Origin of the sequence: uncultured Jannaschia sp., from assembly GCF_947503795.1 — a bacterium.
In the GTDB taxonomy this organism is placed as follows: domain Bacteria; phylum Pseudomonadota; class Alphaproteobacteria; order Rhodobacterales; family Rhodobacteraceae; genus Jannaschia.
Map to the genome: position 1 here is coordinate 826,138 of NZ_CANNEZ010000001.1, position 108,102 is coordinate 934,239.

Here is a 108,102-nt window from a genome sequence, read left to right on the forward strand (position 1 = left end):
TCACCGCGATGTCGTGGCCCGCCAGTTCCTTGCCCAGCGACTTGGTGAATCCGATCACCCCCGCCTTCGACGCCGAGTAGGCGCAGGCGTTGGGGTTGCCCTCCTTGCCGGCGATGGACGCGATGTTGAGGATGCGACCATAGCCTGCCTCGGTCATCGCGGGCACGACCGCGCGGTTCACGAGGAAGGTGCCGGTCAGGTTGATCGCCACGATCCGCGACCAATCGGCGGGGTCGTATTCGGTGACCGGCCGGTTTGGTCCGGCGATCCCCGCCGAGTTCACGAGGATCTGCGGCGCTCCGAGGGCCGCGACCGTCTCGGCATAGGCGGCATCGACCGAAGCGGGGTCCGACACGTCGCAGGTGACGGCGACGGCACCGGTCTCGGCGGCCATTGCGGCATTGGCGTCGCCGTTGGCATCCCAGCTGGCGACGCGCACGCCTTCGGACTGAAGCCGGCGCAGCACCGCCAGCCCGATTCCCTGCGCCCCGCCGGTCACCACCGCGACCTGTCCGTCCATTCCCAGCGCCATATCCTGTCCCCTCGATTGATCGCCGCGACCCTAGCGGCGCGGTGCGGGCACGGGAACCCGGCGCGGGGCGCGCGCGTAGGTGGGTATGGAACATCTGGACCGCACGCCCGACACGCCGCCCCGCGCCCCCGCCCGCATCCCCGGACGGGCCCCCGCGCGGAGCCGACCCGAAACACTGCATCGGGACGCCGAGACCGACCCGGATCACGCCGCCCGGCTGGATCGGCTCGATCGTCTGGCCTGGAACCTCGACAGCCGCTACCGCCTGCCGGGGACGCAGATCCGCTTCGGCTGGGATGTGCTTCTGGGCCTCGTGCCCGGTCTCGGCGATGTCGCGGCACTGGCGCCCGCGAGCTACATCTGGCTCGAGGCGCACCGGATGGGCGCGCCGACCCACGTGAAGGCGCGGATGGCGTTGAATACCGGGATCGACTGGGTCGTGGGCACCATCCCGCTGGTGGGCGACATCTTCGATGTCGGGTTGAAGGCGAACCGCCGGAACGTCGCGTTGTTGCGGTCGCATTTCGGCCTGCCCGCCGCTGATGACGACCCGACCGGGGCCTGAGCGGGGCCGCTCGGAATGCTGCGTGCCTTTCTCGGACTGCTGGCGCTGGCGCTGGTGGTCGTCACCCTTCTGCCGCTGCGCGATTCCGGTGCGTGGTGGATCCGCGGGTGGGAATTCCCGCGCCTCCACATCTTCGCACTGGCTGTCGCCGTCGGCGTTGTCGCCGCCCTCACGCTGACCGGGACGTGGCGCGGCACGGTCGTCCTCGCCATGATCGCCGTCATCGGCTGGCAGGGGTCTTGGCTCTGGCGTTACGTGCCGGGAATGCCGGTCGCCGTGCCGCTGGTCGCGGGCGAGGGCGGCGTGAAGATCATGGCGCTCAACCTTCTGCAGGAGAACGAGGATCACGACGCGGTCCGCACACTGATCCGCGACGAAGACCCCGACGTGCTGCTTCTGATGGAGGTTGATCAGGTCTGGGCCGACGCGCTGTCGGAGGAGTTGGCGCGCTACGAGACCCGCCGCGAGGAGATCCGCGACGACCATTACGGCATGATCTTCGCCACGCGCATCCCGGTCGAAAGCGCGGAGTTGCACCAGCTCGAGGGCACGGATGTCCCCATCGCCACCGCCATCCTCAGCACGCCCGATGGCCCGATGCTCGTCACGGGTCTTCATCCCCGGCCACCGGTGCCCGGCAATTCGACCGACGACCGCGACCGCCAGCTGGCGGCGATGGCGACATTGATGCGCCGGGTCGACATGCCCGCCGTGGCCGTCGGCGACTTCAACGACGTGCCGTTCTCGCGGCGCGGCAGCCGGCTGCGCGAGGCGGGCGGCCTCAGGGACACACGCGAAGGGCGGGGGCTGATGACGACCTTCGACGTGACGCATCCGATCCTGCGCTTTCCGATCGATCAGGCGCTGGTGACCGAGGACGTCATCCTCCACGACAAGCGCCTCGGCCCCGAGGTCGGTTCGGACCATCTGCCGCTCCTGCTCCGGGTCCGCGCGGGGTCCTGAGTTTCGCGGGCCGGGACGGGAACCGGCGGTCATCCGCCTGCGTTGATCCGTCGCACAATCACGTCTGGAGAACGCCATGGGCAGGTCTGAACGGCTGGAGGACATCTCCGAAGCCGGGCGCCACGCCACCGCGGCCGAAATCGCTGAGGCCCAACCGGGTCGCGGACGCGACGCAACGCGTCCGACCGAGATCCCGAAGGCCGGATGGCTGGATATCGCGGTCCGCGTGAAGGACGAGATTTCGGCGGACCACGTGCTGCTCGTCGCCGCAGGCGTCGCGTTCTATGGCCTGCTGGCGGTCTTCCCCGCCATCACCGCGCTGATGTCCATCACCGGGTTGATCTACGAGCCGACCGAGCTGGTGGCCGCACTCGAGGGCATCACGGCCGTCGTGCCGCCCGATGTCAGCCAGATCATGCTGGACCAGGCGGAAGCCGTGGCCGGATCGCAGGAGGGTGGGCTGACGCTCGGGCTGATCGTCGGACTGGGCCTCGCGCTCTGGTCGGCCTCGGCGGGCGTCGGCAGTCTGATCGAAGGCATCAACCTCGCCTATGACGAGAAGGAGACGCGCGGTTTCGTGCGCGTCAAGCTGATGACCATCGGACTGACGCTGGCGATGATCCTGGGCGTGCTCGTCGCGGCGCTGCTCATCATCGCGGTTCCCGTGGCGTTGGAGTTCCTGGCCTGGAGCCCCACGATGGAGACGCTTCTGCAATGGCTGTCCTACGTGCCGTTGGCGATCATCGTCACCGTGGGCCTTGGCATCCTCTACCGCTACGGCCCCGACCGCGACGACGCCAAGCTGCGCTGGATCGCGCCGGGGACGATCATCGCGGCGCTCGTCTGGCTTGTGGCGTCGGTGGCCTTCTCGATCTACGTGCAGAATTTCGGCTCCTACAACGAGACGTTCGGGTCGATCGCGGGCGTCGTGGTCCTTCTGATGTGGATGTGGCTCTCGGCGGCGGTCATCCTGATCGGGGCGGAGCTCAATTCCGAAATCGAGGCCCAGACCGCGCGCGACACCACCACCGGACATCGGGAACCCTTGGGCCACAGGGGGGCCGTGAAGGCGGATACCATTGGCGCCGCGCGATGAGCCGGGTGGCGTGAGCGCCACTCCCGAGCGGGTCGACACGATCCGCGGCGATGCCGGCTCGACCGAGTTGGCCGCGGCGCCCGCGCGCCCCAAGCGCCATCCGCTCGCCGTACCGGTCACCGGCATCTTCATCCTCCTGCTGATCCAGGCCCTCTTCTTCGCGGCGGAATTCCTGATCCCGGTCACGAGCGCCGTGTTGGGCTATTTCATCCTGAATGCGCCGCGGCGCGGACTTGGCCGGATCGGTGTGCCCGCCCCCGTTGCCGCCGCGCTCTTCACCGTGACGATCGGTCTGGCCCTCGTCTTCGGTGGCATGATGGCGGCCGACCCCATCCAGAACTTCGTTACCGATATCCCGAACCTGCTGAGCCAGGTGATGGGGCAGCTTACCGGACCCGGTGGCCCGTTCGAGGCCTTCACCGTCGCCGCCGACGCCACGGGCGAAGTTCTCGCCGAAGCGGGTGCCGAGCGGCCCATGCAGGTCGAGGTCGTCTCGGATTCCGGGCTCGCCAGCACCGTCTTTGCCATCGCGCCCGCGCTCCTCAGCCAGGTCGTCTTCGCGATGTGCCTGCTGTTCTTCCTGACCGCCTCGGGCGATCTCTTCATCCAGAAGGCCGTACAGGTCGTCGACCGGTTCGAGGACAAGCGCACGACCGTCCAGACCATCCGCACCATCGAGGCGCGGCTTGGCAACTATCTCGGCGCGATCACCTTGATCAATATCGGCCTCGGCGTGGTGATCGGGGCCGCGATGTGGTGGTGGGATCTGCCGTCGCCCTGGCTGATCGGGCTGATGGCGACGGTCCTCAATTTCATCCCTTTCGTCGGCGCGGTGATCGGTGCGGGCATCGCGGGGATCATCGCCTTCGTGTCCTTCTCGGATCCCTGGGCCGGGCTGGGCGTCTTCGCGACCTATTACGCGCTGACCTCGATCGAGGGGCAGTTCGTGACGCCCGCCCTGATCGGCACGCGGCTGCGCCTGAACGTGACGATGGTGTTCCTGTCCGTCGCGTTCTTCGCCTGGACCTGGTCGGTCATGGGCATGGTCGTTGCCGTTCCGATGCTGATCGTGGTCAAGGTCATCTGCGACGCCATCCCGAAATTCCGGAAGGTCGGCCTGTTCCTCGGCGATGCGGAAGGCTTCGTGCCGAGCGAGAAGCGCGCCTGAGCCTCACCGGCGCGAGACGTCTTGCGGTTACGCGCGAGGCGTCTAGGCTCCCCATGTCGCCCACCCCGGGAGAGGGTCGGCGCCCAAGGGAGGAAGACCATGACCTACACGTTTCGCGCAGCCCTGACCGGGATCGCCCTCGTCATCGGCGGGGCCGCCACCGCGGCCGAGTGCATCGCGCCCGCCAACCCCGGCGGTGGCTGGGACTTCACCTGCCGCCAGATCGGCAAGATCATGACCGATATCGGTGTCGTCGACGGCCCCGTGCAGGTCACCAACATGGCCGGTGGCGGTGGCGGCCTGGCCTATCAGACCGTGGCCAACGAGCGCACCGATGACGCCGAGCTGATCGTTGCCGCGAGCCAGGCGACCGCGACCCGTCTGGCGCAGGACGCCTATGGTGGCGCCACCGCCGACCAGGTGCGTTTCCTCGGCGCGATCGGGGCCGATCCGGGCGTCATCGTCGTCGCTGCCGACAGCCCCTTCCAGACCCTGGGTGACATGCTCGACGCCATCGCCGCCGATCCCGGCAGCGTGGCCTTCGCGGGCGGCTCGGCGGCGGGCGGCTTCGACCACCTGAAGGTGCTGCAGCTGGCCAAGGCGCATGGCGTCGAGGATGTGCGCCAGATCAAGTATATCGGCGTCGATGGCGGCGCGGATGCGATCACCCAGACGGTGGGCGGCTTCACCCAAGGCATGACCGGCGACATGTCCGAGGTCGTGGGCTTCATCGAATCTGGTGACGTGCGCGTCCTCGCCGTCCTCTCGGACGAGCGGGTGCCCGGCTTCGACGACATCCCCACCGCCGTCGAGCAGGGCGTGGACGTCGTCGCGGTCAACTGGCGCGGGCTCTACGTTCCGAAGGACATCTCGGACGAGGCCTTCAACGACTGGGTCGCCAAGCTCCAGGCCGTCGGCGAGAGCGAGGAATGGGCCGAGGCCATGGCCGCCAACGGTCTGGCGCCCTTCAACGTGACCGGCAGCGATTTCGAGGCGTTCATAGCCCAGAACATCGAGGACGTCCGCACGCTGAGCCAGGAAATCGGCGTCATCCAGTAAGGGCCGTTCGCGGCGACAACCGAACGGGCGCACCGCCCGTTCCTCCGCCCATCCCGTCCCGACGGGATGGGCCTCCGCGACCGGTGCGGGGCCCGCCCGGGCCCGCTGGCGCACAGACGATATCGGGGGATAGTCACCATGCTCGCAAGCGACCGTATCTTCGGCGCGATCGTGATCGTCGGCGCGCTGGCCTACGTGGCCAGTGCAGCCCAGATCGCGGCACCCTTTTTCTCCGATCCGCTCGGGTCGCGCGCCTTCCCGATGGCGGTCGGCATCGTCGCGGCGATCTGCGGCGTGGTCATGGTGCTCAAGCCCGACGACGAACCGGAATGGCCGCCGCTGCGTTCCGTCGGCGCCCTCGCCATCGCAACGGTCATGCTGGTCGGATACGCCTATGCGCTCAAGCCGCTGGGCTTCCTTCTGCCCACCGCGATCGTCGCCGGCGTGCTCTCGTTCCAGATCGCGCCGCGCTGGAAGGCGGCGATCGTCACCGGGCTCGCACTCAGCATCGGGCTCTTCGTCCTCTTCCGCTTCGTCCTCGGCCTAAGCCTCTTCGGTCTGCCGCGGGGACTCTTCTGACATGGATATTCTCAACAACCTGATTGGCGGCTTCTCCGTCCTGACATGGTTCACCCTGGCCCTCGCCGTGCTCGGGTGCTTCATCGGCACCATCGTCGGCGCGCTTCCGGGGCTCGGGCCGTCGAACGGTGTGGCAATCATGATCCCGATCACCTTCACCATGGGGCTCGACGCGGTCGCGGCCCTCGTTCTGCTGACCTCGATCTATTACGGCGCGATGTATGGGGGTCGGATCAGTTCGATCCTCCTCAACATTCCCGGCGACGAACCCGCGATGATGACCTGCCTCGACGGCCATCCGATGGCCCGGAACGGCCGGCCGGGCGACGCGCTGGTGATCTCGGGCGTGGCCAGCTTCGTCGGCGCCACGCTCTCGACCATCGGGCTGATGTTCCTCGCGCCGATCCTGTCGAACATCGCCTACCAGTTCGGCCCGGCCGAGTATTTCGCGCTCTATCTGCTGGCGTTCTGCACGCTGGGCGGCGTCGCGTCGAAGAACCAGGCCAAGGCCGCCTTCGCCAGCGTCCTCGGCATCGGTATCGCGATGATCGGCCTCGATCCCAATTCGGGCATGGCGCGACTGACGGGTGGCAACCTGCATCTCTATGACGGCGTCGATTTCCTCGTGGCGATCGTCGGCCTGTTCGCGGTTTCCGAGGTGTTCTTCTTCATCGAGAAGCACGGCGCGCAGGGCGCGCTCAACATGGTGATCGGCAAGGTCACGATCCCCTGGCGCGAAATCTGGTCGACGCGCTGGACGATGCTCCGCTCGTCGGTGATTGGCTTCATCGCGGGCGTGTTGCCCGGAGCGGGCGCGTCGCTGGGCTCGTTCCTGACCTACGTCACCGAGAAATCCATCGCGGGCGAGAAGGGCGGATTCGGCACCGGGGTTGCCAAGGGGATCGCGGCACCCGAGGTGGGCAACAACGCCGCCGCGGGCGGCGCCTTGGTCCCGATGTTGACGCTGGGCGTGCCCGGCTCGGGCACGACGGCGGTGCTGCTGGCGGTGCTGGTTACGCTCAACATCACGCCGGGCCCGACGCTCTTCACCGAGCGGCCCGACGTGGTCTGGGGCTTGATCGCCTCGCTCCTGATCGCGAATTTCGTCCTTCTGGCGATGAACGTGCCGATGGTGAAGGTCTTTGTGAAGATCCTCCAAGTGCCGCCCGCGATCCTGATGCCGGGCGTCACGATGGTCAGCTTCGTCGGCATCTACGCGCTGACGGGCAGCTATTTCGACCTGCTCCTCGTCACGGCCTTCGGTGTGCTGGGCTACGTCCTGCGCAAGCTCGACATCCCGACGGTGCCCGTGATCCTCGGGATCCTGCTGGGCGGCAAGATGGAGAAGCAGCTCCGCGACGCGATGGTGCTTTCGGACGGGGACTGGACTTACCTCGTCTCCTCGCCCATCGCGATCGGCCTGCTGGTGGCGGCGTTCCTCGGGTTCATCGCCCCGATGTTCCTGCGTCGCATCATCCGCAAGCCCGAGGTACCGGATCATGCCAAGCCTCTCGACTGAGGTCGCCGGGCCGACCTGCCGCGTCCTCGTGCCGGCGGGCGCACTGGGCCTCGGCTGGGATGGCGACGCGCTGGCCGCGGGCCTGGCACGCGGGCCGGATCTCATCGCCATCGACGGCGGCTCAACCGATAGCGGGCCGGCCTATCTTGGGCGCGGCGTGTCCAAGTATTCCCGCGCACAGGTCAAGTCGGACTGGGGCGAGTTGGTCCGCGCGGCCCTCGCGGCCCGCGTGCCGCTGGTGATCGGCACCGCGGGGACCTGCGGGGCGGGGTCGGCGGTCGACTGGCTGGTCGAGATTACGCGCGAGGTCTTGGCCGAGGCCGGGCAGGGGGCCAAGATCGCCGTCCTCTACTGCGACCGGGATGCCGATCGGCTGGCCGCCGAATGGGACCGCGTGTCACCCCTGCCGGGTGCGCCGGACGTCGCGGCCGACGCCTTGGCCGACTGCACCAACATCGTGGCCCTCGCCGGGGCGGAGCAGGTGCAAGCCGCGCTGGCGACGGGCGCCGGGATCGTCATCTGCGGGCGCACCACCGATACCGCCATCCTCGCGGCCCTGCCTTTGGCGCGCGGCTGCGACGCGGGCGGCGCGTGGCACGGCGCGAAGGTGGGCGAATGCGGCGCGCTCTGCTGCACCCATCCCGACACCGGCGTCATCGAGATCTTGTTCGACGGGACGGGCTTCACGGTGACCCCCATGGCCGAGATCAGCGTCGCCACCGAGCGGACCGTCGCCGCCCATCTCCTCTACGAGAATTCCGACCCGGTCATCCTGCACGAACCCGGTGGCGCGCTCGACACCTCCGCTGCGACCTACCGCGCCGAGGGCCGCGCGGTGCGGGTCGAGGGCGCGGTCTGGACGCCTGCGCCCTATACCGTGAAGCTCGAGGCGGCGCGCGTGGCCGGGCACGGCGTCATGAGCCTCGCCCTCGTCCGCGACCCGCACTACGTGGCGGAAATCGACGACTGGTGCGCCTCGCTCGAGGCCCGTGCCCGTGCCCGCATCGCGCGCCAGATGCCCGGCGCGGCCTACGATCTGGAGCTGCGACGGATCGGTCTCGACGCCGCACTCGGCGCGCTCGAACCAGGCGCGACCCGCCCCAACGAAATCGGCATCATGGCGCAGGTCATCGCCCCCGATGCGGCCACCGCGCAGGAGGTGGCCAAGCTGGTGAACCCGCTCCTCCTCCACCATCCGCTCACCCCCGAAGAGCCGATGCCCACCTTCGCGTTCCCCTTCTCGCCGCCCGAGGTCGATCTCGGCACGCGCTACGAATTCGTGCTGCATCACGTGCTGGCGCTGGACGATCCGATGGACGGCTTCCGGCTGGAGGTCCTCGATGTCTGACCTGGGCGACCTCGCGCGCGTCCGCTCAAAGAACGCGGGCCCGTTCTGGATCACAATCGACATCTTCTGCGACGCCGCGACCTACGACCGCGTCGCGGCCCTCCCGACCGAGGCATTCGCCGCTCGTCTCGGCGGAGCGGAGATCAAGCGCTTCGACCTTCCCGCGCTGCATGTCGTGAAGCTGTCGCTGCCGCGCCCGGCGGTGCAGGGCAGCGCGCGCGACCGCGACATGCACGGCGCGGCGCTGGCCCACGCGCTGACGGGGATGGCGGTGGCCTGACCCCCGCGAGTGCGGCTACCTGAAGGTCTCCAACCGCAGCTCCGCATCGCAGAACTGCCCGTCATGGGTACCGACCCAGATGTCGAGAATGCCCGAGGACGGCGAGGTCAGCGTGATCTTCGCGTCGAGGTTCCCGTTGTCGTCATCGTCGTAATACCAGTTCCCCGCGGGCGTGTTCACCAGCAGCGCGCTGTCGCATTCGCTGACCACCGCGATCTCCAGCGTGTAGCCCGACATGCCCGGCGTCTCGATCGTGAAGTCGGGCGGCGTCGGGAAGTAGCCGTCGCCCCGGTCGGATTTCAGGCTCTTGTAGATCGACCCGCATTGCATGCGCAGGTTGTTGGTCCCGCCCGCCGTGATATCGAAGAGCCGCGGCTCCCAGAGATCGGCCCCCGAAAAACGTCCGACCGCCCCGTTCTGGCGCCAATCCGGGCAAGCCGCCGCGACGGTCGCCCCGGCCAGCAGCGCGGCCGCGGCGCAGGTGATGAGTTTCAGCATGATGTCCCCCCAGTCCTCGTATCTGGGAACGGTAACATCCGGCGAACCGTTGCGGCCAGACCGGAGAGCATCCGATGCCGCGCCCGCCGGGGGCGGAGGTTCCGTGATGTCGGATGTTCGATGGTGGGCGACCCTGGAATCGAACCAGGCGTGAGTCGCCTCGAGGGAGTTACAGTCCCCTGCCACACCTTGCGGCCTGTCGCCCACTGGCGGGCGGGATAGCGGCGGCATGGGGTGGGGTCAAGCGGTGTTGTGGACCGGCCGGACGCGCGCGATAAGCCTCGGGTCGCACGAGGGGATCGGACATGGCGCAGAAGCCGAAATGGGTGGTCGAGAAGGAGCGGGATCGCCGCGCCTCGGCCCGCGAAACGGTTTGGCTCTTTGGCTTGCATGCCGTGCGCGACGCGCTGCAGAACCCGATGCGGGAGCGGCTGCGACTGGTCCTGACGAAGAACGCCGCCGACCGGCTGGGCGATGCCGTGCCCGCCTCGGGAATGACGCCCGAAATCGCCGATCCGCGCAAGTTCCCGGTCCCGCTCGACCCCGGCTCGGTTCATCAGGGCGCAGCCCTCGAAGTGCGCGCGCTCGACTGGGGGCGGCTGGACGACGTGGCGCGGCCTGGCGGCGGGGCGCCCCTGATGGTCCTTCTCGACCGTGTCACCGACCCGCACAACGCGGGCGCCATCCTGCGCTCGGCCGAAGTCTTCGGCGCGCATGCCGTGATCGCGCCCCAGCGCCATGCCGCTCCCGAGACCGGCGCGCTGGCCAAGACCGCGTCGGGTGCGCTGGAACGCCAGCCCTATCTCCGGGTCGGCAATCTGGGCGACGCGATGGAGCGGTTGAAGGAGATGGGCTATCTCTGCGTCGGGCTCGACGGCGAGGCGCCCGAGACGCTGGGCGAGGCCGCCCCCGGCCTTCGCGACGCGCCCGTCGCCATCGTACTGGGCTCCGAGGGTCCGGGCCTGCGCGACCGCACCCGCAGCCTCTGCGACCGGATGGTGCGGATCGACCCCGCGGGGGGGTTCGGCTCGCTCAACGTGTCGAACGCGGCGGCGGTCGCGCTCTTTGCCCTGCGCGAGGGCCGCGATGTTTGAACCCAAGAAGGCGACCTGCTGCTATTGTGGGCGTCGGACCATCCTGCGGAATACCGCCCATGGCGGGCACGAGCTGGCCTGCGGCTCTTGCGGGGCACCGCTCCACGTGATGAAGCCGCTGAAAATTGCCCAGGTTGCGGATGTCTCACCCAAGGTGAAGCGGACGCCGGAGAGGCCGGGGACGAGACGAAAGACCAAGAAGAAGAAATCGAAATCCATCTGGTACGCCGTCGCGTCCGAGATCTGGGACGAGATCGACGACATCTTCGACTGACGTATCGATGCGTAATCCGCTGACGTGAAAAATAATAATCGCGCGGCGGAACCAACTGGGCCGAGGGGCAGTTACCCGATTGTCTGTGGAAAGTGGGTTCGGAACACCCACTCTCTGTTCACTGTCCCTCGTTCCATACCTCGGGCCCGCGTCTTCATTGCCGCGGGCCTTTTTTTCTGCCCATCCTGCGGCCATGACCACGACCCCCTCCGATGCGCTCCTGCGGGACGTCCTGACGCGGGCGAAGACCTTCGCCTGTGTCGGCGTGTCCCCGAACCCGATCCGGCCCAGCCACTACGTCGCGCGCTACCTTGCGCGGCGGGGCATCCGGGTCGTGCCGGTCAACCCGGTCGATGCGGGCACCACGCTCTTTGGCGAGATGGTCGTGCCTGATCTCGGCTCGGTTTCTGGGCCGGTCGACGTGCTGGATGTGTTTCGCCGACCCGAAGCGGTGCCGGCCATCGTCGAGGAGGGTCTACGCGAGCTCGACGGGCTCTGGTGCGTCTGGCTGCAGGTCGGCGTGGTCAGCCTCGAGGCCGAGGCAATGTGCGACGCGGCGGGTGTGACGATCATCCAGGACCGCTGTCCCAAGATCGAACGTCAGCGGCTCTTCGGGGAACTGCGCCAGGGTGGCTTTGCCACCGGCATCATCAGCTCGAAGCTCTGACGCGAAACGGCCCGCCGGGGGGGCGGGCCGTGAAGGGTGGTCAGTCGTCGTATTCCGGAAGCGCCTCGAGCTGTTCGCGCGTGGCGTCCACATAGGCCCGGATGCCTCTTTCGCCGTCGAGGAAGGACATTCGTTTGGCGTGCATCGCGACCTCGTGGTCGCCGATCCCGAGGAAGCCACCGATCGACACGACCACGACGGTGACGTCGCTGCTGCGAGTGCCGGGCGAGAACGCGTATGAGATCACGCCGATCTCCTCGTCGGTCACGTCGAAGACCGGTACGCCCTCGAGTTCGGGCAGGGTCAGCGTGTTCTGCATCCGCGGGGTGTAGCCGTCGCGCGCGACCGCCGGGGCCTCGTTCTCGAACTCGACGCCGGGGATGTAGGTCACGGGCGGCGCATCGCTGTCGGCTCCGCCGGCCATCTCGGCATCGCCCGTCGCGAGATCGGTGCCCGGCGCGGTCGTCTGCACGCCGGAGGCGGTGACGATTGCCGTCGCAGGCGTCTGCGGATTGGCGACGACCGTGCCCGCGTCGAGCGTTGCGGTGTCGGTGTCCGTGCCTTCCATCGCACCGTCCGAGCGGGGGCTGGCAGTGCTCCCTGTCTCGACGGTCACAACGCTGGCAGACGCGGCGGTGGTGACGCCAGAGCCTTCATTGGTGACGGCGCGCGCGCCATCGGTACGGCTGCCGGTGGACAGGTTCTCGAATATCGGTGCGTTCTCGATCTCGTCCCGCGCGGCCATGACCACGAGCACCATCTCGTCCGAGCCTTCAGCCACGGGCACCATCACGAGCTGGTCGATATCGAACGCGACCTCGCGGTCGCCAATCCCGAGAAAGCCGCCGATGTCGGCGATGACCGCATCGACCCCACCATTCGGCCCGAGCACGATGTCATCCACCTCACCCAGTCGCTCCAGGCCCGAGGGCAGGCTGTCTGACGGGTCGAGCCGTGTCTCGGAGGCGTAGATCGCCATATCGTCGAGCATCGAAGCGCGCAGGGCCGGGGTATCGTATCCGGCGACAAACGCGGGGTTTGCGGCAACTTGGGCATGGGCGCCCGCCACGCCGAAAGCCGTCCACGCAATCGCGGTGGACGCAAGGACGGATTTCATCTTAGGCTCCTGATCGTTGTCGCGGTGACCTGTTTGCAGGTTGGTCATCAAGGCAACACGCAAGGCGATGCGATGGTTCCGCACCCGGAGCGTCGCCTTGCGGCTTTCTTCCCGTCGATGAAAAATGTCGCGTTAACAATGGTTGCGCGCAAGGCGCATGGGCAGTGTCCGTCGCACCGCTCGCGTGCCGTCCGCGCCCGACTAGTCGGGCCGCGCGGCCTTCTCGGTGATTCCCGACACACCGGCCCGCGCCTCGAGCCGCGCCATCACGTCGGCCAGATCGACATCCGCCGCTGCCAGCATGACGCAAAAATGATACAGCAGGTCCGCGCCTTCCTCGGCCAGCTTCTCGCGGTCGCCGCGCACCGCCTCGATCAGCGTCTCGACCGCCTCTTCGCCGAATTTCTCGGCGCATTTTGCCGGTCCGCGGGATAGAAGCTTCGCCGTCCAGCTCTTCTCGGGATCGGCATCGCGGCGCGACTGCACGGTCTGCCACAGGGCGTCGAGCGGGTGCATGGTCAGTCCTCCATCCGCATGGGGATACCCGCGGCCTGCATATGCGCCTTGGCCTGGGCGATGGTGTAGTCGCCGAAATGGAAGATCGAGGCGGCCAGCACGGCGGACGCGCCGCCCTCGGTCACGCCCTCGACCAGATGATCCAGGTTGCCGACGCCGCCCGACGCGATCACCGGCACCGGCACCGCGTCGCTGATCGCCCGCGTCATGGCGAGGTTGAACCCCGCTCGCGTCCCGTCGCGATCCATCGAGGTCAGCAGGATCTCTCCTGCGCCCCGTTCCGCGGCCGTGCGCGCGAAGGCCACCGCGTCGATGCCGGTGGGCTTCCGGCCGCCATGGGTAAAGATCTCCCATTTGCCGGGTGCCACGGTCTTGGCGTCAATGGCGCAGACGATGCACTGGCTTCCGAACCGGTCGGCCGCACGCGCCAGCACGTCCGGGTCGGCCACGGCGGCCGAGTTGAACGAGACCTTGTCGGCCCCCGCCAGCAGCAGGTCGCGCACGTCCTCCACCGCTCGGACGCCGCCGCCGATGGTCAGCGGCATGAAGCACGCCTCGGCGGTCCGGGTGGCAAGGTCGTACATCGTGCCCCGGTTCTCATGCGTGGCGTGGATGTCGAGAAAGCACAGCTCGTCCGCACCCGCCGCATCGTAGGCGCGCGCGCTTTCGACCGGATCGCCCGCGTCGATGAGGTCCACAAAGTTCACGCCCTTCACCACGCGGCCATCGGCCACGTCGAGGCAGGGGATGATCCGCGTCTTCAGCATGGGCGCGGTTTGGCGAGGAATGGCCGGTTTGGCAACCGGCGCGGGCGATCACGCGCACGTGCATTGGACAGCACCCCCGCCTGCCACAGGTTGTGCGCCACCAACCCCGAGGAGGTTTTCCCATGATCCGCACCGCAATCGCCGTCTTCGCACTCACCGCCATGCCCGCGCTGGCCGAGATGGTCACCAAGCCCTCGCCCCATTCCGTGGCCGAAACCGCCGACCGCCTCGTCGCCGCCGCCGAAGGGGCGGGCGCCTCGATCGTCGCCCGTGTGCCGCACACCAAGGCCGCCGCCAGCGTCGACATGGAGCTTCCCGAAGCCGAGCTCGTCATCTTCGGCAATCCCAAGGCCGGCACGCCCGTCATGCAGGAAGACCTGCGCGCCGGCCTCGTGCTGCCGCTCCGGGTTCTGGTCCATGCCGCGGATGACGGGACCGCCGTGACCTACCAGACGGCCGAGGATCTGTTCGCCGGGATGGATATCGACCCCGCGGGCGAGGCGGCGGCCCGCATCGACACCGCGCTCGGCAATCTCACCGACGCGGCGGTCGCCGAGTAGGTCAGCGCCCCCGCCACGGATAGGCGACGGCGAGGAACGTCCCCGCCGCCGCCATCCAGGGCAGCGCGAGGTGCCAGTCCGCGGCCCGCAGACCCCGCGCGGTTCGCACGATGGGATCGTCCGCGCAGCCCGACGCCCAGGCCGGCCACCATCCCGGCAGCCAACCGAAGCCGCAGGCGCCGCGCTCAAGGATCGCCGCCACGACCAGCGTGGCCACGACGAACGCCCCGATGGCCGCCAGGAGGCCGAGCAGGATGCGCCCGCCCGACCTCATCGCCGCGCGCGCCATTCCAGCGCCGCCAGCAGGACGAGGGCGGCAAGCGCGATCATCGGAAAGGCCATGTAGGTCAGGAGGAGCGGCAGGAGCCGGTCCACCGTCGGCTCGTCGCAACTGAAGATGCTGTGCACGAACCCGGCGCCGCAGGACCGCGTCAGGATGGCGAGGGCGATGAAGGCGGTCGACAGCACCACGCTCCCCCAGCGCAGGATCCGCGTCGCTGCGCGCGACTGCAGCCGAAAGGACAGCGCGAACCCGACCGCGAGGATGGAGAGGTAAAGGATGAAGGTCGTCATCCGGCCGCCCTCAGCCGCGCAGCGCCGCCAGCGCCTCCGCCAGATCGATCGCCCCGTCATAGAGCGCCCGCCCGGAGATCGCGCCCGCGATCCGGCCCGTCGCGGCGAGCGCGTGCAGATCGGCGAGCGACGACACGCCCCCGCTCGCGATGACGGGGATCGACACGGCCTGCGCCAGCGCATCCGTCGCGGCGACATTCGGGCCGCCCATCGCACCGTCGCGGTCGATATCGGTATAGACGATCGCCGCGACGCCGGCCTCCTCGAACCGCCGGGCGAGGTCGGTTGCGGTCACGTCTGTCGTCTCGGCCCAGCCCTTCGTGGCCACCATACCGCCCCGCGCGTCGATGCCGACGGCGACCTGTCCGGGGAAGGCCCGCGCGGCCGCGCGGACGAGCTCGGGCTCCTCCACCGCCACGGTCCCGAGGATCACGCGCGCGAGGCCCTTCTCCAGCCAGCCCTCGATGGTGCCCATGTCGCGGATGCCCCCGCCGAGCTGGCAGGGCACGTCGACCGCGGCGAGGATCGCCTCGACCACCGCCCCGTTGACCGGCCAGCCCGCGAAGGCCCCGTTCAGGTCCACCAGATGCACCCATTCGCAGCCCGCATCGGCAAAGGCACGCGCCTGGGCCGCCGGATCGTCGTTGAAGACCGTGGCACTCTCCATCTCGCCATGGACGAGGCGCACGGCCCGCCCGTCCTTCAGGTCGATCGCGGGATAGAGGATCATGGCAGGCACTCCGGCGGCTCAGGGTCGCGCGCGTTCTGCAACACCCGGAGCCCGCAGGAAACCCCGTGCCGAAACGTCACGCTTGCCACGAGGTCCCCCCGCACGGCACCAAGCGTCCAGTCTTTGGGAGGACACCAGACCATGAAACGCTTTATCCTGACCGCCATCGCGGCCATCGCGCTGACCGGCGCCGCCCATGCCGACCCGATCGAGGGCGTCTGGCAGACCGAGGTCGACGACGGCTCCTACGCGCATGTCACCATCGCGCCCTGCGGCGCCAACTTCTGCGGCACTATCACCCGTACGTTCCAGAATGGCGGCGAGTACAATTCGCCCAACAAGGGCAAGCAGATCGTCCGCAACATGGCCGCCCAGGGCGGCGGTGCCTACGAGGGCCGCGTCTGGCGCCCGTCGAACGACAAGGTCTATCTCGGCAAGGTCCAGCTCAGCGGCAACCAGATGGCTCTGCGCGGCTGTGTCGCCGGCGGCCTGATCTGCGCCCGGCAGAACTGGGTCAAGATCAACTGATCGGGCGGGTGCGGTCGGCGGGGCGACCCCGCCGCGCCGCCCGTCTTTGCTCGGCAAACATGCCGGGGGGTCCGGGGGGCTGGCCCCCCGGCGGATCGGCCCGCGCACCGCGCGGGCCGATCTGCGTTCAGGGCGTCCAGCGCAGGAAATTCGCGATCAGGCGCAGTCCCGTCCGCTGGCTCTTCTCGGGATGGAACTGCGTGCCGATCACGTTGTCCCGTGCGACGATCGCCGTGACGTCCCCGCCATACTCGACATATGCCAGCCGGTCCGCCGGATCGGCCATCGTCATCGCGTAGGAATGCACGAAGTAGGCGTGATTGCCCGTCTCGATCCCCTCCAGCACCGGATGGTCCCCGGTGAGCACGAGGTCGTTCCACCCCATATGCGGCACCTTCAGCGCCGCGTCCGAGGGCACGATCCGGTCGATCGTTCCGGGCACGAGGTCGAACCCTGCGACAGGCTCGTATTCGCGCCCTTCGGTGGCCAGCATCTGCATGCCCACGCAGATCCCCAGAAATGGCACCGCGCGGGCCGTCACGGCGTCCAGCAAGGCCTCCTCCAGCCCGTCGAACCCCTGCAACCCGCGCCGACATGCCGGAAAGGCGCCGTCGCCCGGCAGGACCACGCGATCCGCGCGCGCGACGTCCTCGGGACGCTGCGACACCAGCACCTCGCCCGCATCCGCCTCCCGCGCCATGCGCTCGAAGGCCTTCTGCGCCGAATGGAGGTTGCCGCTGTCGTAATCGACGAGAACCGTCAGCACGTCAGAGCGACCCCTTCGTGGACGGGATCGCATCCGCCTTGCGCGGGTCGGTCTCGAGCGCGTCGCGCAGCGCGCGCGCCACGGCCTTGAAACTCGCCTCGGCGATGTGGTGCGAATTGACGCCGCGCAGCCCGTCGACATGCAGCGTGATCCCGCCATGGGTCGCGAAGGCCTGGAAGAATTCGCGCACCAGCTCGGTGTCGAACCCCTTGATGGAAGGCGCCGTCATCGGCACCTCCCAGGCCAGCCATGGCCGACCCGACAGGTCCAGCGCTGCCCGCACCAGCGCATCGTCCATCGGCAGGTAGCAATGGCCGTAGCGGCGGATGCCGCGCTTGTCGCCCATCGCCTGCGTCAGCGCCTGGCCCAGCGCGATGCCGACATCCTCGACGGTGTGGTGGTCGTCGATATGGGTGTCGCCCGTGCAGCGCACCTCCATGTCGATCAGCGCGTGGCGGGCCAGCTGGTCGAGCATGTGGTCGAAGAACCCGACGCCGGTCTTGTTGTCGTAACGTCCGGTCCCGTCGAGGTTCACCGACACCGTGATCTCGGTCTCGGCGGTGGTGCGGGTGATGGTGGCCTGGCGCATGGGGGCGGCTCCGAATTGCGGTCCGGGCCGTCATAGGACGCGACCGCCCCCGTTGAAAGACCCCGGACAATCCCCGCCGGGGCCACGGATCCCGCCACGTTGCCCCCCGGATCGCAATGCCGGGCGGACGGCAAAAGTCATATTTGAGACAATATGCGCCGGTATTCCGGACAGGCGGAGGGTCGGCGCAAAGATCGGCCCACGCGGGGCAAACCACGAGCACGGGTCCGACCACAGAATGCCGACTTATTCGTTTCGAATCTACGGGATAGACCCGTGGAATGTCTTCAGTCAGACGGCGGGCAACACGTCGACATGGAGCTCGACCTCCGCCGCGACGGGCACGCTGGATCTCACCGATGACGGCGGCGGGGCCGAGGAAACCTACCTCACGGATGCCAGTAATGGCGAAACTGCCACAGGTGACATCACCTTCCCCGGCACCACGATCACCAATGCCGATATCCACGCTGGCGAGACCTGGATCCTCGAGGACAGCGTCACCGGCGAGCAGATCAAGGTCACCACGATCACGGTCAATGGCGGCGCGAGCTACTACACCATCTCCTCGGTGCCGCTGGTCGAGGGGCGCAGCTACGAGACGATCCAGTTCGACGCCACGCCGGACCAGCCGTCGGGCACCCAGTTCGACTATGACGAATACAATGACGGCACGGTGCTCGGGACCGCCGGCAACGACACGATCGACCGCGACTACACGGGCGATCCCAACGGCGACAAGGTCGATGCCAACGATCTCTATACCTCGCAGACCTCCGAGCAGCTCTTTCAGTGGAACACCTTCGCCGCGAACCAGGACATGTCGGCCGGGGCCACGCAGACCCTCGACGACGTCTTGGTCACGATCACGTCCAGCCTGCCCACCGGCTCGACCTTCATCGCCAATTACGATGTCGGCAACGCCGCCGCCGACGAGCTTCCGTCCGGGCAGGGGTTCTCGACCACCTCCAATGCCCGCTTCTTTTCCAACGGCAACGAGACGAACACGACCCTGACCGTCGATTTCGACAGCGCGGACCCCTCGAAATCGACCGAGGTCCACAATGTCGAGTTCATCATCTCGGATATCGACGGCATCACGAATGGCGGAAACAATTTCCTCGACGTGATCACGATCGACGCCTTCGACGCGGCGGGCAACGCGATCACCGTCGATATCGAGATCCTCGGCGACGATCTCCCGTCCGGCAACACGGTCACAGCCGCGAACAATCTCGACTCCACGAACCAGACGGACGGCGCGATCCGGGTCACGATCCAAGGGCCGGTCGAACGCATCGTCATCGATTACGACAACCTGCCCGCGGGCGGCGGCACGCTGACGCAGCAGGCGATCCTGATCTCGGACATCCAGTTCGACGCGGTCTCGTCGCAAGGCAATGCCGACCTGATCGACGCGGGTGCGGGCGATGACGACGTCTTCGCAGGCTCGGACAACGACACGGTCTTCGGCGGGACCGGCAACGACACGATCGACGGCGGCAGCGGGGATGACAGCCTCTCGGGCGGCGCCGACGATGACAGCATTCTGGGCGGGTCCGGCAACGACACGCTCGAAGGCGACGGCGGCAACGACACGCTCGACGGCGGGGCGGGCAATGACAGCCTCTCGGGCGGTGCAGGCAGCGACAGCCTGATCGGCGGCTCGGGCAGCGACACGCTCGACGGCGGCGCGGACAACGATGTGCTCGACGGGGGCGGCAATGCCGACAGCCTCGTCGGCGGGGCGGGCAACGACACCATCATCGGCGGCGGCGGCGCGGATACCGCCTTCGGCGGCGACGATGCCGACAGCATCACCGGCGGTGGCGGCAACGACGTGCTGGATGGCGGGTCGGGCAGCGACACGATCGACGGCGGCAACAACAACGACAGCATCACCGGCGGCGCGGGCGACGACAGCCTGATCGGCGGCGCGGGCAGCGACACACTCGCGGGCGGTCTCGGCAACGACACGATCCTCGTGGGCACCGGTGACACCGCGACCGGCGGCGACGGCGACGACCTCTTCCTCATCGACCCCGCGCAGGTCGGTGGCGGCACCCTCACGGTCGTGGGCGGCGAGGGCAGCGAGACGGGCGGCGACACGCTCGATTTCAACGGGCTCTGGGTGCCGGGCCAGGTCTTCATCGACAACAGCCTGCCCGACAGCGCGGGCGGCTTCTCGGGCAGCGCCACGCTCTCGGACGGCACGGTCGTCACCTTCGAGCAGATCGAGAAGATCATCTGCTTCGCCCATGGCACCGAGATCTCGACCCCGCAGGGTGCGCGACGGGTCGAGGACCTCGCGCCCGGTGACATGGTGCTGACGCGCGACGCGGGCGCACAGCCGCTGCAATGGATCGGCTCGCGCCACGTCCTGACCGCCGCCGACCAGGCCCCGATCCGCTTCGCGCCGGGCACGGTCGGCAATTCGCGCGTCCTGCGCGTCTCGCCGCAGCACCGGATGCTCGTCCGCGGCTGGCGCGCCCAGCTCACCTTCGGCGAGGACGAGGTCCTGGTGCCGGCCAAGGCCCTGATCGACGGTGCGGGCGTCGTGCAGGAGGGCGTCGGCCCGACCAGCTATTTTCACCTGATGACGCCCGATCACGAGTTGATCTTCGCCGAGGGCGCCGAGACCGAGACCTTCCTGCCGGCCGCCTTCGGCCTCGAGGGCATCGCCGCGGCCGACCGCGAGGCGCTGTTTCGCGTGCGGCCCGAACTGCGCGCCGACCTCGCAGCCTATGGCCGCGCCGCGCGGCCGCTGGCGCCGACCCGCCTCGCGCGCCTGCTCGCCGCCTGATCGCGACCTCCGCAAGGCCGACCCCCGCAAACGCAAAGACCCCCGGCCGTTCCCGGCCGGGGGTCTTTCGCGTCCGAATTGGAGCGGGCGAGGCGATTCGAACGCCCGACCCTAACCTTGGCAAGGTTATGCTCTACCCCTGAGCTACGCCCGCCCTCTTCGGTGTGGGTCACTTAGAAAACACGCGGCGCGGGTGCAAGGGGAAATGCGGGCGCATCCCCCGGTTTTTCGACTGGTTCCCGCCCGGCTCAGGCCGGGTCGGCGAGACCCTGCATGGTGAAGTTGTCGATCGCGAAACTCTCGTCCGAGATGTCCTGGTTGGCATCGGATCCGAAGCCGAACTTGATCGAGTCGCCCGGATTATTGACGGTGATCTGGATGCTCGTGCGGCTGTCGCGCGACCAGCTCTGCTCGATCATCATGCCGCCCAGCTCGACATCCTGTTCGATGACCTTGCCGACGATCTCGATGCCGGTCTGCTCGACCGCCGTGAAGGTCGAGACGCCGTGCTCGGACGTCACGTAACCGACGACCTGGTCGCCGATATAAACGTAGCCGCTTTCGTTATCGAGGCTGTCGAGCGACAGCAGATCGAAGCTGATCGTGGCCACGGTCGCGTCGGCCGCGACGTCGAAGACCTTGGTGACGGTCTGCGCGCCCGAGCCGCCCGCGATGGGGCCCAGCACCGTGCCCACGCCGAACATCTTCTTGGCATCGGCGCCGACCCAGCCGACGGCCCCGTTGTCGAACCCATCGCTATAGACGAGGCCCGGTCCCGAATATCCGGGCTGGCCGCCAAGCTCTTCGTTCACGTTGCCCGCAAGCACGCCCATCCCGCCGAACAACACCTCGTTCACCGCGAACCCGAGGCCCACGGCCGCGGCGGTGATGACGACGTAATCGACGGTCACCGCACCGCGCGTGTCAGCGACGAAGCGGCGAATGGGGGTGAGGGGGGCAAACATGGGGGCACTCGTTTTATGACGGTTGACCCGAATGACTAACCCGGAAGCCTGACGCTGGGATGGCGGAAACCGGGCACGGATGGGGCGCTGCCACGTCGAAACGGCGACAATTCGTCCGATCCGACGCCGTCGTCGCCGCCCCGATGGCGGATCAGGCGGTCATTCCAGCTCGACCAGCAGGTCCTTGGCGTCGATCTGGGCACCCGGCGCGACATGCACCGCCTTGACCACCGCGTCACGCTCGGCATGGAGGCCGGTTTCCATCTTCATTGCCTCGATGGTCAGCAGAAGGTCGCCCTTCAGCACCTTCGCCCCCGCCTGCGCCGCAACCGACGCGACGACGCCGGGCATCGGTGCGCCGACATGGTTGGCGTTGCCGGGCTCGGCCTTGGGCATCTTCGCGGCGCTGCCCGTGACCCGACGATCCGGCACGCGCACGACGCGCGGCTGGCCGTTCAGCTCGAAGAACACGCGGCGATCGCCGTCCTCGTGGGTGTCGCCCTGTGCCACGCAGCGGATGTTGAGCGTCACGCCGGGGTCGATCTCGGCCTCGATCTCGTCGCCGGGCTCCATCCCGTAAAAGAAGACCGGCGTCGGCAGGGCGCGCACGGGGCCATACAGCGCATGCCGCTCGGCGTAATCGGTGAAGACCTTCGGGTACATCAGGTAGCCGTTCAGATCCTCGTCGTCGATCGCCACGCCCAACTTGCCTGCAAGCGCGGTCCGCGTCGCCTCGAGGTCGACGGGTGCAAGGTGCTTGCCCGGACGATCCGAGAGTGGCGCCTCGCCCTTCAGGACCTTCTTCTGCAACCCCTTCGGCCAGCCACCCGGCGGCTGGCCCAGATTGCCCTTCATCATGTCCACGACACTGTCGGGAAAGCTGACCTCGGTCTTCGGGTCGGCCACCTGCGCGGTCGTCAGACCCTGCGCCACCATCATCAGCGCCATGTCGCCAACGACCTTCGAGGACGGCGTGACCTTCACGATATCACCGAACATGGCGTTCACGTCGGAATACATCTGCGCCACCTCGTGCCAGCGGTCCTCCAGCCCCATCGAGCGCGCCTGCGCCTTGAGGTTGGTGAACTGCCCGCCCGGCATCTCGTGGAGGTAGACCTCCGACGACGGCGCCTGCATCCCGCTTTCGAAGGCGAGGTACTGCGCGCGCACCGCATCCCAGTAGTCGTCGATCCGCCGCACCGCATTCATGTCGATGCCCGTGTCGCGCTCGGATCCCTTGAGCGCCTCGACCACGGTGCCGAACGTGGCCTGCGACGTGTTCCCCGAGAGCGAGTCCATCGCCACGTCGGCCGCGTCCACGCCCGCATCGGCGGCGGCGAGGATCGTGGCGCTCGCGATGCCTGCCGTATCGTGGGTGTGGAAATGGATCGGGATCGCGATCTCGTCCTTCAGGGCCTTGATCAGCACCCGCGCCGCTGCGGGCTTCAGAAGCCCCGCCATGTCCTTCAGCCCGAGGACATGCGCCCCCGCCGCCTCCAGCTCCTTCGCCATGCCGACATAATACTTGAGGTCGTATTTCGCGCGATCCGCGTCGAGGATATCGCCGGTATAGCAGACCGTGCCTTCGCAGATGCGGCCCGTCTCGATCACCGCGTCCATCGCGACGCGCATGTTCTCGACCCAGTTGAGGCTGTCGAACACGCGGAAGACGTCGATCCCCGTCTCGGCGGCCTGCGCCACGAAGCTTTGGACGACGTTGTCGGGATAGTTGGTGTAACCCACCCCGTTCGACGCGCGCAGCAGCATCTGGGTCAGGAGATTCGGCATCGCCGCGCGCAAATCACGCAGCCGCTGCCACGGGCATTCCTGCAGGAAGCGGTAGGCGACGTCGAAGGTCGCGCCGCCCCAGCATTCCATCGAGAAGATCTGCGGCAGGTTCGTCGCGTAGGCCGGGGCCACGCGCACCATGTCGATCGAGCGCATCCGGGTCGCCAGAAGCGATTGATGCCCGTCCCGCATCGTCGTGTCGGTCAGGAGAAGCGGCGTCTGCGCCAGCATCCAGTCGGCCACGGCCTTCGGACCTTTCGCGTCGAGCAGAGTCTTGGACCCCGCGGGCGGCGCGTCCGCGATGCGCTCGGGCGGTCGCGGCGCGCGGATATCGGCGGGCGGGCGCGGGCGCCCTTCGGTCTCGGGATGCCCGTTGACCGAGATGTCGGCGATATAGGTCAGGATCTTGGTCGCGCGGTCCCGCCGCGGCTTGAAGTCGAACAGCTCCGGCGTCGTGTCGATGAACTTGGTCGTGTACTCGTTCGACAGGAAGGTCGGATGCTTCAGGAGGTTGATGACGAAGTCGATATTCGTGCTGACGCCCCGGATGCGGAACTCGCGCAGCGCCCGGTCCATCCGCCGGATCGCCGCCTCGGGTGTCGGTGCCCAGGCGGTGACCTTCTCGAGAAGGCTGTCGTAGTAGCGCGTGATGACCGCGCCCGAATAGGCCGTGCCGCCGTCCAGCCGGATTCCCATGCCCGTGGCCGACCGGTAGGTCGTGATCCGTCCGTAATCGGGGATGAAGCTGTTGGCCGGGTCTTCGGTCGTCACGCGGGTCTGGATCGCGTGGCCGTCCAGCTTGACGTCGTATTGCGATGCGATGCCGGTGGCCTCGGTCAGGGACTTGCCCTCGGCGATCAGGATCTGGGCGCGCACGATGTCGATGCCGGTGACTTCCTCGGTCACCGTATGCTCGACCTGCACGCGGGGGTTCACCTCGATGAAGTAGAATTCGCCCGAATCCATATCCATCAGGAACTCGACCGTGCCGGCGCACTCGTAGCCGACATGCTCGCAGATCTTCTTGCCGAGATTGCAGATCTGCTCGCGCTGGGTGCCGCTGAGATACGGGGCAGGGGCGCGCTCGACGACCTTCTGGTTGCGGCGCTGCACCGAGCAGTCGCGCTCGTAGAGGTGGTAGGTGTTGCCATGGCTGTCGCCCAGCACCTGCACCTCGACGTGACGCGCGCGCTGGATCATCTTCTCGAGGTATCCCTCGCCGTTGCCGAAGGCGGCCTCGGCCTCGCGGCGGCCCTCCAGCACCTTCTCCTCCAGCTCGTCCTCGCCCGTGATGGGCCGCATCCCGCGCCCGCCACCGCCCCAGGAGGCCTTCAGCATCAGCGGATACCCGACCTCGGCGGCCTGCTTGGCGATCAGCGCCATGTCGTCGCCCAGCACCTCCGTCGCCGGGATGACAGGCACGCCCGCCTCGATGGCCACTTGCCGCGCGCTGGCCTTGTCGCCCAGCTTGCGCATCGTCTCGGCCTTCGGGCCGATGAACGTGATCCCCGCCGCGGTGCAGGCATCGACGAATTCGGGGTTCTCGGACAGGAGGCCATAGCCCGGATGGATCGCGTCCGCGCCCGACGCCTTCGCGACCCGGATGATCTCGGGGATCGAAAGATAGGCCGCGACCGGCCCCAGCCCTTCGCCGATCTTGTAGGCCTCGTCCGCCTTGAAGCGATGGAGGCCCAGCTTGTCCTCCTCGGCATAGACCGCGACCGTCCGTTTCCCCATTTCGTTGGCCGCGCGCATGACGCGGATGGCGATTTCCCCCCGGTTGGCGATCAGGATCTTCTGGAATTCGGCCATGGCGGGTCCCCCGGACATCTGTGACGGTTTGGTAACGCCCATGCCGCGCTGCGGCAACCGCCGGGTTCTGGGTAGGCGGCGGCCCGTGATAGCATCATCGCGGAAGGACGGGCCCCATGCCGCGCATCATCCGCCTCTATCTCAACGCCATCGCCGTGGGCTTCGGCGCAGCCGCGCTCTTCACCGCGCTCCTCCTCTTGTTGGACGTGGGCGGGCTCGGCCACCTGATCGCGGGATCGGACCGGGGCGCGCTCGCGACCTTCCTTCTGTGGTTCTTCAACGGCATCGTCTTCACCGGCGTGCAGGTCGTCTGGATCCTGAGCCAGATGTCCGGGGGCGACGAAGACTGAGCCTCAGGCCACGACATGCGACCGGAGCCGCGCCTCCATTGCCGCCATGAACGCCTCCAGCCGCCGGGTCCGGCGCTCGGGGGCGAAGGCCATATGGACGGGCAGGGGGGTCGCCTCGGCCAGCCGCACCAGAAGCCCCGCGTCCAGCTCGCGCCGTAGGTACCAGTCCGGCGCGATCGCCACGCCGAGCCCTTCGGTCAGGGCCCGCGCCACGACCGCGATGGAGTTGGTGTTGAGGCCCGGCGCCGCATCGAAGCGCCGGTCGGCCAGCACGATCTGCCGTCCCTCGTAGGGCCCCAGCGTGATCCAGGGCGCGTCCGCCAGATCGACATCCGCGAACCGGGGATGCCCGATCGCATGGCGCGCCACGTCGCCCACATGCCGCACCACCAGCGTGGCGTCGGGCACCGGCCCGACCCGGATCCACAGATCCGCCCCCGTCTCGGAGAGGCGCACCGGCGCATCCGTCAGCTGCCAGTTCACCGTCACGGCCGGGTGCGCAGCCCGAAACGCGGCCAGTGCGGGCATCAGCTCCGTCTGGCCCAACGCGATCGGCGCCACGACATGCAGCGGCCCCGACAGCGTATCGCACTCGGCCAGATCCTCGGCAATCCCGGCCCACGCGGCCAGCATCCGCCGCGCGCGGGGCAGGAGGGTCCGCCCCGCCTCGGTCAGCGCCAGCGCGTGGGTTGTGCGATGCAGAAGCCGGGTGCCCAATTCCGCCTCCAGCGCGGCGATGGCCCGCGTGACCGTGGGCTGCGACACCGACAGGTCGCGCGCCGCCGCCGTCAGCGAGCCGCGTTCGGCCACGCGAAGGAACACCGCAAGATGGGACAATCGATCTGCCATACAATTCTTGTATGACAAAGATGCAGGCCATGCCCATACCGTTGGTCCGCCGCGGGTGCCATCTCTCCGATCAGCAAAGGAGACACGACATGGACAGCTTCACCTTCCTCAACGGCCGCACGATCAACCGCCTCGGGATGGGCGTCATGCGCCTCACCGGCCGACCCGGCAATTTCGGCCCCTATCCCGATTGGGATGCGGGCCTCGCCCTGCTGCGTCAGGCGGCGGACGCGGGCGTCCAACTCTTCGACAGCGCCCGCGCCTATGGCCCGGAACATGCAGATCGCATCCTCGGGGAGGCACTCGGGCATCGAGACGACGTTTTCTTCGCGACCAAGGGCGGCATCGACAAACGCTCGCCCAACGAGATGTCCCGCGACGCCTCGCCCGAGCGGCTGGCCGCCCAGATCGAGGACGCGCGCCGCAACCTCCGGCGCGACCGGATCGACCTCTTCCAGCTGCACTGGGTCGACCCGGAAGTGCCGCTCGAAACCTCCGTCGAGGCGATGGCGAGGGCCCGCGACGCCGGCCTCATCGACATGATCGGGCTCAGCAACGTCACGCCCGAGGAGCTCGACCGCGCCCGCGCCGTCGCCCCCATCGCCAGCGTCCAGAACCGGCTCAACATGGACGACACCGAACAGCTCGAGATGGTCGAGAAGACCCGCGAACTGGGCATCGCCTTCCTGCCCTACGGACCGCTTGGCGCGAACCCGATGCAGCCGGGCGCGACGCTCGACCCGGCCCGCGCGATCCGCTGGCTTCTGGACCTGTCGCCCAACGTCATCGCGATCCCCGGCACGACCAACCCCGACCACCTCGCGGCGAACGTCGCGGCGGCCGAGGTCGCGACTTGAGGCAATTCGCGCCGACCGGGGAACGCAACGCGAACACGGGCTTCCCTTGGCGGGAGGCCCGTCCTATCTGTGGGGCCATGGTCCAGCACGATGATTCCGACGCCTTCGAGGCGGCCTCGCTGTCGTCCCGCGCGATGGCGGCGCGGCCCGCGCCCTATCTCGAAGGGTTGAACGCCGCGCAGATCCAGGCGGTCGAGACGCTGGACGGCCCCGTCCTGATGCTGGCGGGGGCAGGCACCGGCAAGACCCGCGCCCTGACCGCGCGGATCGCGCACCTGATGGCTCGGGGTAAGGCGCGCCCGAACGAGATCCTTGCCGTCACCTTCACCAACAAGGCCGCCCGCGAGATGCGCGAGCGCGTCGGCGCCATGATGGGCCAGGCGGCCGAGGGGATGCCGTGGCTCGGCACCTTCCACTCGGTCTGCGTCAAACTCTTGCGCCGCCACGCCGAACTCGTCGGCCGCACGATCATGGTCAATGGCGATGCGCGCGAGGTGCATCTCCGTTCGAACTTCACGATCCTCGACACCGACGACCAGAACCGCCTCCTCAAGCAGCTGATCGAGGCCGAGGGGGTCGACACCAAGCGCTGGCCGCCCCGGATGCTGGGCGGCATCATCGACCATTGGAAGAACCGTGCCTGGACCCCCGACAAGATCCCCGCCCACGAGGCGCAGGCCTTCGATGGCAAGGGCGTCGCGCTCTACCGCGCCTATCAGGACCGCCTCCTGACGCTGAACGCCTGCGATTTCGGCGACCTGCTGATGCATGTCATCGACATCTTCCAGCGCCATGACGACGTTCTCGCGCAATATCGCCGCTGGTTTCGCTACATCCTCGTGGACGAGTACCAGGATACCAACGTCGCCCAGTATCTCTGGCTCCGCCTTCTGGCCGGTGGGCACAGGAACATCTGCTGCGTGGGCGACGACGACCAGTCGATCTACGGCTGGCGCGGCGCCGAGGTCGGCAACATCCTGCGCTTCGAGACGGATTTCGAGGGCGCCGAGATCATCAAGCTGGAGCAGAACTACCGCTCTACGCCCCATATCCTCGCCGCCGCCTCGGGCGTCATCGCCGGCAACAAGGGGCGGCTGGGCAAGACACTCTGGACGGACGCGACCGATGGCGAGAAGGTCCGGCTGATCGGGCATTGGGACGGCGACGAGGAAGCCCGCTGGATCGGCGAGGAGGCCGAGTCGATGCAGCGCGGCACGCGCGGCCTCGACCCCTACACGCTCGACGACATGGCCATCCTTGTGCGCGCCGCCCACCAGATGCGCGCCTTCGAGGATCGCTTCCTGACCATCGGGCTGCCCTACCGCGTCATCGGCGGCCCCCGCTTCTACGAGCGCTTGGAAATCCGCGACGCGATGGCCTATTTCCGCCTCGTCGTCAGCCCCGACGACGACCTCGCCTTCGAACGGATCGTCAACACCCCCAAGCGCGGTCTGGGCGACAAGGCCCAGCAGACGATCCAGGTCATGGCGCGGTCGAACGGCGTTAGCCTCGTCGAAGGCGCGCGGCTCTGCGTGCGCACGAAGACCATCGGCGGCAAGGGCGGCAAGGCGCTGGGCGAGCTGGTCGATGGCCTCGACCGCTGGCGGGCCGAAATGCTCGACGGGCGCGACCACATTCACCTCGCCGAAGAGATCCTCGACGAGTCCGGCTATACCGGCTTCTGGCAGAACGAGAAGACGCCCGAGGCACCCGGCCGCCTCGAGAACCTCAAGGAACTCGTGAAGGCGCTGGAAGGGTTCGAGAACCTGCAGGGCTTCCTCGAACACGTCTCGCTCATCATGGACAACGAGCAGGCGCAGGACGAGCCCATGATCACGATCATGACCCTCCATGCCGCCAAGGGCCTCGAATTTCCTGTCGTGTTCCTGCCCGGCTGGGAGGATGGCCTCTTTCCCAGCCAGCGCAGCATGGACGAGAGCGGCGTGAAGGGCCTCGAGGAGGAGCGGCGCCTAGCCTATGTCGGCATCACGCGCGCCGAGGAGGTCTGCACGATCAGCTTCGCCGCCAACCGGCGCGTCTATGGCCAGTGGCAATCGGCGCTGCCGTCGCGCTTCATCGACGAGCTGCCCGCCGATCACGTCGAGGTTCTGACGCCCCCCGGCCTCTATGGCGGCGGCTTCGGCGCGTCCGGCATGGCCGCGGCCCAGAAGACCGCGATGGGCGGCGGCGTCGAGAGCGATCTGCACGACCGCGCCACGAAGGCCGATGTCTACAACTCGCCCGGCTGGCGGCGGCTGCAATCGAACGCGACGCGCCCCGTGCGCCAGCCCGCCGAGGCCAAGAACCTCGTCATCGATGCCACGGCCGTCTCGGCCTTCTCCATCGCCGACCGCGTGTTCCATACGAAGTTCGGCTATGGCGAGGTGATGGCGATCGAGGGCGACAAGCTGGAGGTCGAGTTCGACAAGGCCGGGTCGAAGAAGATCGTCGGCCGCTTTCTGATGGCCGCCGATCAGGCGGGCGAGACGCCCTTCTAGGCCACGCCCAGCCAGTCGAAGGCTTCGGCAACCACTCCATGCGCGTCCGCGGTCACGGGCGGGCCGTGCGCGAAGACCGCCTGCCGGATCGGCCAGTCGAGGATGCGCCGCACCGCCGCCCGGCCCGCCCGCCGGTCCGTCTGCGCCAGCCGGAACTTCAATGGCACCTGCGGCCGCGGCCCCGTCATCCGGTCGAGCCGCGCGACCGCGCCCCGCCAGCCGGTATTCGCCTCGGGCGGCAGTTGTTGGATCAGGTCGGTGAAAAGAACCGTGCCGCTCGGCGCGTGGAACGCCACGATCTCGGTCGTGATGCGGTTGCCCGGAACGGTCACCGCATCGAGCGTGCCGGCCCAGCTGTCGGGCCAGGGCGCGGACAACAAGCCGTCCAAGGCAAGGTCCGGTCGTTTGGCCGCCAGCCCCGGCGCGGCGAGAGCGCGCGCTTCGGGGAACCGCCCGGCCCAATCCGAGATCCAGAGGTGGTGCAAGTGGTTGGGGGCCACGATCTCTTCGACCGGGCCGAGGGCCGCGACCTCTGCGACCAGCGCGTCCCGCGCCGCGACCGGCGACCAGAGCACCGACCCGCCCGACGCCAGCCGGATCACCACCATCCGCGTCGGATAGCGAAACCCGGCCACCGTCGCGGTGGCGCCATCCGCAAGCCAGAGGCTTGGGCCGAAGGGCAGGAGACCTGTCACGGCCCTGAGTTTAGTCGGATCGAACGTCGCGGAAAACGAAGAACGGCGGTGCTCCACGCCGTGGGGCACCGCCGTCTATAGTGCGCCGTCCGCTTCGGGGGGGACGATGTGCGGTCGCGGCGCGTCGGACGATCGCCAGAGGGAACAAGCGGCGTCCAATCATTCACCGAACGCCGTTTCGGCGATCCGGTTCCGCCAGGGCGCGAAGTTTTTTCTTACGCGCCGCGCGTCAACGTTGGAGTCAAGGGGAAGGGAGGGTCGTCCGGTCCGGCGATCCCCAAGGGAGGATGGGTATCGCCGAACCGGTCGATATCGCGCATCCGGCCCAAGGGAGGATGAGGGATGCGCGGAACGGTCTCGCCCGAGGGAGGACGGGGAGCCCGTATCGTGTCGGCCGGTCGCGGAAGCGGCCCGGCGCGGGGTCAGTCGGCCCCCGGCGGCGCCCCTCAGGGAGGGATGGGGCGCCGTCAGGGCCTTCCGTGTGCACCGGCCCCGTGGGAGGACGGAGGCGCGGTGCGGATCGGCCCGAGGGAGGTCGGGCCGGGCCGCGGCGGCAGGTCCGGGAGGGGGACGCCGCCACGAGGACCCGTCGGAACGCAAGGGAGGATGCGCCCGCCGGGATGGGAATTACTTCGTGCCGTAGGCCGCTTCCATCGCGATCCACGGGATGTTCGAACGCGCGATGGCGAGATCCGCCAGGTCGCGATCCGAGAGCGCCGAGAGCTCGTTGAGCGTCTGGCGGTAGACGCGCCACTGGCCCCATTGCACGCGAGCGAGACGCAGGCGGTCGGCGATGCGATCGCGCAGCGTGGTGGAGGTGGCGGCCGTATTGCCGTAGGTGGTGACAGTCATGTCTGACCCTTTCAGTGAGGGACATTCTGCCCCGCCGGTGCCCGACCCCATTGCCAGGTGCATCCGTGTTTCCTTGAGAGGAAGATGGGCCGGATGCTGCACCCGCACAACGCCCCGATCCTTCAATGCTGCTATGCGGCATTTGCATGGGTTTCCTTGCGTCAGAACCCTTGTTTCGCCGCCGCGCCCTGTCGAAGCGCCCGGCATGCGCCATATCGCAATGCGATGAGCGCACTCTCCCATATCGGCTTCCGGGCTTATTTCGTGGCTGCCGTTCCGCTGGTGCAGGCGCTCTGGGCGCAGCGCGTCACGCTGGGCTGGCTCGCTTGGGACGTATCGGGCTCGGCACCCTTCGTGGGGCTGATCGCGGCGCTGGGTCTGGCGCCGATGCTGGTCTCGGGCCCGATCTTCGGCGTGCTCGTGGACCGGGCCGACATTCGCCGCGCACTCTTCGCGACAAGCATCTCGATGGCGTTGCTCCTTGCGCTCGCGGCCCTTCTCGCCGGCGGGCCGGGGCTCGGCCGCTGGGGGCTGGCCGGGCTGGCGCTTGCCATCGGGGTCGTCACCTCGGCGCATCACCCCGTCCGCATGTCCCTCGGGCCGCGCCTCGTGCCCCGCGCCGAGGTGCCGTCGGTCGTCGCCCTCTCGGCCCTCAACTTCAACCTCGCGCGACTTCTGGCACCCGTCCTGACCGGCATCGCCATCGCGGCCTTCGGTGCGGTCGCGACGCTCTGGGCCTCGGCACTTCTGTATTTGCCGATGCTGGTGGCGATCCGCTGGATGGATCCGCGGCCGCTGTCGGCCCGCGCCACGCAAGGCAGCATCGGCGCCGGCATTGCCGAGGCCGCGCGATACCTCTGGACCACGCCCGTCGCCCGTCAGGCGGTGATCCTGACGGCGGCGATGGCGATCCTCGTGCGCGGGTATCTCGAATTGCTGCCCGTCATGGCCGAGGGCGTCCACGCGCGCGGCGCCGAAGGCCTCGGCTGGCTGACCGCGGCGGCCGGGGCAGGGGCGCTGCTGGCGGCGATGGCCAAGACCATGGGCGCGGGGCAAGCCGAGACCGGCACCTCCCGCGCGACGCTCGCGATCCTCGTGGCGGGCATCGCGTCCCTTTCGGCGCTGGGCGCCTCGGTCTCGTGGCAGGGCGCGCTGGTCTGGACCGCGGTCGCGGGCTTCGCGTCGACCTTTTGCGGCGTCAGCTTCCAGGCGGCCGTCCAGCAGGCGCTGCCCGACGACCTCCGAGGCCGGGTGATGTCGCTCTGGGTGGTGGTGGGGATCGGCGCAGTGGCGATCGGCTCGGGCCTTCTCGGCTGGCTCGCCGGGCCGTTCGACCTGCCGACCGTGCTGCGCTGGGCCGGGGCGGTCGGTGCCGGGATGGCGGCGCTCCTGGTCTTGCCTTCCCTGCGCCGCGCCGCCACGTAAGGCCCGACACGGCGACAGGGGACGGGCCATGGCGATCACGCGCGACGACGTAAAGGCGGAACTGGCCCGCGTGGCGGTGCCCGACGGGCGCAATCTCGTCTCCGCCGACCTGGTCCGCGCGCTCACCGTGACCGACGGCGCGGTCAGCTTCGTCATCGAGGCCCCATCCGCCGAGATCGCCCGCCAGATGGAGCCGCTGCGCGCCGCCGCCGAGGGCCTCGTGGCCAAGATGCCCGGCGTCGCCCGCGTGCAGGCCGTGCTCACCGCGCCGACCGAGACCAAGGCGCCACCGTCCCTGAAGGTGGGCGGTCACCCGAAGTCACAGGACGGGCCGATGCGCGTGCCCGGCGTGGATCGCGTCGTCGCCATCGCGTCCGGCAAGGGCGGCGTGGGCAAGTCCACGCTCGCCGCGAACCTCGCCGTGGCGCTGGCACGGCAGGGACGGCGCGTCGGTCTGCTCGACGCCGATATCTACGGCCCGTCCCAGCCTCGCATGATGGGGGCCAACCAGCGCCCCGCTTCGCCCGACGGCAAGACCATCCATCCGCTTCAGGCCCATGGCGTCACGCTGATGTCGATCGGCCTGATGCTCGATGCCGACAAGGCCGTGGTCTGGCGCGGCCCGATGCTGATGGGTGCCTTGCAGCAGATGTTGGGACAGGTGGCCTGGACGCATCACACCGATGGCGCCAACCTCGACGTCCTCATCGTCGATCTGCCGCCGGGGACCGGCGACGTGCAGCTCACGCTCTCGACCAAGGCCGTCGTGACCGGCGCGGTCGTTGTCTCGACCCCGCAGGACGTGGCCCTTCTGGATGCACGCAAGGCGCTCGACATGTTCGCCACGCTCAAGACCCCGGTGCTGGGGCTGGTCGAGAACATGAGCCTCTTTCACTGCCCGAATTGCGGCCATGAGGCGCATATCTTCGGCCACGGGGGCGTCGCGGCCGAAGCGGAAGCGCTGGGCCTGCCGCTTCTGGGAACACTGCCCATCGACCTCGAGACCCGGCTGGCCGGGGACGAGGGGACACCCATCGCGGCCGGTGACGGGCCGATGGCCGACGCCTTCGCCGACCTCGCGCGGCGTCTGATCGAGATGGACGCCGGCTAAAGCCGATCACACGAGGGCATGGAATCTCATGCCACCACGTCCACCAGTCGAGCCGTCGTTCAATGACGCGCAGAGGCCCGCTCCGATTCGGAATCATGCCTCGAATGGGTGATTCTGAAGCAAACCCCTGACTCCACGGAAGGATTCAGGGTTCAGCCGGAAATTCAGGCAGTTTGAGAACGCCGCCATCGGTTGGTCGAGGCTGACGCAGGGGCCCATTCTGTGGGCAATTTGCCACTGTTGCGCCGGAAGAACGGAACTTTTCTCCGTTTGAGAAAAACACAACAATTTCCGAAATTTCTCAACAGACATACAAGATATTGTGCCGATTTCCGCTTATCCCCAGTGTTATCCCAAGCCTGTGGATAACTCTGGTGGCGTGAAGTGGCATATAGTGGGTTCCCAGGGCGGTCCGTCTCTGGCATCAAGATTTCACAGAGCAGAGGGTGGCTACGGAGCGAAGACTTCAGACCCCCAAATCGAGTTGAGGCAGGTTAAAACAGGCACCCCCCTTCGTCTCTGAACGACGAAAAGATCCAAAGCGCGCCGTGGCAGACATCCCCCCAGGTGACAGCGCGCCAAGGACGCCCGGCAACGGGACACCAAGGCGGACCGGGTATTGGCAGACACCCGGTCCGCTTTTTTACGTCCGGGGGGCAAATTCAACCCTGGCGTGTGCTCTCCCGCACGCCGAAACGGATTAGATCGGTGACGCTCCGCTTTCGAGGCAACAGCACGCACAAGGTCGATGGCAAGGGCCGGGTATCCATCCCGGCGGATTTTCGCCGCGTCCTCGATGCCGCCGATCCCGATCGCGAGCCGGGCACGAATGCCCGCGTCCACGTCCTTTACGGCGACACGCGCAACCCCTGGTTGACCTGCTATTCGGTCGCGGCGCTGGCCGAGGAGGACGCCAAGATCGAGCGGCTTCCCGACGGTCACCCCGACCGCGAGGTGCTCGAGGATTACTTCTACACCTTCGTCGAGACGCTCAGCATCGACGATAGCGGGCGGCTCGTGCTGCCCCGCGCGTTGCGCGATCAGGTCGGCATCGGCGACGAGGCGGTCTTCGCCTCGAAGGGCCGCACCTTCCGCATCCTGTCGCCGCAAGTGCCCGAAGTGGCGGCCAACCCGCTCAAGACCCGGCTGGGCGAGTTGCCCGAGGGCTTCTCGATCACGCGGCTGCTTCCGTCCGACACGCCGCCCGCCGCATCGTGACCGCGCCGAGTGAGTCCGGGGCGCCACATGTCCCCGTTTTGCTGTCGGCGATCCTCGAAACCGTGGCTCCCGTGCGTGGCGTCTGGTTGGATGGCACCATGGGCGCCGGCGGATACACGCGGGGGCTGCTGGATGCGGGGGCGGACCGGGTGATCGGCCTCGACCGCGATCCGACGGCTCACCAGATGGCGCGCGAATGGGCAGACGAACGGGTCGAGTTGGTGAAGACGGTTTTTTCGCGGATGGACGAGGTCGCGCGCGATCTCGATGGTGTGGTTCTCGATCTCGGGGTCAGCTCGATGCAGCTCGACCAGGCCGAGCGCGGCTTCAGCTTCATGCGGGACGGCCCGCTGGACATGCGGATGGGCGATGACGGGCCCAGTGCCGCCGATGTCGTCAACACGGCCCCCGAAGCGCTCCTCTCCGACATCCTGCACCGCTACGGCGAAGAGCGGGCCGCCCGGCGCATCGCCCGCTCCATCGTGCGCCGGCGTGACGAGGCCCCGTTCGAGACGACGCTCGATCTGGCCGAGACGGTCGCCGCCAACCTGCCGCGCCAGAAGCCCGGCCAGTCCCATCCCGCCACCCGCAGCTTCCAGGCCATCCGCATCGCGGTGAACGACGAGTTCGGCGAGCTGGCCCGCGGGCTGTCGGCCGCCGAGCGCGCGCTGGCTCCCGGCGGCTGGCTGGCCGTCGTGACCTTCCATTCGGTCGAGGACCGCGCCGTCAAACGCTTCCTGGCCGACCGGTCGGACGCGGGCGGCGGCGGGTCGCGCCATGCCGCACCCCAGCCGCCCCGGAATCCTGCCTTCGACGTGATCCACAAGGCCATCGCCCCCAGCCCCGAAGAGGTCGCGAACAACCCGCGCGCCCGCTCGGCCCGGCTCCGCGTCGCCCGCCGCACCGATGCGCCCGCGGGCGAGGTCGATCGCCGGACGCTGGGCCTTCCCGACCCGGTCGAGGGGATCTGACGATGCGCGGTCTTCTCTATGCCCTTTCCATCGCCGCCGTCGTGGGGCTCGCCTTCTGGGCCTACCGCGAAGGCTATGACACCCGCGACACCGAGCGGCAGGTGGCCCAGCTCAAGCGCGAGATCGGCGCCCGGCACCAGGAGCTGTCGATGCTGCGCGCCGAATGGGCCTACCTGAACCGCCCCGACCGCCTGACGGCGCTGGCCGAGATGAATTTCGAACGGCTGGGACTGATGCCGCTGCAGGCGGACCATTTCGCGCTGGCCGAGCAGATCCCGTTCCCGCCCCCCGCGACGCCCGCCTTTCCGACCGTCTGGGCCGCCGACGAGGGGCTCGAGGAGAAGCTGGGCGAGGTCATCATCATGAACCATCGCTTCGGCGCCGATGCGGCCCCCGCGCTGATTGCGCCGCCGACGCTGGCCGATGACGGGGAGCAACTGCCGTGATCCGCCGCCGCCGTCGCCCTTCCGTCGCCACCGACCCGTTCCAGCCGGTCGTCCCGACCATTCCACGCGCCCGGACCGAACCCGTCGCCATCCCCCGCGAGGCGCCCGAACGCGTGCGCCTGCGGGCCGAGCGTCGCCTCAAGTTCACCGCCGCCTGCTTTCTGGTGGGCTTCGCCGCGATCGGCCTGAAGATGGGCGCGATCTCGGCCTCCGAGGCGCGCGAGCCGTCCATCGGCGCGCGCGCCGGCGCCTCGATCGTCTCGGAGCGGTCCGACATCACCGACCGCGCGGGCCGCGTGCTGGCGACGAACGTGGTGGCCACCGCGCTCTATGCGCAGCCGCATCTTATGGTCGATCCGGTCGCCGCCGCCGAGGGCCTCGCGCGGGTCTTTCCGGACATGGATGCCGACGTCTGGTCCCGCCGCTTCCAGAGCGGGTCCAAGTTCTTCTGGATCAAGGGAAATATCTCTCCTGAGCAGCAACAGGCCGTCCACGATCTGGGCGAGCCGGGGCTTCTCTTCGGCGAGCGCGAGATGCGGCTCTATCCCAACGGCCCGCTTGCCAGCCACGTGCTCGGAGGCGCGCGCTACGGCGAGCAGGACGTCCGCGCCGCCGAGATCAAGGGCATCGCCGGCGTCGAGGCCGTGTTCGACGACTACCTCCGCGATCCCGCGCAGCAGGGCGCGCCCCTGCGCCTGAGCATCGACCTGTCGGTGCAAACCGCGCTGGAGCAGGTCCTCTCGGGGGGCATGCGCCTGATGAACGCCAAGGGCGCGGCCGCGATCCTGATGGACGTGCATACGGGCGAGGTCGTGGCTCTGGCCAGCCTGCCCGATTTCGACCCCAACGACCGGCCGCGCGCCGCCATCGAGGGCGATCCCGCCGACAGCCCGCTGTTCAACCGCGCGGTGCAGGGCGTCTACGAGCTGGGCTCGACCTTCAAGATCTTCACCGCCGCCCAGAGCCTCGAGCTGGGGCTGACCAATGCGGGCACGATGGTGAACACCCAGGGGCCGCTCCGCCAGGGGCGCCACCGCATCCGCGACTTCCACGATTACGGCCCGCGTCTCTCGGTGACGGACGTGATCGTGAAATCCTCGAATATCGGCACCGCGCGCATGGCGCTCGACATTGGCGCCAAGCGGCAGCAGGACTTCCTGCGCGCGCTCGGGTTCTTCGAGCCGACCGCGATCGAACTGACCGAGGCGCCCGGCGCCCGCCCGCTCGTCCCGACGCGCTGGCCCGAGATCTCGACCATGACCATCAGCTACGGCCACGGCCTCTCGGCCTCGCCGCTACATCTCGCGCAAGGCTACGCCTCGCTCCTGAACGGCGGCACGCGGGTCCGCCCGACGCTTCTGGCCCGGAGCGCCGTGCCCGATCCCGGCGCGCGGGTCGTCAGCACGCGCGTCTCGGCCGAGGCGCGGCACATGCTGCGGCAGGTCGTGATGCGGGGGACGGCATCGATGGGCGAGGTGCCCGGCTACCAGGTCGGCGGCAAGACCGGGACGGCCGACAAGCCCAAGCACACGGGCGGCTATTGGGACGACAAGGTCATCACCACCTTCGCCAGCGTCTTCCCGGCGCAGGACCCGAAATTCGTCCTCGTCGTCACGCTGGACGAGCCCGAGATCGACGCGGCGGGCGAGCGGCGGCGCACGGCCGGCTGGACGGCGGTGCCCGTCGCCTCCGAGATCACCGCGCGCGTCGGCCCGCTTCTGGGGATGCGGCCCGATTTCGATCCCGCACAGGATGCCTTCGGTGCATATCTGACACAGGCGGGTCTGCGCTGATGGACGGGGCGCGCCGGGCGGGATAATCCGGGCGCGCGACACGAGGCACGGGCGAGGGCGCCATGATCAGGACACTGGCGGAACTGGGGCTGACGGGACCATCGGACCTGCGCGTGTCGGGTCTGGCCGTCGACAACCGCCGCGTCCGGCCGGGCGATCTCTTCGCCGCCTTGCCCGGCGAGAAGACCCATGGCGCGCGTTTCGCCGCCGACGCGGTCGCGCGCGGTGCCGTCGCGATCCTGACCGACCCCGCAGGGGCCGCCGTCGCCGGGGATGTCGCCCCCGTCATCGTCGTCGAAGACCCGCGCGCCGCCTTGGCCTTTGCCGCCGCGCTGATGGCCGGGCGCCAGCCCGAAACGGTCGTCGCCGTCACCGGGACCAACGGCAAGACCAGCGTCGCCAGCTTCACACGCCAGATCTGGGACGCGCTGGGCATCCAGGCCGTCAATATCGGCACCACCGGGGTCGAGGGCGCCTTCCACGCCCCCGCCACCCACACCACGCCCGAGCCCATCACGCTGCATCGCCTCTTGGCCGAGATGGCCGAGTTCGGCGTCACCCATGCCGCGATGGAGGCCTCGTCCCACGGGCTCGACCAGCGCCGTCTCGAGGCGGTCCGGCTGGCCGCTGCCGGCTTCACCAACCTGACGCAGGATCATCTCGACTATCACGGCACGATGGAGGCCTATTTCGACGCCAAGGCCGGCCTGTTTGACCGCATCCTGCCTGTCGACGGCGTCGCGGTGATCGATTTCGACGACCCCCACGGCCCCGACCTCGCCGCCGCCTGCACCGCGCGCGGGCAGGAGGTGATCGGCGTCGGCCGTCACGACGATGCCCGCATCCGCCTGACTGGCCAGCGCTTCGATGCGACGGGACAGGACGTCCTGTTCCAGTGGCAGGGCCATGCCCATACCGCCCGGCTCGAGCTAATCGGCGGCTTCCAGGCGGCGAACGCGCTTCTGGCGGCGGGGTTGGTCATCGGCGCGGGCGAGGAGGCCGAGGCCGTCTTCCGCGCGCTGGCCAAGCTCGAGGGTGTGCGCGGCCGGATGGAGCTGGCCGCGACGCGCGACAACGGGGCGGCGGTCTTCGTCGATTACGCCCACACGCCCGACGCCATCGCCACCGCGCTGCAGGCGCTGCGCCCGCATGTGATGGGTCGCATCGTCGCCATCATTGGCGCGGGCGGCGACCGCGACACAGGCAAGCGGTCGCTGATGGGCGAGGCTGCGATGTCGCATGCCGACGCGGTGATCGTGACCGACGACAACCCCCGCTCCGAAGATCCGGCGGCCATCCGCGCCGCCGTGATGCAGGGCGCGCCCGGCGCGACCGAGATCGGCGACCGCGCCGAAGCGATCCTGCGCGGTGCGGGCGAGCTCGAACCCGGCGACGCGCTTCTGGTGATGGGCAAGGGGCACGAGACCGGCCAGACCGTCGGCGACATGGTCCTGCCCTTCGACGATGTCGAGCAGGCCTCGATCTCCGTCGCGGCCCTCGAAGGCCGCGAGGCATGACGCTCTGGACCGCAGCCGAGGCCGCGGCCGCCACGGGCGGCACCGCGTCAGGCGACTGGGTCGCGACCGGCCTCAGCATCGACACGCGCACGCTCGCGCCCGGCGATCTCTTCGTGGCGCTGACGGCCGCGCGCGACGGCCATGATTTCGTCGCCGGCGCCCTCGCGGCCGGGGCGGCCGCGGCGCTCGTCTCGCGCGTGCCGGACGGGGTCGACGCGGCGCGCTGCCTCGTGGTGCCGGATGTGCAGGCGGGGCTCGAGGCGTTGGGCCGCGCAGGGCGCGCACGCACGTCCGCGCGGGTCATCGCCATCACCGGCAGCGTCGGCAAGACCTCGACCAAGGAGATGCTGCGCCATGCGCTCGCCCGCCAGGGCCGTGTCCATGCCGCCATCAAGTCTTTCAACAACCATTGGGGCGTGCCGCTGACGCTGGCCGGATGCCCGGCCGACGCCGATTTCGCCGTCATCGAGATCGGCATGAACCACCCCGGCGAGATCGCGCCCCTGGCCGTTCAGGCCGCGCCCGATGTCGCCATGGTCACCAATGTCGCGCCGGTTCATCTCGAGGCCTTCGCCGACGGCGTGCCCGGTATCGCGCGCGAGAAGGCGGCGATCTTCGACGGGCTGCGCCCCGGCGGGGCCGCGATCTGGAATGCCGATCTCGAGACCTCAGACATCCTCGCGCAGGCGGGCACCGTCTCGTTCGGACGGGCGGGGGCGGCGGACTGGCACCTGATCGACGCCAATCCCGGCCCCGACGGGACCGCCTGCCGCGCCATGACGCCCTTGGGCGAGGTGCTGTTCCGCGTCGGCGCGCCGGGCGCGCATTTCGCGCTCAACGCGCTGGCCGTGCTGGCCGCCATCCACGAAGCGGGGGGCGACGTGGCGCTGGCCGCGCTGTCGCTCGCCGACTGGACCCCGCCCGAGGGGCGCGGCCAGCGGCTCGCGCTGATCCTCCACCCCGACGAGCCGCCGGTCGACCTGATCGACGACGCCTACAACGCCAACCCGGCTTCGGTCGGCGCGGCGCTGGACCTCCTGGCCGCGACGCCGGTGCCGCCCCGCGCCCGCCGCATCGCGATCCTCGGCGACATGAAGGAGCTGGGGCCGACCGGACCCGAACGCCATGCCGCGCTGGCCGATCACGACGGGCTGGCCGCGCTCGACCGCATCCATACCGTCGGCCCGCTGATGCGGCACCTGCACGACGCGCTTCCCGGCGATGCGCGCGGGCTGCACGTGGACACGAGCGACGCGCTCCTGCGCAAACTTCGCGACATGGTGCGGCCCGGCGACGCCGTGCTTGTGAAGGGCTCGCTTTCGATGAAGATGGCCAAGCTGGTCGCGGGTCTCCGCGCCCTGGGCGAGGCCGGCGCCTCCACTCCGAAGGACTAGGACCGCACATGCTCTACTGGCTCACCCAGCTCTCGGATGGCGGCGACGTCTTCAATCTCTTTCGCTACATCACCGTCCGCGCGGGCGGCGCGTTCTTCGTCGCGCTGATCTTCGGCTTCATCTTCGGGCGACCGCTGATCGACCTCCTCCGTCGCCGGCAAGGTAAGGGCCAGCCGATCCGTGACGACGGCCCCGAGACCCATTTCGCCAAGGCGGGCACGCCGACCATGGGCGGGGTCCTGATCCTCGGCGCGGTGACGGTCGCCACGCTGATGTTTGGGCGGCTCGACAACCCTTACGTCTGGCTCGTTCTCTTCGTGACCATCGCGTTCGGCGCCATCGGCTTCGTCGACGACTACGCCAAGGTTTCGGCAGGCAACGCCAAGGGCGTGCCGGGTCGCGTGCGGCTGGCGCTAGGCTTCGTGATCGCGCTGGTCGCGGCGCTGGTCGCGGTCTGGGTCCACCCGCCCGAGCTGGAGAACCAGCTCGCCTTCCCGGTCTTCGCCGACGTGCTTCTGAACATGGGATGGGTCTTCATCCCCTTCGTGATGATCGTGATCGTGGGCTCGGCCAACGCGGTGAACCTGACCGATGGGCTCGACGGGCTGGCGATCATGCCGGTGATGATCGCGGCGGGGACGCTCGGGGTCATCTCCTATGCCGTGGGGCGGACGGACTTCACCGAATATCTCGGCGTGCATTACGTGCCGGGCACGGGCGAGCTTCTGATCTTCTGCGCCGGTCTGATCGGCGGGGGGCTCGGGTTCCTCTGGTACAACGCACCGCCCGCCGCGGTCTTCATGGGCGACACCGGCTCGCTGGCACTGGGCGGTGCGCTCGGGACCATCGCCGTCGTCACCAAGCATGAACTGGTCTGGGCCATCATCGGTGGGCTGTTCGTGGTCGAGGCGCTCTCGGTCATCATCCAGGTCCTCTACTTCAAATCGACCGGCAAGCGCGTCTTTCTGATGGCGCCGATCCACCACCATTTCGAAAAGAAGGGCTGGGCCGAGCCGCAGGTCGTGATCCGCTTCTGGATCATCGCGCTGATCCTCGCCCTGATCGGGCTGGCCACGCTGAAGGTCCGCTGAGGATGGCGCGGACCCCGATCCTTCAAGGGATTTGGCGGGATTCGCCGTCGATGAACCTTCGCGCCCGACCCTCGGCGTGGCGGGACGGCCGGGCCGGGTGCACCCGATGCTAGGTCAGCCGCGCAACCCGCTCTCGCTGTCGGAGAAGGCCGCGCGCTACGGGGCGGTCGCGCTCCTCGTGGGGGTGCTCATCATTGGCTGGCCGATCGTCGAGGGCTACCGCATCGCGGGCGCGGGGATGCCGATGCCACCCGAGGGCGACGGCTGGCAGGAGCTTCGGCGCTTCGGCTGGGATTACGGCATGTCGACGCGGAAATGATGCCCGTGCGCGGATACGACGGCGTCACGGTCGCGGTCCTGGGCCTCGGGCGGTCGGGGCTGACGGCGGCGCGGGCGCTGACGGCGGGCGGCGCGATGGTCGTAGCGTGGGACGACGGCGCGGCCAGCCGCGCGGCGGCCGAGGCCGAGGGCTTCGAGCTGCGCGAGCTGACCCGTGCGGGCGCGTTCGAGGACGTGGCGACCCTCGTCACCTCGCCGGGCATCCCGCATCTTTACCCCGCACCCCATCCCGCCATCGCCGCCGCGTGGGAGGCGGGCGTGGCGGTCGACAACGATATCGGGCTCTTCTTTCGCTCGCTGGGATGGGAGGGCGAGGCGCCCCGCGTCGTCGCGATCACCGGCTCGAACGGCAAGTCCACGACCTCGGCGCTGCTGCATCACGTCCTGACGCAGGCGGGTCGCACCGCGCATCTGGCGGGCAATATCGGGCGTGGCGTGCTGGATCTCGATCCGCCCGGTCCCGAGGATGTCATCGTCCTCGAACTCTCCTCGTACCAGATCGAACTGGCGCGCGCGCTGACGCCCGACGTGGGCGTCTTCACGAACCTCTCGCCGGACCATCTGGACCGGCATGGCGGCTTCGGGGGCTATTTCGCGGCCAAGCGTCGGCTCTTTGCCGAAGGCGGGCCGGATCGTGCGGTGATCGGCGTCGACGAGAACGAGGGTCGCTTCCTCGCGATGCAGATGCAGGAGGCGCGGGGCGACGATCGGGTGATCCGCGTCTCGACCGGAAAGCTGGCCACGCCCGGCTGGCAGGTGACGGCGCGAAAGGGCTGGCTGGCCGAGACGCGCAAGGGGCGCCAGGTCGCTTCGGTCGACCTGCGCGACATTCCAGGGCTGCCCGGACGGCACAACCACCAGAACGCCTGCTGCGCCTGGGCCGCCGCGCGCAGCCTCGGGCTGGGCCCGCGCGAGATCGAGGCGGGCCTGCGCTCCTATCCGGGGCTGCCGCATCGCAGCCAGGTCGTCGCGGAGCGCGGCGGCGTCACCTTCGTCAACGACTCGAAGGCCACGAACGTGGATGCCGCGGCCCAGGCACTCGCTGCCTTCCCGCGCATCCGCTGGATCGTGGGGGGGTTGGTCAAGGAGGGCGGCTTCGACCTCCTGCATCCCCATTACGACCACGTCGCCCGCGCCTATGTCATCGGGCGCGAGGCCGCGGGGACTGCGCTGGCGCTGGGACCGGTCGAGACCGAGATCTGCGGCGACATGGAAACGGCGGTCGCACGCGCGGCGGCGGATGCGGAGCCGGGCGAGACGGTGCTTCTGGCTCCTGCCGCGGCGAGCTTCGATCAATACGATAATTTCGAGCGGCGGGGCGAGGATTTCGCAGCGCGGGTCGCGGCACTGGACGACGCGGGCTGAGGCGCGCAGGCTCGGGCCGGAGGAGACGCGCCATGACCTGCACCCATACCGAGGCCATCACCCGCCCGCGCCTGACCGAGGACGAGAAGACCGGCGCGGTCTGCGCGGATTGCGTGAAGATCGGCGGCGTGTGGCTGCATCTGCGGCACTGCCGAACCTGCGGCGCGGTGCTGTGCTGCGACGACAGCCCCAACCGCCACGCCCGCGCCCATGCGGATGCCGAGGGCCATCCGATCATCACCTCGGCCGAGCCGCGCGAGATCTGGTCCTACTGCTATGTCGACGACGAGATGCTGCCGCGCGGAACCTGAGGTCAGCTGACGACGGTCGCGCCCTCGGGCACCTCTTTCGGGAGCTGGCTGGCCGGGTAGACGAGCCCCGCCGAGATCACGAGCTTGGCCGCGTCCTCGACCGTCATGTCGAGCATGATGATGTCCGAGAGCGGAAGGAATAGCAGAAACCCCGAGGTCGGGTTCGGTGTGGTCGGCAGGAAGACCGACATCATGGGTTCGGCCGCACGGCTCGCGATCTCGCCCTTGGCGGTGGTCGAGACAAAGGCGATGGCCCAGATCCCCTTGCGCGGATACTCGATCAGGCACGCCTGCTCGAACGAGGTCTGGTCCTGCGCGAGGATCGTCTCGGCGATCTGCTTGAGCCCGCCGTAGATGGAGCGGATCACCGGCGTCTTCTGCACCAGACCCTCGGCCCAGCGGATGATCGAGCGCCCGATGAACCCCTTGGCCAGCCACCCCACAAGGATGGTGAAGACGAAGAAGAACGCGACACCGATACCGCGGATGTCGACGTCGAGTCCGAAGCGCTGCAGAAGCCAGATATCGGGGCGGTAGGCGGCAGGGACGAAGGGGAGGACCCAGCTGTCGAACCAGCCGATCACCGACCAGATCAGCCAGAAGGTCAGGCCCACCGGCGCGATCACGATCAGGCCGGTCAGGAAGCTGTTCCTGAGCCGGGTCAGCAGCCCCGCGCGGGGCGGCTTCACCTTGATGTCGTCGCCAAGCTGCATCGGATCTCGATCTTTGTCGGGTTCGACATATTCCCCGCATCCGGCGGGAACAAGGACAGGTTGAGCCGCCGCCCGGGCAGCCGCCCCGCGCCACGCCGGGTGCCGCGGGCTTGGGCGCGGTGCTCGGCGATGCGGCGGGGCTCAGGTCGTCCAGGCCGCGTTCTGCAATACGGTGCGCCAGCCTTCGGGGTCGGCATAGGTTCGGCCCCGCGCATCCCAGTAGGGGTTCGCGGCATCGACCGGCGGGAACCCGGCGCGGGCCATCCGCTCGGTTGCCGCCCGCCAGTCACCGGGATCGGGCAGATAGAGGACGAGCAGGCTCTCGGGGCCGGGCGGCGGCGGGGCGGGCGCATCGCCGTGGCGGGTGAATTCCAGGTGCCAGGGCGCGTTCGGGTGGCCGAGCATCAGCCCGTCGAACCCGTCGTGATCCGCGAACCGCCCGAGCACGTCGAACCCGAGGCCCTCGACGTAGAAGGGCAGGAGCGCGTCGAGATCGGTCGCCGCCCGCGCGACCCGAAGCGTCGGGGCCGCCATCAGTAGCTGTCGCCGGAGACGTAGATCGCCGCTGCTTCAAGGGCCCGCTCCAGCGCGGCATCCGGCGCGGCTCCGCCCGCCTCGGCGGCGATATGGGCGGCCATGAACGTGTCGCCCGCGCCGGTGACGCGGGTCACCATCACCTCGCGCGGCGGCCGGGTCAGCACGCCGCCCGGATGGGCGCAGGCGGCCATGCGCGGTCCATTCGTCACCAGCGCGCGGTGAAGGCCGCGGGCGCGCAGGGCCGCGGCGGCGGCGGGCGCGTCGGGCTGGGGCGCGTGGAGAAGCGTGCCCGCTTCCTCGAGATTGACGTAGAGCGTCGCAGCGCCGTGGCCGAGGAACGGCATCAGCCGGTCGGCCTTGCCCGGCGAGGCGGGCGCGATCCGGAGGTCGGCGGCGGCGAAGCGCGGGTCGGTCGCGATCCGCGACAGCAGGTCCTGCGTCAGGTTGCCGTCGAGCGCGATCGGCCCCTCGAAGCCCAAGCCATCCAACGGCCGCAGGATCTTGTCGCCGGCCGCCTCGAGCGAGTGGGCATCGGCGATGGCGGCGATCAGGCCGTTGGCGCCTTCGACCGCCATGTAGACATCCGTGGGCAGGTCGTCCGAGCGGTAGAGCGTGTCGGTCACGAGCCCCAGCCGGCCGAGTGCCGCCACCAGTTCCTCGCCCTCGGGATCGCGGCCGACGCAAGAGAGGAGCGCGGGCGTCATCCCGTAGGCGCGGGCGGCCATCGCGATGTTGAGGGCGACCCCGCCCGGCAGGCGGGTGATGCGGCCACCGACATCGGTGCCGCGCTCCATGTGGACGGGGGCGCGGCCGATGATGTCCCAGAGGACCGAGCCGATGCAGAGAAGGTCAGGCGTCATGGCGGGAGTGATGGCGGCTGGACGCGGCGGGGGCAAGGTCGGGACAGGTCGCACACGGTACTGGGGCGGGCATCCCCCCGGACGCCCCGGTCATATGCCCGGAGGACAGAATGTGGGCGCGGGGCGTTCGGTCAGGGGCCCTCGATGCCCCATTTGCGCTCCAGCCCTTCGATGGCGGCGATGCGCTCCTCGGTCTTCGGGTGGCTCATCAGCCAGGCGGGTGCGCCGTTGCCCCCGAGGCCCGAGAGCTTCTCGAGCTTGGAGAAGAGCGCCTTTTGCGGCGCCGTCCCGATCCCCGCCTTGACGAGAAGCGCGCTGGCATAGGCGTCGGCCTCGTACTCGTCCTGCCGCGAGAGACGGGCGGCCACCAGCGAGGCGACCGCATTGGCGATCCAGATGCCGACGCCGGGGATGATGCGCCCGAGAACGCCCGCCAGCACGACACGGATCGCGTTCTGGCCCGAGAAGTCGATCAGCCGTCGCCGGGCATGGCCCAACGCCACATGGCCCAATTCGTGTGCCACGACCGAGGCCAGCTCGTCTGGCGTCACCGCGCCGGAATCGAGCTTTCTCAGGAAGCCGCGCGTCAGGAAGATGCGGCCGTCGGGCGCGGCGAGGCCGTTGACCGGCTCGACCTCGTGGACGTTGACGCGAATGCGCTCGACCTCGAGGACCTTCGCCATGCGAGCGAGGACGGGGGCCAGCCGGGGGTCGTCGAGCGGGGTCGAGGTCTGGTCCATCTGGCGCTTGAGCCGCCAGGCCGAGAAGAGCCAGAGGACGAGGCCGTAACCGATCGCGAGGGCGAGGGCGGGGATCTTGAGCATGACCTGCGATATGGGGTCGTTGCGCGCGGAAGGGAACCTCGGGGCATCCCGTGCGTCGTTATGCACTGGGGGAGCGCCGACATGCCCGACTGGACGACCTATTTCGTGGACGCCGCCGTCCTGGTACCGGTGATGGTGCTATTCGTGCGGCTGGCGGGGCTGCGCGCTTTCTCCAAGATGTCGAGCTACGACTTCGCGGTGACCGTGTCCTTCGGCTCGGTGCTGGCGGCGACGGTCGTCAATCCGGGCGTCACGCTGGGACAGGGCGTGCTGGCGATGGCGGCGCTTTTCGGGGTGCAATGGGTGATCGGCTGGGTGCGTGCGCGCTGGGACGCGGTCGAGGACGCCGCCGACAACGATCCGGTCCTTCTGATGCGGGACGGCACGATCCTTCACGATGCGCTGCGGCGGACCCGCGTGACCGAGGGTGACCTGCGGGCGAAGCTGCGCGAGGCGAATGTGCTGGATTACGGAATGGTCCGCGCCGTCGTGCTGGAGGCGACGGGCGACGTGTCGGTCCTCCATGGCGAGACGATGGACGATGGTCTGCTGGACGGGGTGCGCGGCACCGGCTGAGTCGGGGCCTCAGCGGGTCAGGAGCTTCATGCCCGCCGTCAGGCCTTCGAGTGTCATCGGCACCATCCGGTCCTCGAAGATCTCGCGGATCATGCGGACCGAATGGGTGCCGTCCCAATGCGTGCGCGGCAGCGGGTTGATCCAGAGGTTCGAGGCCCATTGCGCGCGGGCACGCTCCAGCCAGACTTGCCCGGCCTCGGCGTTCCAGTGCTCGTTGGCCCCGCCCGGATAGGCGATCTCGTAGGGCGACATGGACGCGTCTCCTACGAAGATCGCGCGGTAGTCGGGGCCGTAGGTGTTGAGCACGTCGCGCGTGGGCGTCACCGCGTCCCACCGGCGACGATTGTCGGTCCAGACCCCTTCGTAGAGGCAGTTGTGAAAGTAGAAATGCTGGAGCGTCTTGAACTCGGCGCGGGCGGCCGAGAACAGCTCCTCCAGCACCTTCACATACGGGTCCATCGAGCCGCCGATGTCGAGAAACAGGAGCACCTTGACCGCGTTGCGCCGCTCGGGCCGGGTCTTCACGTCGAGATAGCCGTTCCGCGCCGTCGCCCCGATCGTGCCGTCGAGATCCAGCTCGTCCTCGGCGCCGTTGCGAGCCCAGTTCCGCAGGCGCTTGAGCGCAACCTTGATGTTGCGCGTCCCCAGCTCGACCCCGTCGTCGAGATTGCGGAACTCGCGCTTGTCCCAGACCTTCACCGCGCGCTGGTGGCGGCTTTCGTCCTGGCCGATGCGGATGCCCTCGGGGTTGTAGCCGTAGGCGCCGAACGGCGAGGTTCCGGCGGTGCCGATCCATTTAGACCCGCCCTGGTGGCGGCCCTGCTGCTCCTTGAGGCGCTGCTTGAGGGTCTCCATCAGCTTGTCGAAGCCGCCCAGCGCCTCGATCTCGGCGCGCTCTTCGGGGGTGAGGTGCTTTTCGGCCTGCTTTTCGAGCCAGTCGGCGGGCAGGTCGACGGCGTTCAGGACGTCGGCGGCGGTGATGTCCTCGAGCCCGGCGAAGGTCGCCGAGAAGGCGCGGTCGAATCGGTCGATATGCCGCTCGTCCTTCACCAGCGCGCTGCGGGCGAGGTAGTAGAAGCCTTCGGCGTCGTAGATCACCAGCTCGGCGGCCATCGCCTCGAGAAAGGTCAGATGTTCGCGGAGCGAGACGGGGACGCCGGCCTCGCGGAGGGTCTGGAAGAAGCGCAGGAACATGGCGGCGATTCTAGCGCGGCGGGCCCGCGGGGCCTAGAGCCGCGCCAGCACGATCAGCGCAATCAGGCCCAGGAGCCCGCCGATGATCGCCCAGACAGCGGCCCATTGCGCCATGTCGAAGCCCGTGCCGCGACGGCGGCGGGCGGCGAGGGCGCCGAGGACGGCGCCGATGAGGGCTGTAAGGATCGGCAACATGGGGGCGGCTTACGCGCCCGGTGCCAGACCCGCAACCTCGGCCACGCGAAGCGCGAGGACGCGGTCGCCCCAAGCGTAGCGGCCCCAGGCGAGGCCTTCGCGCCGGATGCGCGCGGCAGCGGCGGAGGCGCCCTGCATCTCGGCGGCCTCGGCCCTGAGGAGGAGGAGCGTCGCGAGAAGGGCCGCGTTCTGCGCGCCGTCGGCGGCAGGGATGGCGCGGTCGAGCACGGCGAGGGCGGCGTCTGGCTGGCCGGAGGAGAGCGCGAAGGCCCCGAGTTGCAGCGCGACCTGTGCTTCGTGGATGCCGTCGCCGCCGCGCGCGGCATAGAGGCTGCCCGCTTCGAGGAAGGACGCGATGGCCAGTTCGCCGTCGCGGCTGAGCGCGGCGCGCCCGAGGGCCAGGTGCGAGAAGGCCAGCCGTTCGTCGCCCCAGCCCGCCGCGCGCGCCAGAGTCACCGCGTTCTGCGCATGGGTCAGGCGGCCGCGTTCGGAGCCGCGCGGGTCGAGGGCGCCCCGGATCGAGGCGATCCACTGGGGCGAGGATTCGGGCACGGGTCCCCGGTCCGCGACGCGGCCGCGCGGGTTGATCCGGGCCAGGATGGCGGGCAGCCGGGCGGCGAGGTCCGCCTGGCTCATCCCCGAACGAAGGTCGCGGTCATAGGTCGCGCGCAGCACCAGCATGTCGAAGCTGGTCAGCGCGACATGGGTGTTGTCGTCGTTGAAGACGGACCAGGGCATCCGGTAGAGATCGTTGAGCGGCCCGAGCGCCTGCGCGATTTCCTCGTGGAGGCAGTCGCGGATCTCCTGCGGGGAGACGTCGGCGGGCAGGAAGACGCTGGCGCGCCGGCGGGTCTTGAGCGTGGTCCAGTCGGTCGCGGGACCGAGCCGCTTGGAAAGATAGTCCTTCCAGCCCGCGACGCGCGGCACCACGAAACAGGCGGCACCGGGCACGAAGCGCTGGAGAGTCTTGCGGGGAAGGGCGGAGACGGTGATCGAGCCCATCTCGCCCTTGGCGGCGCGGCGAATGTCGATGCCGGCTTCCGCGCGCAGCCGGGCGATCAGGTCGTTGAGATCGGGGGTCAGGGTCGGCGGGGCGGCGCCCTCGACGGCGACGGTGATCGGGCCTTCGAAGCGCGTGAAGACCGGCAGCGCGCGGCCCGTCTCGAGCTGGAACGACAGCGCCATGATGTCGCGCGCGAGCTGGCCGTTGGGCTGGACCGGGACCGCAATCTTCGGGGCGCCGGTGAAGCGTCGGGCGTCCGGCAGGGCGTCGGACATGGTTGCGACCGAGGCGCGCGCCGCCTGCGGCCCGCCGGTCGGCGCGCAGGACGCGACGGCCATCGCGGCGGCAAGGAGCGTGGCGCGCAGCATCATGCGGCGGGCCGGTCGTAGCGGATGAAATCGGTCTGCGTGCCGATCCGGTCATAGAGCGCGCGGGCCGCGTGATTTTGCGATTGCGTCAGCCAGTAGACGCGCGGCGTGCCATGGGCGTCGGCATCGGCATAGACCGCCTCGATCAGGCGACGGGCGACGCCGTGGCCGCGCGCCTCGGGTGCGGTGTAGAGATCCTGGAGATAGCATGTCCCCTCGGGGCGCCACATATGCGGGTGGAACACCCAGTGGACCAGCCCGACGGCGCGGTCCCCGGCCCAGGCGAGACGGCCGCGAAAGCTGGCAGGATTGTCCGAAAGTAGACGTTCGAAGGCGGTGTCGTAGATCGCATCGGGCAGCGCGGTCCCGTAGAATTCGAGATAGGCGCGCCACAGCTGACCCCAGGCGTCACGGTCGCCCGTCGCCACGGGCCGGAGCCCGATCGTTTCCATATCCATCACTGCTCGTCCGCATCTGCGTGCTTTGCGTCGAGGCTAGGTGTCCAATGTGGCGGGAATGGGGCGCGGAGCCCGTCCGGCGGCGTCAGAACCGATAGGAGAGCCCGAGTGTTGCACTGCGGATCGGACCGTTCTCGACGGTGTAGGCCTGCGAACCGGGCGCGCCCTGTCGATTGGCCCGGCGGAAGGACGGAATGTCGATCTGCATGAGTTCGCCGCGCAGCGACCAGCGCTCGGTCACGCGCTGCTCGAAGCCCACGCCCAGCGCGAGGCCCGAGCGGACGGTGTCGCTGCGGTAGGCGTCGTTCTCGTCGAGGCGGCCGCCGTCGATATCGCCCCCGAGATTGGCGACCTGCGCCGCGCCCCAGCCGCCGCGCACATAGACGAGCGTGTCCCCCGCAGCATAGCCGATCCGCGTGGTCACATGCCCGGTCCAGTCGATCTCGAGCACGTCGATCGCCCCGTCGGCCCCCGAATTGGGCAGGCGAACGGTCGACCCCAGCGGGGAGGCGGCGATCGCGGCCCCGAGCCCGAACACGAACGAGCCCCGTTGCCAGTCCCAGCCACCGTGGAGCTCGACCACAGGGCCGACATCGCCATGGGTGACGCGGTTGGCGGCGCGGCCAATGTCGTAGGTGTTGCGCGTGCCGGTGACGTCGGCGCCCCCTGATGCGACGCCGAACCCGATCCCGATATGGCCGCCGGACCAGATGTCCTGGGCCGTGGCGAGGCCGGCGGATGCGGCGACGAGGATCGCGGCGACCGCGGCGGCGCGGAGAGTTCGGAATGTGTTCGCCATGCTCCGGGGATGACACCCGACGGGCCGCGGGGCAAGCGCCGGGGCGGCGATCGGGCGCGCGCCGCGGCCCAGACGCCACGGCGAAGACCCGGCGGGACGCGTGGTCCGGGCCGGTCGATCCGGGGTCTCGCGTCGGGGATCGTGAGGTGGGGTGGCGCCACCCCGGTTCGGGGGGACGGCCCCTCGCGTCACGGGACGCCGCCTTGGGCGCCCCGCCTGGGGTCGGGCCCGACCCCGCGCAGAGCGGAGCCGTCCTGTGGGATGGGCGGTGATGTCAGCACCGCCCGGATGTCGCGACAGACGGGGTTCTGGGCCCGAGCGGTTAACGGGAGGTGAATGGCGCGTGCGCCGGGGTCACTCGTCGGGAGCGGCCGCACGCAGGCGTCCCAGATGCTCGTCCCAGCCCTTGTCGAGCGCGAGGGTCAGGTCGAACGCGTCCGCCCCCTGCGGCAGCCCCTCGTGGCGGAGCGTCAGGTTGGTGCCGCCGGGCACTTCGGTCAGGCGGAACCGCACGGTGCTCGTGGCGCCTGCCATCTGCTTGATCGAGAAGGTGTATTCCAGCCGCTCGAACGGATCGGCCACGAGGATTTCGCCCCACATCAGGCGGTCGCCGCTTTCGGTGCCGAACATCTCGTATTCGCCCTCGACCAGTGGGGTCTTCGGCGCGTGGAACCAGACGGCGAGCTTCTCCGGCTCGGTCAGATAGGCCCAGACGCGGGCCGGGGTGGCGCGCAGATAGATGGATTTCTCGAGAACCGTATCGGTCATTGGACGTCCTTTTCGATTGCGGATTTGAGCGAGTCGAGACGGCTGTCCCAGAAGGCGTCGAAGTAGCCGAACCAGTCGAACAGGGGCCGGAGCCCGTCCGCGTTGATCGCGTTGCGGCGCGCGCGGCCCTCGGCGCGGACCGAGATCAGGTTGCCGTCCTCGAGGATCGTCAGGTGCTTCTTGACGGCGGCGCGGGTCATGTCGAACCGGTCGGCCACCTCGGCGATGGTCATGTCGTCGGTGGCGAGCATCCGCAGGATGCGGCGACGCGTCGGATCGGCGAGCGCGCGGAACCCGGCCTGTTCGGGCGCGGGGGCGGGCGGTCCGGTGGACGGGTCGAACCGGGGCGGGGGCTGGGTCATGTCGGCTCCTGAAGAGATACCGTTTGGTATCCTTTCATATGAAACCGAATGGTATCATGTCAACGGGGTCTAGCGCTGGCCTCGCGCCATGAAGGCCAACCGCTCAAAAAGATGGACGTCCGCCTCATTCTTCAAAAGCGCGCCGTGCAGCCGGGGCAGGGCGTTGGTGCCGTCGGCGGCCAGGTCCTCGGGCGAGAGATCCTCGGCGAGGATGAGCTTCAGCCAATCGAGCACCTCGGAGGTGGACGGCTTCTTCTTCAGCCCCTGCTGGTCGCGGATCGCATAGAACCGCGTCAGCGCGGCGGTCAGGAGCTGCGCCTTGATGTCGGGGAAATGGACGCCGACGATCTTCTTCAGCGTCTCCATCTCGGGAAAGCGGATGTAGTGGAAGAAGCAGCGGCGCAGGAAGGCGTCGGGCAGCTCCTTTTCGTTGTTGGACGTGATGATGACGATGGGGCGATGGACCGCGCGGATCGTCTCGCCGGTCTCGTAGACGTGGAACTCCATGCGGTCGAGCTCCTGCAGCAGATCGTTCGGGAACTCGATATCAGCCTTGTCGATCTCGTCGATCAGGAGGACGACGCGCTCGTCCGCGTCGAAGGCCTGCCAGAGTTTGCCCTTGCGGATGTAGTTGGCGACGTCGTGGACCCGCGCCTCGCCCAGCTGGCTGTCCCGGAGCCGCGAGACGGCATCGTATTCATAGAGGCCCTGCTGCGCCTTGGTTGTCGACTTCACCGCCCATTCGAGCATCGGCACGCCGAGGCTCGCGGCGACCTGCCGGGCCAGCTCGGTCTTGCCCGTCCCCGGCTCGCCCTTCACCAGCAGCGGACGCTGCAAGGTGATCGCGGCATTGACCGCGACCGTCAGGTCATCGGTCGCGACGTAGTCTTCCGTGCCTTCGAAACGCATGTCGGTCCCCGTGCCGTTCGGTGCGCGCGCGACCCTATCAGCGGGGCGATGGGGCGCAACCGACCGGACCCGCGAAGGACGTGACAAGGCACGTGACGTGATGTAAGCGCCGTCCCACAGACCCCGGCCCGCCATCCAAGACGGACTGAAACCTGCAACGGGCCGGTGTGAGGGAGCCACCGAATGAAAGCCGAGACCTTTCTTCCGAACGACTACTCGCCCGCCGAGGACGAGCCTTTCATGAACGAGCGCCAGACGGAATATTTCCGCCGCAAGCTGCAAGCCTGGAAGGCGGATCTGCTGGACGAGACCGAGCGCACCATCAGCGGCCTGCAAGGCGCGGCGCGCAACATCCCCGACATCGCCGATCGCGCCAGCGAGGAGACGGACCGCGCACTCGAGCTGCGCACCCGCGACCGCCAGCGCAAGCTGATCGCCAAGATCGATTCGGCCATGCGCCGCATCGACGAGGGCGAGTACGGCTATTGCGAGGTGACCGGTGATCCGATCTCGCTCAAGCGGCTGGACGCGCGTCCCATCGCGACCATGTCGCTCGAAGCGCAGGAGCGGCACGAGCGGCGCGAGAAGGTGCATCGCGACGACTGACGCGATGCGCGGATGCACGATGTGGTCGGTCGTCCCGCGGTGACGGCCGACGTCACGATCCTCGGCGCGGGCATCGCCGGGCTGGCCGCAGCGATCGCCTGCGCGCGTCGCGGACTTGCCGTCGAGGTGATCGAACAGGCCCCGGCCCTGCGGGAGGTGGGGGCGGGCCTGCAGATCGCCCCCAACGGGGCCCGCGTGCTGGACGCGCTGGGCGTCGACATCCCCCATATCGAATCCCGGACTGTCGCACTGGTTGACGGCCCCACGGGGCAGCCGGTCCTGCGGATGCCGCTGGCGGCACCCTTCCGGCTGGTGCATCGCGCCGACCTGATCGCGGGCCTTGCGTCTGTGGCCGAGAATGCGGGCGTCGCACTCCATTTGGGGCAACAGGTCCGGCGCGTGACCGAGGCGGGGCTGGAGACGGCGGGCGGGCTCCGGCCCTACGGGCGCCTGATCGGGGCCGATGGCGTGCGCGGCGCGTCCCGCGCCTTCGTGGCGCCGGACCATGCCGCCGGGCAGGGGCGGCGCTTCACGGGGCAGGTCGCGTGGCGCGCGACGGTGCCGGTGACCGATTGGCCGCACGAGACGCGAGTCCAGATGGGGCCGGGGCGGCACCTCGTCCTCTATCCCCTGCGGGACGGCCGCCTTCTCAACATCGTGGGCGTCGAGGAGCGGGCCGACTGGACGCCCGAGGGCTGGGACATCGACGACGATCCCGACCATCTGCGCGCGGCCTTCGCGGGGTACGCGGCACCGGTTCGCGCCCTGCTCGATCGGGTCGAGGTGGTGAAGCTCTGGGGTCTGATGGATCACGGTGCGACGCCGCGCTGGACCCGGGGACGCGTTACGCTGATCGGTGACGCGGCGCACCCGACGCTGCCGTTTCTCGCCCAAGGCGCGAACCTCGCGCTGGAGGATGCCTGGACGCTCGCCGCCACGCTGGACGATCCCGCAGGGTGGGAGGCCTCGCGCCGCCCTCGCGTCGAGCGCGCGCTGGCCGCAGCGCGCGGGAACGCCACGAACTACCACCTGAGCGGGATGCGACGGATCGTCGGGCATGGCGTGCTGCGCGCGCTCGACCGGGTCACACCGGGCGCGATGGCGCGACGGTATGACTGGCTCTACGGGCATGACGTGACGAAGGGGTAGGTTGCGCGTTCGTGGGTTCTTGGCGGGACCCCGTATTCCGGTCTGGCCAGACGGGACCCGCCGCCGAGCCGCGTGTGCGCTGACGATGCCGCTTAGAACCGCAGATTTCTGCGGCGCAGAATTCGCGGGTCTTGGGTTCTCGGGGAGACACCCGACAGGTTCGGCTTCGCCGAAACGCGAGGGGATGGTGCTGTGAGAGAGGATCGAACTCTCGACTCAGCGTCCCCGGCGGGGGGGGGCGTCAGTCGAGACCTGACGGTGGCAGGAGGCGCAGCGGGTCGTCGGGACGGGCGGGGGATGGTGCTGTGAGAGAGGATTGAACTCTCGACTCAGCGTCCCCGGCGGGGGGCGCGTCAGTCGAGACCTGACGGTGGCAGGAGGCGCAGCGGGTCGTCGGGAAGGGCAAGGGGATGGTGCTGTGAGAGAGGATTGAACTCTCGACCTCACCCTTACCAAGGGTGTGCTCTACCACTGAGCTACCACAGCATCCGGTGCGCGGATTAGACCGAACCGCGCGGCCCCGCAACCCCCTAGGCGCGGCTCTCTGGACCCCCGTGCCACCACCGGCTATGTCGGCCCGAGGCAACAGGACCGCGCATGGCGAAGCGACCCCCCGAGACCCGCGAAGACCGGCTGAAGGCCGCGCTGAAGGCCAATATGGGTCGGCGCAAGGCGCAGGCGCGAGCCCGGGACGAGGAGGAGCCGCCGAAGAAGCCGGCCGAGCAGGAGAACGACAATGGATAGCATCATCGTGACGGGCGGCGGCCCGCTGAAGGGCGACATCCCGATCGCCGGCGCCAAGAATGCCTGCCTCACGCTGATGCCCGCGACGCTGCTGTCGGACGAGCCGCTGACGCTGACCAACGCGCCGCGCCTGTCGGACATCCGCACCATGTCGACGCTGCTCGAAAGCCTCGGGGCCGAGGTCTCGCCGCTGTCGGACGGGCTGGTGCTGGCGATGTCGTCCCATGCGCTGAACGGGGCGCGGGCCGATTACGACATTGTCCGAAAGATGCGCGCTTCGATCCTCGTGCTCGGCCCGCTTCTGGCGCGGTTGGGCGAGGCGATTGTCTCGCTTCCGGGTGGCTGCGCCATCGGGGCGCGACCGGTCGATCTGCACCTCAAGGCGCTCGAGGCGCTGGGGGCGGAGCTGGACCTCCGTGACGGCTACGTCCACGCCAAGGCACCGTCGGGCGGGCTGCGCGGCGGGAATGTCGAGTTTCCCTTCGTTTCGGTGGGTGCGACCGAGAACGCGCTGATGGCCGCGACGTTGGCGCGGGGCACGACCCGCTTGAAGAACGCCGCGCAAGAGCCTGAGATCGTTGATCTTGCCGATTGCCTGCGCGCGATGGGCGCGCAGATTTCGGGCGACGGCACCGACACGATCGAGATCCAGGGCGTCGACCGGATGCATGGCGCGACCCACCGTGTCGTGACCGACCGGATCGAACTCGGGACCTACATGCTGGCCCCGCTGATCGCGGGCGGCGAGGTGACGTGCCTCGGCGGGCGGCGCGATCTGCTCTCGGCCTTCTGCGACAAGATCGAGGCGGCTGGCGGGTCCGTGATCGAGAGCCCCGAGGGCCTGACCGTGACGCGAGCGAACGGGCCCATCCAGGCGGTCGATGTCGAGACCGAACCCTTCCCCGGGTTTCCGACCGACCTGCAGGCGCAGATGATGGCGCTTCTCTGCACCGCAGAGGGGACGAGCGTGCTCGAGGAGAAGATTTTCGAGAACCGCTTCATGCACGCCCCCGAATTGATCCGCATGGGCGCGCAGATCGACGTCCATGGCGGAACGGCGACGGTCACGGGCGTCGAGCGGCTGCGCGGCGCGCAGGTGATGGCGACCGATCTGCGCGCCTCGGTGTCGCTGATCCTCGCAGGCCTCGCCGCCGAGGGGGAGACGCGGGTGGGCCGCGTCTATCACCTCGATCGCGGCTACGAGCATGTCGTCCGCAAGCTTTCGGCGGTCGGCGCCAAGATCGAACGGGTGCGCGACGATGAGTGACGCGCGCTTCCACGATGCCGACGGCGCACCGCTGCGCCTCTGGGCGACCGATCCCGAGGATCTGCAGATCGTCGCGGCGCTGTGTCAGGACGCGGTCCTGCCCGCGTCGGAGATGCGCTGGTCGCGGGAGGCGCGGACACTCGACCTTCTCCTGAACCGGTTCCGGTGGGAGCATGGGGCACGAACGCCCGAACGGGTGCGGTGCGTGCTGCGTGCGACCGACGTGCGGAACGTCCGCGGGCAGGGGGTCGTGCCGGGCGATCCGGATACGATCCTGTCGCTTCTGACCGTGGAATGGGTGCCGGGTCCCGACGCCTGCGGTGCGTTGCGGCTGACCTTTGCGGGCGATGGCGTGATCGAAGCGGCCTGCGACTGCCTCGACGTGACGCTGTCCGACGTCACGCGGCCCTATGCCGCGCCGTCGGGCCGGACGCCCAGTCACGACCCGTGACGACGGTCCGACCGCTCGGACTGGCGGACGGACCGGCCTGGGCCGCGCTGTTCCGCGAGGCGACGCGCACCCATCCTGCGGCCTTTATCACCACGGCGGCAGAGGCCGAGGCGTTGACCGAAGACGCGATCGCGGCCCGGATGGATGGCGATCTGTTGGGCGCCTTCGACGGTGCGCATCTCATCGGGTTCGGCAGTCTCGTTCGCACGGACCGCCCGAGCCTGCGCCACCGCGCGGAACTGGGCCCGCTTTATGCCGCGTCGCGCCACCACGGAAAGGGTGCGGGGCAGGCGCTGATGGACGCGCTCGTGGCCCATGCCCGTGCGCATGATGTCGCATGGCTCGACCTCTGGGTCGCCGAGGAGAACGCCCGCGCGCGCGCCTTTTACCGGAGAAACGGATTCTCCGACGTCGCCCGCAGGCCGGACGCGGTCCGGGGCGCGGACGGGCCGGAGACCGACATCTTGATGACGCGCTGCCTTGAGGCCTGGGCAGGGCGAGGCTAGAGGGCGGCATGCCCCAATTCCTCGATACGACCGACGCCGACTTCGATGCCCGCTTCTCCGCGCTCCTGACCATGAAGCGCGAGGATGCACCCGACGTGGACGACGCGGTCGCGGCGATCATCGCGGACGTGCGGACGCGGGGCGACGCGGCGGTGCTGGAGCTGACGGCGCGCTTCGACCGGCTGGAGCTGACGGCGGACCGAATGCGCGTGTCGGAGGCCGAGATCGACGCCGCCGTGGCCGAGGTCTCGCCCGAGGATCGCGCGGCACTCGAGTTGGCGTCGGCGCGGATCGAGGCCTACCACGCACGCCAGATGCCCGCGGACGAGAGCTGGACCGACGAGACCGGCGCGACGCTCGGCTGGCGCTGGGGGCCGGTCGACGCGGCGGGGCTCTACGTGCCCGGCGGCCTCGCCTCCTACCCGTCGAGCGTGCTGATGAACGCGGTGCCCGCGCGGGTGGCCGGCGTGGGCCGGCTGGTGATGTGCGTGCCGAGCCCCGACGGCGTGCTGAACCCGCTGGTCCTCCTGGCGGCGCGGCTTTCGGGCGTGGACGAGGTCTACCGGATCGGCGGCGCGCAGGCGGTAGCGGCCATGGCCTATGGCACGGCGACGATCGCACCGGTCGACAAGATCACCGGGCCGGGCAATGCCTATGTCGCGGCCGCCAAACGGCGCGTCTTCGGACGCGTCGGGATCGACATGATCGCGGGGCCGTCAGAGATCCTGGTGATCGCGGATGGCGAGAACGATCCGGACTGGATCGCCGTCGACCTGCTCAGCCAGGCCGAGCACGACGAGAGCGCGCAGTCGATCCTGATCACGGATGACGCGGGCTTCGGACGGGCGGTCGCGGCGGCGGTCGAGGCCCGGCTGGAGACGTTGGAGCGGCGCGCGATCGCGGGCGCGTCCTGGCGCGATTTCGGGGCGGTGGTGATCGTGCGAGACCTCGACGAGGCCGCGGCGCTGTCGAACCGGATCGCGCCGGAGCACCTGGAGCTGGCGGTTGCGGACCCGGACGCGCTGGCCGCGCGGATTACCCATGCGGGCGCGATCTTCCTCGGGGCGTGGACGCCCGAAGCGGTCGGCGACTATATCGGCGGGCCGAACCACGTGCTGCCGACGGCGCGGTCGGCGCGCTTCTCTTCGGGGTTGTCGGTGATGGATTTCCTCAAGCGGACGACGCTGGCGCGGATGACGCCCGAGAGCCTGCGCGCGGTCGGGCCTGCCGCCGTGCGGCTCGCGACCTCCGAGAGCCTCAAGGCGCACGCGCTCTCGGTGCAGGCCCGGCTGGACCGTTTGAACCGCGAATAGTGGATCCGGGCCAAAAAACTCCCTAAGACACGATCTCTGTGCTAAATATTAGTTGACATAAGACTAGTCAGGATCGCCAGAAAGAGTCGCGAACCGGCCGATCATCGCGTCCGGCATCGGGGTCGATCGGCGGCTCTCCATGTCGACATGGAGCAAGAGCTGATCGCATTCCGCGAGGATTTCGCCGTCTCGTTGCATGGAATGGACAAGTCTCAGCTTCTTGCCCTCCGCCGCCTCGACCCGCGTCGTCACGGTGATCGCGTCGCCGATCCGCGTCTCGGCGCGGTAGTGTATCGTCGTCTCGACCGTGAAGAAGGACCAGTCGTCGCCGTCGCCCGGCATCGCGCCTGCCACCTCCAGCACCCTGTCGGCGGCATCCGAGAAGACCTGTCCGTAGCGACCCTCGTTCATATGACCGTTCCAATCGCCCCAGGTGACGGGCACGATGCGGGCGACCGTCACCGGGAATTCGGGCGGGGGCAGGGCCGCGTCATGCGCCGCGACAACGGCCCCCGCGCCCTGGTCCCGGCGGCGAAGGCCGCGCAGGATCGACACCAGCGCATCGTCGCGGACCCGTTCCAGCGCGCGGTGTTCGAGATGACCGGACTGCGCGTCCGACTGTGCCGCGATCTTCGCGACCAGCGCATCATCGAGATCGGGGACGTCCATCAGCTTGGTCCAGGGCCATTTCAGCGCGGGGCCGAACTGCGCGAGGAAATGCGCCATTCCGGCGGGCCCGCCCGCGATGCGATAGGTCTCGAATAACCCCATCTGCGCCCAGCGGAGGCCGAAGCCCATGCGGATCGCCTCGTCGATCTGGCCGGTCGTGGCGATGTCGTCGCGCACCAGCCAGAGCGCCTCGCGCCAGACCGCCTCCAGCAGGCGGTCGGCGATATGGGCGTCGATCTCGGAGCCGATCTCGAGGGGATACATGCCGATGTCGCGCAGGATGGCGGCGGCGGGCGCGGTGTCGGGGCCGACAAGCTCGACCAAGGGCAGCAGATAGACCGGATTGAAGGGGTGGGCGACGATGGCGCGGGCCCCGGTCGCGTTCAGGTCCGAGGGTTTGAAGCCCGAGGTGGAGGAGGCGACGATACCGGTGGCGTGGGCGCAGGCCTCCGTCAAGACGGCGTGCTTGAGCTCGAGCCGCTCGGGCACGCTCTCCTGCACCCAATGGGCGCCTGCCACGGCCTCGGCCAGCGTGGGGCGGAACGTCAGCCGTCCATCGGGCGGCAGGCTCCGGTCGTGGAGCATCGGCAGCGCGCGGCGCGCCCCTGCGAGAACCTCGTCCAGCGCTGCGGCCGCACCCGCGCCGGGGTCGAAGACATCCACGTCCCAGCCGTTCAGGAGGAACCGGGCGGCCCAGCCGCCGCCGATCACGCCGCCGCCGAGGATGGCGGCCTTCTTCCTCTGGCCGGAAATACCTCGGGGGTCCGGGGGCTGGCCCCCGGCCCGGTCAACCGGGCGGCTCATGCCGGCTCCCGGCGTGTCAGGCCGAGCTTGGTGCGCACCTCGTCGGGCCCGAGGATGCGCGCGCCCATGCGGGTCACGATCTCGACCGCGCGGGATACCAGTTGCGCGTTGGTCGCGAGCACCCCGCGGTCGAGCATCAGGTTGTCCTCGAGCCCCACGCGCACGTGCCCGCCCGCCAGCACCGCCGCCGCCGCGTAGGCCATCTGGTCGCGCCCGAGCGAGAAGGCGGACCAGGTCCAGCCGTCCGGCACGGCGTTCACCATCGCCATCAGGGTGTTCAGGTCGTTGGGCGCCCCCCACGGCACGCCCATGCAGAGCTGGACCAACGCGGGCGAGTCGAGCACGCCTTCGCGCGCAAGTTCGGTGGCGAGCCAGAGATGGCCGGTGTCGAAACATTCGACCTCGGGGCGCACACCCAGGTCGCGCATGCCCGTGGCCATCGCGCGCAGCATGCCCGGCGTGTTGACCATGACGTAATCGGCCTCGGCGAAGTTCATCGTGCCGCAATCGAGGGTGCAGATCTCGGGGCGGCACTCGGCGATATGGGCCAGCCGGGCCTCGGCGCCGACCATGTCCGTCCCGTCCACGAGCGGCAGGGGCGCATCGGGCGCACCGAAGACGAGGTCACCGCCCATGCCGGCCGTGAGATTGAGGACGACATCCACATCCGACGCGCGAACCCGGTCCACCACCGCGCGGTAGAGTGCGGGGTCGCGGGCGGGGGCGCCGGTTTCCGGGTCGCGCACGTGGACATGGGCGATGGCGGCGCCCGCGCGGGCGGCGGCGATGCAGTCGTCGGCGATGGCCTCGGGCGTGCGGGGGACATGGGGGCTGCGGTCCTGGGTGGCCCCCGATCCGGTCACGGCGCAGGTCACGAAGACCTCTCGGTTCATCTGTAGCGGCATGGGCCCTCCTGATCTCCGGGGGGACCGTCGCGGCCCGATCGCGACGCGTCTCGCCCACGCGCGACAGGATGGCATGGCGCGGCGGCGCGGGCTGCGGTAATGGCGGGTCCATGACGAACCGCATCGCCAATATCCGCATCGACGACGCCAATCTGCCGACGCCCACGCCCGAAATCGAGCAGGAGCGGGCGGTGGCGATCTTCGACCTTCTGGAAGCGAATTCCTTCGCGCTGGCCGCCGAGGACGCGCCCGCCGGGCCCTATGATCTGGCGCTGGCGATCCGCGAGCGGCGGCTGGTCTTCGCGCTGGCCGCGGGCGACGGCGCGGCGGGCGAGTTCCATCTGGCGTTGGGGCCGTTCCGGCAGGTCGTGAAGGACTATTGGCAGATCTGCGAAGCTTATTTCGACGCGGTCAAGAAGCTGCCGCCCAGCCAGATCGAGGCGATCGACATGGCGCGGCGCGGCATCCATGACGAGGGCGCGCGAGTGCTGCAGGAGCGGCTGGAGGGCAAGGCCGAGATCGACAAGGACACGGCGCGGCGGCTGTTTACCCTGATCTGCGTGCTGCATTTCGGCAAATGAGCCGCGCGGGCACATATGCTGCGGGGGCGCGCGCGTGAGCCTGCCGCAATCGGTTCTCTTCTGCTGCGACCACAATGCCGTCCGCTCGCCCATGGCCGAGGGGCTGATGAAGAAGATGCACGGGCATGATATCTACGTGCAGTCGGCGGGCGTGAAGAACGACCTCGAGATCGACGGATTCACCATCTCGGTCTGCGAGGAGATCGGGGTCGAGTTGTCGCGCCACCGGACGCGCAGCTTCGACGAGATGCGCGAATGGGGCGACGACCTCGAGGGGTTCGACCTGATCGTGGCGCTGTCGCCCGCGTCGCAGCGCATGGCCCAGGAGCTGGCGCGCCACGCGCATATCGAGGTCGAGTACTGGCCGATCATGGACCCGACCGGTCTGGGCGAGGGGCGCGAGGCGAAACTTGCCAGCTACCGCCAGACCCGCGACCAGATCATGGATCGCCTGCAGGGACGCTTCGGCGGCGCAGTATGAGGCAACGGTTCTTTCTGTCTTGAACATTCGGGCCGTTGCGCCCATCTAGCGGCATCGCGCCGCACGCTCGCGGCGACAGTCTCAGGAGAGAGCATGGCCAAGGAAGAACTTCTTGAATTCCCCGGCGTCGTGAAGGAACTCCTGCCGAACGCGACATTCCGGGTCGAACTCGAGAACGGCCATGAAATCATCGCGCATACGGCAGGCAAGATGCGGAAGAACCGCATCCGGGTTCTGGCCGGCGACAAGGTGCAGGTCGAGATGACGCCCTACGACCTGACCAAGGGCCGCATCAACTATCGCTTCAAGTAGCGACGGCGCCGCCGCGGCGCAGGTGGTCGGTTCCGCCGGCTGCGTCGCGGCGATCGCTGCAGATGGGGTGGAGGATTTTGAAATGAAATCAGCCCCGTCCAGGCCGAAGCTCATCCTCGGATCCGGCTCGCCCCGGCGGGCGGAGCTTCTGGCCGTGCTCGGGGTCGTCGCCGATGATGTGCGCGCCCCGGACGTCGACGAGACACCCCGGAAGGGCGAGGTGCCGCGCGTCTATTGCGAGCGGATCACAGCCGCCAAGATCGCCGCCGTGCCCGTCGATCCCGACGATGTCGTGCTGTGCGCCGATACCACGGTCGCGGTGGGCCGGCGCATCTTGGGCAAGCCCGGTGACGAGGCCGAAGCGCGCGCGTTTCTCGACCTCCTCTCGGGACGCCGACACAAGGTCGTGACGGCGCTGGCCGTGCGGCGGGGCGGGCGGACATGGTTGCGGACAAACGTGACCTCGGTGCGCCTGAAGCGCCTCGCGGCGCATGAGATCGACGGCTACATCGCCACCGGTGACTGGCGTGGCAAGGCGGGCGGCTATGCCATCCAGGGCCCGGCCGCGGCGTTCGTCGCCTGGATCGAGGGCAGCCATTCGGGCGTCATGGGCCTGCCGGTCCACGAGACGGCGAACCTGCTGGCCGCGGCCGGCTACGACATATGGGGGCCGCGATGATCGGCACGCAGATCCATCTTGGAACGCATGAGGGGCGCGGGGCGGCGGGCCTGATGGAAGACGGCCGCCTGATCGACGTGCTGATCGACGCCGATGACGATATCCCCGTGCCGGGCACCGTGTTCCGCGCCATCTGCGACCGACCGGTCAAGGGGCAGGGCGGCATGATCCTGAAGCTCGGGGGCGGCCTGACGGGCTGGCATCGCAACGCCAAGGGTCTGGCTCCGGGGCAGGCGCTTCTGGTGCAGGTCACGGGCCATGCCGAGCCGGGCAAGGCGGTGCCTGTAACGGATCGCGTGCTCTTCAAGTCGCGGCTCTGTATCGTGACGCCGGGTGCACCGGGCCTCAACGTCGCGCGCTCGCTCACCGATGACGAGGAGCGGGATCGCCTGCTTGAAATCGCCCATGACGTGCTCACCGAGGATCGCGGCGAGACGGGCGTGATCCTGCGGACGGCCGCCGAAGGAGCAGATGCCGAGGCGCTGGCCGAGGATCTCGCCACGACCTGGGCTGCGGCGATGACCGTCCTCGGCGACGAGGGCACAGGTGCCGAGCGCCTGCTCGACGGGCCAGATGCACAGACCCTGGCGTGGCGCGACTGGCCCGATGCGCCGGTCACCGACGACTGGGGACCTGTCGCCGATGCGCTCGACGCGCTGCGCACCCCGGAGGTGCGGATCGGCGCCGTGACGCTCTGGATCGAGCCGACGCGCGCGCTTACGGCGGTGGATGTGAACACGCCGGATGGCGGCGCGGGCGGGTTGCGCGCCAATCTCGCCGCGGCCAAGGAGTTGCCGCGCCAGTTGCGGTTGCGCGGGATCGGCGGGCAGGTGGTGGTGGACCTCGCGCCGACCTCCAAGAAGGACCGCAAGGCAGTCGAGAGCGCATTTCGCCATGCCTTCCGCGCCGACAGCGTCGAGACCTCTTTCATCGGCTGGACACCGCTCGGCCACGTGGAACTGACCCGGCGGCGCGAACGCCGTCCCCTGACGGACCTGCTCTGAGGAGGCACCCATGGCCTGCCCGATCTGCGAAAAACCGACGACACCCGCCTACCGGCCCTTCTGCTCGAAGCGCTGCGCCGACGTGGATCTCGGCCGCTGGCTGAACGGCAGCTACGCCGTCCCGTCCACTGACCCCGACGATGCCGAGGCGGCGTCCGATGCCATCGACGCCGAAGCGGCCCAAGCGGCGCGAGACCGCACCCACTAGGCCCGGCGCCGAGCCGAGCTGGGCGTCATCACCGGTTGAGGTGCGAAGACGCCGGCGCGCGCAGTCTCGGTTCCGCCCAATGGCACCGCCGAGGCGGCGTTCCGACCGACGCGAGGACGTCCAACCAACGCCATTCCGCATCCTTCGATCATCGTCCCGGCCCACCCGCGTCGTCCCCGACCCGTCGCGTGGGCGCCGGACGCTCGGACAGGAGCAAAACGGCCCTTGCCACCCAAATCGCCCTGCCCTAGACGGTGCCCACCCCGCGCCGGGAAACCCGCGCGAACCCGGTGCCTGGGTAGCTCAGGGGTAGAGCAGTGGATTGAAAATCCTCGTGTCGGTGGTTCGATTCCGCCCCCGGGCACCACTTAACAAGCTGATATAATTGCGATTTCTGCTCATGTCTGATCCTCTTTTTGGTCGGGTTTGACGCTTTTATGCGAAGGTTTGACACTTTCGGCCCGCCTTCGGTTCTCTTCTTCCAATGTCGCCATGGTCTCGCGGTTCTTGTCGGCAAGGTTCGCAGACCGCGAATAGTGCCGCGCCATGGACGGTGTCTTCTGTCCCAGAAGGTCCGCGATGCGGCGTTCATCGAGGCCTGCTTCGCGCAAAGTCGTGGCGACCGTGTGCCTCAAGCCCTTGAGGGTCAGGCCTTTTTCAATAAGGCCTTCATTCTCAAGGGCGGTTTTGAAGCGGTGCCAAACGGTCGAAAAGCCGTTATAAGTCCACGCCTCACCGCGCGAATTGGAAAGCACGGTCTCGGCGTCGTGGTTAGGCATGCGGTCAAGCGCGGCCTGAAGGGTCGGGCTGACCGGAATCGCAACCTCTTCGCCTGTCTTGCCGCGCACGCCCCAAATTGTCCCGTCATCGACCTGATCATTCCGTAATCGCAGGGCGTCGGACGGGTCGAGGCCGGTGTTCATCATCAGGGCAAGGGCCACGCGCACATGTGGCTTCGCCTTGCCCAAGACGGTGTCTCGCTCCTCGATGGTCCAAGGACGGTTGGCATATGCACGGTCGCGCGGGCGGCGCTTGGGAATGACGTCTTTGGCGAAGTTGGCGGAGATAAGACCCTTCGGTATATTGTAGCGAAACACCTCACTCAGAAGCGTGCGGACCATGTTCGCCCGCCGCCAGCCGATCTTCTTCGCCGCCTTGTCGTGAATACCTGCGATCAGCGGCGTGTCGATCACGTGGATCGGCGTATAGCGGATCGGTTCAAGGAAATCGGCACATTTGCGATAGTCGCGCCGGGTCGCCTCAGCCAGGTTCTGATAGTGCTCAGTCTCGAAATAGGACTGGATCAGCCCGCCAAGCGTTCCGGTCTTTGGGGCTTTCGCTCGCTGCGCCTCGGCGATGGCGCGGATCGTTTCGCACTCAGCGAAGAACTCGGCGGAACCAATAGGAGCGTTGCTCAGGTCAACCTTGTGGCCAGTCTCGCGATGATAGCATCGCTGCTTGCCGTGCCGGTCCTTGAATATCTTGAACCCTTTGACACGCACCTGTGTCATCAAAGACGGTCCAGAATGGTGTCGCGGGTATCGGTCACAGCCCCAGACTTCACATCATCGATCCATAGATCGAGGTCGCGGCGATCCCAAAGCAGCGTGCCTTGCTTCAACTCAACGGGGCGCACGGGACAAGCCGCCTTGAAGTGCTTCACCGGCAACCCGGCATAACTCGCGGCCTCAGACTGCTTCAGCATGCGCTTGTCGATCACGCTGATATTGAGATTGGTCGTCGCCATCGCCAGACACCCCCGTCAATTCGCCACCGAGCCCTCGGCCCTTTTGACCTTGGTCGCGTTCTTCTGGAATCGCTCCCAACCGCTCATGGTCAGCATTTTGGTTTTCGATGAAATCTCCACGAACTCCAGTTTGCCGGTGTTCATGAGCGCGCGAATTTGCGCAGGGCTGAGCCCAACGATCTCGCTGAGCTGTTTAGGTGAAAGCAGGCGTTCTTGTTCCAAAATGACCTCCTTCATTGGGTTTGCTCGGAATCGGTTGTTTTGGCGAGGCTGGCGTGGTCAGATAAGAAACAACCGTCACTGTGCTATTTTTTGCATATTTGTTTAAAATGGCACATCCGTCAATAGGAAGCCGCATTTGAGGCAAAATCCCACCGATTTGCTTGTTGGCATAGGGGCCAGACTTGCAATCACGCGCAATGAAATCGGACTGTCCCAGTCGGACATGGCCAAGGAAATCGGCGTCTCGCTGCGAGCCTATCATAGCTATGAGAAGGGCGAGCGGGGGCTGCCGATTGAGGCCCTGGTCATGCTCGATGAGAAATTTGGGGCCGATGTGACCTGGGTTCTTCTGGGTACGAAGGCTGCGCGCGTGCAGCACGATATCGACGCGCTGGAGGAGTTTGAAACCTCGCTTGATCGCTTCCTGACTGACCAAGGCATTAGGATCAAAAGCGAGAAGCGCGGTGCTATTGTGGCGCGGTGGTATCGGTCTCTAATCGATGGGCCGGAAATCAAGATGGAAGACGTTCACACCTGGATCGAGTTGTTGAGGGAGTAGTGCCTTGATTGAGCAAAATACGAGTTGGACAAGGCTCCGCTTGGCGGTGCTGGACCGCGTCTATGGGGCAGCTATTGCTCCGATAAACAGCCTTTATCATGCCCACATCGCGGTATGTCTGTTCTATCTGGCAGGGCTCTTCGTGCTCTTCAATGGAGTGGGGCGCGGCCCTATTGGCATTCTCGAAGCTGGCTTGATCGTTTCAGTCGCTGTTGCCGCAGTCTTGGTGCCTATGCTAACCGGGGCAACGATTACGCTACAATTTGTCGAGCGCAAACTCAGAAAGCTTTCTAGTGGTTAGGATCACTATCAGATTTCCATCTCGAAAAGTTCTCGTTAACTTGCGAGCCACAACCAGAGGTGTAAATCTGCCGTAAACCGGAGAAATTTGAACAGTTGAGTAAATTTTGAATGGCTATTGAGGACATCGAAACGCCCTTTCTTGACCTGACAGTACGGCAACGGCTTGTTGACGACGACAATCTAGAAGATGCGAAAACCGAAGAAGCACTGACACACTGCCAAGTGGGCGCTGAAGATGAGGTAGAAGCGGCGTTCAATGAATTTGCTGCTGGCAATCGCCTAGTGGGTATTCAGGCTGTCGAGCTCGATGCTGGCGAGTGGGTCGGCCATATTAAGCGGATAGACGCGGTCACACGCTACTTATCAGGCGCACTAAATGATCTCCCGGGGTCGCCTAGAGACTTTTCCCCAGCTCAAGTTGAAGCCCGGATACGGGCTTTGGCGTTGCCGGGTAGCCCTCTAAGCAAGAAAGAGGCGTTGCTGTGGTTCGAGGAGGAAGTATTCGACCAGCTGCCCAACTACACCGTAGCGGGCCGCCCGACATGGTTGTTTGAAGCCGATGGTGGTGACGCTAGGTCGCTACTGGCGTCAACAGAGTGTTCAACACTTCCATGCCGCTTGGGGTTGCCTGAACCTCTTCTGTGGGGTGACCCGCCTGTCTACCCCAGAGGGTTAGAGTTCGTGGGGTTCGCTTTCTCGGGAGATAATTTCGACGGTGGTAGACGACCGACCGCACTCGATGGAGATTATGACTCTGTCAGGAAGATTTGGATTATTGGCGGGCGGACACAGCCACTTCCTCATGGTCCGGACGACATGAAGGCGCTTAACGGCTTGGGCGAGGTCGTTTCGGAGCCGCCTCTACTTTCCAATGCAGTCAACAACGTTTATGTGTTTTTAAACTAGTGAGGGGACGTAAATGAGCCTTCTTCAAGCCTTTCAGGAAACGATCGCCGGTAAGGAGGATCGTTCCGGTATCACTGCAGTCGATGTGTACACGTCAGCGGCCTTGGAGAACGGCGACCACTCTCAACAGGATAAATTTGTTGAGATGCAAGAGGTTATTGACACCAATCTGGCTGACGCTGAACGCAAGTGGTTCCTGTTGACTGGCGTGATCGCCAAGTGGAGGCTAGTATCTGAAGCGCTGTCTGAACGTATCCGCGTTAAGGTGTCAGATGATGCCGCTCCTTTGCCAGCTGTCGCGCAGTACCACGCGCTGCGCGCCATGGGCGTAGCAGCCGGTGGCTTACTGCCAGCGGATGTGCTGAATGAGCATGCGTTACGACAGTCCCACCCAAAACTTTGGGCGGAGCTGTTCTTGAGTGCATACCAAAATGGAAATCCTGCTCAAATCACCAAGCAGATGGTCAAATTACTCGCAGGCGACAACCCATTGATGCCTTGGAAGAGCCTTCGTGCGTTATTCCCTGAAATGCGATTGGCTTACGGCTCGCCAGCTGAGTTTCGTAAGCAGGTTCAAATAATAGCGTACGAACTCGCTGATCTTACTGCTAGAAAAGGAATTCTTGAGGCTGCAGACAAAAGAGTTGGTGGAGGAATTTCGGACAGAGTTGTAGAGATGCCGAGAAGAGCCGGCGGCAGAAAGAAGTTCGAGATTCCGAGCTCGCCAATTAGGACAGACAAGAACTATAGCCAAATATATGTCGTTCCCGATGGGCAACTCGCTGTAGCGATGTGATGGGTAATAATTAATGGAACAATACGCCGCCAAACGACCAATTTCAGACAAAGACTTTCTGATTGAGCGGCCGTTCGGTGATATCTCGAGAAGCCTTTTTGAAGAATGGTTTGATGCCGCGACTCTTTTTGTTGATGCAAAGGAGATGTACTCCGACGAGGAGAGTTTTGTTTCTGCAGTAAACGAGTGTTTTTCCAGCCTCGCAAAACATTCTACTCGATATGATGACCACATATCTGGTGGGCGACCAGGAGTCTACGAAACTGCGCGTGTGGCCGGCTCTACCAAAGGAAAATCAAGAAAAACGCGGGCGTTTCTCTTGTTGGAGCAGATGTTTCAGGGATTTTCGTTCAATCAACATCCACTTTTGGAAAAAGCCGACATCACCAAAGAGCAGATGCGAATTCCGTCGCCTCTGCTCTTCATCCGCCGGTTGCTTACTTCGGAAGACTATCTGGCCAGTGAAGCATACGCGCATGCAGTTGTTAGGGCGGAAATATTTGCGGCAACTGCGCGCAGCTTTCCTCCGAACGAGAAGCAAAACCTCTACAAGTACATTGCCGACCAAATAAACTACAAGTCCGTTGGTGATACGCTCAAGACCATGACCTCTTACGCCGAAAAGAGGGAATCTACCAACATAACCAAGCCGATACAGTTCATAGTCGGGCACTATCTAGCTTCATTGGGCCTAGCTAAGTTAAGCCTGTCGAGAAATCCTCAAACAAGCGGCCCAAGTCGTAATGAATACAGACTGTTTTCAGTCCACGAATTTCTGAACCGCAAGTCGCTGGATATACTCCCGAATAAGTCCTCTGATCGCCGTGACGACTACGGCTATGAGATCAAGCTGACTGTGTCTCCAAGTGAACTGCCGTCGATACCACAGATCTTAAATGATCTGGAGGGTATTCCTTTCCCAGTTCCTGGCGCAAAGACCGTTTTTGCTGGTGGCATTCGGATGACCGAGCATGGTGGTGCAGTGGTCAGAATAAGTGGCAAAAGCGGCAGTGGAAAGACAAGCCTCGCGCTCGCAGCCTGCGTGGGGCTGGCGCCGCTCGGCACTGAAACATTCTATTTGTCTTGCGAAGAAGAAAGGGATGATCTCCTCGACCGAATTTCCACGGTCACACCAGCTTTTGTAAGCACCAATCGGGTTTTTTCAGCAAAATCAGTGCACGGAGCAGCAGGCAGTGCCTCGACCACTGTTGCATCAGAAGACCAGTACGAAGACGCGTGGTTTCACACTTATCACCTGGATAGTAACGACGCCCGTAGCAATTTCGAAGATGCTTTGTCTTTTGTTGACCAGATCATGGAGAAATACGACGCAGAGCCGGGTGATCAACCGCGCTACCGAGCACCGGGAACTGTGCCTTATGTTGTCGTTCTAGATGGGGTTCACGAACTTGTAGATCGTGATGCGTATGAGCTGATCCTGAAAGACACCCCTGAGGATGATGAAGCTGGTTACGGTCCTATTTCGGAGCTACATCGGTTGATTGAGAAATATCGGAAGCTCAACGTTCTGGTCATATTGGTCTCCGCTGATTTTGACACACCTGTTTTCAGTTCGCTGGATTACCTCGTTGATGTGGTTGTCGAACTCGGCAATAATCAGGATGTAGATGCTCCTCACAAACCTTTGCGTACTGCTAGCCTAACAAAGACGCGCCGCCAGTTTTCCAATACAGGCACGCACAAGTTTCATATCTCGAAAAGGGATGGCGTCCGCTTCTACCCGAATCTTGAAGCGACGGTTGAACAGTTCAAGTCCAGAAATTGGCAACAGCCGGATGATAACTTTGTTTTCGATTTTCTGCTTGGGCAAGAGCCTTCCTTGAAGATTTTCAATAAATCTCATACGGTTATAGCGGGAAAAGGAAGTGGCGGTAAGGCAGGCTTTGCACTCCGGCTTCTCACGTCACCGCTCACCCCGAGAAAGGAAAGAACTCCCAGTTTTTCGGAAGCAAACGGCGTGGGCCTTGTTGGCTTGGCCCGGCGTTGCCTGATCATATCCTTTCTCTATCCAGAGTCCTACTACTCCGGGTTGGTCAAGAAGATCAAACAGTCGAAGTTTTCCGATAACTCAACTGACTATCCAAACCCAGAGTTCGATTTCTCTACTCTTACTTTCTACCCTGGCTACGTGTCCCCAGAAGTGCTCCTCACCAAGGTTGCGGATGAATTACGCTCGGCAGAATTACAAGGTTACCCGTTTGACAGCATTCTTCTCGACGGTCTGCACAATGTGTTCCTACAGTTTCCACTACTGGAAAAAAGCACTCTGATTTGGCCGATGCTTTCTGAAATGTTTAGGCGCTTGGGGGTAAACGTAGTTACAACCCACTCACACTTTGATGTGTTAGGGATGGGAAATTCTCCCCTCTTAGCGGCGGACGTAATGTCGGTTGCGCATAGATCAACTCCTCTGCTTCAAGCGCTGATCAACTCTGCAGACTATTATCTCGATGTCTCGTCTGCTTATAACAATGAAATAGTTAGAAGCCGGTCTGACAGGGATAATCTCTACGAAGTCAGGGTAGCAACAGCATTCGGTCAAGCAGTGCCCCGAAGTGGTGTGGCATTTTGGGATAGAGAGGCTATGCAAATCAAAGACTTAGGCAAGCTCATCTGACTTAGGCCAGCACTAGGACTGCTTCCCCTAGCCTGGGGGAACCGCCTTGTTGAGGTGATGTCCGTAGCTTTCTGCTTATCTCGTTCTTTACGACCGTATAACCCAGTCCTTTCGCGATTTCAGCTAAGATGCGTCCTGTTTCAATTTGCACGCCCGCATACTGACTATTCCCCACAACGACCCACACTCGTCCATTCCGCTTCTTGGATTTCGCAAGTTTTTCCAGAAGGTTAGACATCTCGAAGAAGTATGTTTCGATCATTCGAGGTATTCGTTTGTCCCACAGTAGATCTTCTTGAAGTCGCAACTGCGCTACTGTTTCGGTGAGAAGCCGAGGTTGATCCACCAAGCGCGAAAAGGTTTTCGAAACTTGAACGTGTGAAGTGAGAGTCTGTTTTCTCAGATCAACGTTTTGGTTTCGGTTGTTGAGGTAGCCGAGCATCCAAAGCTCAACATTGTAAACATCTGTATAGTCAAAGGAGTTTGGGTAAGGTGGCGAAAAAATACTGACGTCGAATTCTGGAAAGCAAAGGCCTTCATCGCGGACATCCTGCAGTTCTATTCTGGCCGGAGTCGCTGACTTGGAGTTGAAGCTCTCAATATCGAGAAAGCAACGCTCGGCTCGCACCTGAAGAGTGTCGAGAAGATCGTATTTTGTCTTGGGTCGTTGCTGCCAATTTCTTCGGTAGCGCCTTCCCTTACCGTTGATCACCACGTTTGAGTTTTCTATCAGTGAGCTTCCAAGAATAACCTCAAAGAGTCGCTTTACCGTAGGGTCTTTGATACGCGAAATCGCGTCTCGAAATTGAAACACTTGGTGAGCAACATCTGCGTTGAAGAGCCATTTGCCGTTCTTTCCAGGTTCGACGAACGTTTCGGGGAGCCATGCCCCGCTGTTGCGGTCGAATGAGTTCTCCTGGTCTCGGGTCGATTCAATCACAGATCGGAACGAAGACCGAAGTTCATCGATATCATAGCATTCGGTCTTCGCGCGACCGAGATCCGCCAAGAAGGGGTTCACCTCAAATGAAGTGCTTGGAACACCGAGAAACTGTGCTGTTAGCGCTGTGGTTCCAGAGCCGGAGAATGGATCAATACATGTCTCTACTTTCGCCGGATGATCGACAATCGCCTGTCTAACAATTTCCGGTGAGAATGCCTCTTTGAAGCGATACCAACTGGAAAACGGCAATTCTTGTGATAGGTGGTTTGTCCCCAGAAATACTGGAGTGCTTTCCCCTATCCATTTGTCGAAAAGTGCCGTCATTGGTTTTTGCTCGATTGATCATGTGCGACTGTCTCACTGACGTCGCAGTACCTTATGGCACGCAGTGCTTCTTTCGCCAATAACGCGCAACCATACTTCTGGGATTTCAATGCCTCAATCCCCGTTCCGCTTGGGCCTCCTGGCTGTCTAGCTGTCCCTCAATCTCTCGGCGGCGGCTTTCGCTAAAGTCAAGCTCTGCTGCAAGTTCTCGTCCAGCGTTTTGTAGCTCGCCTCGTCGTTCAGCAATCCGTTCAAGGCCTTCATGGACGCGGTGTGCGAACGAATGAGCAAGGCCACGCAGTCTTTCAAGCCAGCCAGTTCCCTCTCGATCTTGCCGGTCGAGCGTGTTTCCAAGGCGGTCAAACCCTTCGCGGAGGCCTCTGAGGCCTTCACCAACCGCTCGACGCAGGCGAGCAAGTCGCGTTCCAAGGCTGTCAGTTGGCTCATCTAGTCCTCCTCGATCCGAATGCAGGTGACGTGCCGCTCGTCCATCGTGCAGGTCCTGAGCCGCGTCTTCGATGGGTCGAGGATCAGCCATGTCCCCTCGGGCCGCTCGATCCGCGTCAGGCCCAGCTCGGTCAGTTCCGAGCGCGTCAGATGTACCATCCAGAAAAAGCTCCCGGCCATCATCAAGGCGATCCCTGTCAGCACCATCCCCGCGATCAGCCAGGGCGAGATCGTCAGCCAAAGTCGGATCGAGCTCAGCCGCGTCTCGAACAGGCTCGCTGTCTCGGTCTGAAACCGGCGCGTATCGCTCGCGATGGTATGCTGCGCGGCGCCCACAATGTTCTTCAAATCGATCCTGAAGCTCTTGAGCTGGGACGGGATCGAGGCGACGTGTTCCTGCCTGATCTCGTCGAGCTCCGCGTTCAGCTTCTCGCTCAGTCGGACCCTGTTGCCAGTCTTCACGGAAAATCTCTCCTTTCAGCCGCCAGCGCTCGCCAGTGTCGGGATCGCGGGCGGTGATGTAGGCCTTGCCGGTCCGTGGCAGGTCGAAGCCTGCGTCGGTGAGGGCGTCGATCATGGATGCGCGGTCGCTGATCAGGCCGAGGTCGATCTGGTCCTGTATCCAGGCGTGCAACTCGTCCCGGTCCTGCGCGCGGGTCGGGGCTTCGACCGCGTCACGAACCTCCTGCGCGCGCTCCACATCCATCGGATCGGCCCAGCCGTGGCGCTGGTTCATCACGTCCCGCAGGCTGTCATAGGCGTCCTGATATCCGGGCGGCGCAATGTTGAGGCTTTTGCCAGCCGTCAACTCCAGGCGCGGGGTGCAGAAGTGAAGCTCGACCCGGCCTTCGTGGCGATGGCGGACCCAGAGCACCTCATATTGCTCAGGGTCCAGCCCCGCGAAGGCCAGCCGCTCGAACTGGTCCATGACCTTGGCCTGCTGGTCCTCGGTCGGGTCGTCGCTGTCGACAAAGCTGATCACGCCCGCGCGGTAGGTCCACTGGTGGCGGCTGGCGTCGATCAGGGCCTCGGTGCGCTCCGGGTTGCCACGCAGAACCTCGGGCAGTGGATCGCGGGTGACAGTCAATGGCTGACCGTCCGCATCGCGGATCAGGTCGCGGTTGCTGTCATAGGCCAGCACGCGCTCGGCCACGAGGTAGCCAACCGGCCCTGCGCCCGCGCCTTTGCCGTTGGGGAAGAACTTGATCAGCACCGCCGCGCCTCATTGAGAAGCGCGGCGAGCCGGCGTTCGATCACCACAAGGCGACGCGCCACGGTCAGCGTGTCGAGGTCGTTGCGCCCGACCTTCATGGCGCGGTTCAGCAAGCGGGCTATCTGGTTGAGGTTGCCGCCGATGCGCCCGACGGCCAGCACCAACGCGGGGTCGACGCGCGGCACGGGCTTGCGGCGGCGTGCTTCGGTCAGGCCAAGCGCCTCACGCAGAAGGGTCGAAGCGGGCAGTCCAGCGGCCTCGGCCTTGGCGCGCAGCTGGGCCTTCTCGGACTCGGTGCAGCGGAAGACGAAGGTCTCGGTGAGCGGCTCTTTGGCGGGGGCTTTGCCCGCGCCGGTGGGGTTCGAAGGGGAGGCGTGCCGCCCCTCGCAAGGTCCCGTGTCAGCAGCGCCAGCGTATGACATGGGTCGCCTTGCTGTTTGCTCTTCTGTGGGATCGGAAGCGGTCATGATCTGAGGCCTACCGCTTGGATTTGGGCCTGCGTTACCAGCTTCGACGCCAGCAATCCCTCGATCTGCTTGGCCGTGATGTGTTTGCACATCGGGCTGCGATCAATGATCCAGCAGACCAACCGTGCATGGTGATCGGCCTCCAACGCTGCTGACTTTTTTCGGGCTGCTGCCTGCTTCTCGACATAGGCCTGCCAGCGCCGCGACTGAAACCAGTTGTCGGAAAAGCAGACCTTGGAACGGGTGAAACCAGCGCTGTTGGTCGCGTAGGCTTGGACAGCCTGCAACAAGCGCTCCGGCTTGATCCCTTCCTTCACGGCCTCTTCGATCTGGGCAAGGCAGGCCGCTTTGCCGCGCAATCGGTCGGATGGATACGCCGCCAAAATCTTCTCAGCTTCTGAAGCCTCCGCCGCCTCGCGCTTGCGCGTAGGTGGTTTATGGATGGTTTTAGGGTGGTTTGGGGGCCGTGGTGGCCCCGGTACCCCGGCCACAGAGGCCCCCGTACCGGGTCCAGACTGGACGGGGTCCACTGTGGACCCCGTCTCAATCTCGGGTTCTGCGGTCGGTTCCAGCGCTTCGACCTTGGCAAGATCGATCCGGTAAACGACGGTGAAACCGTTCTTGCAGGTCCGTGCGCCGGTCTCGACCAGGATGCCATCTTTCAAGAACTCGCGGACGGTTCGCTTGACCGTAGTCTCCCCCAGCTCGGTGTGGCGCTGGATTGTTCCTTTCGAACACCAGATGCCCGACCCGTCATCAGAGGCCTTGTCCGCCAAAAACATTATGATCTGCTTGCGCGTCGCACTCCCAAACTTCCTCTCGGCACAAGCGTTTGCCACGCGCCAGCTCATTGGAAGGCCTCAGGGGCAAGGTTTGACAATTCGCCGCTAAGTGCTTGATGCGCCGTGGTCGGTTTGACAGATTTTTCGTGACTAACGTGTTGAGCCCTATCAATAAGCTTCGGTTTGAAAATCCTCGTGTCGGTGGTTCGATTCCGCCCCCGGGCACCACTAATGCAATAAAAATACATTTATTTCATATGGTTAGAAGATTTTCTGGGGTCTTTATCCCCCAGTGAATCCCCCAGCCTTTGGATCGCTTGGCACGTTTCAGTATGTCAGCGAGGCCACTACTACTTCGGTTGGTACAACGGGTTTAGCCTACGTCTCAAAATCCGCTTTTCGCTTGCAGGGCAGTCCAATGAATCGTGGAGGGCGACAACCCTTACGATTTTGGTCACATATGTGACCAATCAAGGTCATTGATTTCGCTGCATAAATGGGAACGGCTCGGCTATGTTTGTGGCTTAGACGCCACTAAAGCGGTGGTCAAAAACCTGCCAAAACTGCAAAGGTTTTGCCGGTTTTTTTTGTCTAAGTGATCGGTTTTGCGTGGGGCAGAGCGGACCAGCACAAAGGACCGTTTTCGCCCGTACAGTTCTGGCAAGGGGTTTCTGTCCGCCCGTCCTATGTTTCGGCCAAATCGCTCCGCGCATCGCGGATGATCATCCAAGAAGAATGCAGGAACAGCCCTGCGATGGCGAAGGCAACGATGAGGTCGGGCCAAGCGCTGCCAAGCCACGCGACCAGTCCGGCTGCGATCACCACGGCGAGGTTGCCGATGGCGTCGTTGCGCGAAAAGAGCCAGACCGCCCGCATGTTCGCGTCCCCCTTGCGGTGTTTCAGGAGCGGCAGGACCGCGAGGATGTTCACGATCAGCGCACCTACGGCGAACGCTCCCATCAACCCGGCTTCGGGCGTCGTCTGATTGAGAACGCGCCAAAGCGTGCTGCCGACGACACCGAGGCCCAGAAGCCCCAAAAACACTCCTTGGATAATCGCTGATCGCGCCCGCCATGTCAGGCTCCAGCCGATGGCGAGCAGACCCAGAAACGTGATTGCGCCGTCGCCCAGAAAATCGAGCGCGTCCGCCTTCAAAGCCTGCGACCCTGACAGGAACCCGCCGAACATCTCGACCACGCCGTAGCCGAGATTGAGCAGGACCACGATCCAGAGGGCGCGGCGATAGCTCGGGTCCTTGTAGGCCGGATCGGAGGATGTATCACCGTCCTCGATCTTCTCGAAGCCGTAGCCGGTCGCGTCGAGGGCCGGACGCACTTTCGGCAAGTCACCCTCAGCGATCCGCAATGTCATGACGTGGGTCGCGGCAGACACCTTCACATCGCCTACGGCCACGCCCGCAGACCGTGCCGCGCGCTCGATCTCGGCGGCGTCCTTGGCGCAGTCCATGCCCTGCACCCGCATCCGGATCGGTGAGGATGCCGTAGGCAACGTGCTGTTCTCGGCTTGGCTCATGTGCGATCCTCTTCAAGGTGGCGGGCGAAAGGGTTCGCCGCTAACGTATCAGTGGATAATGATATGATGACGAACGACGCGCAAGGCGATCTTTTGGCAGCCGACGCTCTGGAACTGCGGGCAAAGCTCTTCCGGGGCTTCGGCGATCCCAGCCGTTTGGCAATCCTCGATGCGCTGGTGTCGGGCGAACGCAGCGTGCAGGAAATTGTCGGCGATACGGGGTTGGGTCAGCCCAATGTATCGAACCATCTGCGCTGCCTGCTCGACTGCGGATTGGTCAGCCGCCGCAGCGAGGGCCGGTTCGTCCGGTATCGTTTGGCGGGCAGGCAGGTCGCCAATCTGATCCGCGATGCGGACCGGCTCCTCGCCGCGACGGGGACCGGGATCGACGACTGCGAGAGCTACACAGAGTAGACGGTCATCCGTGCCGCTCCTCGCCATGGCCGCGCCCGCCGAACTCAGCCGGGTCGTCGCAGGCGTGGCGCGCGCACTCCAGCTCAAGCGTCGTATGCTCGATGTCGAACCGGTCAGATAGTGCGGCCTTGATCCGCTCCTTCACGGCGTCTGCTTCGGACCAACGACCCTCGGTTATGACGATATGCGCGTCCAGCGCCGCACGGTGTTCGTCCATCTGCCAGAAATGCGCGTGGTGGATGCCCGTCACGCCGTCGATTCCGCGCACGGTCTCCAGCACCGCTTCCGTCTCGATATCAGGTGGTGAGCCGAGCATCAGGATACGTATCACCGGGCCGATTTCCTGGAACGATTGCCAGAGAATGTAGCCCGCGATCATCACCGTCACGAGCGGGTCGATCAGCCGCCAGTCGTAGAGAAGGATCAATGTGCCAGCGACAATTACTGCGACAGAGCCGAGCGCATCGGCAACGTTGTGCAGGAACGCCGCGCGAATGTTCACACTGGATTTGGACATGGCGTAGGTCAGCGCCGCCGTCACGGCGTCCACGATCAGCGCGATTCCAGCGATGATGACGATCAGCCAGCCCTCGACGGGCTGCGGATCGGCAAAGCGCATTGCGGCCTCGTAAAGCAGATAGAGGCCGATCACGATCAGCGTGGTGTAGTTGATGAGCGCGGCGACGACCTCGACCCGGCCATAGCCGAACGTCATATCCGCGTCCCTTGGCCGTCGCGCGATCTTGCGAGCGCCGAAAGCGATGATGAGCGAGATCGCGTCGGAAAAGTTGTGCAGCGCGTCGGCGATCAGGGCGAGCGAGCCGGAAACGATGCCACCGACGATCTGCGCGACCGTCAGGCCCATATTGACCGCGATGGCGGCGAAGACGCGGCGGTCGCCTGCCTCGGGATCGACGTGATGATGATGGCCATGACCCATGACGGCTCCTTTCGATTCGTATCGTTTTCAGTTAGATACGATCTACAGCGACTGTAGGTTCAAGGGGCAATGATGAAAGAATACTCCATCGGGCAGATGTCGCGCCGGACCGGCGTGAAGGTGACGACGATCCGCTACTATGAAAGCCGAGGCCTGATCCTGTCTCCGGCTCGCACGACAGGCGGGCAACGGCGCTACGATGAAGCCGCCCTCGAACGCCTCGCCTTCTTGCGCCATGCGCGGGAACTGGGCTTCGGTCTTGATGACATCGCCGATCTGATGGCATTGGCTGAAGCCCCGTTAAAGGACTGCGCACCCGCCCACGAGATCGCACGCAAGCAGCTCGCGGCCGTGGATCGGCGTATGAAAATTCTCGCGCAGCTTCGGGAGGAACTGGCGCGGATGGCGAACGCGGACGATCCGGGCCATGCCGGAAAGTGTCGCGTCATCGAGGTTCTTGGTGATCATCGGCTCTGTATCGGTGCGCATGAAGCGTAGAGAAGAATAGCGGGTGAGGCTGGCCGTCGAAAATACGCACGCGCATTATGCCAGCGACAGAACGTATAGCAGCTTGCAGCTTGCAAATATCCGCATACCCCATGTAGGTATATAGCATGGGTTTGATCCGACTTCTTCTTGTTGTCATGGTCGCGCTGTCCGCTTCGATCTCCGGGGCGATGGACGCGGGCCATGCGGCTGTGGTGGAACATAGCCACGCGGCGACGGATGAAGCGGCCGACGATCAGCCGGTCTGCTGTTCGGAAAGCTCTGAGCGCTCCCAGCCCTGCCATGCGCTTCCCGCGCTGCTTCCTGGTGTAGGCCACCATGACGACGCCCCGGCGACCTGCGAGGATGTCTACGTCTCCGCAAGTCTGCCGCTGACGGGCATAAAGCCTTCCGGCCCTCTCGACCCGCCCCGCGCAGCGTGATGCCTGCCGCGTCCCCTGTGTCGCGGTCCTTTCGTTGTAATCACATCAGAACGGGCTCTGCCCGTGCGTATTTCTGTCGAGAGGAAAAGACATGAAACCGATCAAGACAATACTCACTCTCACCCCCGCTGCTGCGCTGTCGCTTGGCCTCGCCTCTTTCGGCTCTGTCGGGATGGCCCATGCCGACAACCATTCCGGCATGAGCGATCACGGCACGATGCACGTGACCAAAAGCCCGACCTGCGGCTGTTGTGGTGCCTGGGTCGCCCTGGCTCGGGAGGAAGGCTACGAAATCGAGGTCACGGACACTCGCGATGTCACCAGCGTAAAGCTGCACAACGATGTGCCCGGCACGATGTGGTCCTGTCATACCGCGATGATCGACGGCTATGTGGTCGAAGGTCATGTGCCGTTCGCGGCACTTGCGAAACTGCTCGAAGAACGCCCCGAAATTGACGGGATCGCGGTCCCCGGAATGCCCGGTGGCTCCCCCGGCATGGGGGATGATCCGACCGCGCGGTATGACGTGCTGGCCTTTGGTGGCGACGCCGGTGAGGGCGAGGTCTTCTACCAGGCCGGTCTGTGAACCGGACTGTCGCGCTCGGTCTGGGGGCAGTGGTTCTTGCGGGAGCCGCTGCCCTCGCCTTTGGGTGGGGAACATCGGCACCGGCCCAGACCGTGCTGATGCCTTCCGACCCGGACGTGGTGGCCCTTGGTCAAACGGTCTACTCCGAGAATTGCGCCTCCTGCCACGGTGCAAACCTTGAGGGTCAGCCAAACTGGCGCTCACCCGGTGCGGACGGACGGCTTCCCGCACCGCCTCACGATGAAACCGGGCATACGTGGCACCATGACGGCGATACGCTGTTCCGTTTGACCAAATACGGGACCGGCGCACTGATCGGCGATCCCGACTATGAATCCAACATGCCCATCTACGAGGGCGTTCTGACGGATGACCAGATCATCGTCGTGCTCAGCTACATCAAATCGACATGGCCGCAGGACATCCGCGAACGCCACGATGAAATGGAGAACCGACAGTAAAGCGAACCCTTTGGCCGTCGCGATGATGCTCTCGACCGGGCGGACGTTCACAAACGACCCTACCGCGATGCCTTTTGCAAAAGTCCGATCAACTCATCGAACTTGGCGCGCTGTTCCTCCGGATCGCCGCTCGCAATCGCGGATTCGACACAGTGTTCGGCGTGGTTCTCCAAAATCAGCTTTTCGACCCCAAGCACCGCTGACCGGATTGCAGCCGTCTGTGCCAGGATGTCCATACAATAGCGGTCGCTCTCGACCATCTTGGCGACACCGCGCACCTGTCCTTCAAGCCGCGACAGGCGGTCCAGCGTCTTTTCCTTGTTGGCCTTCATCCGGTGGCACTCCTTTTCTGGAACCTTTGGTCGCCATCCTTGTTATATACCCTATAGGGGTATACTGAATTGGCAGACAATGGCTTATTGACGAGGTTCTACAATGGTTTCAAGCAAAGCGCATCAGGGTAGCAAGGGCGGTGGCTACGGCCGGTTCTTTGCCATGATCGGTACCTCGACGGTGGTGATGTATGGCTTGATGTATCTCAACACCTACGCGCTCGATCACGTCTTCTTCTCGCAGACCCGCATGTGGATGGCGCTCTACATGGGCGGCATGATGGCGATCGTCATGCTCGCCTTCATGCTCGGCATGTATTCCAACCGGAAAGCCAACATCGCGATCTTCGCGGGCGCTGCCATCGCCTTTGCCGCCGGTGTCTATCTGGTCCGGTCGCAAGACACGGTGGGCGATATTGCCTGGATGAAGGCGATGATCCCGCACCATTCCATCGCGATCCTCACCAGCGAACGGGCGAACATCTCCGATCCGCGCGTGCGCGAGTTGGCCGATGCGATCATCGAGGCTCAGCGCAGCGAGATCGAGGAAATGAAACTCTACATCGCGGACATCGAAGCCAACGGGGACGCGGCTCCCGGTACGGATCGTGTCGAAGTCAGCCCCCAAAACTGAAGATCGATTTAAGGAAGCAATGACATGATGAACGAAGATCAAATGATGGACGGAAGCGGTTGGATGATGGGCGGTATGGGTTTGATTTCCCTGCTCGTGATCGTCTTTCTGATCGCCGGTATCGTCTATTTCATCCGCAACTCTCGCGGACGCTAAACGCAAGGAGACTGATGATGCCAAAAGACACCCGCGACGTCGCAGACGTAACAACCGACCCCGCAACTGCCGCGACCGGGAAAACCGCCGTTCTCTACCGCATGGCCCTGCCGAACCATCTTTGCCCGGCGGGCCAAAAGGCCCGCTGGCTGCTGAAGTCCAAGGGCTATGAAGTCGATGATCGCCTGTTCCGTGAACGCCCCGAGGTGGATGCGTTCAAGGAAGAATACGACGTTCCCACGACACCGCAGGTGTGGATCGAAGGTGAGCGCGTCGGCGGATATGACGCTCTTCGGCAAAAGCTCACTGACTACGATCCCGACGCGACGACCTACACGCCGGTAATGTATCTTTTCGCGGTCGCCGCCGCGACGGCGCTTGCGCTGTCAATCGGCTTTCTCGGCACGATATCTTGGCAGACGCTCGGCTGGTTCATCTCCGTTTCGATGATCCTGCTGGGAATGCAGAAGCTCCGCGACATCGAGGGCTTCACAACGATGTTCCTCAACTACGACCTGCTAGCACGGAGGTGGGTGCCCTATGCGTATGTCTATCCGTGGGTCGAGACGGGGGCAGGTATACTGATGACGGGTATGCTGCTGACCCCACTCGCAGCCCCAGCGGCGCTCTTCATCGCCATGGTGGGCGCGATCAGCGTGTTCAAAGCCGTCTATATCGACAAGCGGGAGTTGAAATGCGCCTGCGTCGGCGGCAACTCGAACGTGCCGCTCGGGTTCGTCAGCCTGACTGAAAACCTGATGATGATGGGCATGGCCATCGTCATGCTCTTCCAGATCATATTCTGAAGCTGATTTGCGCGAAAAATAGAGCTTGGGTTTGGGGCACGAAGCGCCGACCCTGAAAACGCCCCATCACCGTCATTGAACCACTACGCAAAAGGCTCCCGCCTGCTGACGGGGGCCTCGATCATTTCGGCGGTGCGGGCTGCTACTCGGCAGCCATCCTGTCGGCCTGCGCGGTGCGCTCCATGATGTAATCCACGGCCTTCTGCGCCTCTGACGCGGCGCGGAATATCGCGCGGCTGTCTTCCTTCATCGCCTCAAGCCAACCCTCGACATAGGCCGCACTCTGGTCGAATTCAGGCTCCACCCCGATCTGCGCGCAAAGCATGCAGTTGCCAATCTCTGCGACCAGCTCCTCGAAGGCGTAGGCCTTGCGGTCATTGAACCGGCCCAAACGGTCCAGCCGCTTTGCTGCGCCTGTCCAATGGATTGTCTCGTGGGCCAAGGTGCCAAAATATCCAGCCGCCCGATAAAACGTGCCAATCGGCGGCATGTGAATCCGGTCTGTCTTGATGTTGTAATTGGCGCGCGGCTCCTCGGTCACGTCGATCTGCGCGCCGGTCGCTGTAAAGAACGCCTCCAGCTCAGGGTCTGCCACGGTGCCAAGATCGCGGGGCGGATCGGCCAGGATGTAGAATTCAGCGGGCAAACCCTCGATCTGGTCGGCGTTGAACACGCGGTAGGCACGGGCATAGGGGATCCGGCGTTCCTCGCCATTCTCGTCTTCCCGCTCGACGGTGCCGTATTTCACGACCGTGGCGGATTTCTCGCCCTTACGAACATGACCCCCAAGCTGCTTGGCCTGATTGAACGTCATCCAGCGGGCTGAGCTGTAATCCTTGGCCATCGCTGTCGCCCAAAGCATCAGGATGTTGATGCCCCGATAGGCCTCGCCGTTGAAGCGTTCCGGCAAGCTGACAGACACCCCGCCGCCGGTCCACGGCTTGCGCCAAGGCGGCGTTCCCGCCTTGATCTGCGCGACGATCTGGTTGGTGACATGGGTGTAAACGTCAAACTTCTCTGCGGTCATTTGTGACCCTCCTTGAGTGACGCGGGCCGGGTCTCTTCCCCTTTCCGCCATGGGCGGGCCTTCCTGTTCTGATCTTTGGAATGCCCATGCATTCCGAAGGGCAGAGCAGGTAAGGGCAAAGCCCGTCCTGCGGCCTGGCGGGGCCGTGACAACCGGGTGGAGGGCGTGAATTTGGGAGGGAACCGCGCGGCTCGCCCTCGTGGGAGGAACCGGAATTCTCGACCGGAACCGACGCCGCAGGCGGCGCTTGCCAGTTTTCTCGGACCTGACAGGATGGCAGGCGGATCAACAGGAAATTGAAACTGTCAGGGGTGGGGTGAGCGGGCGTTAGCCCGTCGATCCCCAACTCTGTCTATCGCTCAAGGCGATCCCGGCACTAACGCTGGGGTCACAGAATCTCTATGGCTAATTTTTGCGTGTGTTCTGGAACTGCGTTGTCCGGCCAAAAACTGGGCCTTGCATCACCCCTAGGACCAATGGTGCTGGAGCAGTGCAACTGTCGACATCATAGTTTGTTGGATGGTCTACAACGAGAGCTGCAAGTGCCCGTCAAGAGCAACCGACGACCGATGCTGTTGCACCCGTGTACCACACGGAGGGTGGAATGCGGTCATTCGCTGCGAGTGCATTTATCCTTCGGGCGGTGTTAGAAAGCGGACCTACAGACAGTGGTATGGAGCTCCGATCACACTAAGATTGCGTTTTACGAGGCATAACTCTGCTAAAAACCACACGGATCAACTCGGTCCGTGCTCTGTCAGGTAGCTGGCCTCCTCATCTGACAACTTGATGGGAACCAATGAGTATTCGCAGCTATAGCCGTCATCATCACTATAATAACCGGTATAGAGCCAAACAGACTTGAATGGCAATTCATCCAGGAAGTCGCCCAAATCATCCACAGCGTCAAAGAAATCCTCTGGTTGGGAGTGGGTGGTTAGGTTATCCAAGACAATGATGGTGCGGTCTTTACCAGCATGTTTTTTCGCCGATTTTTTCTTGAGCGCAATCTCGATCTCTGTCTTCAAGTTCAGATGAGGGTTCATTGGAGCGCGCAAAAATAGATCAGGACCTCCACCAGGTTTTTCCAATAAATATCTACGCTGCTTGTCAGCCTTAGTTTGAACTTTTTCAACAAGATTAACGGGCAAGGTACCCGGAAAGTGCTTCTCGATTTTCTCGATCTCAAAGCCCTTCAGTTCAGACTTCATGAGTAGGGCTGTTACATCATTCTCAATCTTGATTGCCTTGAGCAAGTCCTTGTCTGCAACCCTACATATTTCCAAGAAGAACGTCGTGCCATCATGCATGACGTACTCAATATCCCATGGATTGTCTCTGCCGACGATGTAGAACTGAGGTTGCTCCAGCTTCTCCCCAAAGTGGATTTTTGCGTATTGCTGAGCAAAATGAAATCCGATTATGTCTTCGCGATGTCGGTCATTTAAGATGTTTAATCGTACGGCTTCGGAAAGGCTCCCATCACGTTCGATAAAGACATGCCTGCTGAAATTGCGCTTATCTGACAAGTCAGAAAGAGGGGCAAATCGGCGATTTTCGCCCTGTAGGAACTGGTTTCTGAACACTTGATCTGCGCACATCAGTCGATATGCCCATTTGGATCACGTGCCATTTCGCCAGTGAATTCATCTATGCGTGACCTGGCGTTTTCAAGATATTGGGTAGCTGCCTCTAAACAGATAGCACAGAAGCTCATTTGAAAATCTGTTGGTGCTTCAAACGAAATTTTCTCCTGTCGCAGCAGGCTGACAGGGTGACTGTGCACGTGATTGGAGAGATAGGTATGTATAAACTCAAATCCATTCTTATCGATCCCAGCTTCACTCACGGCACCACGAACGCCGTTAATGAATACAAATTGGCCATTCGAAAGATCTTCGATTCTGGCTTCGTCCAACCCAAGCTCTTTGCCGCGTTGCATGATCACCTTTAGAAGGCCATCCTTGTTCTGACGATGAGCGTCTAATTCGTCGGTTGAAAGCGTTGTACCAACATGCTTATTCATAGAAATCAGAAAGCGTTTTCTGTTGGATGCGTCGTGCAAAAACAGAACGTTTCGTCTCAAGTCCCATTCTGCTTCGCTGAGACTTGGTTCAGACAGGTACAGAGTCATGATCGATGCATCGATAAGAGTACGAGTGAGCGCCCCGATTGAGAAATGATCAAGGAACCCGAACTCGGTTTTCTGCCTCACGGAGTTTCTGTAGATTAATTGAATGCTCATGGCGTGCGCGAGTGTCTTCGCATACGCCATGAGCACGCGGTTCTGCCTTCCCGTATGGGCGACACCAAGTCGGCTTTCAGAAAGAGCGACTGCTTGCTCAGTTGCCTTTTCGAACGCCTCCATTGTTTCGAGAAGATAACTCTTTGAATCAAGATCACTCATTATCTTCCGATCTGCGAGACGACTTCGACTGATGTGATGATCGTTGGGATGGAGAGCAGCACACCTCCCAATGCAAACATTATCGTACAGGATAGTCGCGCTCTAAATTTTGACCATTCGTCAAAGGAGTAGGCCATGTAGAACACATCCCTTGCACGATCATCCACGATGACACCAATCGCATTGTGCCAAAGTGCTCTATCGACACGTCTTTTGGACAGTATGCATTCAAGAACCCGGTCAGTCATCACATTGCCCAAGCCGTTATAGAAGCCCATATCCGGGTCGTCCTGAATGTGCTCACTCGGTTCTTCGTCGTCAACAAAGGCATTGTGACCAGCGTGCTCCAATATGGCGTCAAGCTGGTAAAGCGTGTCCTCAGTAAAGCTCAGTGAAGTTTTTCCATAACTTTCGGGATCTTTGGACCATTCCCCGTCCCATGCAGAGCCACCGACGCGCGTCAAGTTATCGACGATCAACCACTCGGTTTGAGCTGCTCCCATTGCAAGAACGTATTCCTCAGGTGTCTTATACTTTCGGATACTGCTGGGAGCAAAGAACCCGAAAAGGATTGCTCCAACACCGAACGACACTAAACCAAAATAAAGGAAGGTTAGTTTAAGATCTCTCAGAAGATCCAGAACGGATAATGTTGATCCATCTGGCACGGTATCGCGGGTCGAAAGGAAGAAGAACTCAGCGATGAATTGGTTGTAGATGATAAGATAGCCGATCAACGGCGCGAGCGCGGTTAGGCGCGCAGGAGTGGAGTTGCCGATACTTGCGATTGAAGACCAAGGTATCAACGGGTTTATTCTCTGATAAATCGTGATTTTCAAAGTAGAATCTGCCTTACTGTCACTTCCAAATGCCTTGCGAAGATACTACTGGCATCCTTGATCTGATGGTTGTCTTGCATTCAGGACATATTCAAGCATTCTTCTTGTCATGCTAATAGGTTAAGTCGCTACCTTACAGAAGAGTTATTGCCGACGCGCTCGCAGCGAATGGCAGCAATGCGGGCTGCGCCCGCAGCATCGTGAAGGTAGGGCCAAGGTCGGGTTTGGGCCGCCTCTTCCCTCTAAGAGCGGCTTCTCACCACTTCCGCCAACCTAGCCCCATTGTCGCGGCGATGGCTTCTGGGCAACCAGCCTGCACCCGGCTGCGATATGCGCGCACAGATAACCCGTTTTCGAGCGCTATTACTTCCCATTCATCATCCGGATTATGCGCCATTTCCCGCACCCCTTCAGTTGCTGCCCTTTCTCCCGACCAGCCTCGGTTGAGTCGTTGCTTAAATGTTTGGAACGCTATCCCATTTTCTTCAGCAACAGGCCATGCCGGGAAGCCGTTGTCCAAAGTAGCTAAGCCATCCCGACACCTATTTTCAAAGGCAGCGCGGTCATAAGGGTATTGGGTATGCTCGCAAGGAACCGTCCACACCTTCGCTCCATTCTCAGCATCCTCTAAACTCACCGCAGAGGCATCAGTCAAAGGATAAGGCTTAAGGCCATAGCGACTACAAAGCCACCAGGCATCTTCGCGACTTGCGGCTTTGCCGATTATCTGCCCGTCCAGCGGAGCAACAAAGTGGATCATCAATTATTTCCGTTTCAAGACGATCGTGACTCGCTCCCTTAGGTGTTCAGTCCCGGCATTTGGTGGATCGGATCGATGATGAATCTGTTTGGCTCTGATGTCCAGATTTTGCAGATGTATTCGTAGGGCGTGAGCCCGCTGAGGGTCTTCAGTCTGCGAGCAAAATTGTAGGCTGCCATGAAGTCTGCGAGGTGCGTGCGCAGCTGGTCGTGGCTGTCGTAGTGGTATCGTTTGACGGTAGCATCCTTGATCGTGCGGTTCATCCGCTCGACCTGACCATTGGTCCAAGGGTGGTTGGGCTTTGTGAGCCTATGCTCAATCTCATTTGCCTCGCAGATCATGTCAAACCGCATCTGCCTGGATGATGCGGTATTGCGGTTGCGGGGTTGCTCGGCGAACTGGATCCCGTTGTCCGTCAGGATCGTATGGATACGGTAGGGAACGGACTTCAGCAGGTGCTCGAGGAACTCCCATGCTGTCTTGCGGTCAGCCTTATCCACCAGTTGCGTAACCGCAAACTTGCTAGTCCGGTCGATGCCTACGAAGAGAAATAGCTTGCCCTCCACCGTTTGAACCTCGGCGATGTCGATATGGAAGAACCCGATGGGGTATCGCTTGAACTTCTGTCGCTTTGGCTTGTCGCCTTCGACATCTGGTAAGCGAGAGACCCCATGTCGCTGCAGACACCGATGCAGCGCTGAACGTGTCAGGTGCGGGGTCGAGGGCTGAAGGGCATAGAGACAGTCATCAAGCGGTAGCAGCGTGTGGCGCCGGAAAGCGACGATCATAGCTTCCTCTGCCTCGGTCAGAACGGTTGAGCGCGGCTCTCTCGGACCGGTCTTCAAATCTTCGACGGTCGCACGCTTCCGCCATTTCGCGACCGTCTTGGGATTAATGCCCAACTCCTCGCTTAGCTGCGCGAGCGAAGCTTGCGATCGCTGTATTGCAGCTCTGACGGCGTACGTGGTCGTGGCGCTCCCGTGACGAACTTGTCCCATAATGCTTCCTTCCAAGCCTGAGAAAGGATCGCACCATCAAACCGTGGGATCAAACACCTAGGGAGCTCTGTCTGTCGGCATGTAAGCATTCGGGACCGCTGAAAAAACAGATGGCGCAGCCCTTTCATATCTAAACCACAAACGAATGCTGCGTCCGCGATCTGTGAGTTCGCACGCCAACTGGCTTTGCAGTTGCGGCTAGAGTCCGCGATGACGTGCCGCACCGCAACATGCAAGCACCTGATCGAGTAACCGCCATGGGCTGTTTGAGCCGGTTTCCCGCGCCACGGCAAGCAACAGTTTCGTCTTACAGCTTGTTCTTCGGCTGAGATTGCATGGCTGATGTGCGACGCAATCCAACAACACCGCAAAACCCTCGCTGCTGTCAGCGTCCCTCTCGCTCCAATCGCCAGCCTGCTGGGTTTTCAACCCAACGGTTGATGTCGGACTCGCGCCATCCCGCACCGTGGATGCTGATCCTGAGCTGGGCGGGGAAGGTGCCCTCGGAGATCTTTCGATAAATGGTGGAACGGGACAGACCGGTTCGGTCGAGGACTGTGTTCAGGCGGATGATACGATCTGGGTCGGACATGGGTTTATTGCCTCCTGCTGGATGTTCTTGAACCAGTCAGCCCACGCCACGTTAACTGCGCAAGAGCGCCCGACCCATCGTCGCACAGGGGCGTCGAATGGGCGGCAGATCGGACGGGTCTCAGAGACCAAGACCACGTCCCCTTGTGATGTCGATGCCGTGGCAAAAGGCGAGCTCGACCCCGAGTCTGCGGCCCGAGTCCATCCGGATGCCCAGCTCGGCCTTGCGGTTGGCAAGCAGAGATTCCAGCTGCGGATCGCGTTGCAGGCTCTTGGCCATCTCGCCCATCTCCGCTCGTGTCGCGCGGTAGTCGGACATCGTGCCCGACCGGTAGTGCGACAGGCTGGTCCGATCAAGGTGCTGCCAGCGCTCCACGAACTGCGCGGCTCGGCGCTCTGGAGAGGTGCGCAACTGCGTCTCAAGTTGAAGCGCCCGGATAGCGCGGTTGGCTTGGCCCGATCCGGCCTCGCGGGCAAGCGACGGGTCCTTGGCATAGGCTGCTTCGGCATCGCGCCAGCCGTCTGGCCGGACCTCTTCGAAGGACGCGCGAGACTCGGCGAGGTCGCGCAACTGGTCAGGCGTGCCCGAGTTCCCCCTCTCCTGAGCCGTGAAGATCGCATCCACCGCGCGGGCATGGCGTTTGAGGGCTTCGGTGCGGGCTTTTCGCATTGCCGCTTCCGGGTCATACGCCACGGCTTTTTGCAGCGCATCCGCGCTGGGACGGATATCCTTCCTTGCCTCTTCCCTTCCCGGCCTCTGCGCGACATCCGAGCCAAGCGCGCCGTCTCTGGCAGGGCGCGACCCATCAATCCTATCGCGCAACTTCTCCGGCACAACCTTGCGGAGTACCTCAATGACACGTTCCCGGAACGTGATTCCGCGCCGTTCGGCAAAGTCCTGCGCCGGATCGGCCTTCGCATAGTCGAGCGCCATGTCCTTGGGCCGGTCGCGCGACAGGGTGCGGATCAGGCGATCTTGTGTGGAGAAGTCGTCACGACCGTAATGCAGGTTCAGTCCGTCCCTATGCCGCGAAAGGGCGACATAGCTGCCATGGGCATCGAGGCCCGGCGTCGCGAGGACATGGGCGCGGTCGACGGTCATGCCCTGGGCCTTGTGGATGGTCGCCGCATAGCCATGGTCGAGGCGGTTGTAGTCCTTGAGATCGAAGCGGACCGACCGACCGTCGTCGGTCAGAACAGACATGCTTTGCGCGCTGACCGCATCGACGGTGCCGAGCGTGCCGTTCTTTACCCCAAGGCCGCGGTCATTCTGCAGGAACATCACCCGGTCGCCATTGGCAAAGCGACGGTCACCGCGCTCGACCGTCAAGGAGACGTCCTCTCCCAGATCGCCCGCCTCCCGCTTTCGCTGTCGCGCCAGTTCATTGAGCAAGCCCACTTCGGCGTTGGTGTGGGTCAGGATGATCCGGCTCTGGTTCGGTGCCGCTTGCCGGTCGCGGTCCCAGCGGTCGATCAAATCGGCGCGCGCGTCGTCGCGGGTCGCAGAACCATGCACCATGCCATGGCTGTCGTAGGCATCAATTGCCGCGCCGGTCCGGCCGGTGGCGAGACCGCGGGTGGCGTCACGCTGCCAGTCTTCGCGCTGGCGGCGCACCTCGCCGATTTCGGCGCCGCCGTGACGCTCGTGGAGCGACCGGAGGGCCGCGCCCGCCTCAATGGATTGCAGCTGTTGCGGATCGCCGACCAGCACGACCTTGGCTCCGGCATCTGCCGCATGTGACAGTACCCGCTCCAGTTGCCGCGTGCCGACCATGCCCGCCTCGTCGATCACAAGGACATCGCGCGCGGTGAGCCGGTCGCAGTCCTGCGCCCAACCGTGCTCAAGGCTCGCGATGGTGCGCGACGCGATGCCCGATCCGCTTTCGAGACCGTCCGCTGCGATGCCGGAAAGGGCTGCGCCGCGCACCTGATAGCCCGTCCCCTCCCAGGCCTCTCGCGCCACGCCCAACATTGCGCTCTTTCCCGTCCCGGCATGGCCGACGACGATGCCCAGATCGCGTCCGGTGGTGATTTGCGTCAGGGCGTCGGCCTGCTCGCGCGACAGAACCAGGCCGCGCGCTTCAGCACGCGCCAAAGCTGCTTTGCGATCCGCATCCCGAACCTCATGACGTTGCTTCTCGGCCAAGACTTCGGCGGCGTGAAGAAGGCGCTGTTCAGCCTCGATCATAGCCCGGGTGGTGAAGCGCACCTCGCCGCGCCCGTCCTGACCGAGTTCTAACAGATCGGGCGCATTGCGGATTGCGCCGGTCACTGCATTGAACTGTTCCACGCTGTCGCTGTGCCGATGCGCGAACCGTGCCATGTCGCGGCTCGTGAACGTCGATTGTTGATGTGTGATGGCCTCCAGTGCGAGGGCGGGATTGTCGATAATCCTCTCGCCGTTGCCACGTGCGATCTCGCGGTGCATCTCGGCCCGGTCGGCGGCCTCAAGACCGTCGCCCTCAATCCGCTGTGCGGGCGCACCGATCTGGTTTTGCGGCTCCAGTTCAATGTTCTGTGCTTCGAAACTGCGGTGATCGATGCGCACGTCGATGTCGAGTTCCGCCAGCCGCTCATTGGCAAGCGCAGCCCATCGTTCCCGCCAGCGTTCCAGCATCCCCGTACGGTTCCAGTCCCGCATCTTCGGGCCAAAGCCGGTCATGTCGACAGACCGCATCGTCAGCATGAGATGGGCATGAGGCTTCGATAACCCGTTTTCGCCCCTGTCCCAATGCACGTTGAGATCAGCGATCATGCCCTGGTCCACGAACTCGGCTTGCACGAAGTCGCGGGCGAGCGCGATGCCCTGCGCCTCACTCATCTCGCGCGGAATGGCGAACTCCACCTCCCGGGCCAGCTGCGCATCGCGCCTGACTTCGACCGCCTCGACGGCGTTCCAGAGCTGTTCGCGGTCAGACCATGCGTCAGGCGCGGTCTCCGGCAGCAGCACCTCGGAATGCACGACACCGCGCTTGGCCGTGAAGTCATGGCTCCGTTCGATCCGGTCATCGCGCAACCGCGATGCCGCGCGGTAGGCAGCGGACGCCACCGCGCTGGAACCAGCTGCGCGCCCGATGACCTTCGCGTGGAGATGATAGATCGCCATAGCGACCCGATCATCTACACAAGAACGCCGACGTCGAAACGACGTATAAGCGCGCCCTCCCTCAATAAAATCTCGGGAGCGATCAGCACGGGTCGGACCGTCCCGACGACCCTGAAGCCTTCTGCGAAGTGCTCGGCTATCATCACTGCATCAACAGATCATGGAGGCAGGAATGCGCAAACCACGGGATTACGACGCGGAGTTGAAAGGACTGGAACAGAAAGCGAAAGAGCTGAAGACCCGCAAGATGCAACAGCTTGGCGAGCTCGTTATTGCCACCGGAGCGGACGGGTTCAGCGCCGAACAACTCGCCGGTGCGTTGATCGTGCTGGCCGAGACTACGGATGTTGCAAAAAGGGAGGCCTGGTCAAAACGCGGGGCCGCGTTCTTTCAAGGTCGGTCGCGGAAACCTGCAAAAGCGACTGATCGCGACGCGAAAAGCACTCCGACACAATCTGGCGGCGCGCCGTCGGCATCAGGCCGCCCGGGCGCGGCATGATATGTGCAGCTGGCAGGTCGACCGCCGCAAACGCACCCGGCATCTGATCGAATTGGGTGGCCTGGTCGTCAAGGCCGGGATCGTTGATGTAACCAAAGACGACCGCGCGCTGATTTACGGCGGGCTCCTGTGGATGGCCGCGAAGCTGCAGAGCGACCAAGGAGAACATGCGCGGGAGGTCTGGGCCGAAAAGGGGAAAAGCGCTTTCAAGGCGGATCGGAAGGGTGACCTGCCCTCTGACAGGTAACGTTCAAGATATCCGCTGCCCGCGGCGTCTACCCCATGCACAACTGTGCCCACCTCTCCATCAGCGGCCGCCGCTGATCCAGGAAGTCGGTCTTGCGATAGGTGCGGACCACCTTGTTGTCGGATACGTGCGCCAGGACCATCTCGGCCACCTCATGCGGTGCGTCCGTCTCGTCTGCGAGCCAGGTTCGCAGGCTTGTTCTGAAGCCGTGCGGACGGGACTTAAGTCCCCTGCGCTCCATCAACCGCGCCATCGTCGCGTCACTGATGACCCCCTTGCGAACCGACGGAAACAGATACCCATCTCGCTCGTAGGGACGGGCAAGCTCGATAACACGTTGTGCCTCTTCACTGAGAGGGACTCGGAAGTCCTCCGCAGCGCCGAGGCGCGCCTTCATGTTCTCGGCGGGTACGATCCAGACATCGCCGTTGATTTCTTCCAGCCGCGCAAACCGCACGGGCTGTGAGCGAAGCCCTGTAAGGATGAGCAGCCGCAGCGCGAGATGCGTGATCGTCGGCTCCTCCAGCGATGCGTAGAACGCAGGCACGTCCTCCCACGGCATGCTCGGGATCGACGTGGCTTGGTGCCGTTGCCGACCCAAGAGCTGTTTCGCCTTGGCGACGGCCTGCAAGTCGGCATCGAGGCCCAGAGCGGCTGCGTGATCCAGGACGATCTTGAGGCGATTGGCAGCCTTCGTGGCCGTCGCAGCCTTGGAATGCCAGATCGGTGCAAGGGTGTCTCTTATATCGTTCTGGGTGATCTCGGTGACAGGCATCCGCCCGAGTTTGGGCAGCACATGATGCTCCAACGGGCTATACCATCGTCCCGCAGCCCCGTCCCCCTTGAGATCGGCCTTGCGGCTTTCGAAGGCATCCAAAGCTACATCCTTTAGAAGATGGCGGTTGCGCATGGCGTCCTGGCGTTGCCTGCGCCGATGCTCGATGGGGTCTTTGCCTTTGGCGACCAAAGTCCGATACTCGGAGGCGAGGTCCCGTGCGTCTTTCAAGGAGAGAGCCCTAAGGCCTCCGAGACCCATTTCCCTACGGCGTCCGTAAAGCGTGTAGCGGAAGACCCATTGACCGCCGCCATCCTCGCGCTTGATCAGTCGCAGGCCGTGGCCATCCTCATGCTTGCCCGGCGGCGCGGATTTGATGAAGAGGGCTGTTAGGTTCCCCAAGAATATATCCCCCAAATTATCCCCCACAAGCTACGGGATTTACTGGGATGGCGCAAGGTCTGCTGGGAGCAGCCGTGCTAGGAAAACACATTCATTACAAGCTGCTAAGGTACTAGTTGGGTTCCTATGAGACTAGAATGCCATGCCGCCCCCGGGCACCACATTATTCCCTCAAAGACCCCCCACCGCGCGCAGCGTGGCGACGATCGCGTCGACCCCCTCGCCATGCCGCAGCCGGGCGAACACCACCGGGCGGTCGCCGCGCATGCGGGCGGCGTCGCGGGCCATCACGTCGAGGGACGCGCCGACATGGGGGGCGAGGTCGGTCTTGTTGATGACGAGAAGATCCGAGCGGGTGATCGCGGGTCCGCCCTTTCGCGGGATTTCCTCGCCCGCGGCGACATCGATCACGTAGATGGTGACGTCCGCCAGCTCGGGACTGAACGTGGCCGAGAGGTTGTCGCCACCGCTTTCGATCAGCACGACGTCGAGATCGGCGTGGCGGCCACGCATCTCGGCCACGGCGGCGAGGTTGATCGACGCATCCTCGCGGATCGCGGTATGCGGGCAACCGCCCGTCTCGACACCGATGATCCGGTCGCGCGGCAGGATCTGCATCCGCATCAGCGCCTCGGCATCCTCCTGCGTGTAGATGTCGTTGGTGATGACGCCGACCGAATGGGTGTCGCGCAGTGCCTCGGCCAGCCGCGCGGTCAGCGTGGTCTTGCCGGCGCCAACGGGGCCGCCGATGCCGACGCGGAGGGGGCCGTGATCGCTCATGCGTCCTCCTCCGCGAAGACCTCGAGTGCTGCGTTCAACCCGTTGATCGCCGCGGGCAGGCCGCCATAGAGGCTCATCTGCCAGATCGTCTCGGCGATCTCCTCGCGGCTGAGGCCCGCGCGGCGTCCGGCGGCGATGTTGACCTTGAGCTGCGGCCTGGTCTGTCCACCGAGGGCCGTCAGCGCGGCGATGGTGGCGATGAACCGGTCGCGCAGGGGCAATCCGGGCCGGGCGTATTGGCGCCCATAGGCGAAGTCGACGACGCCCTCGGCCATCCCCGGCAGAAGGTGGCCGTAGCGCGCGTCGAGCGCGGCCTCCATGCCGGGGTTCAGGGTCTCGGAGAGGGCGCGCCCGGTCTCGGTGCTGTCGGTCATGTGCGGCAGATCCTCGGGGCCAGCGTTTCGTGGCGCATGGATGCGATGTCGGAGAGGAAGGCCGTGCTGCGCAAGGCGGCGAGGTCGCCCTCGGCGGTCTCGGTCGCGATGCGCGCGCAGGCGGGCGCCAGGTCGCGAAGGATGCGCTGGCCGTCGGTCTGGCCCAGCGGGATCAGGCGCATCCCCACGGCGGCGAGGTTGCCCACGAACGCCTGGAGCGCCATCTGCGCCGCAAGAAGCGGGGGCAGGGCGGCCAGCCGCGTCGCCCGCCCGAGCGCCACCGGATAGGTCAGCCCCCCGAGGTCGCCGGGCCAGAGGGCGGCGGTGATCTCGCAGAAGGCGGCACCCATCAGCTCGGTCTCGCGCAGGCGTTCGACGCTGGCCGCGAAGGCGCGGGCAGTGGAGTCAATGCGGGGGATGTTGGCGGCGTCGGCGTGGTGGGCGGCGGCCAGAAACGTCGCATCCGCGCGCCCGGCGCCGTGGTCGAGCACGTCGGCCGCCCAGTCCGTCAGCCCTGCCGCATCGGTCACGCGACCCTCCGCGATGGCCGCTTCCAGCCCGTGGGAATAGGCGAAGGCCCCGACCGGGTAGGCGGGCGAGAGCCATTGCGTCAGGGTAAGGATCTCAGTGGCTGTGGCCATGGGTCCGTCCATGCCCGTAGGCCCCGCCCTCGGGCGTGAAGGGCTCGATCACCTCGACCGCCTCGGCCCCGATCCGTGCCAGCATGTCGGCAATGACGTGGTCGCGCTGGATCAGCAGGCGCTCCGGCTCGATCTGGCAGGGTGTGTGGCGGTTGCCGACATGCCACGCGATGCGGACCATGTCGGGCCCGGTGACCGCGAGGAGCGGCTCGGGCGCGGCGGCGATTTCGACATGGCCGCCGCCAGACAGGACCAGCGCATCGCCATGGTTCAGCGATGTCGTGTGCGCCAGGTCCACGAGGAGGCGCGCGCCGCCCTCGGTCGTCAGCACCTTCCGCCGCAGGAACCGGTCCTCGTAGGTCAGGACACAGCGATCCGTCGCACCGGTCCATGTCCCGGCCGCCGCGACCGCCTTTGCCGTCAGGTCGGCCATCAGAACAGGAAATACCGCTGTGCCATCGGCAGTTCGGTTGCCGGCTCGCAGGTCAGGAGCTCGCCGTCTGCGCGGACCTCGTAGGTTTCCGGGTTCACTTCCATCTGGGGCAGGGCATCGTTGAGGATCAGGTCGCGCTTGCCGATGCCGCGCGTGTTCGCGACGGCGAGCGTCGTCTTGGCGAGGCCGAGGCGCGCGCCGATGCCGTCGGCCTGCGCGGCCTCGGAGACGAAGGTCACGGCCGAGTGCTCGACCGCGCGGCCATACGCCCCCCACATGGGTCGGGTGTGGACCGGCTGCGGCGTCGGGATGGAGGCGTTCGGATCGCCCATCTGGGCCACGACGATCATGCCGCCCATCAGCACCATCTCGGGTTTCACACCGAAGAAGGCCGGATCCCAAAGCACCAGATCCGCGCGCTTGCCCGGCTCGACCGAGCCGATATGCGAGGAAATTCCATGCGCGATGGCTGGGTTGATGGTGTATTTGGCAACGTAGCGGCGCACGCGCAGGTTGTCGTTCTCGCCGGTTTCGTCCGCCAGTCGCCCGCGCTGCTTCTTCATCTTGTCGGCGGTCTGCCACGTCCGGATGATGACCTCGCCTACACGCCCCATGGCCTGACTGTCGGAGGCGATGATCGAGAAGGCCCCCATGTCGTGCAGGATGTCTTCGGCGGCGATGGTCTCGCGGCGGATGCGGCTTTCGGCGAAGGCCACATCCTCGGGGATCGAGCGGTCGAGATGGTGGCACACCATGAGCATGTCGAGATGCTCCTCGAGCGTGTTCACCGTGAAGGGCCGCGTCGGGTTGGTCGAGGAGGGCAGGACGTTCGCGTCGCCGCAGATCTTGATGATGTCCGGGGCGTGCCCGCCGCCCGCGCCCTCGGTGTGGAAGGCGTGGATCGTGCGGCCCTTCAGGGCGGCGACCGTGTTCTCGACGAACCCGCTCTCGTTCAGGGTGTCGGTGTGGATCATCACCTGCACGTCCATCGCGTCCGCCACGCTCAGGCAGCAGTCGATGGCGGCCGGCGTCGTGCCCCAATCCTCGTGCAGCTTCAGGGCGCAGGCCCCGCCGCGCACCTGCTCCTCGAGGGCGGCCGGCAGGGACGCGTTGCCCTTGCCCGCAAAGGCCAGGTTCATCGGGAAGGCGTCTGCCGCTTGCAGCATCCGGCCGATATGCCATGGCCCCGGCGTGCAGGTGGTGGCCAGCGTGCCATGCGCGGGGCCGGTGCCGCCGCCCAGCATGGTCGTCAGGCCGGAATGGAGCGCGTCCTCGATCTGCTGCGGACAGATGAAGTGGATGTGGCTGTCGAACCCGCCCGCCGTCAGGATGCGGCCCTCGCCCGCGATGGCCTCGGTGCCGGGGCCGATGATGATGTCGACGCCGGGCTGGGTGTCGGGGTTGCCCGCCTTGCCGATGGCATGAATGCGCCCATCGCGCAGGCCCACATCCGCCTTGTAGATGCCCGTATGGTCCACGATCAGGGCGTTGGTGATGACCGTATCGACCGCGCCGGCCTCCCGCGTCGCCTGGCTCTGGCCCATGCCGTCTCGGATCACCTTGCCGCCGCCGAACTTGACCTCCTCGCCGTAGCGCGGCGCATTGCCGCCCGCCCGTTCGGCGCAGAGATCCCGCTCGACCTCGATAATCAGATCGGTATCGGCGAGCCGCAGCCGATCGCCGGTCGTGGGGCCGAACATGGCGGCATAGTCACCGCGGGAGATGGTGGCGGGCATGGCGGTCCTTTCAGTCGGTCTTGTCTGCGCGGAACACGTCGTCGACCGGCACCTGCAGCGCGGTGACGAGGCCGTTGGTCTGCATCGCCATCCCGATCACCGCCAGAAGCTCGCCATATTGCGCGTCGGTCATGCCGCGCGCGCGGGCGGCGGCGCTGTGGCTGTGGACGCAATAGCTGCAGCCATTGGCCGTCGAGACGGCGACGTAGAGCATCTCCTTGACCAGCGGGTCGAGCGCGCCGGGTGCCATCACCTCGCGAAGACGGCCCCAGGTCGCGCGCAGGAGCGCCGGGTCGTGGGCCAGCGCGCGCCAGAAGTTGTTGACGTAGTCGGTGCCGCGCGCGGTCCGTATCTCGTCGAAGACGGCGGCGGCCTCGGGCGAGAGCTGCGCGTCGGACAGAAGCGGGACCGTGCTCATGGGCGGCGCCGGACCGGGACGGCCCGCGCGGGCGCGGCGGACCCGTGCCGGCCGCTCCGGGTGGAGCGGCCGGACAGGCGGGGATCGGAAGGCCCCGCCATGCTAGCGCAGCGCCCGCAGGACATCGTTCCGGGCGATCGTCATCCGGTCCATGCACTGCCAGTAGACAAGGGGCGCGATCGATCCGCCGGCATAGCTGTCGCGCTCGCCCTCGCAGGTGGCGTCGCGCCGTCGCAGCCACGCCCGCTGTTCGTCCAGAAGCGCCGCCCCGCTGCCCTGGCGATCGGCGAGGGGCTTCACCTCGGCCCAGAGCCGGTTGAGCTCCGCGTCCGAGACGCCCCAGCCGTCGCGGGCGCAGAAGTTCATGTCGAGCTGCGTCGCCCGGTTCGAACAGTCCACAGAGGTCTGCGCCGCGGCCGGAAGGGCCATCAGCGTGGCCAGCGCGATCAAGGGTGCGATGCGCATCGTCCTACACCATCGCAAAGATGCGCGCGGGGCCGCCCGTGCCGCCGCGATGGGTCGGCGCGCCGACCACGATGGTCGCACCGGCGGCGGGCACCTGGTCAAGCCCGGCGATATTCTCGATCCCGTAGCGATTGGTCGGGAGCCACGCGTAATGCGTCGCGAAATCGGCCGAGGGTCCGTGATCTAGCGACAGCGTGTCAACCGCAATCGAGCGCGCGCCCGTGTTCTCCATCAACATCTGTGCCGCCTCGATGTGGAAGCCGGGGAAATGCATCACGCCCTCGCCATCGGCGTTGCGGAAGCCCTCGGTGCCGACCTTCGCGGCCCAGCCCGAATGCATCGCCACGCAGGCGCCCTCGGGGATCTCGCCATTGGCGTCGATCCACGCGGAGAGGTCGTCCGGCGTGACCTGCGCGTCCGGATCCTCGGCGGCGCGGGCGGCGATGTCGATCACGGCCAGCGGGCAGACGAGGTTTTCGACCGGGATCTCCTCGACGGCCTGCCCGTCCGCCGAGAAGTGCAGCGGCGCGTCGATATGGGTGCCCGTGTGTTCGTTGACGGTCAGGCTGTAGAGGTTGAAGCCGCTCTCGGCGAAATCGAACAGCTTCTCGGTCGCGATGCCCGGTTCGCCGAAATAGGTCGGGAACTCGGCGTCGTAGACATGGGTCAGGTCGACCACGCCGCCGTGGCCCGCGGCCATCGCCGGCGTTCCCTGCAGCAGCCCGCCGGTCGCGGCGACGGCGCCCGCCGCAGCGCTCGCCCGGAACAGGTCGCGGCGGGACAGCATCCGGTCCTTCACCGCATTCATAACGCAATGGTCACACATCGGTTTTTCCTCCCTCGATGGAACGGTCCAACGCTCCCATGACGCGGCCGTTGAACCCATATACCACGCGCGCGCCGGCCAAGGGGATCAACGCGACCTCGCGGCGCTGGCCCGGCTCGAACCGGACGGCGGTGCCGGCGGCGATGTCGAGCCGGTGGCCGCGCGCGGCGTCGCGGTCGAAGTCCAGCGCGGGGTTCGATTCCGCGAAGTGGTAATGGCTGCCGACCTGCACGGGGCGGTCGCCGGTGTTGGCCACCATCAGGGTGATTGCCTCGGCGCCGTCGTTGAGGACGATCTCGCCCGCCGCGGGCATCAATTCTCCGGGGATCATGGACGCCTCCTCAGCGGATCGGATCGTGGACGGTCACGAGCTTGGTGCCGTCGGGAAAGGTGGCCTCGACCTGCACGTCGTGGATCATCTCGGGCACGCCCTCCATGCATTGCGCGCGGGTCACGACCTGCGCGCCCGCCTGCATCATGTCGGCCACCGAACGGCCATCCCGCGCGCCCTCGACCACGGCCTCGGTGATCAGAGCGATGGCCTCGGGGTGGTTCAGCTTGACGCCGCGCGCGAGGCGCTTGCGCGCGACCTCGGCGGCCATCGCGACCAGCAGCTTGTCTTTCTCTCGGGGGGTCAGCTTCATCTCAGATCATCCAGGGTCGGGGCAGGGGGGCGCCGGAGAGGCGGCGCAGGATCGGCATCAGGGCGGCGCGCAGGGCGAAGCCATCGGGGGCGAGGATCCGCGCCACGAGGAGGTCCGGCCCGATCAGGCTGGCCCCCGCCGTCGCGGGCAGCATCGCGCGAAGCGGCGCGAGATGCGTCTCGGCCTCGGGCGCGACCACGACAATCAGCGCGATCGCCCGCGCGCCGCCCGCGATGTGAGGCCGGTCGAGATGGGCCTCGGCATCGCCGTCGAAGCCGGCCGCATCCAGAAAGAGCGGCACGCCATCCCGGTGGATGTCCACGCGGTCCCGAAACCGCAGGTCGGTCAGCGTCTCGCCCATGGCGCGTCGCCCGAAGATCAGCGGCTCGACGAAGAGGAGGCGCGCGTCGGCGTCGAGGTCGATCCGGGTGTCGCGTTCGAGGTTCGAGCCTTCGAAGAGGATGGTCTCCTGCGGCAGCCAGTCGAGCGCGCCCCCGCCCGCCACCGACAGCCGGTTGCGGATCCAGCCCGGCGCGCCCGGCTGCGCGCGGTAGGCACGCTCGGCGGCCTGTGTCGTCAGAACCAGCCGCGCGTCCTGCTCGACCGTTGCGTTCAGCGTGAAGCGGTCGCCGCCGGTCACTCCCCCGGCCGTGTTCACGATCACGGCCTGCTTGGTCTCGGGGGCGCTGCGCGGGAACATCACCTTCAGCGATCCGGCCTGCCGCAGGTCGCGCAGGCGCGTGACCGCCCCGTCGGTACGCACGGACAGCGCCACGGAGCCCCGCGCGCGGGGCTGGGCCGCGGGCATGTCGAGAAGCTGTGTCAGGTCGTCGATGTCGGGCTCCCCCTGCCGTCCTCGGCGCAGTTTGGGACGCGCGGCGCGCGGCGTCTGCATCGACGCCGCGCGGGCTGGCCTGCGTCGGGCGGCGTGCCGAAGGGATGGGCGGTTTCTGCCGAATTGCGCAAAAAACAGGCGGTTTCAGGAATGCTCTTCGGCGGCCGTCGCGGCGAGGGCCCGGTTGAAGACGCGCAGCGCGTCGACATGCAGAAGCACGCCCAGCACGTTGCGCGTGTCGCCATCGCTCAGGCGGACCACGGCGAGGAAATCCGCACCCGATTTCTCGAAGAGCGGCATCGCCTTTTCCAGCGTGTCGCCCGGCGCCACGAAGAGCGCGTCGTTCATCGCGCGCCTGATCCGGTCCTCGGACGGGGCCTTGGGGTGGTCGGGCGATTTCATCAGGCCCGAAACCTTGATCGTCGCCAGAAGATAGCGTTGCGGCCCGGCGGCGAGGTGGATGCCCCGCCGCTCCAGTTGCGTCAGGAAGAAGCTCCGATCCACGAGCTTCGACGACAGCGCCGAGGAGATGCTGACCGCGACCATCACGGCGAGGCCGGTCTGCCAGTCGCCGGTCAGCTCGAACACGATCAGCGTGGTCGAGATCGGCGCGCCCAGGACACCCGCCGCGACTGCCCCCATCCCCGCCAGTGCATAGAGTGTCTCGGATCCCGAGATGTCCGGGAAGACCGCCGTCGCCACCAGCCCGAAGGCCAGCCCGGAGAGTGCGCCGACCATCAGCGCGGGCGAGAAGACCCCGCCGCCCATCCGCCCGCCCATGGTGATCGAGACGGCCGCGACCTTGAGGACGGCGAAAACGACCGCCTCGTGGAAGATGAGCTGGCCCGAGAGGGCGCGGGATGTCGTCTCGTAGCCGACGCCGATGATATGCGGAAAGAAGATCGCGAGCGCCCCCAGCAACAGGCCCGCCGCCGCCGGGCGGAAGAGGGCCGGGATGCGCAGCCGATCCTGCATCGCCGAGGCCAGGTCTTCGGTCCACATGATCGACCGCATCAGCGCGAAGGCGATGAGGCCGGAGGTCAGGCCGAGCAGGATGAACGCGGGAAGCTCGGCGTAGAACGCGAGCTCGCCAGCCGTCGGCAGCGCGAACTCGGTCACGTCGCCGAAATGGATTCGGCTGATGACCGATCCGGAGGCGGCGGCGATGGTGATCGGTGCGAGCGCGTGGACCGCGAAGTGGCGCAGGACCACCTCCATCGCGAAGAGCGCGCCGGCGAGCGGGGCGTTGAAGCTGGCCGCGACGCCGGCGGCGACGGCGCAGCCCAGAAGGTCGCGGCCGGTGATGCCGTCGGCGTTGAGGCGGTTCGACACCCAGCCCGCGATCATGCCGCACATGTGGACGACCGGCCCCTCGCGCCCCGACGACCCGCCCGAGGACAGCGTGATAAGCGAGGCCGCGATCGAGGCCAGCCCCGCGCGCCGCTCGACCCGGCCTTCCTTGACTGCCGAGGCCTCGATCACCTCGGCCACGCCGCGCACGCGGGCGTCGGGCGTGAAGCGCGTCAGGATGATGCCCACCACGAGGCCGCCGAGGCACGGCAGGATCAGCACCCACCACCACGGCAGCCCGGCCGCGAAGCTGTGGAGCCGGTGCGGATCGTCCGTGCCGTAAAGCGTCGTCTGGAGCAGCTCGATCCCCAGCATGAACCCGACGGCCGCATAGCCCGAGGCGATCCCGATCACGAGGGCGATGAACCAGAACTGGACCCGGCTGGGCCCCGTCTCGCGCAGCAGCGTCCAGCTCCGCCTGATCCAGCCCCGCGCGGTGGCGCGTCGGCCGGTGGCGGGAGCGGGGGCGTCGGTCACGGGCGCTTGTCCTCGGACGGGGGCGGCGGCATCCTGCATGCGGCATGGCATGCGGCCTCGGTCGCCACGGGAGGACGGGATGGACCCGAACGCGGCGATCGAAGAGTTGAAGGCGATGCTAGGCGAACGCCTCTCGACGGGAAAGAGCGATCTGGCGCTCCATGGCCGATCCGAGACGTGGCACGCCGAGATGCCGCCCGATGCCGTCGCCTATCCGTCCGACACGGGCGAGGTGGCCGAGATCGTCCGCATCTGCGCCCGCCACGGGATGCCGCTGATCGGCTGGGGCACGGGCACGGCGCTCGAAGGTCACGCCTCGGCGCCGCGCGGCGGCGTGACGGTCGATTTCCGCGACATGGCCGGCGTGATCGAGGTGGCCGAGCGCGACATGCTGGTTCGCGTCCAGCCCGGCTGCACGCGCGGCGCGCTGAACGCGCATCTGCGCGCAACGGGGCTGATGTTTCCGGTCGATCCGGGTGCCGACGCCTCGCTCGGCGGCATGGCCTCGACCCGCGCCTCGGGGACGACGGCCGTGCGCTACGGGACGATGCGCGATCACGTGCTGGGCCTCGAGGTCGTGCTGGCCGACGGGCGGGTGATCCGCACGGGGACGCGGGCGCGCAAATCCTCGGCCGGGTATGATCTGACCGCGCTCTTCGTCGGGTCCGAGGGCACGCTGGGCCTCATCACCGAGCTTACCTTGCGCCTCCATGGCCAGCCCGAGGCGATCGCCGCCGCGACCTGCGCCTTTCCGGACACCGACGCCGCCGTCGCCGCCGTGATCGAGGCGCGCCAGATGGGGCTGACGCCCGCGCGGATCGAATTCCTTGACCGGGTGACCGTCCGCATCGTCAACGCCGCAGACGGGATGGGCCTCCCGGACGCGCCGCATCTGTTGCTGGAATTCCACGGCAGCGACGGCGCGGTCACCGAGGACGCGGACCGCTTCGGCGAGATCGCGGCCGAGCATGGCGCCGCGGGGTTCGCCGCCGCGACCCGCGCCGAAGACCGCTCGCGCCTCTGGGCGATGCGGCACCGCGCCTATCACACGATCCTCGCGACCCGCCCTGGTGCCACCGCCATCGTCACCGATGTCTGCGTCCCGATCTCGGCGCTGGCCGCCGCAATCGCGCGCGCCGAGGCCGAGATCGCGGAGAGCCCGCTCGACGGCCCGATCCTCGGTCATGTGGGCGACGGGAATTACCACGCGATCCTGATGGTCGACCGCGACGACCCGTCCGAGGTCGCGACGGCCAAGCGGCTGTCGGACGCGATGGTCGCCCATGCGCTGGAGCTGGGCGGGACGGCGACGGGCGAGCATGGCGTCGGCCTCGGCAAACTGCACCTGATGCAGGCCGAGCACGGCGACGCCTGGGACGTGATGTCGATGGTCAAGCGGGCGCTGGACCCCAAGGGCCTGATGAACCCCGGCAAGCTCGTCCGGCAAAACTGACTGTGCTGGCGGTCAGACCCGCTCGACGGTGACCTTGGTGTCGTAGAACGCGATATGCCCCTCGACCGCCTTGGCGTCGGGGTTGGTGACGTCCTCGTAGGTCCAGGCCACGTCGCGGATGCGCCCCGACTGCCCGACATAGTCGTAGTAATTCGCCGCGCCCTTGTGCGGGCAGGTCGATGTCTTCTCGGACCGCTCGAACAGCGCCATCGCGATATCCTCGCGCGGGAAGTAGACGACGAACCCCAGCGATCCCTCGGTCAGGAGCTTGGCGTTGCGGCTTTCGACGATGACGCCGTCATCGGAACGGACCGTCCAGACGCCGTCGGCCGGCGTGACGTTGATCTCGGTCATGTGCGGTCCTCTCCCGTTGGTCCGCCTGTCTAACCTGCCGCGCCGTCCGGGGAAAGCGTCACAGCGGCGCGGTCATGGTGTCCAGCCACGCGCGGTCCGCACCATCGAGCCGGGGGCGAAGACGTTCGGCGACGCCCGCGTGATAGGCATCGAGCCAGGCGCGTTCGTCCGGCGACAGAAGCGCCGCGTCGATCATGCGGCGGTCGATGGGCACCCAGGTCAGCGTCTCGAAGCCCATCATCTCGCGGTCGTCGCCGCCTTCGGGCCGCGTCATGACGCGTACCACGACGAGATTCTCGATACGGATGCCGAATGCGCCCTCGCGGTAGTAGCCGGGCTCGTTCGACAGGATCATGCCGGGCTCCAGCGGCACGGTCGAGACGCGGCTGATCCGCACCGGCCCCTCGTGGACGCCGAGATAGACGCCGACGCCATGCCCCGTCCCGTGGTCGTAATCGCGATGCTCGGCCCAGAGCGGCGCGCGGGCCAGCGCGTCGAGATGCGCGCCCGCGACGCCCTTCGGAAAGCGCGCGCGGCTGACCGCGATCATGCCCTGCAGGACGCGGGTGAAGGCGCGGACGGCTTCGGGTGGGGGCGTGCCCAGCGGCATGGTCCGCGTGATGTCGGTCGTGCCGTCCTCGTATTGCCCGCCGCTGTCCACCAGCAGGACCGAGTTTCGGTCGAGGACGCGGTTCGTCTCCTCGTTGACGCGGTAATGCACGATCGCGCCATGGGGCCCCGACCCGGCAATCGTCTCGAAGCTGATGTCGCGGAGCGCGTTCGTGTCGCGGCGGAACTGTTCGAGGGCGCGCACGACGTCGATCTCGGTTGCGTCGGGTGCGCGGTCCTCGTCGAGCCAGCGCAGGAAGCGCACCATCGCGGCCCCGTCGCGCAGATGCGCCTCGCGGGTGGCCTCGATCTCGGCATCGCTCTTGCGCGCCTTCGGCCGGGCGACCGGATCGTCGATCGCCTTCGGATCGGTCAGCATGTCGTGGATCGCCACGGGACAGGTGCCCCGATCGAAGCCGACGCATCCCGCATCGGCCAGCACCGCCGCCATCTCCCCGGTCGGGCGGACCGTGACCTCCGGGCCGAGATGGTCCGCCACCGGATCGGCCTTGGCCGGATCACAGAAAAGCACAACCGTGCCGTCCGCGCGGATCAGGGCGAAGGCCTGCGGAATCGGCGTTCGTGCGATATCCGCGCCGCGAATGTTGAGAAGCCACGCCACCGCGTCCGGCTGGTTGGTCACGAAGCCCCCGACCTCGGCCGTGCGCAGGGCGGCGGCGATCTCCGCGCGCTTCTCGCCATGGGCGCGCCCGGCCAGTGCGTCGGGCCAGACCGAGATCGGCGCGCTGGGGGCCGGGGGGCGGTCCGTCCAGATCTGGTCGACCCCGTTCGCGGTCGCGACGAGCTCGAGGCCCGGCAGATCCGACAGCGCCTCCATCTCGGAGACCGTGTGCAGCCAGGGGTCGAAACCGATCCGCCCGCCTTCGGGATAGGCGCAGGGCAGCCAGTCGGCCAGCTTGGTGGCGGGCCAATCCACAGTCTCGAACATGTCGCCATCGGTCTGCGCCTTGACCTGCACGGTGTAGCGCCCGTCGGTAAAGACCGCCGCCCGGTCCCGACCGATCACCGCAAAGCCCGCCGAGCCGGTGAACCCGGTGATCCAGGCCAGCCGCTCGTCGCAGGGCGCGACATACTCGCCCTGATAGGCGTCGGCACGCGGCACGAGATAGGCGTCGAGCCCCTGATCGGCGAGCCAGCCGCGAAGAGCCGACACGCGGGGCAGGGCCGCCTCGGGGCGGCTGGTGACGGCAAAATCCTGATACATGGGACGGATCCTCGTGGCGGGCGGCGGGGCGAGGGGCCAGCCCCTCGCGCTCCCCGGCATATTTTCGGAACATCGATGGGGCGGACGCAACCGCTCGTTAACGCGTTTCGGTAAGCATGGCGATGCGGGACAGGCTGGCAAGCCGATGGCCGTGAATGTCGAAGGACGGCGTCCCCCGCGGCTGCTGGCGGACCTCCGGGGATCCACGGA

Annotated in this window: 122 protein-coding genes and 4 tRNA genes (1 of these 126 only partly in view); 61 read left to right on the forward strand and 65 right to left on the reverse strand. The window is 66.0% G+C overall.

Annotated features, from left to right (window positions below; genetic code table 11):
* Nucleotides 1–532: the 5' portion of an SDR family NAD(P)-dependent oxidoreductase gene (locus tag Q0833_RS04450; protein WP_298430674.1), read on the reverse strand. 206 nt of this gene lie to the left of the window's left edge; only the first 532 of its 738 coding nucleotides appear in the window; it begins with the start codon at nt 530–532; the stop codon falls past the left edge of the window.
* Between the two features lie 85 nt (nt 533–617).
* Here Q0833_RS04450 and Q0833_RS04455 point away from each other — a divergent pair, with 85 nt between their 5' ends.
* From Q0833_RS04455 to Q0833_RS04495, 9 genes are all read left to right on the forward strand, one after another.
* Nucleotides 618–1,097, forward strand: a complete 480-nt coding sequence (locus Q0833_RS04455; RefSeq protein WP_298430675.1) for a DUF4112 domain-containing protein — start codon at nt 618–620, stop codon at nt 1,095–1,097.
* A 15-nt stretch (nt 1,098–1,112) separates the two neighbouring features.
* Nucleotides 1,113–2,060 (forward strand): endonuclease/exonuclease/phosphatase family protein, encoded by a 948-nt coding sequence (locus Q0833_RS04460; RefSeq protein WP_298430676.1) that lies wholly within the window; start codon nt 1,113–1,115, stop codon nt 2,058–2,060.
* Between the two features lie 76 nt (nt 2,061–2,136).
* A complete protein-coding gene (locus Q0833_RS04465; RefSeq protein WP_298430677.1) occupies nt 2,137–3,156 on the forward strand; it encodes a YihY/virulence factor BrkB family protein in 1,020 nt (339 codons plus the stop codon).
* 10 nt (nt 3,157–3,166) lie between these two features.
* Nucleotides 3,167–4,324: an AI-2E family transporter gene (locus tag Q0833_RS04470; protein WP_298430678.1), complete on the forward strand. Its 1,158-nt coding sequence runs from the start codon at nt 3,167–3,169 to the stop codon at nt 4,322–4,324.
* A gap of 99 nt (nt 4,325–4,423) precedes the next feature.
* The gene (locus Q0833_RS04475) at nt 4,424–5,383 is read left to right on the forward strand and encodes a tripartite tricarboxylate transporter substrate binding protein (RefSeq protein WP_298430680.1); all 960 of its coding nucleotides are present in this window, start codon (nt 4,424–4,426) and stop codon (nt 5,381–5,383) included.
* Between the two features lie 138 nt (nt 5,384–5,521).
* Complete coding sequence (locus Q0833_RS04480; RefSeq protein ID WP_298430681.1) at nt 5,522–5,962, forward strand: tripartite tricarboxylate transporter TctB family protein; 441 nt, start codon at nt 5,522–5,524, stop codon at nt 5,960–5,962.
* A 1-nt stretch (nt 5,963) separates the two neighbouring features.
* Nucleotides 5,964–7,481 carry a tripartite tricarboxylate transporter permease gene (locus Q0833_RS04485; RefSeq protein ID WP_298430682.1) on the forward strand — a complete coding sequence of 506 codons (1,518 nt, stop codon included), beginning with the start codon at nt 5,964–5,966 and terminating at the stop codon, nt 7,479–7,481.
* Nucleotides 7,462–8,829 carry an acyclic terpene utilization AtuA family protein gene (locus Q0833_RS04490; protein WP_298430683.1) on the forward strand — a complete coding sequence of 456 codons (1,368 nt, stop codon included), beginning with the start codon at nt 7,462–7,464 and terminating at the stop codon, nt 8,827–8,829. Before Q0833_RS04485 ends, Q0833_RS04490 begins: the two co-directional genes overlap by 20 nt.
* A complete protein-coding gene (locus tag Q0833_RS04495; RefSeq protein ID WP_298430685.1) occupies nt 8,822–9,109 on the forward strand; it encodes a DUF4387 family protein in 288 nt (95 codons plus the stop codon). Before Q0833_RS04490 ends, Q0833_RS04495 begins: the two co-directional genes overlap by 8 nt.
* Nucleotides 9,110–9,124: 15 nt before the next feature.
* Here the strand turns inward: Q0833_RS04495 and Q0833_RS04500 are convergent, their stop codons facing one another.
* On the reverse strand, nt 9,125–9,607 hold the full coding sequence (locus Q0833_RS04500) for a hypothetical protein (RefSeq protein WP_298430687.1): 483 nt from the start codon (nt 9,605–9,607) through the stop codon (nt 9,125–9,127).
* Nucleotides 9,608–9,728: 121 nt separating this feature from the next.
* Nucleotides 9,729–9,812: transfer RNA gene (locus Q0833_RS04505), tRNA-Tyr, on the reverse strand.
* A 100-nt stretch (nt 9,813–9,912) separates the two neighbouring features.
* Here Q0833_RS04505 and rlmB point away from each other — a divergent pair.
* The 3 genes from rlmB (at nt 9,913) to Q0833_RS04520 (ending at nt 11,642) form a co-directional block, all read left to right on the forward strand.
* A complete protein-coding gene (gene rlmB / locus Q0833_RS04510) occupies nt 9,913–10,701 on the forward strand; it encodes a 23S rRNA (guanosine(2251)-2'-O)-methyltransferase RlmB (protein WP_298430689.1) in 789 nt (262 codons plus the stop codon).
* Entirely contained in the window at nt 10,694–10,975 is a 282-nt protein-coding gene (locus Q0833_RS04515; RefSeq protein ID WP_298430691.1) for a hypothetical protein, read from the forward strand. The genes rlmB and Q0833_RS04515 overlap by 8 nt, the downstream gene beginning before the upstream one ends.
* 193 nt (nt 10,976–11,168) lie before the next feature.
* On the forward strand, nt 11,169–11,642 hold the full coding sequence (locus tag Q0833_RS04520) for a CoA-binding protein (protein ID WP_298430694.1): 474 nt from the start codon (nt 11,169–11,171) through the stop codon (nt 11,640–11,642).
* Nucleotides 11,643–11,682: 40 nt separating this feature from the next.
* On the opposite strand, the gene Q0833_RS04525 is transcribed toward Q0833_RS04520, so the two are convergent.
* From Q0833_RS04525 to hisF, 3 genes are all read right to left on the reverse strand, one after another.
* Nucleotides 11,683–12,633 (reverse strand): PRC-barrel domain-containing protein, encoded by a 951-nt coding sequence (locus tag Q0833_RS04525; RefSeq protein ID WP_298430696.1) that lies wholly within the window; start codon nt 12,631–12,633, stop codon nt 11,683–11,685.
* Nucleotides 12,634–12,960: 327 nt separating this feature from the next.
* Nucleotides 12,961–13,275, reverse strand: a complete 315-nt coding sequence (locus Q0833_RS04530; RefSeq protein ID WP_298430698.1) for a phosphoribosyl-ATP diphosphatase — start codon at nt 13,273–13,275, stop codon at nt 12,961–12,963.
* A gap of 2 nt (nt 13,276–13,277) precedes the next feature.
* Entirely contained in the window at nt 13,278–14,042 is a 765-nt protein-coding gene (gene hisF, locus Q0833_RS04535) for an imidazole glycerol phosphate synthase subunit HisF (protein ID WP_298430699.1), read from the reverse strand.
* A 122-nt stretch (nt 14,043–14,164) separates the two neighbouring features.
* On the opposite strand from hisF, the gene Q0833_RS04540 reads away from it, so the two are divergent.
* Nucleotides 14,165–14,602 (forward strand): DUF302 domain-containing protein, encoded by a 438-nt coding sequence (locus Q0833_RS04540; RefSeq protein ID WP_298430701.1) that lies wholly within the window; start codon nt 14,165–14,167, stop codon nt 14,600–14,602.
* Nucleotide 14,603: 1 nt separating this feature from the next.
* Here the strand turns inward: Q0833_RS04540 and Q0833_RS04545 are convergent, their stop codons facing one another.
* The 3 genes from Q0833_RS04545 to hisA are packed head-to-tail and all read right to left on the reverse strand — an operon-like array spanning nt 14,604 to nt 15,905.
* Nucleotides 14,604–14,876 (reverse strand): hypothetical protein, encoded by a 273-nt coding sequence (locus Q0833_RS04545; protein WP_298430703.1) that lies wholly within the window; start codon nt 14,874–14,876, stop codon nt 14,604–14,606.
* Nucleotides 14,873–15,175, reverse strand: coding sequence for a hypothetical protein (locus Q0833_RS04550; protein WP_298430705.1), 303 nt, complete (start codon nt 15,173–15,175; stop codon nt 14,873–14,875). The genes Q0833_RS04545 and Q0833_RS04550 overlap by 4 nt, the downstream gene beginning before the upstream one ends.
* A 10-nt stretch (nt 15,176–15,185) precedes the next feature.
* Complete coding sequence (gene hisA, locus Q0833_RS04555; protein ID WP_298430707.1) at nt 15,186–15,905, reverse strand: 1-(5-phosphoribosyl)-5-[(5-phosphoribosylamino)methylideneamino]imidazole-4-carboxamide isomerase; 720 nt, start codon at nt 15,903–15,905, stop codon at nt 15,186–15,188.
* A gap of 141 nt (nt 15,906–16,046) precedes the next feature.
* Here hisA and Q0833_RS04560 point away from each other — a divergent pair, with 141 nt between their 5' ends.
* Nucleotides 16,047–16,433: a DUF2147 domain-containing protein gene (locus tag Q0833_RS04560; protein WP_298430709.1), complete on the forward strand. Its 387-nt coding sequence runs from the start codon at nt 16,047–16,049 to the stop codon at nt 16,431–16,433.
* A gap of 127 nt (nt 16,434–16,560) precedes the next feature.
* Here Q0833_RS04560 and hisH read toward each other — a convergent pair whose 3' ends face one another.
* Both hisH and hisB read right to left on the reverse strand, forming a co-directional pair.
* Complete coding sequence (hisH, locus tag Q0833_RS04565) at nt 16,561–17,199, reverse strand: imidazole glycerol phosphate synthase subunit HisH (RefSeq protein WP_298430711.1); 639 nt, start codon at nt 17,197–17,199, stop codon at nt 16,561–16,563.
* 1 nt (nt 17,200) lies between these two features.
* The gene (hisB, locus tag Q0833_RS04570) at nt 17,201–17,788 is read right to left on the reverse strand and encodes an imidazoleglycerol-phosphate dehydratase HisB (RefSeq protein ID WP_298430713.1); all 588 of its coding nucleotides are present in this window, start codon (nt 17,786–17,788) and stop codon (nt 17,201–17,203) included.
* A 238-nt stretch (nt 17,789–18,026) separates the two neighbouring features.
* On the opposite strand from hisB, the gene Q0833_RS04575 reads away from it, so the two are divergent.
* Nucleotides 18,027–20,591: a Hint domain-containing protein gene (locus Q0833_RS04575; protein WP_298430715.1), complete on the forward strand. Its 2,565-nt coding sequence runs from the start codon at nt 18,027–18,029 to the stop codon at nt 20,589–20,591.
* A gap of 79 nt (nt 20,592–20,670) precedes the next feature.
* Here Q0833_RS04575 and Q0833_RS04580 read toward each other — a convergent pair.
* The 3 genes from Q0833_RS04580 to Q0833_RS04590 all read right to left on the reverse strand — a co-directional run bounded on the left by Q0833_RS04580 (nt 20,671) and on the right by Q0833_RS04590 (nt 25,156).
* Nucleotides 20,671–20,745 (reverse strand) — tRNA-Gly (locus Q0833_RS04580).
* A 94-nt stretch (nt 20,746–20,839) separates the two neighbouring features.
* Entirely contained in the window at nt 20,840–21,556 is a 717-nt protein-coding gene (locus tag Q0833_RS04585; protein WP_298430717.1) for a hypothetical protein, read from the reverse strand.
* A 159-nt stretch (nt 21,557–21,715) separates the two neighbouring features.
* Complete coding sequence (locus Q0833_RS04590; protein ID WP_298434971.1) at nt 21,716–25,156, reverse strand: pyruvate carboxylase; 3,441 nt, start codon at nt 25,154–25,156, stop codon at nt 21,716–21,718.
* Nucleotides 25,157–25,272: 116 nt separating this feature from the next.
* Between Q0833_RS04590 and Q0833_RS04595 the strand changes: the two genes are divergently transcribed.
* The gene (locus Q0833_RS04595) at nt 25,273–25,506 is read left to right on the forward strand and encodes a hypothetical protein (protein ID WP_298430719.1); all 234 of its coding nucleotides are present in this window, start codon (nt 25,273–25,275) and stop codon (nt 25,504–25,506) included.
* Between the two features lie 3 nt (nt 25,507–25,509).
* On the opposite strand, the gene Q0833_RS04600 is transcribed toward Q0833_RS04595, so the two are convergent.
* On the reverse strand, nt 25,510–26,355 hold the full coding sequence (locus Q0833_RS04600) for a LysR family transcriptional regulator (protein WP_298430721.1): 846 nt from the start codon (nt 26,353–26,355) through the stop codon (nt 25,510–25,512).
* Nucleotides 26,356–26,444: 89 nt separating this feature from the next.
* On the opposite strand from Q0833_RS04600, the gene Q0833_RS04605 reads away from it, so the two are divergent.
* Complete coding sequence (locus Q0833_RS04605) at nt 26,445–27,212, forward strand: aldo/keto reductase (protein WP_298430723.1); 768 nt, start codon at nt 26,445–26,447, stop codon at nt 27,210–27,212.
* Nucleotides 27,213–27,289: 77 nt separating this feature from the next.
* Entirely contained in the window at nt 27,290–29,710 is a 2,421-nt protein-coding gene (locus Q0833_RS04610) for an ATP-dependent helicase (protein WP_298430725.1), read from the forward strand.
* On the opposite strand, the gene Q0833_RS04615 is transcribed toward Q0833_RS04610, so the two are convergent.
* Together Q0833_RS04615 and Q0833_RS04620 are read right to left on the reverse strand one after the other, a co-directional pair.
* On the reverse strand, nt 29,707–30,405 hold the full coding sequence (locus Q0833_RS04615) for a DUF4336 domain-containing protein (protein ID WP_298430727.1): 699 nt from the start codon (nt 30,403–30,405) through the stop codon (nt 29,707–29,709). The genes Q0833_RS04610 and Q0833_RS04615 overlap by 4 nt on opposite strands.
* Before the next feature lie 627 nt (nt 30,406–31,032).
* Nucleotides 31,033–31,257 (reverse strand): DUF1127 domain-containing protein, encoded by a 225-nt coding sequence (locus Q0833_RS04620; RefSeq protein ID WP_298430729.1) that lies wholly within the window; start codon nt 31,255–31,257, stop codon nt 31,033–31,035.
* A 225-nt stretch (nt 31,258–31,482) separates the two neighbouring features.
* Here Q0833_RS04620 and Q0833_RS04625 point away from each other — a divergent pair, with 225 nt between their 5' ends.
* From Q0833_RS04625 to Q0833_RS04680, 12 genes are all read left to right on the forward strand, one after another.
* A complete protein-coding gene (locus Q0833_RS04625) occupies nt 31,483–32,682 on the forward strand; it encodes an MFS transporter (protein ID WP_298430732.1) in 1,200 nt (399 codons plus the stop codon).
* Between the two features lie 28 nt (nt 32,683–32,710).
* A complete protein-coding gene (locus Q0833_RS04630) occupies nt 32,711–33,793 on the forward strand; it encodes an Mrp/NBP35 family ATP-binding protein (protein WP_298430734.1) in 1,083 nt (360 codons plus the stop codon).
* A gap of 708 nt (nt 33,794–34,501) precedes the next feature.
* A complete protein-coding gene (locus tag Q0833_RS04635; protein ID WP_298430736.1) occupies nt 34,502–35,011 on the forward strand; it encodes a cell division/cell wall cluster transcriptional repressor MraZ in 510 nt (169 codons plus the stop codon).
* Complete coding sequence (gene rsmH, locus Q0833_RS04640; protein ID WP_298430737.1) at nt 35,008–35,982, forward strand: 16S rRNA (cytosine(1402)-N(4))-methyltransferase RsmH; 975 nt, start codon at nt 35,008–35,010, stop codon at nt 35,980–35,982. The genes Q0833_RS04635 and rsmH overlap by 4 nt, the downstream gene beginning before the upstream one ends.
* A 2-nt stretch (nt 35,983–35,984) precedes the next feature.
* Nucleotides 35,985–36,428, forward strand: a complete 444-nt coding sequence (locus tag Q0833_RS04645; RefSeq protein ID WP_298430739.1) for a cell division protein FtsL — start codon at nt 35,985–35,987, stop codon at nt 36,426–36,428.
* Nucleotides 36,425–38,221 carry a penicillin-binding protein 2 gene (locus Q0833_RS04650; RefSeq protein ID WP_298430741.1) on the forward strand — a complete coding sequence of 599 codons (1,797 nt, stop codon included), beginning with the start codon at nt 36,425–36,427 and terminating at the stop codon, nt 38,219–38,221. The genes Q0833_RS04645 and Q0833_RS04650 overlap by 4 nt, the downstream gene beginning before the upstream one ends.
* Nucleotides 38,222–38,283: 62 nt before the next feature.
* Complete coding sequence (locus tag Q0833_RS04655; RefSeq protein ID WP_298430743.1) at nt 38,284–39,738, forward strand: UDP-N-acetylmuramoyl-L-alanyl-D-glutamate--2,6-diaminopimelate ligase; 1,455 nt, start codon at nt 38,284–38,286, stop codon at nt 39,736–39,738.
* The gene (gene murF, locus Q0833_RS04660; RefSeq protein ID WP_298430745.1) at nt 39,735–41,132 is read left to right on the forward strand and encodes a UDP-N-acetylmuramoyl-tripeptide--D-alanyl-D-alanine ligase; all 1,398 of its coding nucleotides are present in this window, start codon (nt 39,735–39,737) and stop codon (nt 41,130–41,132) included. The genes Q0833_RS04655 and murF overlap by 4 nt, the downstream gene beginning before the upstream one ends.
* A gap of 8 nt (nt 41,133–41,140) precedes the next feature.
* Nucleotides 41,141–42,223, forward strand: a complete 1,083-nt coding sequence (gene mraY, locus Q0833_RS04665) for a phospho-N-acetylmuramoyl-pentapeptide-transferase (protein ID WP_298430746.1) — start codon at nt 41,141–41,143, stop codon at nt 42,221–42,223.
* A gap of 76 nt (nt 42,224–42,299) precedes the next feature.
* Nucleotides 42,300–42,542: a hypothetical protein gene (locus Q0833_RS04670; RefSeq protein ID WP_298430748.1), complete on the forward strand. Its 243-nt coding sequence runs from the start codon at nt 42,300–42,302 to the stop codon at nt 42,540–42,542.
* Nucleotides 42,539–43,927, forward strand: coding sequence for a UDP-N-acetylmuramoyl-L-alanine--D-glutamate ligase (murD, locus tag Q0833_RS04675; protein WP_298430750.1), 1,389 nt, complete (start codon nt 42,539–42,541; stop codon nt 43,925–43,927). The genes Q0833_RS04670 and murD overlap by 4 nt, the downstream gene beginning before the upstream one ends.
* Before the next feature lie 32 nt (nt 43,928–43,959).
* The gene (locus Q0833_RS04680; protein ID WP_298430752.1) at nt 43,960–44,238 is read left to right on the forward strand and encodes a UBP-type zinc finger domain-containing protein; all 279 of its coding nucleotides are present in this window, start codon (nt 43,960–43,962) and stop codon (nt 44,236–44,238) included.
* Between the two features lie 2 nt (nt 44,239–44,240).
* On the opposite strand, the gene Q0833_RS04685 is transcribed toward Q0833_RS04680, so the two are convergent.
* From Q0833_RS04685 to Q0833_RS04700, 4 genes are all read right to left on the reverse strand, one after another.
* Entirely contained in the window at nt 44,241–44,951 is a 711-nt protein-coding gene (locus Q0833_RS04685) for a DUF502 domain-containing protein (protein WP_298430754.1), read from the reverse strand.
* 141 nt (nt 44,952–45,092) lie between these two features.
* Entirely contained in the window at nt 45,093–45,485 is a 393-nt protein-coding gene (locus Q0833_RS04690; protein WP_298430755.1) for a VOC family protein, read from the reverse strand.
* Nucleotides 45,485–46,348 (reverse strand): PfkB family carbohydrate kinase, encoded by an 864-nt coding sequence (locus Q0833_RS04695; RefSeq protein WP_298430757.1) that lies wholly within the window; start codon nt 46,346–46,348, stop codon nt 45,485–45,487. The genes Q0833_RS04690 and Q0833_RS04695 overlap by 1 nt, the downstream gene beginning before the upstream one ends.
* Before the next feature lie 131 nt (nt 46,349–46,479).
* Nucleotides 46,480–47,172 carry a M48 family metallopeptidase gene (locus tag Q0833_RS04700; RefSeq protein WP_298430759.1) on the reverse strand — a complete coding sequence of 231 codons (693 nt, stop codon included), beginning with the start codon at nt 47,170–47,172 and terminating at the stop codon, nt 46,480–46,482.
* Between the two features lie 81 nt (nt 47,173–47,253).
* On the opposite strand from Q0833_RS04700, the gene Q0833_RS04705 reads away from it, so the two are divergent.
* Nucleotides 47,254–47,748, forward strand: a complete 495-nt coding sequence (locus tag Q0833_RS04705) for a DUF421 domain-containing protein (protein ID WP_298430761.1) — start codon at nt 47,254–47,256, stop codon at nt 47,746–47,748.
* Nucleotides 47,749–47,757: 9 nt separating this feature from the next.
* Here Q0833_RS04705 and Q0833_RS04710 read toward each other — a convergent pair whose 3' ends face one another.
* The 8 genes from Q0833_RS04710 to Q0833_RS04745 form a co-directional block, all read right to left on the reverse strand.
* Nucleotides 47,758–48,942, reverse strand: a complete 1,185-nt coding sequence (locus Q0833_RS04710; RefSeq protein ID WP_298430762.1) for a VWA domain-containing protein — start codon at nt 48,940–48,942, stop codon at nt 47,758–47,760.
* 33 nt (nt 48,943–48,975) lie between these two features.
* The gene (locus tag Q0833_RS04715) at nt 48,976–49,137 is read right to left on the reverse strand and encodes a hypothetical protein (RefSeq protein WP_298430764.1); all 162 of its coding nucleotides are present in this window, start codon (nt 49,135–49,137) and stop codon (nt 48,976–48,978) included.
* Between the two features lie 9 nt (nt 49,138–49,146).
* Nucleotides 49,147–50,511, reverse strand: a complete 1,365-nt coding sequence (locus tag Q0833_RS04720; RefSeq protein ID WP_298430766.1) for a DUF2927 domain-containing protein — start codon at nt 50,509–50,511, stop codon at nt 49,147–49,149.
* A complete protein-coding gene (locus Q0833_RS04725; protein ID WP_298430767.1) occupies nt 50,508–50,966 on the reverse strand; it encodes a GNAT family N-acetyltransferase in 459 nt (152 codons plus the stop codon). The genes Q0833_RS04720 and Q0833_RS04725 overlap by 4 nt, the downstream gene beginning before the upstream one ends.
* An 85-nt stretch (nt 50,967–51,051) precedes the next feature.
* On the reverse strand, nt 51,052–51,765 hold the full coding sequence (locus tag Q0833_RS04730) for an outer membrane beta-barrel protein (protein ID WP_298430768.1): 714 nt from the start codon (nt 51,763–51,765) through the stop codon (nt 51,052–51,054).
* A 354-nt stretch (nt 51,766–52,119) separates the two neighbouring features.
* Entirely contained in the window at nt 52,120–52,533 is a 414-nt protein-coding gene (locus tag Q0833_RS04735; RefSeq protein WP_298430769.1) for an SRPBCC domain-containing protein, read from the reverse strand.
* Complete coding sequence (locus Q0833_RS04740; protein WP_298430771.1) at nt 52,530–52,895, reverse strand: helix-turn-helix transcriptional regulator; 366 nt, start codon at nt 52,893–52,895, stop codon at nt 52,530–52,532. The genes Q0833_RS04735 and Q0833_RS04740 overlap by 4 nt, the downstream gene beginning before the upstream one ends.
* A 69-nt stretch (nt 52,896–52,964) precedes the next feature.
* The gene (locus Q0833_RS04745) at nt 52,965–53,804 is read right to left on the reverse strand and encodes a MoxR family ATPase (RefSeq protein ID WP_298430773.1); all 840 of its coding nucleotides are present in this window, start codon (nt 53,802–53,804) and stop codon (nt 52,965–52,967) included.
* Between the two features lie 183 nt (nt 53,805–53,987).
* Here Q0833_RS04745 and dksA point away from each other — a divergent pair, with 183 nt between their 5' ends.
* The gene (gene dksA, locus Q0833_RS04750; RefSeq protein ID WP_298430775.1) at nt 53,988–54,410 is read left to right on the forward strand and encodes an RNA polymerase-binding protein DksA; all 423 of its coding nucleotides are present in this window, start codon (nt 53,988–53,990) and stop codon (nt 54,408–54,410) included.
* A gap of 39 nt (nt 54,411–54,449) precedes the next feature.
* The gene (locus Q0833_RS04755; protein WP_298430777.1) at nt 54,450–55,559 is read left to right on the forward strand and encodes an FAD-dependent monooxygenase; all 1,110 of its coding nucleotides are present in this window, start codon (nt 54,450–54,452) and stop codon (nt 55,557–55,559) included.
* Between the two features lie 411 nt (nt 55,560–55,970).
* Here the strand turns inward: Q0833_RS04755 and Q0833_RS04760 are convergent.
* Nucleotides 55,971–56,045: transfer RNA gene (locus Q0833_RS04760), tRNA-Thr, on the reverse strand.
* Nucleotides 56,046–56,156: 111 nt separating this feature from the next.
* Between Q0833_RS04760 and Q0833_RS04765 the strand changes: the two genes are divergently transcribed.
* The 5 genes from Q0833_RS04765 to hisD are packed head-to-tail and all read left to right on the forward strand — an operon-like array spanning nt 56,157 to nt 59,840.
* Nucleotides 56,157–56,303, forward strand: coding sequence for a hypothetical protein (locus Q0833_RS04765; protein ID WP_298430779.1), 147 nt, complete (start codon nt 56,157–56,159; stop codon nt 56,301–56,303).
* The gene (gene murA / locus Q0833_RS04770; protein ID WP_298430781.1) at nt 56,296–57,570 is read left to right on the forward strand and encodes a UDP-N-acetylglucosamine 1-carboxyvinyltransferase; all 1,275 of its coding nucleotides are present in this window, start codon (nt 56,296–56,298) and stop codon (nt 57,568–57,570) included. The genes Q0833_RS04765 and murA overlap by 8 nt, the downstream gene beginning before the upstream one ends.
* Nucleotides 57,563–58,021 carry a DUF2948 family protein gene (locus tag Q0833_RS04775; protein ID WP_298430784.1) on the forward strand — a complete coding sequence of 153 codons (459 nt, stop codon included), beginning with the start codon at nt 57,563–57,565 and terminating at the stop codon, nt 58,019–58,021. The genes murA and Q0833_RS04775 overlap by 8 nt, the downstream gene beginning before the upstream one ends.
* The gene (locus Q0833_RS04780; protein ID WP_298430786.1) at nt 58,018–58,527 is read left to right on the forward strand and encodes a GNAT family N-acetyltransferase; all 510 of its coding nucleotides are present in this window, start codon (nt 58,018–58,020) and stop codon (nt 58,525–58,527) included. Before Q0833_RS04775 ends, Q0833_RS04780 begins: the two co-directional genes overlap by 4 nt.
* An 8-nt stretch (nt 58,528–58,535) precedes the next feature.
* Complete coding sequence (hisD, locus tag Q0833_RS04785) at nt 58,536–59,840, forward strand: histidinol dehydrogenase (protein WP_298430788.1); 1,305 nt, start codon at nt 58,536–58,538, stop codon at nt 59,838–59,840.
* A 63-nt stretch (nt 59,841–59,903) separates the two neighbouring features.
* Here the strand turns inward: hisD and Q0833_RS04790 are convergent, their stop codons facing one another.
* Together Q0833_RS04790 and Q0833_RS04795 are read right to left on the reverse strand one after the other, a co-directional pair.
* Complete coding sequence (locus tag Q0833_RS04790) at nt 59,904–61,313, reverse strand: carnitine 3-dehydrogenase (protein WP_298430790.1); 1,410 nt, start codon at nt 61,311–61,313, stop codon at nt 59,904–59,906.
* Nucleotides 61,310–62,218: a 3-keto-5-aminohexanoate cleavage protein gene (locus Q0833_RS04795; RefSeq protein ID WP_298430792.1), complete on the reverse strand. Its 909-nt coding sequence runs from the start codon at nt 62,216–62,218 to the stop codon at nt 61,310–61,312. Before Q0833_RS04795 ends, Q0833_RS04790 begins: the two co-directional genes overlap by 4 nt.
* A gap of 110 nt (nt 62,219–62,328) precedes the next feature.
* Between Q0833_RS04795 and Q0833_RS04800 the strand changes: the two genes are divergently transcribed.
* The 7 genes from Q0833_RS04800 (at nt 62,329) to Q0833_RS04830 (ending at nt 65,850) form a co-directional block, all read left to right on the forward strand.
* A complete protein-coding gene (locus Q0833_RS04800; RefSeq protein ID WP_298430794.1) occupies nt 62,329–62,799 on the forward strand; it encodes a UPF0262 family protein in 471 nt (156 codons plus the stop codon).
* Nucleotides 62,800–62,833: 34 nt separating this feature from the next.
* Complete coding sequence (locus Q0833_RS04805; RefSeq protein ID WP_298430796.1) at nt 62,834–63,280, forward strand: low molecular weight phosphatase family protein; 447 nt, start codon at nt 62,834–62,836, stop codon at nt 63,278–63,280.
* Nucleotides 63,281–63,373: 93 nt separating this feature from the next.
* Nucleotides 63,374–63,592, forward strand: coding sequence for a translation initiation factor IF-1 (infA, locus tag Q0833_RS04810; protein WP_007205486.1), 219 nt, complete (start codon nt 63,374–63,376; stop codon nt 63,590–63,592).
* An 82-nt stretch (nt 63,593–63,674) separates the two neighbouring features.
* Nucleotides 63,675–64,271, forward strand: a complete 597-nt coding sequence (locus Q0833_RS04815; protein ID WP_298430798.1) for a nucleoside triphosphate pyrophosphatase — start codon at nt 63,675–63,677, stop codon at nt 64,269–64,271.
* On the forward strand, nt 64,268–65,275 hold the full coding sequence (locus Q0833_RS04820) for a ribonuclease E/G (RefSeq protein ID WP_298430800.1): 1,008 nt from the start codon (nt 64,268–64,270) through the stop codon (nt 65,273–65,275). Before Q0833_RS04815 ends, Q0833_RS04820 begins: the two co-directional genes overlap by 4 nt.
* Nucleotides 65,276–65,285: 10 nt before the next feature.
* The gene (locus Q0833_RS04825) at nt 65,286–65,483 is read left to right on the forward strand and encodes a DNA gyrase inhibitor YacG (protein ID WP_298430802.1); all 198 of its coding nucleotides are present in this window, start codon (nt 65,286–65,288) and stop codon (nt 65,481–65,483) included.
* Between the two features lie 292 nt (nt 65,484–65,775).
* A tRNA-Phe gene (locus tag Q0833_RS04830) sits at nt 65,776–65,850 on the forward strand.
* A gap of 31 nt (nt 65,851–65,881) precedes the next feature.
* Here the strand turns inward: Q0833_RS04830 and Q0833_RS04835 are convergent.
* Genes Q0833_RS04835 through Q0833_RS04845 form a run of 3 tightly spaced genes read right to left on the reverse strand, consistent with a single transcriptional unit; the run spans nt 65,882 to nt 67,467 of the window.
* A complete protein-coding gene (locus tag Q0833_RS04835) occupies nt 65,882–66,994 on the reverse strand; it encodes a tyrosine-type recombinase/integrase (RefSeq protein ID WP_298430804.1) in 1,113 nt (370 codons plus the stop codon).
* Nucleotides 66,994–67,230 (reverse strand): hypothetical protein, encoded by a 237-nt coding sequence (locus Q0833_RS04840; protein ID WP_081893890.1) that lies wholly within the window; start codon nt 67,228–67,230, stop codon nt 66,994–66,996. The genes Q0833_RS04835 and Q0833_RS04840 overlap by 1 nt, the downstream gene beginning before the upstream one ends.
* Nucleotides 67,231–67,245: 15 nt before the next feature.
* A complete protein-coding gene (locus tag Q0833_RS04845; protein ID WP_068355370.1) occupies nt 67,246–67,467 on the reverse strand; it encodes a hypothetical protein in 222 nt (73 codons plus the stop codon).
* 142 nt (nt 67,468–67,609) lie between these two features.
* On the opposite strand from Q0833_RS04845, the gene Q0833_RS04850 reads away from it, so the two are divergent.
* The 5 genes from Q0833_RS04850 to Q0833_RS04870 all read left to right on the forward strand — a co-directional run bounded on the left by Q0833_RS04850 (nt 67,610) and on the right by Q0833_RS04870 (nt 72,654).
* Nucleotides 67,610–68,011: a helix-turn-helix transcriptional regulator gene (locus Q0833_RS04850; RefSeq protein WP_298434974.1), complete on the forward strand. Its 402-nt coding sequence runs from the start codon at nt 67,610–67,612 to the stop codon at nt 68,009–68,011.
* A 40-nt stretch (nt 68,012–68,051) separates the two neighbouring features.
* The gene (locus Q0833_RS04855; RefSeq protein ID WP_298430813.1) at nt 68,052–68,312 is read left to right on the forward strand and encodes a hypothetical protein; all 261 of its coding nucleotides are present in this window, start codon (nt 68,052–68,054) and stop codon (nt 68,310–68,312) included.
* Between the two features lie 110 nt (nt 68,313–68,422).
* Complete coding sequence (locus Q0833_RS04860; protein ID WP_298430815.1) at nt 68,423–69,220, forward strand: hypothetical protein; 798 nt, start codon at nt 68,423–68,425, stop codon at nt 69,218–69,220.
* A 13-nt stretch (nt 69,221–69,233) separates the two neighbouring features.
* A complete protein-coding gene (locus tag Q0833_RS04865; protein WP_298430817.1) occupies nt 69,234–70,016 on the forward strand; it encodes a hypothetical protein in 783 nt (260 codons plus the stop codon).
* Nucleotides 70,017–70,029: 13 nt separating this feature from the next.
* Nucleotides 70,030–72,654, forward strand: coding sequence for a hypothetical protein (locus Q0833_RS04870; protein WP_298430819.1), 2,625 nt, complete (start codon nt 70,030–70,032; stop codon nt 72,652–72,654).
* Nucleotide 72,655: 1 nt separating this feature from the next.
* Here Q0833_RS04870 and Q0833_RS04875 read toward each other — a convergent pair whose 3' ends face one another.
* The 5 genes from Q0833_RS04875 to Q0833_RS04895 all read right to left on the reverse strand — a co-directional run bounded on the left by Q0833_RS04875 (nt 72,656) and on the right by Q0833_RS04895 (nt 78,363).
* Entirely contained in the window at nt 72,656–73,921 is a 1,266-nt protein-coding gene (locus Q0833_RS04875) for a hypothetical protein (protein WP_298430821.1), read from the reverse strand.
* A gap of 106 nt (nt 73,922–74,027) precedes the next feature.
* A complete protein-coding gene (locus Q0833_RS04880; protein WP_298430823.1) occupies nt 74,028–75,581 on the reverse strand; it encodes a relaxase/mobilization nuclease domain-containing protein in 1,554 nt (517 codons plus the stop codon).
* Nucleotides 75,575–76,003 (reverse strand): plasmid mobilization relaxosome protein MobC, encoded by a 429-nt coding sequence (mobC, locus tag Q0833_RS04885; protein ID WP_298430825.1) that lies wholly within the window; start codon nt 76,001–76,003, stop codon nt 75,575–75,577. Before mobC ends, Q0833_RS04880 begins: the two co-directional genes overlap by 7 nt.
* A 41-nt stretch (nt 76,004–76,044) precedes the next feature.
* Entirely contained in the window at nt 76,045–76,899 is an 855-nt protein-coding gene (locus Q0833_RS04890) for a hypothetical protein (protein ID WP_298430827.1), read from the reverse strand.
* Nucleotides 76,900–77,514: 615 nt separating this feature from the next.
* Entirely contained in the window at nt 77,515–78,363 is an 849-nt protein-coding gene (locus Q0833_RS04895; protein WP_298430829.1) for a cation diffusion facilitator family transporter, read from the reverse strand.
* 63 nt (nt 78,364–78,426) lie between these two features.
* Between Q0833_RS04895 and Q0833_RS04900 the strand changes: the two genes are divergently transcribed.
* Complete coding sequence (locus Q0833_RS04900; RefSeq protein WP_298430831.1) at nt 78,427–78,777, forward strand: helix-turn-helix transcriptional regulator; 351 nt, start codon at nt 78,427–78,429, stop codon at nt 78,775–78,777.
* Between the two features lie 4 nt (nt 78,778–78,781).
* Here the strand turns inward: Q0833_RS04900 and Q0833_RS04905 are convergent, their stop codons facing one another.
* Nucleotides 78,782–79,717 (reverse strand): cation diffusion facilitator family transporter, encoded by a 936-nt coding sequence (locus Q0833_RS04905; RefSeq protein WP_298430833.1) that lies wholly within the window; start codon nt 79,715–79,717, stop codon nt 78,782–78,784.
* A 72-nt stretch (nt 79,718–79,789) separates the two neighbouring features.
* On the opposite strand from Q0833_RS04905, the gene Q0833_RS04910 reads away from it, so the two are divergent.
* The 4 genes from Q0833_RS04910 to Q0833_RS04925 all read left to right on the forward strand — a co-directional run bounded on the left by Q0833_RS04910 (nt 79,790) and on the right by Q0833_RS04925 (nt 81,693).
* Entirely contained in the window at nt 79,790–80,215 is a 426-nt protein-coding gene (locus Q0833_RS04910; protein WP_298430835.1) for a helix-turn-helix domain-containing protein, read from the forward strand.
* 116 nt (nt 80,216–80,331) lie between these two features.
* On the forward strand, nt 80,332–80,646 hold the full coding sequence (locus Q0833_RS04915) for a hypothetical protein (protein ID WP_298430837.1): 315 nt from the start codon (nt 80,332–80,334) through the stop codon (nt 80,644–80,646).
* Between the two features lie 91 nt (nt 80,647–80,737).
* Nucleotides 80,738–81,232, forward strand: coding sequence for a DUF411 domain-containing protein (locus Q0833_RS04920; protein ID WP_298430839.1), 495 nt, complete (start codon nt 80,738–80,740; stop codon nt 81,230–81,232).
* Nucleotides 81,229–81,693 carry a cytochrome c gene (locus tag Q0833_RS04925; RefSeq protein ID WP_298430841.1) on the forward strand — a complete coding sequence of 155 codons (465 nt, stop codon included), beginning with the start codon at nt 81,229–81,231 and terminating at the stop codon, nt 81,691–81,693. The genes Q0833_RS04920 and Q0833_RS04925 overlap by 4 nt, the downstream gene beginning before the upstream one ends.
* A 59-nt stretch (nt 81,694–81,752) precedes the next feature.
* Here Q0833_RS04925 and Q0833_RS04930 read toward each other — a convergent pair whose 3' ends face one another.
* Nucleotides 81,753–82,025, reverse strand: coding sequence for a metal-sensitive transcriptional regulator (locus tag Q0833_RS04930; protein WP_298430843.1), 273 nt, complete (start codon nt 82,023–82,025; stop codon nt 81,753–81,755).
* Between the two features lie 103 nt (nt 82,026–82,128).
* Here Q0833_RS04930 and Q0833_RS04935 point away from each other — a divergent pair, with 103 nt between their 5' ends.
* Genes Q0833_RS04935 through Q0833_RS04945 form a run of 3 tightly spaced genes read left to right on the forward strand, consistent with a single transcriptional unit; the run spans nt 82,129 to nt 83,621 of the window.
* A complete protein-coding gene (locus tag Q0833_RS04935; protein ID WP_298430845.1) occupies nt 82,129–82,659 on the forward strand; it encodes a DUF305 domain-containing protein in 531 nt (176 codons plus the stop codon).
* A 24-nt stretch (nt 82,660–82,683) separates the two neighbouring features.
* A complete protein-coding gene (locus Q0833_RS04940) occupies nt 82,684–82,815 on the forward strand; it encodes a hypothetical protein (protein ID WP_268892434.1) in 132 nt (43 codons plus the stop codon).
* A gap of 17 nt (nt 82,816–82,832) precedes the next feature.
* Nucleotides 82,833–83,621: a MauE/DoxX family redox-associated membrane protein gene (locus Q0833_RS04945; protein ID WP_298430851.1), complete on the forward strand. Its 789-nt coding sequence runs from the start codon at nt 82,833–82,835 to the stop codon at nt 83,619–83,621.
* Nucleotides 83,622–83,763: 142 nt separating this feature from the next.
* Here the strand turns inward: Q0833_RS04945 and Q0833_RS04950 are convergent, their stop codons facing one another.
* The 8 genes from Q0833_RS04950 to traA form a co-directional block, all read right to left on the reverse strand.
* The gene (locus Q0833_RS04950) at nt 83,764–84,648 is read right to left on the reverse strand and encodes a zincin-like metallopeptidase domain-containing protein (RefSeq protein WP_298430853.1); all 885 of its coding nucleotides are present in this window, start codon (nt 84,646–84,648) and stop codon (nt 83,764–83,766) included.
* A gap of 737 nt (nt 84,649–85,385) precedes the next feature.
* Complete coding sequence (locus Q0833_RS04955) at nt 85,386–86,249, reverse strand: hypothetical protein (protein WP_298430855.1); 864 nt, start codon at nt 86,247–86,249, stop codon at nt 85,386–85,388.
* Nucleotides 86,249–87,055: a hypothetical protein gene (locus Q0833_RS04960; RefSeq protein WP_298430857.1), complete on the reverse strand. Its 807-nt coding sequence runs from the start codon at nt 87,053–87,055 to the stop codon at nt 86,249–86,251. Before Q0833_RS04960 ends, Q0833_RS04955 begins: the two co-directional genes overlap by 1 nt.
* Nucleotides 87,055–87,894 (reverse strand): hypothetical protein, encoded by an 840-nt coding sequence (locus Q0833_RS04965; protein ID WP_298430859.1) that lies wholly within the window; start codon nt 87,892–87,894, stop codon nt 87,055–87,057. Before Q0833_RS04965 ends, Q0833_RS04960 begins: the two co-directional genes overlap by 1 nt.
* Before the next feature lie 256 nt (nt 87,895–88,150).
* Entirely contained in the window at nt 88,151–88,654 is a 504-nt protein-coding gene (locus Q0833_RS04970) for a hypothetical protein (RefSeq protein ID WP_298430861.1), read from the reverse strand.
* Nucleotides 88,655–88,692: 38 nt separating this feature from the next.
* On the reverse strand, nt 88,693–89,652 hold the full coding sequence (locus tag Q0833_RS04975) for an IS481 family transposase (RefSeq protein ID WP_298430863.1): 960 nt from the start codon (nt 89,650–89,652) through the stop codon (nt 88,693–88,695).
* A gap of 385 nt (nt 89,653–90,037) precedes the next feature.
* Nucleotides 90,038–90,244: an AlpA family transcriptional regulator gene (locus Q0833_RS04980; protein WP_298430864.1), complete on the reverse strand. Its 207-nt coding sequence runs from the start codon at nt 90,242–90,244 to the stop codon at nt 90,038–90,040.
* 120 nt (nt 90,245–90,364) lie between these two features.
* The gene (gene traA / locus Q0833_RS04985) at nt 90,365–93,349 is read right to left on the reverse strand and encodes a Ti-type conjugative transfer relaxase TraA (protein WP_298430866.1); all 2,985 of its coding nucleotides are present in this window, start codon (nt 93,347–93,349) and stop codon (nt 90,365–90,367) included.
* Between the two features lie 172 nt (nt 93,350–93,521).
* On the opposite strand from traA, the gene Q0833_RS04990 reads away from it, so the two are divergent.
* Entirely contained in the window at nt 93,522–93,848 is a 327-nt protein-coding gene (locus Q0833_RS04990) for a conjugal transfer protein TraD (protein WP_298430868.1), read from the forward strand.
* Between the two features lies 1 nt (nt 93,849).
* Nucleotides 93,850–94,095, forward strand: coding sequence for a conjugal transfer protein TraD (locus Q0833_RS04995; protein ID WP_298430871.1), 246 nt, complete (start codon nt 93,850–93,852; stop codon nt 94,093–94,095).
* A 28-nt stretch (nt 94,096–94,123) separates the two neighbouring features.
* Here Q0833_RS04995 and Q0833_RS05000 read toward each other — a convergent pair whose 3' ends face one another.
* From Q0833_RS05000 to Q0833_RS05060, 13 genes are all read right to left on the reverse strand, one after another.
* Nucleotides 94,124–95,272, reverse strand: a complete 1,149-nt coding sequence (locus Q0833_RS05000) for an integrase arm-type DNA-binding domain-containing protein (RefSeq protein ID WP_298430873.1) — start codon at nt 95,270–95,272, stop codon at nt 94,124–94,126.
* Nucleotides 95,273–95,443: 171 nt separating this feature from the next.
* Nucleotides 95,444–96,052, reverse strand: coding sequence for an urease accessory protein UreG (ureG, locus tag Q0833_RS05005; RefSeq protein WP_298430875.1), 609 nt, complete (start codon nt 96,050–96,052; stop codon nt 95,444–95,446).
* Nucleotides 96,049–96,426: a carboxymuconolactone decarboxylase family protein gene (locus Q0833_RS05010; protein ID WP_298430877.1), complete on the reverse strand. Its 378-nt coding sequence runs from the start codon at nt 96,424–96,426 to the stop codon at nt 96,049–96,051. Before Q0833_RS05010 ends, ureG begins: the two co-directional genes overlap by 4 nt.
* Nucleotides 96,423–97,067, reverse strand: a complete 645-nt coding sequence (locus Q0833_RS05015) for an urease accessory protein UreF (protein ID WP_298430880.1) — start codon at nt 97,065–97,067, stop codon at nt 96,423–96,425. The genes Q0833_RS05010 and Q0833_RS05015 overlap by 4 nt, the downstream gene beginning before the upstream one ends.
* On the reverse strand, nt 97,051–97,500 hold the full coding sequence (locus Q0833_RS05020; RefSeq protein ID WP_298430882.1) for an urease accessory protein UreE: 450 nt from the start codon (nt 97,498–97,500) through the stop codon (nt 97,051–97,053). Before Q0833_RS05020 ends, Q0833_RS05015 begins: the two co-directional genes overlap by 17 nt.
* Complete coding sequence (gene ureC / locus Q0833_RS05025; protein WP_298430884.1) at nt 97,500–99,236, reverse strand: urease subunit alpha; 1,737 nt, start codon at nt 99,234–99,236, stop codon at nt 97,500–97,502. The genes Q0833_RS05020 and ureC overlap by 1 nt, the downstream gene beginning before the upstream one ends.
* Nucleotides 99,237–99,246: 10 nt before the next feature.
* On the reverse strand, nt 99,247–99,654 hold the full coding sequence (locus Q0833_RS05030) for a carboxymuconolactone decarboxylase family protein (RefSeq protein ID WP_298430886.1): 408 nt from the start codon (nt 99,652–99,654) through the stop codon (nt 99,247–99,249).
* Nucleotides 99,655–99,756: 102 nt separating this feature from the next.
* Nucleotides 99,757–100,119 carry a lysozyme inhibitor LprI family protein gene (locus Q0833_RS05035; protein WP_298430888.1) on the reverse strand — a complete coding sequence of 121 codons (363 nt, stop codon included), beginning with the start codon at nt 100,117–100,119 and terminating at the stop codon, nt 99,757–99,759.
* Nucleotides 100,120–100,123: 4 nt separating this feature from the next.
* Nucleotides 100,124–100,945, reverse strand: a complete 822-nt coding sequence (locus Q0833_RS05040) for a cyclase family protein (protein ID WP_298430890.1) — start codon at nt 100,943–100,945, stop codon at nt 100,124–100,126.
* Entirely contained in the window at nt 100,938–101,276 is a 339-nt protein-coding gene (locus Q0833_RS05045) for an urease subunit beta (protein ID WP_298430892.1), read from the reverse strand. The genes Q0833_RS05040 and Q0833_RS05045 overlap by 8 nt, the downstream gene beginning before the upstream one ends.
* Nucleotides 101,277–101,286: 10 nt before the next feature.
* Nucleotides 101,287–101,589: an urease subunit gamma gene (locus Q0833_RS05050; RefSeq protein WP_298430894.1), complete on the reverse strand. Its 303-nt coding sequence runs from the start codon at nt 101,587–101,589 to the stop codon at nt 101,287–101,289.
* A gap of 1 nt (nt 101,590) precedes the next feature.
* Nucleotides 101,591–102,484 (reverse strand): urease accessory protein UreD, encoded by an 894-nt coding sequence (locus tag Q0833_RS05055; RefSeq protein ID WP_298430896.1) that lies wholly within the window; start codon nt 102,482–102,484, stop codon nt 101,591–101,593.
* An 84-nt stretch (nt 102,485–102,568) separates the two neighbouring features.
* Nucleotides 102,569–104,197, reverse strand: a complete 1,629-nt coding sequence (locus tag Q0833_RS05060; protein WP_298434976.1) for a chloride channel protein — start codon at nt 104,195–104,197, stop codon at nt 102,569–102,571.
* Between the two features lie 133 nt (nt 104,198–104,330).
* On the opposite strand from Q0833_RS05060, the gene Q0833_RS05065 reads away from it, so the two are divergent.
* Nucleotides 104,331–105,704, forward strand: coding sequence for an FAD-linked oxidase C-terminal domain-containing protein (locus tag Q0833_RS05065; RefSeq protein WP_298430898.1), 1,374 nt, complete (start codon nt 104,331–104,333; stop codon nt 105,702–105,704).
* A gap of 12 nt (nt 105,705–105,716) precedes the next feature.
* Here Q0833_RS05065 and Q0833_RS05070 read toward each other — a convergent pair whose 3' ends face one another.
* On the reverse strand, nt 105,717–106,058 hold the full coding sequence (locus Q0833_RS05070; RefSeq protein WP_298430900.1) for a DUF427 domain-containing protein: 342 nt from the start codon (nt 106,056–106,058) through the stop codon (nt 105,717–105,719).
* A gap of 58 nt (nt 106,059–106,116) precedes the next feature.
* Nucleotides 106,117–107,892 carry an aminopeptidase P family protein gene (locus Q0833_RS05075; RefSeq protein ID WP_298430902.1) on the reverse strand — a complete coding sequence of 592 codons (1,776 nt, stop codon included), beginning with the start codon at nt 107,890–107,892 and terminating at the stop codon, nt 106,117–106,119.
* Between the last annotated feature and the right edge of the window lie 210 nt (nt 107,893–108,102).

What these genes read in the sequence shown, in the direction of transcription:
- dksA (WP_298430775.1), top strand. Translation starts at nt 53,988, where the DNA reads ATGAAAGCCGAGACCTTTCTTCCGAACGACTACTCGCCCGCCGAGGAC.
- Q0833_RS04970 (WP_298430861.1), bottom strand. Translation starts at nt 88,654, where the DNA reads ATGATCCACTTTGTTGCTCCGCTGGACGGGCAGATAATCGGCAAAGCC.
- Q0833_RS05015 (WP_298430880.1), bottom strand. Translation starts at nt 97,067, where the DNA reads ATGGCCACAGCCACTGAGATCCTTACCCTGACGCAATGGCTCTCGCCC.
- Q0833_RS04610 (WP_298430725.1), top strand. Translation starts at nt 27,290, where the DNA reads ATGGTCCAGCACGATGATTCCGACGCCTTCGAGGCGGCCTCGCTGTCG.
- Q0833_RS04865 (WP_298430817.1), top strand. Translation starts at nt 69,234, where the DNA reads ATGAGCCTTCTTCAAGCCTTTCAGGAAACGATCGCCGGTAAGGAGGAT.
- Q0833_RS04520 (WP_298430694.1), top strand. Translation starts at nt 11,169, where the DNA reads ATGACCACGACCCCCTCCGATGCGCTCCTGCGGGACGTCCTGACGCGG.
- Q0833_RS05045 (WP_298430892.1), bottom strand. Translation starts at nt 101,276, where the DNA reads ATGATCCCCGGAGAATTGATGCCCGCGGCGGGCGAGATCGTCCTCAAC.
- Q0833_RS04975 (WP_298430863.1), bottom strand. Translation starts at nt 89,652, where the DNA reads ATGGGACAAGTTCGTCACGGGAGCGCCACGACCACGTACGCCGTCAGA.
- Q0833_RS04735 (WP_298430769.1), bottom strand. Translation starts at nt 52,533, where the DNA reads ATGACCGATACGGTTCTCGAGAAATCCATCTATCTGCGCGCCACCCCG.
- hisA (WP_298430707.1), bottom strand. Translation starts at nt 15,905, where the DNA reads ATGATCCTCTATCCCGCGATCGACCTGAAGGACGGGCGGGCCGTGCGC.
- Q0833_RS04790 (WP_298430790.1), bottom strand. Translation starts at nt 61,313, where the DNA reads ATGAGCCGCCCGGTTGACCGGGCCGGGGGCCAGCCCCCGGACCCCCGA.
- Q0833_RS04625 (WP_298430732.1), top strand. Translation starts at nt 31,483, where the DNA reads ATGAGCGCACTCTCCCATATCGGCTTCCGGGCTTATTTCGTGGCTGCC.
- Q0833_RS04950 (WP_298430853.1), bottom strand. Translation starts at nt 84,648, where the DNA reads ATGACCGCAGAGAAGTTTGACGTTTACACCCATGTCACCAACCAGATC.
- hisD (WP_298430788.1), top strand. Translation starts at nt 58,536, where the DNA reads ATGCCCCAATTCCTCGATACGACCGACGCCGACTTCGATGCCCGCTTC.
- Q0833_RS04905 (WP_298430833.1), bottom strand. Translation starts at nt 79,717, where the DNA reads ATGGGTCATGGCCATCATCATCACGTCGATCCCGAGGCAGGCGACCGC.
- Q0833_RS04795 (WP_298430792.1), bottom strand. Translation starts at nt 62,218, where the DNA reads ATGCCGCTACAGATGAACCGAGAGGTCTTCGTGACCTGCGCCGTGACC.
- Q0833_RS05030 (WP_298430886.1), bottom strand. Translation starts at nt 99,654, where the DNA reads ATGAGCACGGTCCCGCTTCTGTCCGACGCGCAGCTCTCGCCCGAGGCC.
- rlmB (WP_298430689.1), top strand. Translation starts at nt 9,913, where the DNA reads ATGGCGCAGAAGCCGAAATGGGTGGTCGAGAAGGAGCGGGATCGCCGC.
- Q0833_RS04935 (WP_298430845.1), top strand. Translation starts at nt 82,129, where the DNA reads ATGGTTTCAAGCAAAGCGCATCAGGGTAGCAAGGGCGGTGGCTACGGC.
- Q0833_RS04800 (WP_298430794.1), top strand. Translation starts at nt 62,329, where the DNA reads ATGACGAACCGCATCGCCAATATCCGCATCGACGACGCCAATCTGCCG.
- mraY (WP_298430746.1), top strand. Translation starts at nt 41,141, where the DNA reads ATGCTCTACTGGCTCACCCAGCTCTCGGATGGCGGCGACGTCTTCAAT.
- Q0833_RS04825 (WP_298430802.1), top strand. Translation starts at nt 65,286, where the DNA reads ATGGCCTGCCCGATCTGCGAAAAACCGACGACACCCGCCTACCGGCCC.
- Q0833_RS04715 (WP_298430764.1), bottom strand. Translation starts at nt 49,137, where the DNA reads ATGTTGCCGATCCTTACAGCCCTCATCGGCGCCGTCCTCGGCGCCCTC.
- Q0833_RS04930 (WP_298430843.1), bottom strand. Translation starts at nt 82,025, where the DNA reads ATGAAGGCCAACAAGGAAAAGACGCTGGACCGCCTGTCGCGGCTTGAA.
- Q0833_RS05075 (WP_298430902.1), bottom strand. Translation starts at nt 107,892, where the DNA reads ATGTATCAGGATTTTGCCGTCACCAGCCGCCCCGAGGCGGCCCTGCCC.
- Q0833_RS04475 (WP_298430680.1), top strand. Translation starts at nt 4,424, where the DNA reads ATGACCTACACGTTTCGCGCAGCCCTGACCGGGATCGCCCTCGTCATC.
- infA (WP_007205486.1), top strand. Translation starts at nt 63,374, where the DNA reads ATGGCCAAGGAAGAACTTCTTGAATTCCCCGGCGTCGTGAAGGAACTC.
- Q0833_RS04960 (WP_298430857.1), bottom strand. Translation starts at nt 87,055, where the DNA reads ATGAGTGATCTTGATTCAAAGAGTTATCTTCTCGAAACAATGGAGGCG.
- Q0833_RS04585 (WP_298430717.1), bottom strand. Translation starts at nt 21,556, where the DNA reads ATGTTTGCCCCCCTCACCCCCATTCGCCGCTTCGTCGCTGACACGCGC.
- traA (WP_298430866.1), bottom strand. Translation starts at nt 93,349, where the DNA reads ATGGCGATCTATCATCTCCACGCGAAGGTCATCGGGCGCGCAGCTGGT.
- Q0833_RS04940 (WP_268892434.1), top strand. Translation starts at nt 82,684, where the DNA reads ATGATGAACGAAGATCAAATGATGGACGGAAGCGGTTGGATGATGGGC.
- Q0833_RS04980 (WP_298430864.1), bottom strand. Translation starts at nt 90,244, where the DNA reads ATGTCCGACCCAGATCGTATCATCCGCCTGAACACAGTCCTCGACCGA.
- Q0833_RS04515 (WP_298430691.1), top strand. Translation starts at nt 10,694, where the DNA reads ATGTTTGAACCCAAGAAGGCGACCTGCTGCTATTGTGGGCGTCGGACC.
- Q0833_RS05040 (WP_298430890.1), bottom strand. Translation starts at nt 100,945, where the DNA reads ATGTGTGACCATTGCGTTATGAATGCGGTGAAGGACCGGATGCTGTCC.
- ureC (WP_298430884.1), bottom strand. Translation starts at nt 99,236, where the DNA reads ATGCCCGCCACCATCTCCCGCGGTGACTATGCCGCCATGTTCGGCCCC.
- Q0833_RS04590 (WP_298434971.1), bottom strand. Translation starts at nt 25,156, where the DNA reads ATGGCCGAATTCCAGAAGATCCTGATCGCCAACCGGGGGGAAATCGCC.
- Q0833_RS04910 (WP_298430835.1), top strand. Translation starts at nt 79,790, where the DNA reads ATGAAAGAATACTCCATCGGGCAGATGTCGCGCCGGACCGGCGTGAAG.
- Q0833_RS04740 (WP_298430771.1), bottom strand. Translation starts at nt 52,895, where the DNA reads ATGACCCAGCCCCCGCCCCGGTTCGACCCGTCCACCGGACCGCCCGCC.
- Q0833_RS05035 (WP_298430888.1), bottom strand. Translation starts at nt 100,119, where the DNA reads ATGCGCATCGCACCCTTGATCGCGCTGGCCACGCTGATGGCCCTTCCG.
- Q0833_RS04465 (WP_298430677.1), top strand. Translation starts at nt 2,137, where the DNA reads ATGGGCAGGTCTGAACGGCTGGAGGACATCTCCGAAGCCGGGCGCCAC.
- Q0833_RS04560 (WP_298430709.1), top strand. Translation starts at nt 16,047, where the DNA reads ATGAAACGCTTTATCCTGACCGCCATCGCGGCCATCGCGCTGACCGGC.
- Q0833_RS04480 (WP_298430681.1), top strand. Translation starts at nt 5,522, where the DNA reads ATGCTCGCAAGCGACCGTATCTTCGGCGCGATCGTGATCGTCGGCGCG.
- Q0833_RS04920 (WP_298430839.1), top strand. Translation starts at nt 80,738, where the DNA reads ATGAAACCGATCAAGACAATACTCACTCTCACCCCCGCTGCTGCGCTG.
- Q0833_RS04845 (WP_068355370.1), bottom strand. Translation starts at nt 67,467, where the DNA reads ATGAAGGAGGTCATTTTGGAACAAGAACGCCTGCTTTCACCTAAACAG.
- Q0833_RS04730 (WP_298430768.1), bottom strand. Translation starts at nt 51,765, where the DNA reads ATGGCGAACACATTCCGAACTCTCCGCGCCGCCGCGGTCGCCGCGATC.
- Q0833_RS05020 (WP_298430882.1), bottom strand. Translation starts at nt 97,500, where the DNA reads ATGGCCGACCTGACGGCAAAGGCGGTCGCGGCGGCCGGGACATGGACC.
- Q0833_RS04900 (WP_298430831.1), top strand. Translation starts at nt 78,427, where the DNA reads ATGATGACGAACGACGCGCAAGGCGATCTTTTGGCAGCCGACGCTCTG.
- Q0833_RS04695 (WP_298430757.1), bottom strand. Translation starts at nt 46,348, where the DNA reads ATGACGCCTGACCTTCTCTGCATCGGCTCGGTCCTCTGGGACATCATC.
- Q0833_RS04895 (WP_298430829.1), bottom strand. Translation starts at nt 78,363, where the DNA reads ATGAGCCAAGCCGAGAACAGCACGTTGCCTACGGCATCCTCACCGATC.
- Q0833_RS04595 (WP_298430719.1), top strand. Translation starts at nt 25,273, where the DNA reads ATGCCGCGCATCATCCGCCTCTATCTCAACGCCATCGCCGTGGGCTTC.
- Q0833_RS04700 (WP_298430759.1), bottom strand. Translation starts at nt 47,172, where the DNA reads ATGCTCAAGATCCCCGCCCTCGCCCTCGCGATCGGTTACGGCCTCGTC.
- Q0833_RS04680 (WP_298430752.1), top strand. Translation starts at nt 43,960, where the DNA reads ATGACCTGCACCCATACCGAGGCCATCACCCGCCCGCGCCTGACCGAG.
- Q0833_RS04620 (WP_298430729.1), bottom strand. Translation starts at nt 31,257, where the DNA reads ATGACTGTCACCACCTACGGCAATACGGCCGCCACCTCCACCACGCTG.
- Q0833_RS04500 (WP_298430687.1), bottom strand. Translation starts at nt 9,607, where the DNA reads ATGCTGAAACTCATCACCTGCGCCGCGGCCGCGCTGCTGGCCGGGGCG.
- Q0833_RS04655 (WP_298430743.1), top strand. Translation starts at nt 38,284, where the DNA reads ATGATCAGGACACTGGCGGAACTGGGGCTGACGGGACCATCGGACCTG.
- Q0833_RS04530 (WP_298430698.1), bottom strand. Translation starts at nt 13,275, where the DNA reads ATGCACCCGCTCGACGCCCTGTGGCAGACCGTGCAGTCGCGCCGCGAT.
- mobC (WP_298430825.1), bottom strand. Translation starts at nt 76,003, where the DNA reads ATGTCATACGCTGGCGCTGCTGACACGGGACCTTGCGAGGGGCGGCAC.
- Q0833_RS04745 (WP_298430773.1), bottom strand. Translation starts at nt 53,804, where the DNA reads ATGCGTTTCGAAGGCACGGAAGACTACGTCGCGACCGATGACCTGACG.
- ureG (WP_298430875.1), bottom strand. Translation starts at nt 96,052, where the DNA reads ATGAGCGATCACGGCCCCCTCCGCGTCGGCATCGGCGGCCCCGTTGGC.
- Q0833_RS04995 (WP_298430871.1), top strand. Translation starts at nt 93,850, where the DNA reads ATGTGCAGCTGGCAGGTCGACCGCCGCAAACGCACCCGGCATCTGATC.
- Q0833_RS04575 (WP_298430715.1), top strand. Translation starts at nt 18,027, where the DNA reads ATGCCGACTTATTCGTTTCGAATCTACGGGATAGACCCGTGGAATGTC.
- Q0833_RS04605 (WP_298430723.1), top strand. Translation starts at nt 26,445, where the DNA reads ATGGACAGCTTCACCTTCCTCAACGGCCGCACGATCAACCGCCTCGGG.
- Q0833_RS04890 (WP_298430827.1), bottom strand. Translation starts at nt 76,899, where the DNA reads ATGAGCTGGCGCGTGGCAAACGCTTGTGCCGAGAGGAAGTTTGGGAGT.
- Q0833_RS05065 (WP_298430898.1), top strand. Translation starts at nt 104,331, where the DNA reads ATGGACCCGAACGCGGCGATCGAAGAGTTGAAGGCGATGCTAGGCGAA.
- Q0833_RS04835 (WP_298430804.1), bottom strand. Translation starts at nt 66,994, where the DNA reads ATGACACAGGTGCGTGTCAAAGGGTTCAAGATATTCAAGGACCGGCAC.
- Q0833_RS04550 (WP_298430705.1), bottom strand. Translation starts at nt 15,175, where the DNA reads ATGACGACCTTCATCCTTTACCTCTCCATCCTCGCGGTCGGGTTCGCG.
- Q0833_RS04945 (WP_298430851.1), top strand. Translation starts at nt 82,833, where the DNA reads ATGCCAAAAGACACCCGCGACGTCGCAGACGTAACAACCGACCCCGCA.
- Q0833_RS04870 (WP_298430819.1), top strand. Translation starts at nt 70,030, where the DNA reads ATGGAACAATACGCCGCCAAACGACCAATTTCAGACAAAGACTTTCTG.
- Q0833_RS04840 (WP_081893890.1), bottom strand. Translation starts at nt 67,230, where the DNA reads ATGGCGACGACCAATCTCAATATCAGCGTGATCGACAAGCGCATGCTG.
- Q0833_RS04720 (WP_298430766.1), bottom strand. Translation starts at nt 50,511, where the DNA reads ATGATGCTGCGCGCCACGCTCCTTGCCGCCGCGATGGCCGTCGCGTCC.
- hisF (WP_298430699.1), bottom strand. Translation starts at nt 14,042, where the DNA reads ATGCTGAAGACGCGGATCATCCCCTGCCTCGACGTGGCCGATGGCCGC.
- Q0833_RS04765 (WP_298430779.1), top strand. Translation starts at nt 56,157, where the DNA reads ATGGCGAAGCGACCCCCCGAGACCCGCGAAGACCGGCTGAAGGCCGCG.
- Q0833_RS04955 (WP_298430855.1), bottom strand. Translation starts at nt 86,249, where the DNA reads ATGTGCGCAGATCAAGTGTTCAGAAACCAGTTCCTACAGGGCGAAAAT.
- Q0833_RS04690 (WP_298430755.1), bottom strand. Translation starts at nt 45,485, where the DNA reads ATGGCGGCCCCGACGCTTCGGGTCGCGCGGGCGGCGACCGATCTCGAC.
- murA (WP_298430781.1), top strand. Translation starts at nt 56,296, where the DNA reads ATGGATAGCATCATCGTGACGGGCGGCGGCCCGCTGAAGGGCGACATC.
- Q0833_RS04685 (WP_298430754.1), bottom strand. Translation starts at nt 44,951, where the DNA reads ATGCAGCTTGGCGACGACATCAAGGTGAAGCCGCCCCGCGCGGGGCTG.
- Q0833_RS05010 (WP_298430877.1), bottom strand. Translation starts at nt 96,426, where the DNA reads ATGACCGACAGCACCGAGACCGGGCGCGCCCTCTCCGAGACCCTGAAC.
- Q0833_RS04725 (WP_298430767.1), bottom strand. Translation starts at nt 50,966, where the DNA reads ATGGATATGGAAACGATCGGGCTCCGGCCCGTGGCGACGGGCGACCGT.
- Q0833_RS04990 (WP_298430868.1), top strand. Translation starts at nt 93,522, where the DNA reads ATGCGCAAACCACGGGATTACGACGCGGAGTTGAAAGGACTGGAACAG.
- Q0833_RS04490 (WP_298430683.1), top strand. Translation starts at nt 7,462, where the DNA reads ATGCCAAGCCTCTCGACTGAGGTCGCCGGGCCGACCTGCCGCGTCCTC.
- Q0833_RS04705 (WP_298430761.1), top strand. Translation starts at nt 47,254, where the DNA reads ATGCCCGACTGGACGACCTATTTCGTGGACGCCGCCGTCCTGGTACCG.
- Q0833_RS04540 (WP_298430701.1), top strand. Translation starts at nt 14,165, where the DNA reads ATGATCCGCACCGCAATCGCCGTCTTCGCACTCACCGCCATGCCCGCG.
- Q0833_RS05070 (WP_298430900.1), bottom strand. Translation starts at nt 106,058, where the DNA reads ATGACCGAGATCAACGTCACGCCGGCCGACGGCGTCTGGACGGTCCGT.
- Q0833_RS04545 (WP_298430703.1), bottom strand. Translation starts at nt 14,876, where the DNA reads ATGAGGTCGGGCGGGCGCATCCTGCTCGGCCTCCTGGCGGCCATCGGG.
- Q0833_RS04645 (WP_298430739.1), top strand. Translation starts at nt 35,985, where the DNA reads ATGCGCGGTCTTCTCTATGCCCTTTCCATCGCCGCCGTCGTGGGGCTC.
- Q0833_RS04525 (WP_298430696.1), bottom strand. Translation starts at nt 12,633, where the DNA reads ATGCTCGACGATATGGCGATCTACGCCTCCGAGACACGGCTCGACCCG.
- Q0833_RS04600 (WP_298430721.1), bottom strand. Translation starts at nt 26,355, where the DNA reads ATGGCAGATCGATTGTCCCATCTTGCGGTGTTCCTTCGCGTGGCCGAA.
- Q0833_RS04460 (WP_298430676.1), top strand. Translation starts at nt 1,113, where the DNA reads ATGCTGCGTGCCTTTCTCGGACTGCTGGCGCTGGCGCTGGTGGTCGTC.
- Q0833_RS04815 (WP_298430798.1), top strand. Translation starts at nt 63,675, where the DNA reads ATGAAATCAGCCCCGTCCAGGCCGAAGCTCATCCTCGGATCCGGCTCG.
- murF (WP_298430745.1), top strand. Translation starts at nt 39,735, where the DNA reads ATGACGCTCTGGACCGCAGCCGAGGCCGCGGCCGCCACGGGCGGCACC.
- murD (WP_298430750.1), top strand. Translation starts at nt 42,539, where the DNA reads ATGATGCCCGTGCGCGGATACGACGGCGTCACGGTCGCGGTCCTGGGC.
- Q0833_RS04710 (WP_298430762.1), bottom strand. Translation starts at nt 48,942, where the DNA reads ATGTTCCTGCGCTTCTTCCAGACCCTCCGCGAGGCCGGCGTCCCCGTC.
- Q0833_RS04485 (WP_298430682.1), top strand. Translation starts at nt 5,964, where the DNA reads ATGGATATTCTCAACAACCTGATTGGCGGCTTCTCCGTCCTGACATGG.
- Q0833_RS04820 (WP_298430800.1), top strand. Translation starts at nt 64,268, where the DNA reads ATGATCGGCACGCAGATCCATCTTGGAACGCATGAGGGGCGCGGGGCG.
- Q0833_RS04630 (WP_298430734.1), top strand. Translation starts at nt 32,711, where the DNA reads ATGGCGATCACGCGCGACGACGTAAAGGCGGAACTGGCCCGCGTGGCG.
- Q0833_RS04455 (WP_298430675.1), top strand. Translation starts at nt 618, where the DNA reads ATGGAACATCTGGACCGCACGCCCGACACGCCGCCCCGCGCCCCCGCC.
- Q0833_RS04915 (WP_298430837.1), top strand. Translation starts at nt 80,332, where the DNA reads ATGGGTTTGATCCGACTTCTTCTTGTTGTCATGGTCGCGCTGTCCGCT.
- hisB (WP_298430713.1), bottom strand. Translation starts at nt 17,788, where the DNA reads ATGCGCCAGGCCACCATCACCCGCACCACCGCCGAGACCGAGATCACG.
- Q0833_RS05055 (WP_298430896.1), bottom strand. Translation starts at nt 102,484, where the DNA reads ATGCAGACGCCGCGCGCCGCGCGTCCCAAACTGCGCCGAGGACGGCAG.
- Q0833_RS04860 (WP_298430815.1), top strand. Translation starts at nt 68,423, where the DNA reads ATGGCTATTGAGGACATCGAAACGCCCTTTCTTGACCTGACAGTACGG.
- Q0833_RS04875 (WP_298430821.1), bottom strand. Translation starts at nt 73,921, where the DNA reads ATGACGGCACTTTTCGACAAATGGATAGGGGAAAGCACTCCAGTATTT.
- Q0833_RS04495 (WP_298430685.1), top strand. Translation starts at nt 8,822, where the DNA reads ATGTCTGACCTGGGCGACCTCGCGCGCGTCCGCTCAAAGAACGCGGGC.
- Q0833_RS04775 (WP_298430784.1), top strand. Translation starts at nt 57,563, where the DNA reads ATGAGTGACGCGCGCTTCCACGATGCCGACGGCGCACCGCTGCGCCTC.
- Q0833_RS05050 (WP_298430894.1), bottom strand. Translation starts at nt 101,589, where the DNA reads ATGAAGCTGACCCCCCGAGAGAAAGACAAGCTGCTGGTCGCGATGGCC.